The following is a 115,343-nucleotide window of genomic DNA, read 5'->3' as shown; positions in this document are numbered from 1 at the left end:
GCCTGCTCTCCACCTACCTTCGCGGCCTCGCCGATGACTACAACGCGCTGCCAGCAACCGCCACGGATAGTTTTTCTAATGCGCTGCTTGAGATGTTAAGCGGAACATTGCGTGAACTCCCAGAATGCAAGATGGCGAATGATTCGACACTGAAAAATTATCACTTAGAAGAGATAAAAAGAACAATAGCTAACGAGCTTGCCAACCCTAACCTCGGCGCAGAGTTTTTGGCCGAACGTATGGGCCTCTCGATTAGCAGCATTTACAGAGTTTTCGCATCCGAATCAACCTCGCTCATTCAACATATATGGAACTCTCGGCTACAGCAGTGCAACAACGAATTACTTAGCGAAACGTACGCGAAGCTTTCGATAACCGAAATAGCATTCAAATGGGGATTCAATAGCAGTGCACACTTCAGTCGGGCGTTCAAGTCGCTCTATGGAGTAACGCCCAGCGCTCGCCGTAAGCATCATGAGCATTAGACCATTTTTAGACCCGCTTCAGGTCTCACGGACTGACTCAAGAGCGCTTCAAGGCTTCTCTCCCCCTCCTCTACGCAATCATCGCCAACGCCATCTCACTCAGTACGAGGAGAGGTCTGTAGACCGGTAAGCCTTCAGCCACCTCGCGTGGTTCAAGCGACAGCACATGCCTTCGGCTCATATTCCATCACCTAGGAGGTGACTGTGTGATGGCCGTCGCGAATCCTGCAGGCTCCCATCGTGAAGCGGCAATGCACCGTTTCGGCCCAACCTCCTCGTTTTCTCAATCAAAAATAGCAAGAAAACCAAGCAAATCTGGCCTAGACCACGCTCGCACAATAGCGCCTCAACACGTTCGGTTAGCAGCGCTGCGGAGCTAGAATAATGGCAATAAGAAAATTGGTAGCGGGCTCGGTGGGAGCGCTTTGTCTGCTCGGGGGAGCAAGTTCGTCGTTGGCCGCTGGGGCTTTCGACGCTAATTCACCGTACATGTTGGGTGACCTGGGGGGGATGCGGGATGAGCTGGCGGAGCACGGTGTATCGCTTCATCTGTCCTATCTGAACGAGGCTGCTCGCAACCTCCACGGTGGGTATGATGATCATCGTAAATCCGTGTATTCGGATCAAACCACACTGATGCTGGGATACGATCTTAACAAAGACTGGGGAGTTGACGGCAAGTGGAGCTTAGCCATCACGAACCGGAACAACGGTGAGCTACTTTCAACTGAACGCCTTTACGACCCCAGAGGGCCAGTCACCAACCTGTCCCAAGAGGTGTGGGGTGGCGGTTCCTACACCCGTATCACTCACCTCACTTACCAGCAGAACTTCCTCGACAACCAGTTTTCAATTCGGGCTGGCCGGATGTCCCCCACAGAGGAGTTTTTCCCTGCTAGCCCTTACGTCTGTGATTTCCAATCCCTTACCAACTGCGGCACGGTACCAGGCATCAACTCGATCTGGTACGGCTGGCCAGTGGCGTCTTGGGGTGCTGCCGGCACTTGGCGCATTACTCCTCATGTGTATGTCAAGCTTGGCCTCTATCAGCAAAGCCCCAAAAACAATGACCACTCACGGGTAACGTCCTTCAAGACTGAAGGTGGCGAGGGTGAAATCGTGCCAGTGCTGGTCGGCTGGACTCCTCGCTGGGGCGATAAGCAATATAAGGGCAATTACTTTGCGGGCGTGTTTTACAGCAACGTACACACCGACGATGTTTACGAAGGGAAAAACGGCGGTGCCCAGGCCCTTGACCCTTCCGCAGGTTACTTGAAACGAAACAGCCGCAAAGCGGCCTGGTTCTACCTGGGCCAGCAAGTAACCGGCCCGGGAGGAGATAGTGCTGAAGGTCTAAATGTCTACTTCAACGGTGAGATCAATGACAGTGAAACTTCAATAACTCACTACGTGGTCGGAGCAGGCTTGTATTACAAGGCGCCGTTCAGCTCCCGTTCTAACGATGTCGTTGGCTTCGGCTCAGTCTTTTCCAAAACCAATGATCGCTGGGACAAAAATCGCCAGTTGAGTAATGAAATCAACGGTTTCAACGATCTTGACGCCGCATTCGCGCCTTCGGTCAGCCATGAGGTTACCACCGAGCTGTACTACCGGTTCCAGGCAACATCTTGGCTCTATTTGCAGCCAAATATCCAGCATTACAAAAATCCAGGCTCTGTCTCATCCGTTGATGACGCTTGGGTAGCGGGATTCAGAACAGGTATCACATTCTAAGCAACAGCTTGCTTTGATTACTTGGCCCCGTGACTTCCTGCAGTGATCTATGCACCATGGTTTTGGAGTTACCCCATGTTAAACAGTAAATGTCTTCGTGCAGCTATAACACTCGCCACCCTGACCTGTGGTGCCGCAGCCTTGGCGGACTCCTCCCGCCCATGGCTAAACCCGCAACTAGGCGCCGATGAGCGCGCACAATTGCTGGTCAACGCCTCGTCCAAAGACGAGCAGTTAGCTCGCGTGCGAAGCGAAATGGCTATGCCAATCCTCGGTTTCACGGTGCCTGACGGTGCCTTAGGGTCGGCGGCTTTTGTTCCCGCGGATAAAAAATATGGCATTCCGGCGCTGCAAGTTACCGATGCCAGCCTGGGTGTGGCGAATCCCGGAAACGTAAGGCCCGGGGACGGTGGCACGCCGCTTCCGTCAGGCTTGTCGCTGGCTGCCAGCTGGAGCCCAAAGGTCGCCTACGACACAGGCGCCATGATCGGAAATGAAGCCTGGCGCAAGGGCTTCAACATCCTTCTCGCCGGCGGTATTAACCTTGCTCGCGACCCGAGAAATGGCCGAAATTTCGAGTACTTCGGTGAAGATCCTCTGCTCGCAGGGGTCACCGCGGGTGAAAGTATTCGCGGCATTCAAAGCCAGCATGTGCTCTCCACCATCAAGCATTTCGCCATGAACAACCAGGAAACCTCTCGATATGGGCTGAGCGCCAATATCAGTGAAAGGGCCATGCGTGAAAGCGACCTCCTCGCTTTTCAGATCGCTATCGAGAGGGGCCAGCCTGGTGCAGTAATGTGCGGTTACAATCGGATCAACGGGGTTTATGCCTGTGAGCACCCAGACCTCCTTCAGCGCATCCTGAAAGACCGCTGGAAGTATCGGGGTTTCGTGATGTCGGACTGGGGGGCAGTTCACAGCGTTGAGGCTGCTCTCAAAGGTCTGGACATCGAGATGGGAACCCAGCTTGATAGGATGCTTTATGGCGACATCCCATTCGATAAGCCTCTGGCAGCCAAAGTCCAGAGCGAGAAGCAGTACCAGGAACGACTGGCAGACATGAACCAGCGCATTCTGCGCTCCATTTTCGCAGCCGGCCTTGTCGATCATCCTCCGATCAAAGGTGACGTTGACTATGGTGTGAGCCGAGAAGTAGCTCGAATTGCGGCACAAGAAGGCAGCGTGCTCCTGCGTAACGAGAAGCAAGCGCTGCCTATCCCTAAATCGACCAAACGTATTCTGGTAGTCGGTGGGAACGCCGACGTCGGCGTCTTGTCAGGAGCAGGGTCGGCACAGGTGGTGGAGCCTGGCGGGCCAGCACTGTCCATTCGCACCGGGGGCGAAGGTATTTTCGCAAGCCTTCGCGATCAGGTCTGGCACCGCTCCTCCCCATTGTTAGAGCTCAAAAAAGCACTGCCAGGCACGACGATAACGTTTAACGATGGTCGCTCCCCGGGCGAAGCCGCAGCACTTGCGAAGAACGCCGATGTGGTTATCGTCTTTGCAACTCAATGGATGATGGAAACGTACGATACCTATGACCTAAATCTGCCCCAGGGCCAAGATGCAGTCATTGATGCGGTCGCTAGCGCAAACCCTAATACTGTAGTCGTCCTGGAAACCGGCGGCCCAGTGGCAATGCCTTGGCTTAAGAAGTCAGCTGCCGTGCTGCAAGCCTGGTACCCTGGCGCCGAGGGCGGTCGTGCCATTGCGGATCTGCTGACAGGCGTCGTCAGCCCTTCCGGTCGCTTGCCGGTCACATTCCCAGAAAGCCTCGCTCAATTGCCACGCCCTGAGGTTCCGGGTTTCGGCGGAAATGACCATGCCAAAATTGATGTTGATTACAATATTGAAGGCGCAGACGTTGGATACCGCTGGTTTGCGCGAAAGGATGCGAAGCCGTTGTTCCCGTTCGGATACGGGCTTACCTACAGCACCTTCAGCTATGGTGACCTGAAGGTTGAATCCACTCAGCCACTCAAGCTCAGCGCAACTGTAACCAATACCGGCAAGATCTCCGCGAAAGATGTCCCTCAGATCTATCTGAGCGCGGTACCTGGACGTGCGGAACAGCGCCTTTTGTCGTGGGATAAGCTCTCTCTTAAGCCTGGCGAATCGCAACGCGTAACGTTCACCGTGGATGATCGCCTGCTGGCAGATTTCGATGCAGGCAAACAGCAGTGGGTGATTGCTGAAGGTACCTACAGCGTTGCGCTTGGACATTCCGCTAGTGATTTGGTAGCTAATGTGAACGTCGACCTAGCCGGCTCGAGCTTCGCAGACAAAGAAGTCAGCACTCGCTGATCTTGATGTACTGGCTGCATCTGAGTCGCATCGCGATCAGTGCAGCCTAGCTCTGAACATCCCACTTAGGCTAGCGTTCGCTTATTTGCTTCGCTAGCCATTTTTTGAATTGCTCCACCAACTCAGCCTCAACCAATGGTGACAAATACTCAACAATTCAATACATGTTCACCCTTTCTCAGCAGCACTCTCAAATTTGGGTCGGGTTGGGCCAGCTACCCGCCAATAAAAAGAGCAACACAAATGAGGACATGAATTGGACAGGTGGTTTCGGGGGGGCATACGCTATCTCTCCTTCCGATGCTTCTCCCGAAGAAGCTCCCGCCTCCGGTGACCTTAAGGCTGCCGAATACTTGGGCCAGCGTGTTGCAAGCTTGAGTTTGCGCCTGGCTAGATAAGGATCATTGAGGGGGAGCCGGCCTCTATTGCGCTCCCCTTTTCACTCTCCGAACGCTATGCCCGTTTCACTTGCTCCTCGGCTTCGCGCCTTAACCACGACAGGTATGCCCTCGCCCGTCTATGCCCCAGTGAATCTCCATCGATTGCCTGCAAACTTGAATCGATCGCGATGGTGTTCCCACGGGCTACCTCGATAAGAATGGGACGGATTATTTCGCCTGCGTGATCTTTCAACAAGGCTTGGCGAACCTCGATGATGGCCAGCCCTCTCATCTGAGCCGCCAGTGTTGTATCGAGAAACTTCCGCTGCATTTCGGGCGAGCTCGCTGCCAGGGCACTTGCGTGCTGCAGCATGTCTCTTGTCCGGCTTTCCAGCCGGTGACGAATGATGGCGAGTCGCGCTGGATGTGTCGTGGTAGGAGAAATTCCCACCGGGCACTGCCCCTTTATTTCTCAGCCCGGCTTGGTAGCTTCTCTTATCAATCGTGAGGCAGTCAGTTGCTAACCCCGAATCTCTGAAGCCCTTTGCACGCTAGATTGCTGAATTAGCACGGATCTTACAGCGCAGCCGGTAGCATGCTTGGCATCGGCTGCTTTGTAAGAGCCCTTAGTATTTGCTTTCGATGAGCTTGACCAGGTTTGTAACCGTTCTCAGAACCGGCGTGTCTACCCCGAACTGACGTCCGCGGTCGGCAGCCGCACCATTGATGAAGTCGATTTCCGTGGGGCGACGCGCTTCAATATCCTGGAGCATTGACGGTTTGTGGGAGGCATGATTCTTGAAGGCGTACTCAACTGATGCTGCTACTCGGTCACGCTGAGCATCAACTCCGCTGGCTTTCGCCACAGCTACAGTTTCCTCGATAATTTCCGACGCAACCGCCCTTCCATGCTCCGAGCCCCCAACCTCTCCCACTGTCAGACCGCTCACAGCGCACAGGGCATTGAGCGCGCCATTAAAGGCGAGCTTCTCCCAGATCGCTACTTTCACGTCGGAATCAGCACGGCACGGCAAACCGGCATCACTCAAGGCAGCTGCAATGCGATGCACTCCTGGCTCATCCTTGCCGCTTGCACTCCAAATAGAAATATGACCGGATCCCTGTGTGCGCACAACGCCGGGCTTGACCAAGTCTGCAGGAAAATTGGTCATACCCACCATAATTTGCTCACGCTTCACAACTGCTGCGATCCGTTCATCGTTGCCCAAACCATTTTGAGCAGACAATACCCATGATTCAGGGCCGATCAGATGTGCTGCCGACTGTATGGCTGCGGCGGTGTGAAATCCCTTTGTGAAAACGATGAGCAAATCATAAAGACCGTCAAAATCTTGAGCGCGGCCAACCGGTAATCTTAACGCATTGGATTCGTGGCCGTAGTGCAAGACTAGTCCTTGCTGTCGGATGGCGTCGATAGTTGCCTGAGATTCATCTATCAGTGTGACATCCTGGCCACTCATCGCTAAGCGTGCACCGAATAGGCCACCCATAGCCCCGGTTCCAATGACTGCAATTCTCATAGCATCCTCGCTCTAAATGTTTTTCGTACGTTTCAAACACATGAAAGCGTCAGCTTGAAGCAAACTCTATTACCCTATCCGTTGCGTGAGCAATTCATCGTGTATAGGTATGCGCCTGAGACGTTCAGTGAACTGCCTACACCTTGTACGCCCACAGCAACGTAATGATGGTGATGAAGAAAATCAACCCTTTACCAAAGCAGAAAATCAGAACTTGTAGGTATAGGTCGTGAGGATTCGATTCTCGTCATAATCGGCGCCTGCCAAGGTCGCCGAGCCATAACGAGTTTTAACATCGATGTGACGCCATTCGAAGCCAAGCCCCGCCAGCGGGCCACTTTGAATCACATAGTTGATAACCAAATTCATTTCGCTCTCGACATTCTTGTCAAGGTCGCCTCCCCGATCAATGCCCGTGCCTCTCATATAACGGGTCATCAGGCGCAACCCTGGCAAACCTGAAGCAGCGAAGTCGTAGTCATAACGCGCTTGCCAAGAGCTTTCATTTGGTTTGAAGAACCCCAGCGTTGACCAGTTAACCAGGAATGGTTGAGGTGCATAGCCATTGAATACAGGAAATCCGTCGTCACCCAACATTCTCTGATAGCCAACCGTGAATGTGTGCCCGCCTTTCTTAAGGGCTGTCATTGCACCATAAGCCTGGTTGTCTATATCTCCATACAGCGCTGCACCATCTTCAGTATTGTGATAGTAGCGAAGATCCGTTTTCAAGGAATAGCCGTCACCTAGTGAGAGAACGTGCGCTAGCCCAAAGTAGTTCTGCTTATAAATGTCTTCCAACTGGCCGTGAAAATAGGTTGCCGACAGCGACGGACTCAGCTCATATGTGCCACCCGCGAAATTAAGACCGTCACTACGGGCCACCCGCCCGCTACCTACCATCAAATAAATCTTCTCTTTATTTGAGGATTCACGCGAAGCTATCTGGGTAATCCTGCCTGCCGTGAGGCTCAGCCCATCTATTTCTTTGGACTCGACAAGCGCACCTTGATAAGTAGTGACCAGCTGTCGAGAGTCGTCGATATAGGCCACGGGGAGCATAGGACGGAGCTCGCCAATTTTTATATCTGTCTTGGAGAAACGCGCCTTAGCCGTCACGCCTGTACGACCGTAGTCCCTTGCTTGAGATCCGCTTGAGGCGTGATAGGGCAACACGGAGTCTGGCCCCCGGTTTCCACCACCGTCTAACCGATACGCCCACTGGGAATCGACGTCAAGACCAAACTTCAGTGGGCCATCCGTGTAGCCAGAAACCACACGTAGATCGAAACCCTGACTCCAGCTTCCTACCCTAGATTTGGGTGCATCGGACTGATGGAAGTCACGGTCAATGTAAGCGTTACGCATTCCAAGACTTACCTGAGTGTCGTCCAAGAAAGCAGCGTAAACATTGGAAAATGGACTTGCAGCGTATATGCCCACGACAAGCGCGCCATACAACCCTTGAGGGAAGTTAGCCATTACAATCACCTTTATTATTTTTGAATGGCGAACACCGTCTAGCCCCCGGCGAGGGGAGCTAGCGGGAGATGCTTAGATTTTTAAAACCAAGTAAATCAGAATGGATACTTTCGAGGAATGCTTTGAACACTTATCCAGTGGTCAGTGGTGAACTCTTCGATCGCCCAATCACCATTGAAACGACCTAGTCCTGAGTTTTTCTCGCCCCCGAACGGCGCGTGAGCTTCATCATTGACTGGAATATCATTGACATGTGTCATGCCAGCTTTGATTCGCCTGGCGAATCGCGCCCCACGTTCAAGGTCACCCGTGAAGACTGCGCTCGACAGGCCAAACTCACTGTCATTAGCGAGCGAAAGAGCATGCTCTTCATCATCGGCCTTTTGAACCCCTACCAAAGGCCCAAAAATCTCGTCCTTGGCGATTTCCATAGTCGCCGTCACGTCGACAAACACATGCGGTGGTAGCACCTGACCGTTTGGCTCGCCGCCAACCACAAGCTTGGCCCCCTCCTCGTGTGCCCGATTGATTTTATCGAGCAGACCCTGAAGCTGTTTTTGATTAATTACAGGGCCAACAACTGTGTCCGGCTGGCTAGGGTCGCCGACCTTGAGTGCTTTGACCCGGGCCACGTATTTCTCAATGAAAGCATCATAGATGGGGCTTTCAACGATGATACGGTTGATCGCCATGCAAATCTGGCCTTGGTGCAGGAATTTACCCATGACAGCCGCAGAAACAGCTTGGTCTAGGTCAGCATCTGCCAGAATGACGAATGGACTGTTGCCGCCCAGTTCAAGTGCTACATGTTTGAGGTGCTTTCCACCACTTGCGATACGGCCAATGTTTGCACCCACCGGTGTCGAGCCAGTGAAAGAGATAAATTTTGGAATCGGATGTTCAACGAACGCATCACCGATCTCGGCACCAGGGCCTACCAGGACACTGATCACCCCCGCCGGGACGCCCGCTTCCTCGAAAATTCGTGCGCTGAGCAGGCCACCGGTTACCGGAGTGTCGCTTGCTGGTTTGATCACGACCGCATTACCGAGTGCAAGTGCAGGAGCAACGGAACGCTGAGTCAGGTGGAACGGGAAGTTCCAAGGGCTGATCACGCCGACAACACCCAGTGGCTCTCGGTAGACACGGTTCTCTTTGCCCGGAACGTTCGATGGCAAGATGCGCCCGTGGACACGCGCAGGGAACGAAGCCGACTCCTGCGTGATACTCCGCGCCGCGCCCCACTCAATTTGCGCTTTGATTCGGGTTGAGCCCGACTCCTTGATAATCCACTCTACGATCTCTTCTTTACGCTCGTCGAAGATTTGCACTGCTCGCAGCATGATTCCTGAGCGTTGAGCAGGGCTCATCTCGCGCCAGGTTTGCTGAGCTTCCTGGGCTGCGATGTAGGCCTCGTTAAGATCATCACGGTTCGCTTGCTCGATCTGAAGCAAGGTTTCACCGTTAAAAGGATTGGTGACTTGCAGAGGCCTGCCGGCGCGCCCTTTGCGCCATTGACCTGCGATTGGCAACAGATCCAGGTTGGTATAACGAGCGTTTTTTTGATCGCCCATAAGTAGTCTCCTTGTCTCTAAATCAAGAATGCGCGTCAATGGCGCTTGCACGGATGTCAGAACGTTCTTTGGCTGCTTTCTTTACCAGGACGATTGCAAAAATTGCGATTACGCCTGGTGCAGCACACAGTAGGAAGTTCAACTGAGTAGGCAGGTTCAGACTGAGCATGACGCCCCCCAGGGTAGGCCCTGCCACCCCGCCAAAGCGTCCGATCGCTGAGCACCAGCTCACACCGGTACCGCGGATGGTGCTTGGATACTGTTGTGCTGCGAATGCATGAATGACTGCCAAAGTGCCGATGGTGGTCGCCCCTGCAATCAGCAACATGATATTCAGAACGATAGGGCCCGGCTTGACGCCCAAGGTGCTCAGGGACACCACAGCCAACGCAAAGAACAGGATGAGCGTAGGCTTGCACCCCCACCGGTCAGCCAGCCAGCCGCCCCCCAACGCACCAACGGTAGCGCCCAGGTTAAGGATGACGAGGAACATCAAGCTCGACCCCAGTGGATAGCCAGCAGCAACCATGATTTTGGGCAGCCAGGTATTCAACCCGTAGACCATCAGCATGCACATGCCGAAGCCCAGCCAGAGGAAAATTGTCCCGACTGCTCTCCCATCGCTAAACAAGCCAGACAAGGGAGTGCCCGAATTAGATTTCGCTGGAGGCTCCATGCGAACACTGCGGACGTCAACTTCTGGGTCGAGGCGTTGGAGCAGGATCGCAGCTCTGCCTTCGTCTTTGCTCAGCAGGAAAGCTAAAGATTCAGGCAGCTGCCGGTACATCCATGGCATCGCAAGCAGCGGCAGACCACTCACAAGGAAAGTCGCCTCCCAGCCGAATCGAGGAATGATCCAGATCGCCACCAAGGCTGATGCCATTGCACCAATGGAGTAGAAACTCAGCATTATCGTTGTCAGCGTGCTACGACGATTGGCAGGCGCTAAGTCGCTCATCAGAGCGACAATATTTGGCACTGCAGCGCCTAACCCCATCCCGGTCACAAACCGCAGGACTGCGAAGCTTGGCACATCCCAGGCTGCTGCCGTGGCAAGTGCGCAAACGCTTGTCAGGGTCATGGAACTCAAGATGATCTTGCGGCGCCCATAACGGTCTGCCAAAGGCCCGATGAGAACCGCGCCGAACATCATGCCGAAGAGTGCAGCACTTCCCATCCAGCCTGCGTGAATGGGCGAAATCGCCCACTCCTCCATCAGCCGTGGCACAACTGAGCCATAGATGACCAAGTCATACCCATCGAACAACATGATGAAGGAACACCAGAAAAGGAGTCCGTAGTGCAAACGCCCGAGCGGGGCGTTCGCGGCAACTGATAGCGCGCTTTGAGTAGACATAATGATTCTTCTATTGTTGTTATTGGATTTGGAACACTTTTTTAATGAGGCTGGATAGTTACTGTTGGCACCTCAATAACTGTTGGCTCATTCGAATCCAGTGCCTCACGCAGAGCTGCTTCAAAAGACGCTCGCGAATCGGCATTTACTGCCTTGACCCCATAACCTTTGGCGATGGCGCAGAAGTCGAGCCCTGGAACGTCCAAACCAGGTGCGTTATCAACCTCCAGCACACCCGCAAACCAACGCAGCGCGCCATAGGTACCGTTTTTCAAAATCACGAAAACGACGGGAACCTTGTACTGCGCAGCAGTCCACAGCGCGGTGATGCCATAGTTCGCCGAGCCATCGCCAATCAACGCCACCACACGGCGATTGGGTTCAGCCAACTGGACACCCACCGCAGCTGGCAGTCCAAAGCCCAAACCGCCCGCCGCAGGGAAGTAGTAACTACCTGGATGCTGCAAATTCATCCGCTGCCAGAAGGCCGTAGTGGTGGAAGTCGACTCCTTAACGTAAATGGCGTCAGACGGCGCCACTGCATCGAGAACATCAAACAAGCTCTCCGGGTGCAGACGGTTGGGTTCATCGGCAGCAACAGGAGCAATTCTCAAGGCTGGTGGGTAGTCGCAATTGCGCTGCTCAACTGCTTCGGCTAGTTCGCTGAGCGTTGCCCGAATGTTGCCTATCAGCGAGTCACCCATTGGTGCGCGAGCGGCTTCATGCGGATCAGAAGTGATTTGAATCAGCCGTGCACCTTCTGGTAGATAATTCCCTGGCGCATATTGGTGATAGCGGAATACGGGCGCACCAACGACCAGGATCAGATCATGGCCATCAAGGATCTTGCTGATTCCAGCGATGGCGGCGGGCAGAACACCTCGGAAACCTGGGTGGCGAGTGGGGAATGGGCAGCGAGAAGCTGATGGGGCAACCCAAACAGGAAGACGCAGCTTGTCAGCGAGCATGACTGCGGCGTGATTGGCACGGGTGGCGTCAACATCCGGGCCCAGCACCAAGACTGGGTTTTTGGCAGAGTTCAAGCGCTGAGTGAGAATAGCGAGCTGCCTGGCATCCGGCAGCCCCGCAACCTGTACGTCACGATCAACCAAATGCTCCACACCAGCTGGGGCAGGTTGTTCCCAATCGTCATAGGGAATCGAGAGGTAAACGGGTGCCTTAGGTGGCGTAGTCGCTGTATGGATAGCCTGACTCAATGCGCGCGGAACATCTTGAGCTGTGGCCGGCTCGTAACTCCACTTCACCAGAGGCTTAGGAAGCTGCGGCGCGTCCACGTTCGCCAACATCGCCTCCACACCGATCATCGATCGAACCTGCTGCCCAGCAGTAATGACCAAGGGGCTATGGGAGTACCACGAATTGGTCAAGGCACCCATGCCATTACCGGTACCAGCTGCCGCATGTAGGTTGACGAACGCTGGCATACCGCTCGCGAGGGCGTAGCCATCCGCCATGCTGACTACCGCGCCCTCATGCAGGCCCAGGATGTATTGGAAATCTTCGGGAAAATCCTTCAGAAATGGTAATTCGTTAGAGCCTGGGTTGCCGAACATGGTTGTCATGCCGTATCGGCGGAGCAGCGCGTAGGAAGCGGAATGGATTGTTTTCACTTGGAGGATTCCCGTTGGTACGTGACGGGAACACTGTAAAAATTGACCGCGCATCGAGCAAATCAATGTTTTATGGTGGCCACATAAGGGTTTTTTATTTACCCCTTCGCTATTGCAGCCCTGACAGGCAATAGAGCATGGCTGGACTCACGCGTCGCCTTCGATCGGTAGGCATGTCATCTCCCCGTACGACGTTTCCAGCAAAAATTTTGAAATGCGGACAGATCGATGGAAGCGCCATGTCAATTTGGTCAGTTCAAGACTCGCCAAATCGATCCTGGTGTCATCGAGCATAAAGCTCCTGCAAAAAACGCAGGAGCCCCGCAATCCAGGCACCCTTTAGCCGATGAGCTGATCTCCTCAGTAGGTTGACGACACTAGTTGCCGAAGCTGGAGTACACCCTCACTCAAGCTGCCTCTACGACACACTACTGCTGGAGATCTTTTCAAGAAAAGTACGTGGTCGGGTCTTCCCGCCTCGCAACAGTGCCGCCTCCTGCCAACGTTCAAGAGGAACATTCTCAGGTGCGAGGAGACTGGTAAAGCCGCATTCCAAAAGCATCGCAAACTGATCCGGCAGCATTGGGCCTGCCGCTCGGATATCGCCATCGAAACCATGACGCTCCCTCAACAGCCTTGCCCAGGTGAAACCCCGACCGTCCCGCGATTTTGGAAAATCGACCACGATCACGCTGACGAAACCTAGCAGAGGAACGACCATGCTTATGTCGCAATCCCCAGCCACTCTCAAACCCATTGCAGGGCGGCAAAACGCCTGTGTTTATTCACTCCATCGCTCAAGAGGGACGACAGTTTGCGGATCACTTGCCAACTCTTGCTCCATGGTCAAATAAACGCACGGATCAAGCCGAGGTAAGCCTTCTCTATCAAGCAGCATCACGCAGCACCTCCTTGAATACGTCGATCCCAACGCGACGATAAGTATCGATGAATCTCTCGCCAGCCTCGCGCTCTCGCAGGTAGATGTTGATGATCCTTTCGACGACGTCAGGGATATCTTCAAAGCTGACTGACCGCCCCAGAATTGATCCCACCGCCGCATACTCTGCAGCACTCCCACCCAGGCTGATCTGGTAGTTCTCTTTGCCTGCTTTATCCAGACCCAAGATGCGTACCGTCACCTCCTCACGGACGCACCTGCACCAATTGCTTGCCATACGCATGGGGAGCATACCTTCTACTTGGCGTCCCTCTCCAAATGCCTGTGGCCGTCCCTTAGAACTTCGTTCGTCACTCCACCTAGAGGCCAGTCATCTGAGAAGCTTCTGTCGACATTGCGCGCCTCAAGCATAGGGTGCTCGACATTAATGCTGGCCCTTGTAGAGCAATGGATTCGCTCGGGTGTCGCCAAGGATTTGATCATTGAAATTCAGAGAGAGGCTCGCGCCAGGCAGCGCCTCGCTCGTTCAATTATCACTCAACCGTTTCATAGCCACCCAACGGGCATACATATCTGGCTGCCATTGCCCAGTCACTGGAACCACGAAGCTTTCACCCACACGCTCGATCAGATGGGCGTCAATATCGCGAGCGCTGAGTCATTCAGCGTCACTCCCACTACTCCCAATGCAGTTCGCATCTCACTCGGTGGAGCCGAGGATCAAAATGCGCTTGCCGTTGCATTGCGAAGGATTCAGGTCTTGATCCAAGAGGATCGGAGACGAAGCTCGATGGCATTCGTTTAGGAGGAGACTGGCTACACAAGCGCAGTGACTTAAAGGGCAGCATCGTACCGAGGGGGCGGCAGGTAATACATAGACCGCATCTCCTCGGCATAGCACCCAGGGTTCTTGACTTAACAATCAACTGGATAATGGCCATTCAGGCCACATCACCGCTCCACTACATAGTGCGGTGACAACTCCCTCACCGACGCACAACCCATATTGGCCAACGTACGGCTCATCTCGTCTTTGAAGATGCTGAGTATTTCGGTCGCGCCCTCTTCACCGGAAGCTGCCAGGCCGTATAGCAGTGGACGGCCAATCAGTACACCACTTGCTCCTAACGCGAGTGCTTTTACCACGTCAGAGCCACGCCTGAAGCCACTATCGATCAGTACTTTTCCCGGATGTGCAGAAGCAATCGCTGGCAGTGTTGCCATGGGGGAACAGCACGAATCTAGCTGTCGCCCGCCATGATTGGAAAGGATCACGCCATCTGCGCCCAGCTCGATGCAGCGTGATGCGTCATCGGGATGAAGGACACCCTTTACAAGAAGGCGATGCGGCCATATTTGACGCAATCGCTTGAGCGCTTCCCAATCAAAACTGGCGTCCATGCTGCGGGAAAGAAGCGCAGCCTGCAGCTCCATGTCATAGGCATCTTTGTTCGCGAAGTTCGCCATCTGTGGCATCCCTCCCATCAACAACTGCATAGACCACCTAGGGTGCAGCATTCCGTCCAGCATCACCTTGGGAGTGTATTTGAAGGGAAGACCGAAGCCGCTGCGCAGATCCCTTTCACGCTTCCCGTTCACCGCAACGTCAGTGGTCAAAACCAGGGTTCGGTAGCCTGCTTCCCGAGCACGTGCAACAAGTTGCTCAGAGAGTGAAGGATGAACGACATAGAGCTGAAACCAGAGCTCACCACCGACCTGATCTGCCACCTCTTCGATCGAGGCATTCGCTGCGGTTGAGAGAATGAAGGGAACACCCGCCTTTTTGGCTGCACGTGCCAATGCAAGATCACCTTTTGGCCAGAAGGCGCCGTTGAGGCCCATCGGAGCAACCATCACGGGTAGAGACTTGCTGTGGCCAAACACATCGGCGTTCAGGCTGCGATCTGAGACATCGACCAAGCGTCGAGGCATGATCTCTAATCGATCAAATGCATCCCGATTTCTGGAGAGCCCCTTCTCGTCATCTGCACCGCCCTCCAGATAGTCGAACACCATCTTTGGAAGACGTCGGCGAGCCAGCTGCCGGTAACCTTCTACGTTGAAAACTGAGTTCATAAGTCCCTCGAGCAGCTTAAGCGGATAAAAATGCACTCTAAAAAAGCGCAGCCCCTTGATCAAATTGATATTTGATCGCATCAATATAAATACTGTCTATGGGCAAGGTAAGAAAGTGGCCCAAGGCAATTGCTTAATCGCCTTGGGCCACACGCTAAGCTAGCGCTGTAAGCACCGCGTCAGCTCCCAGCTGCTTCCGGCGCAGGCGTGAGTGAAACAGAGTAAGTCTTGGTCGGCGCGGTTTCCTTCAGGAGGAACCCAAAAACGGCGGCCAACAGCGATACGATACCGACGATCATCATTGGAACAATCAGGCCGAAGTGGTCAGCCAGGCTGCCGGCAACGATCGGCATCAAGACACCGCCGATAATCTCGCTCACACCTGTCGGTACTCCCACCGCAGCACCCGTCACGTTGGACGGTACAGATTCAGCAGGAATGATTGCGAGGAAGAGTGGCGCAATACCGAACCCGAAGACACCTGCGAAGAACAGGATTGCGAACATCACAAACGAGCTGGCTTGACTCATCGCAAATGCGAGCATCAGTGCGCCGTAAATAGCGGAGCAGATGATCAGGACAGGCTTGCGGCCCAGCCGATCAGACAGCGCGGGCACGGCGATCATTCCGATAAACCCACCGAACCCCCAACCAGAAACGATAAGTCCTGTCTCCGACAACGAGAGCTTCACCACCTGGGTCAGGTACAGCGCAACGAAGGTTGAAAAAACAAAGAGACCGGTCTGGAACAGCGAACCAATGATGGTCGTCACCCAGATGTTCTTGTAGCGCAAGACGGAAGTAGCACCCTTGACCGCGGCTGCAGAGGCATCTGCAACCGGCTCTTGTTTCGGCGGTTCTTTCATCAGCTTAGCGAGCATTAGTGTCAGGATTAGACCTGGCACCCCAAGGATGAAGAAGACCCACTGCCACGACATGTAGTTGGTCAACTGGGTGGCGATGATTGGGCCAAGTCCGATCCCAAGCAACGGGAAAAAGGACTGGTGTATGCCCAAGTTCATGCCTCGGCGTTTGGGGGACGAAATCTGTGCAAGCGTCGCGACACTCGCACTGAATACACCACCCTCACCAACGCCCAGCAACCCACGTACAACCAGCATTCCCGTGAAGCTTTTTACAGCTCCGGTCATCCAGGCCATGACGGAGAAGAAGATACCCGAGTAGATGAGTACCTTTTTACGACCGTACCGATCACTGACGCCACCAAGCACCCAGGTCGAAATAGCCCATGTCAGCGCCAACACCGAAGCAATAGCACCTGCCTGAGTATTATTTAGACCCAATTCAGGAATCAGGATCGGAAACAGATACACGACTACCAGTCGATCCAACCCAACCACGCCAAACAGGATGGCCAACAACCAGACCATCTTCCATTCGTAGGACGATGACTTGCTCATTTTATTATTCTCCGCCGCCTAAGTTGTTACCTGACATCAATCCACCAGGGATTCATCTTCTTTCGCAAGAGCAGGTATTTCGATAGCATCAGGTTGATATTTGTTGTGTACCGCACGCCGGCGCTCGCGATCAATCACCAATCGTGCAATATCATTTCTGGAGTAGTGCCCTACCGGATCGGCGGCAACTTTAGCCAAAACTACATGACTAAGATCAATATCGGCGTAAAGAATGCCTTCTTCTTCGGGAGGAAGAGGTGCTGCTAACTCTGCGCCATCCGGGCCGTAAATTCTGGCAAACCCACCGCCTGCCTTCAGAAGTCCTTTTGACTCATCTGTCACGCACAAAAGGTCGATTACATCGCTCGACACCATGCCGCAGGGCGCCAACACAAAGCATTGCCCCTCCACTGCGTACGTTCTGCTGACCGCATTGTTGACCTCGCCACTGATGGCCTTGGTCACATCATTGTAGAGAGAGAATCCTGGCCAAGCGGCAATGTGAACTTCTTCGTGCTCGCTAAACATCGCGAATTTAGTAAGCGGTTGTATATGCTCCCAGCAACACAACCCACCCAGCTTACCAATGGAAGTGCTGTGCACCTGAATATCACTCCCATCGCCTTCACCGAACACCATTCTTTCAGCGACGGTCGGTTTTATCTTGCGGCGGGTATTAACCGTCTCCCCCTCATCATTGATCATCGCTTGCCCCATGTAAAGACTACCACCGGACTTTTCGGTATAACCAAGCGAAACAAAAATATTATTCTTTTTAGCTGCCTCCTCAAGCCTTGCGTAGTCCTCGCTACCAACAACCAGCGCCTCTTGATGGTATTTATGCATATATTGCATCGCCCAAGCCGGCGTACCTAGCCAGAAGAACCATGGGTATCCCGGCACAAAGTTTTCAGGAAATGCAATCAGCTTGGCTCCATTTCTCGCCGCTTCTTCAATCAGCGAAATACATTTATCGACGGTTGCTGCACGATTCATGAAGACTGGCGCAGCCTGCACGACGGCTACTTTGTAAGCACTTTGGATAGTGTTCATAGTTTTTGTCTGTCTTGAAAATGGCGACAACCAGAATGGTTAGCCAAATCAAGTCAATCCGCTGTGCCGAGCATCCCGCTAATTTTGCCCTGCCTTCCCTACTCACGACAGAGCGAATGCCAGGCTCAGTCACCTGATGAATCAGACCGCTACCGATCGTAACGGCATGTGACAAAACGCCCACTTGACCAACCTCGCCATGGCATCATAACGGTGCACTGACTTGAACAAGCGCTTGATCAGGAGGCGCGCGCTCCTCTCTGCGGGGCCGTTTGGTGACTGCTTTTGACCGTGCCTCCTACCTCTCTTGCTCCAGCTTCCCGCCATGCTGAGCCAGCGGTGTTGCGGCACTGATTTTGCTGGCTAACCAGTGCTTACGAGCGTAAATGGAGTAAGAAAATGGTCTCAAATCTCAATACATCCAGCGTACCGCTTCCTGACCGTGAGTTTTTTTGGAGGCAGGTCATGGAAAACCGGTTCATGGCTTTGAATTTCGAGCTACTGGGAGGCACTCCATTCGCCGCCACGTTAGATTACCTGCGACTGGGTAACCTTGACCTGATGAGACTCGAGGCTTCAGCGCATGCCGTGGCACGGAGCACACAGTCGGCTCAGACTGATGCGTCAGAATTTTTCATGATCAGCTATCAAATAGCCGGTGAGGGAAAGCTGGAGCAGGCCAATCGTTTTTCCACTCAGACGGCTGGTGATTTCGTCCTGTATGACAGCAGACGCCCATTCAACATGTCCTACAGCAGTGATTTCTGCAAACACGTGATCCGGATACCTCGCGCTAAATTGCTGGCTCACATCACCAATCCCGAGAGTCTGTGCGCAATAACCGTACAGAAGGATTCAGAAGCTGGCCTCCTACTCGGCGCAATGTTAAGAACCCTTTTCATGAGCTCCTCCTCCTCTAGTATTTGCGTCCAGGAATCACTGGCAAAGGGCTTGATAGAAGTCGCAATCGGAGGCCTTCAATCGATCCCCGACGCCGCTATTGCTGAGCCTTCCAAGCTCCATTCCTTTCACCTTCAACGTGTGAAGCTGTACATAGCGGAAAATCTGAGCGATCCAAGCCTGAACATTGAAAAAATATCTGTCGACCTGAAGCTTTCTATAAGTTCGCTTTATAGAGTCTTCGAAATGGAAAATATGACGCTTTCTCAATGGATCTGGAACCAGCGCTTGGAACATTGCAAAAGAGATCTGCTTGCTAGGAATTTAGCGCATAAAAATATTGGGGATATTGCTTTTGATTGGGGGTTCAGCAATTTTGCTCATTTCAGCAGAGCATTCAAAAAAGAAACGGGCATGACGCCTCGTGAATTTCGTCTTGCAGCCCAAATTAAAACGCGCTCTTAAACTTGCCAATTGATCTGCTTGCTGGCATCAGCTCGCAGACCAGTCAGCGGAAACCACCAGATGTAGGAAATGGAGACAAATTCCAAGACAATGTAGATCATTTCCACCTCCCGCCTTCGTTGTAATCTGCTCCTGAGCCAGAACTCTGATTCCGGCACTACCAATAATAATAGGAGCAACCATGAAGAGTTCCCACTCCGTCAAGAATCACGCCCTCTGCACGTTAAAGATAGTGCTCGCCACACTGACAGCACTCGCCTTTACATCGCAAAATATGCAAGCCGCTGTATTGTCGACTGACCCTGGAGATATGGTTGCCCTCCCGACTGGTACTGAGCTAGGCGTCTTCTATTATCAGCATGCCGAGAGAAACAAGCTGAAAAAGGATGGGCACACTGTCACTAAAGATTTCGGATTGGACAATGATATTGCGGTAGCGCGCTATGTTCACTGGATGGAAATTGGAGGTTTGACAGTTACACCTCAAATAATCGTTCCTTTCGGCCATCTGCAGCTCTCAGGCGGATCAAACCAAAGCGCTAGCGGGATTGGAGACCCAATCATTGGCGCGATGGTCTGGCCCATCAACGATCCGGAGCGTGAGCGATGGCTCAACATGGGCGGCTATGTTGGCCTCCCTGTTGGTAACTACGATTCCGACCGCGGATCCATTAACATCGGCGAGAATCGATGGAAAGCCATTTTTCAGGTGGGTTACGTTCAGGCCATCATCCCAAAGACTCTTTATGGCGAAGTCACCCTGGAATCTGACAACTATGCCAAAAATGACGACTTTGCCGGATCCACATTGAAACAAGATAGTGTTTTCGAGACCACATTCCATTTGAGGTATGTATTGAATGCCAAGAACCAGCTTGGCCTGACTTACTACCACACAGTGGGAGGGGAAAATGAAGTAGATAAGCTCGATCAAGGCGATAGCCTTAATACGAGACGAGGCATGCTGACCTGGCAGCACTTCTTCACCCCAACCACCCAGTTTCAAACCCAGTTTGCGAAAGACCTTGACGTAAGAAACGGCCCAGAAGAGCGCTATCGCATTCAGTTCAGGCTGGCTCACGCGTTTTAAGCCGCAACGCCTCTCCTGGCGAACTTGACAGGAGAGGCGCTTTTGGCGCCCTGGCTCCGAAACCAGCCCCATTGGTAGGGCACACCCGCCTCTCCTAAATCCTCACCGTCGCAGGCCAACTCGCTCTGTAGGCCGCTTACTATCTTTTCCGTTCGCCTCGATAGGCTCTAGGTGAGAGTCCATAGATTTTCTTGAAGAAACGGGAAAAATACGCCGGGTCAGAGAATCCCAGACTGTCGGATACCTCACTGATCGTCATTTCCGTGTACGTTAGGCATCGCTTGGATTCGAGCAGCAAGCGCTCAGTGATGACCTGCAAGGCTGACTGACCTGCATAATTCCTGCAAATGAGGTTCAGGCGGTTGCTGTTGATGCCAATGTGGCTCGCATAGCGGGAGATTGGCCAATGTTCCCGAAAATGCTTGTCAACGAGCGCCGTGAAGATCTGCAGGTGCTCAATTCCCCTCTCCGCTGGCGCTACCGCGGCTCTTCCTTTCAAGGCTGCTTGGCGGGTTACCCAGACAATCAACAGGGTGAGCAAGGAATGAAGCACAGGCTCCCTCGCCATTTGGTTCTGCTGCTGCTCGGTGCCTATTTCCTGGAAAATCCAATCCAGATAGTCACCGTCGCTTCCTACGGCTTGCTGGCCGGCCCGCAAGAAGTCATCCACCAACCCGACAGGTAGTACCTGGAGGAGCGGGGATGCAAAGGTGAGGATGCAGCCTTCAATATCTGTAGAAAATGAGAATGTGTGAATGCACAAAGACGGGACAACCAGGATGATGGGCTGCGTCACCACGTTAGCCTTATCCTCAAGACGTAGGTGAGCAGTGCCTGTTTTCACGTACAAGATTTGCACAAGGTCTACGTGGCGATGTGGCTTGATTTCCCAATTGTGGAGATTGCTACGCTCAGCGATGGATTCACAATGCACCAGATCTGGTGTCGGCCAGGCGGTCGACTCCCCGTACAGCTTGAATACGGGGATAGCGCTTATAGAAGGCATTGACGCCCTCCCCTAACGTGGCCGTGCAAAAGTGCAAGTAATGGATGGGATAGTGCCTTCATCCATCCAAGGTATTCACTAATCATGGCGGGGACAAAAACAACCCTGCCCACGATCGCCTGGATCGGAGGGCAATGCGAGGAAAATTTCATGAAAACACAAGTCGCTATCATCGGCTCGGGCCCGTCCGGACTGCTACTGGGCCAACTTCTACTGAACGCTGGCATTGACAACATCATCATTGAGCGGAAGAATCCGGATTACATTCTCTCGCGCATCAGGGCCGGTGTTCTTGAGCAAGGCACCGTAGACCTGCTGAGAGAGGCGCGCGTCAATGCCAGGATGGACGTAGAAGGTCTCGTTCATGATGGTTTCAAAGTGGCATTTGACGGTCGGAGTGAGCATATCGATTTGAAGGGGCTTACCGGTGGCAAAACGGTAAAAGTCTACGGCCAAACTGAGGTGACGCGCGACCTGCTTGAAGCGCGCCGGGCTGCAGGCGGCATCACAATGTATGATGCCGATGAGGTCACGCCTCATGCCTTGGAGAGTGAAAAACCCTACGTCACGTTCGTTAAGGACGGTGAGACAGTCAGAATCGACTGCGACTACATCGCGGGTTGCGACGGTTATCATGGCATCTCGCGCCAATCCATACCCGCAGAAAAAATCGAAGTGTTCGAGCGAGTTTACCCCTTTGGATGGCTGGGTATCCTCGCAGACACTCCTCCTGTCGATGATGAACTGATCTACGCTCGCCATGAGAGAGGATTCGCATTGTGCAGCATGCGATCCCCGACTCGTACTCGCTACTATATTCAAGTTGACGCCCAGGAAAAAATTGAAGACTGGTCTGACGATCGTTTTTGGGAAGAGCTCAAAAGTCGCCTGCCTAAAGACGTTGCGGAACGTTTGGTCACCGGCCCATCCATTGAGAAAAGCATTGCTCCGCTGCGCAGCTTTGTAGTTGAACCGATGCAGTATGGGCGACTCTTCCTGTTGGGAGATGCCGCACATATTGTCCCACCTACAGGCGCCAAGGGATTAAACTTGGCGGCCAGTGATGTTAGTACCTTGTATCGAATCATGGTGAAGGTTTACCAGGAGGGGCGTGCCGACCTCGCCCTCAAATATTCGGAAATCTGCCTCAAACGTGTCTGGAAAGCAGAGCGCTTCTCGTGGTGGATGACCTCGATGCTGCACAACTTCGCAGGTACAGATAAATTTTCTCAGAAAATGCAAGACACCGAACTTGAGTACTTCATTTCTTCTGAGACAGGTCGAAAAAGCATGGCAGAAAACTACGTAGGCTTGCCATACGACCCTGTTGAGTAAGAACAATTTTTCTCCCGCTCCTAGTGAAGGGACATCGCCAAGCGCCGATCCTCCTCCAGGCAGGATCGGCCACACTGCCCGGCTTTGTTCGGGCAGTCGTACAATCTTCATCCAGCTGCCGCATGGATGACCTGCCTTGATCCTCCCCGACGCGACCCTGTCTCTGCGGTCAGAGTCCAGAAGAAATCCACTTTAAAAATCAAAATTTGATCGGGCAAATCAATATTTTTGTCGTAGAATATAGACAGCATTTATGATGGGGTAATCTATGTCCCAGTTCGACTTCAACCTCATAACGGTCTTTACGACCTTGTATGAAACCCGCAGCGTCACTGCTTCGGCAGAACGCCTGTTTGTCACCCAACCATCCGTCAGCTACTCGCTAGCCAAGCTTCGAGAGTATTTCGATGATGCTCTGTTTGTACGGAGTAGCAGCGGCATGCAGCCCACGAGACTTGCATCTCAGTTGTATCCTGGGCTTAAGGAAGCCTCCAGATGCATCGATACGGCTGTTGCTGATGCGAGGAAATTCGAGCCGCTTCACTCAACCCGGCGGTTCCGGCTGGCGCTGTCTGACCTAGGTGAAATGGCCTTTCTCCCACAACTCATGAGCCATTTCAATGTCTTAGCACCTAATATTGAATTGGAGATCATACCCCTAGAGATAGAGTCGGCAGGAACGTGGCTTAGCGAAGGCCATGTGGACGCCGCTATATGTAGTCGCGTCTTGTCTGGGGCCGGAATTGTTTCAAAAAAACTGATGACAGAACGATACGTCTGTCTGCTAGATCAAGCTCACCTCAGAGTTTGCTCATCCATGAGCATGGATCAGTTCTGCACCGAACCTCACGCTGTAGTTACAAGAACATCCGGTCATGGCATGGCCGAAGACGTTCTTCAAAAAATGGGAATCAAGCGAAATATAAAACTAAAGCTCCCGCACTTTTCTGTCTTGCCAAAGGTAATTCCCAATACAGATCTTCTTGTCATCTTACCGAGCAGAATCGCGGAAAGTTTCTGCGAAATGCCTCTTCCGTTCAAGCTGAAGACACTAGAATTGCCCTTCGACGTTCCAAGCTTCGACGTGACACTCCATTGGCACTCGCGCAGCGAGCAATCGACCGCACTGAATTGGTTTATCACTCAAGTCCGAGAACACTTGGAGGAAGACTAGTCACTCATTACGCCCCAAGCGCGTACAGAAAGTGATGTGACCTGGCGATCCTGGCGCTCATCTGGAGAAATGGAGGTGTCTACCTTCAATGAGTCCCAAGGTTGCCCCCCCTTCCTAGGGCCTTCTCCAGTAAGACAGGAGTGCGGCTCGCATCATCCAGAGGCACAGCCAAGCAACGTGACAAAGCTGAAGACCCGCTGCTGATTGTGATCGGTAGATTTGGGCATGCGAGGATGAGCATCATCCCTGTCGTTATGGCTGGCATTACTCTCGTCGGTTGCAGGATGGCAACAGCGCTATGTTGGGTGGTCTGACGGCGCCTCACCCTTGTAGCGCTGTATCGATGCGCCCTAAACTTTTCTTCGCACAAATCACTTAATGGCTGATCATCCATGGCCTCGCTGCGGCCTTGCCCTTCAATCCAAGAGGATTGGCCTTGGTTGGCTCAACCTTTTTGCTTGGGCCGCAACAACTGCAGCCACTGGGGTGACGCCGGCTGTCTTGATACTCGCCAACGGTCATAGGCGCATGAGAGCTGCGCTCGTTTATGGCGGTTGCTTTACGTTCGTTAGCGGCCTTGTGGTACTCCTGCTGTACGCTATCGCTCGGCGTAGCGCTTGAAGGTATCCCCCGCTGTATCGATAATCTCAGCCCCTCCGACTCACGCAAGGATATGCTGTGAAGAAGCTCTACCTGGCCCTCCCCCTCTGCGCACTCCTGCTGCAAGGTTGCGGCGTAACCATGGCCCGCTATGAACCCGACTATCAGAACGTTCAGCAACTGAAACAGAATGCCCCCATGAAGCCTATGCGCGAGGCACAGGTGAAGGCTGACGCTGGACAAGACTCTTTGATGGTGCGGTTGAATCCGATTTCCTCGCCGGAAGGTAGTGTCCCTCTGCACATCCAGGCCGCCATCAATGATGAGCTGCGCCATGCCGGGCTGCTTGATCCGCGGGCTGACCGCGAACGCAGATCCAGGTGATCAAAAGCCAACTCAATACCGGCGTGGCCAACGGCCATGGCGAACTGGCCGCGCGCTTCACCGTACGCAAAGGTGACCAGGTGCTCTACGAGACGACGAAGGACGTTGAGCGTGATTGGGACAGCAGTTTCTTCGGCCCCATCGCCATCCCTGCAGCGGCGAACAATTACAACCCCATGCTGCAGCAGCTACTCAAAAACCTGTACAGCGACCCTCAGTTCGTCCAAGCCTTGAAGTAATGATCAAAAAAGAGCCGCGACTGCGGCTCTTTTCTAGTCAATGTCAGATGCGCGGAGCTCGCAAATCGACAGCAGAATATTTCGTCCGGTTAGCGTCCACCCAGTTCTTCAGCAGCGCATTGACTTGGCGGCTACCCCGACGAGGTCAAGGAGAGCATCTGGGCCAGACTGGAGGCGATGGTCATCGCCGCGATGACGACTAGGGTCGATGTCATCGACTGCGTGCTCCTCCGCCAACAGTTGGTAGAGCGGAAGATTCGTTTCGTCGAGCGCCATTCTCCCTACTGTTGGGCCTACAGCCTCCTGCGCACCGGCGCGCGCGCGATCCAGCGTCTGGAGGCCTATGGGGTTCGGGTGAAGGCACAGCACGCGCACAAGGCACTTACCGAGCTACGTGATGACATCGACAGCGAAGTCCATGGGCGCTCCGAAGGCCTTCTTTGGAACATCGAAACCCCACAATCTTCCACTGGAGCCGCGTTGCCATGACCACCGCTCGCACCACCTCATCAAATCTGCTGTTGTTAGGCGCCGCGACCGCGCTGCCTCCGCTGTCGATCGACATGGCGCTACCCGCTATCAGTTCGGTAGGCGTGGCCTTGGAGAGCACTTCAGCACTGGCGGCACAGACAATCGGACTGTTCATTTTGGGCTTCGTACTGGGCCCGCTGCTGTTTGGCCCCCTTTCTGACCGCATTGGCAGGCGGCCGGTGTTGCTAGGCGGCCTCGCGGTCTTCACTTTGGCCGGGATCGCCTGTGCTGTCGCACAGAACGTTGAAATGCTGCTGATCGCGCGGGTCATCCAGGGCGCTGCCGCAGGCGCGGCGGCGGTAATGCCTGTTGCAATCGTGCGCGATGCTTACACTGGGCGTGAAGGCCGCGCCATGCAGAATGCCCTGGTTGCCATCAACAACATTGCTCCTTTGGTCGCCCCTCTGATCGGGGCAGCCATTCTGCTCATCGGTAACTGGCGTGACATCTACGCTGCGTTGGGGCTCGCCGGTTTAATATTGATCTGGGCGGGACTGCGTCTGAAGGAGTCGCATCCTTTGTCAGAACGCAGCAGCCATCCTCTGCTCCCCGCCTACGCCAAGGTCTTGCGTAATAATCGTTTCGCTGTCGCCGCGCCTATCCTGGCCCTGAATTTCGCTGGCATGTTTGCCTATATCACCGCCTCTCCGCTGGTTTTTATGGAAGGCATGGCGATGAGCAGCCAAGCTTTCGCAGTCCTGTTCGCGGTGACCGCGCTGGGCACGCTGATAGGTACCTGGATCAACACTCGCTTAATCAAGGCAGGTTGGAGTGAGGCCAAAGTAATTGGAGTCAGTCTGGGCATCAGCCTGCTGTGCAGCATCGGGCTGTTAGTTGCAAGTGCCAGCTCGGCAAACGTCCTCGTGTTCGCAGCTTTAGTCGTAGCGAGCAACGTCTGCACCGGCCTGGTCATGCCAAATGCGACCCATGCCGCGCTCGACGAACTGGGCCAGATCGCAGGCAGCGGTGCCGCACTCCTGCGAGCTCTGCAAATGGCGGGCGGCGCTGCAGCCAGTTTCCTGGTGGGCCACTTCTACGATGGCCACTCGGCCAATGCAATGGCGGGTGTCATGGCGGGTAGTGCCCTGCTCGCCCTGATCATTTTCGCACTGGGTTACAGACGCCTTTCTCACCACCAGCTTCAAGACCAGCACGCCTACTGAGCATGCACTCCGCAGATCATGTGCCAAATCCGCAGCTCGACGCCGGGTTGCTGGAACTTACGTGCAGCCGCCTCGATGCGTAATTCGGCACGGGTGACCATGTCGTGGTGTCGAAGACGATCGTTCCAAGACTCATCCAGAAAAAATTCCATCCATTGGCCGGGATGCTCAGCATCCTGCAAAAGCTGCAAAGAGACCGACCCGTTGCTATAACGCATGGCACGCACCGGCTCCATTGCAGCTTTGAACGCGTTCGCGTACTGTTCAGCGATACTGTACTCGATCACCACCATCACCGGTGTATGGAGGTCTGTGCACCGACTTGTAGGCTCGAAACCACAGCAATCCAAGCTGCGCCGCTCAGCGCCATGAATGGCAAAAGTAGCGTGAAGCTGGGGATCCAAGCAAAGCCAACAGCACGCTCAGGTAGGCCAGACTCGCTGCCATGACCAGACGATTGTTTGGGATCAAACGCCGAATCGTCGGCAGCAGAGTTGCCCCCGCGATAGCAACAAAACCTACGCAGCCCAGCATGACGCCGCGACCTGAACCATCGAGACTAGAAACGGTTCGGCAGTGAGTGAGGTCATCAACCAGCCCGCACCAACATCCTGCATCCAGGTACCGAAGCTCGATGCGATGTTGGCCAAGCGTGAACAGAAATTGACGGGCATTGCCATGGCTTGCGGCTTCGCCGACAGCGCTCACTTTTCCAATGCATTCAACCGCGCAACAGGCTTCAAACCTTCCGTCTGGCGGCGGTTGTTCACCCTGGAACATCCGGGGCTACATCCAAGCTAGCCGCTGCCAATTCGCGGCAGCGCATTCGGGCGGCAAGCCCAGATCGTACCGCCCACCTCAACGCGTCATTCCATTGAAAAACGGTCAGATAGTGGCTTGCCATTGATAACACTGAGCTGAGTCAGTGCTAGGAAGAGATGCGAGCGCTCAAACGGATTTCCGGCTTAACTACCGGGGGATTCCGAGCGCTCGCGGGTACTGCTTAAGCGACCAGCTTCGCTACGAACTTCGCGACGTATTCGCCCTGATGCTCAGCGATGCCCAGCTCACGGTCATCTGGCTGGCGGGAGCCATCACCACCTGCGATGGTAGAGGCACCGTACGGGGTACCGCCACCGACCTGCGAGACATCGAACAGCGCCGGGGTGCTGTAACCGATCGGCACAATGATCATGCCGTGGTGCGCCAGTGTCGTCCAAGTGGAAGTAATGGTCATCTCCTGGCCACCGCCAGTGCCGGTGGAGGTGAATACGCTGGCAACCTTGCCAACCAGCGCACCCTTCGCCCATAGACCACCCGTTTGATCCAGGAAATTGCGCATCTGGCCAGACATGTTGCCGAAACGAGTCGGGGTACCGAAGATGATCGCGTCGTAATCGCCCAGCTCCGCAGGACTTGCGATCGGCGCTTGCTGATCGACCTTGCCATATGCAGCTTTGAAGGCTTCAGGATCCATGGTTTCCGGTACACGCTTGACCGTCACTTCGACGCCTGGAACCTTGCGAGCGCCCTCGGCAACTTTATGCGCCATGGTCTCGATATGGCCGTACATTGAATGGTACAGCACCAGTACTTTTGCCATTTTTACTTCCTCTTCGCGTGGAGTGTTGTTTGCATCGTCATTGAAAAATCGGGCGATGCTGCTGAGCCAACCCATGTTGGTACCTCTTCGTTTCAATCGGACGGCAGCCTCATTGGCGAGGCTGCCTGAACTTCAAGCTACGTCGACCAGTACGACTTCAGCCTGCTCAATGCCTTTGACGTTGAGCAGTTTCTCGCTATGGATGGCCGCGCCATCACCCGTCTTCACCGTAACACCGTTGACTTCGATCGCCCCCTTGGCAACCACCAGGTAGGCCTTACGACCAGGCGCAATTTCATACTTGGCTTCATGACCCTCATCCAGCGTAGCCGCTACCAGACGTGCCTTTGCACGGATCGGCAGTGCTTCTTCATCACCCTTCAGCCCGCTGGCCAGCGTGACGAATTCGCCTGCGCTTTCACCACGAGGGAATGGACGGGTTCCCCATGAAGGCGGCAAACCGGTCTCCTCAGGATGGATCCAGATCTGGAAAATCTTGGTGACCTCATCCTCGTGGTTGTACTCACTATGGCGAATACCGGTGCCAGCGCTCATGACCTGTACATCACCTGCAATGGTGCGGCCTTTATTGCCCAGGCTGTCTTGATGCGAAATCGCGCCTTGGCGGACATAGGTAATGATCTCCATGTCCTGGTGTGGGTGAGTGGCAAAGCCGGTGTGAGGCTGGATGGTGTCGTCGTTCCAAACACGCATCTGCCCCCAGTTCATCCGTTTGCTGTCGTAGTAGGAGGCAAACGAGAAGTGGTGTTTAGCATTGAGCCATCCGTGGTTCGCGCCGCCGAGTTGGGCAAAAGGGCGTACTTCAATCATGGTCATCTCCACGTGTAGCTGGTTGATGAACCATATGGTCAGCCGGGATAACCGATCAAAAAAGCGCAAAAAATCACGCATCAACAACCGATCTGTCGATAGTTGCTAGAGTTCAAATGGACTGTTCGATAGCCCCGCAACAATCACTGAAACGGTCGCACGTCCCTTCACCAGGATGAGCGCAGCAGCTAAGGGTTTGCGCCCAGCAGCTCAAAACTAAGGCGCTGTCGCCAGGACGATCTGAGCTTCTCTGTTTGCTTTACAGCAACAGTGTTTTCATAATCCCAGCTTTGCGCGCAGTCCCACTAGCGTTCATCCGCCCCCAACTCACGCGATCGGGGTCGAAGTATTCCGCGAACGAGAAATGGTGACGGGCAGTCAGCCAGCCGTGATTGGCTACGCCAAGCTCCTGAAAAGGCCGGAGCTCGATCATGTCTGTTCTCCAAGTAAATCCGGTGAAGGATCATCCTTGAACAGAACGTAGCGGCTCATCCAATCAAAATCAGTGTGGGCATGGTCAATGCCACAGGGCAGCTGATCCTAGCCGCCCATATGGATGGCGCAATGATGCAATGCGCTGAGATCGCAAGCGGGAGAGCGCTCACCGCTGTGGGCTATGAGGTGTTGACCATCGCGTGGGAGCATCGACTCGAAAACCGCTCAAATGCCGTACGCCTCTGGCTCCCTTTCCAAGCAGGGCTGGAACTGCTTGGCGGAGGAGAACCTTTCAAAGATAGGGCTGACACCATAGGGGCGATCGGGGTGTCACTTCAAAAAAATTACCTACGCATCAATCAAAGCACTTTGAAGTGCACTATTTATCATTACCTCCCCCACTTTGAAGATACTTTCGTCGGGATGCATTTCTTTCATCCAAAGATGTAAATTATTCATCACCATGGCTGCAGCTCGCACCGCGAGGTCAGCTGCCTCACCTTCACGCAGCCCACCCGCTAAGAAGATAGTTTTAAGCTTGCTCTCGTAAGAAGACTGAAGGCTATGAATATAGCTCTTCTGGGATTCGCTCAAAAACCCCAAGTCCCGACGAACAACCTTGAAATGAAGTGGCTTACTTCGATAAAAATCCACATGAAGCTTGATAAGCTTACGAACGTTAAGCGAACCATTTTTCTCAAATGAAAAATTAGCCAACTCCACGATTAGCTCATCGTAAAACTCCTCCACCAAATCAAATAGCAAATGCTGCTTACCCTGGAAATAATTATAAAATGACCCAGGAGACAGCTCTAAATGCTTAGCCAACTCACGCATGCCTACTTGCCAGAAACCCTTAACCGCGAAGAGCTCCAGCGCTTTCAAGCGAACAAATTCGTACTTGAAATGTGAATCCGAATCCAGCATGGCGCCCCCTTTGCAATAACCCGCAGACCTGCTCAATTTAAACAGTCAAACCCCAGCAGCACAGATCACTTCAATTAACCCAACCCTAAACTTACACAATCAAGTGCACAAAGAGAACCGCGAAACACTTTCATGATTCGCGGTTGCGTTTTGAGTCGAAAACCTCTCTGCAGCCTGGGACATTACACCATGCAAATCAGGCAGACAGCTTTGAGAAATGCAACCATCAAGGAGCGCTTTTAAGACTTCAGTTTCGAGATGGCATCAAGAATATACGAGGTTTCAGAGCCAGCGTTTGGCAGTTCAAACTCTTCTCCTTTATCAGCAATCTCTGCCCAGCGCTCTAGAATCGCTTCGGGGGCTGGAGGTACGGTAGGATCAAGCTGCAGACCAGCAGTTCGCACGATCCGGGCCAAGGAGAAGTGCCCTGCTGCTGCAGACAGGATCACACCAGATTCGCTGAACGCTTCACTCGCGAGTACAGCAACTGCAGCTGACACGTGCTCAGGATTGAAGTACGGCGCGATATCGGATGGCAGCACGCCTTCCGTCATGTGAGTCATGGCCACGGGAGCAACCGTGTTGACCTTGATATTGTACTTCGCCCCTTCCGTCTTCAGGGTGTTCATAAGACCCACAAGACCGAGCTTACCGGCAGCATAGTTCGACTGACCGAACGAGCCGTACAGGCCAGAATTCGAGGTAGTGAAGATGACCCGCCCATAGCCATTCTTCTGCATGATCGGCCAAGCGGCTCGGGTGCAGTACGCCGATCCCGACAGATGCACCTTCAGTACCAGATCCCAGTCATCGATCTCCATCTTGCCGAAGCTCTTGTCACGCAGTACACCCGCGTTGTTGACCAAGATATCGACCGATCCAAATGCCGAGACTGCCTGGTCGATAAGACGCTGGGCACCTTCAAACTCAGCGATCGAATCGTAGTTAGCGACTGCTTGCCCACCCTGGGCAATGATCTCAGTAACCACATCATCAGCAGCCATGCCGCCTTCATTGGTAGCCAGGCGCGACCGACCCGGATCATTGACGACGACCTTGGCACCGCGAGAAGCCAGCATCAACGCATGGCTTCGCCCCAGACCTGCTCCGCCACCCGTGACGATTGCAACGCGATTTTGAAAATCAATACTCATGTTCAATTCCTTAACTGGGATGTCTTCAGACGGCAAGCGATTCACGCATGACCTTCTTGGCAAGCTTTCCGGTCGAAGTGCGAGGCAAAATTTCTGCACTGATCGTCCAGGTCTCAGGGACTTTGTAGTCACTGAGATTGAGCGCACAGTGTTCGCGCAACTCAGCTTCACTGATCTCGCCAGAGATGGTTACGAAGGCATGTACACGCTCACCCAGCACCGGATCTGGACGGCCTACAACAGCAGTCTCGATTACTTTCGGGTGGCGACCAATCACAGCTTCCACTTCAGCGCTGTACACCTTGTAGCCCGCACGATTGATCAGGTCTTTCAAGCGATCGTGTATGAAGACATTGCCCTCAGCGTCAACGCTGCCGATATCGCCGGAACGCCAGTAGCCTCCCACCAGACCAGCTGCAGTTGCATCAGGATCGTTCAGGTACTCAGAAATGATCATCGGGCCACGGATCCAGAGCTCACCCGACTCGCCCGTCGGTACCTCCTGGCACGTGATGGGATCGACAATTAGCAGATCAACACAAGCCAGCGGTTTGCCCACAGATCGGTAGTCAACTGGCCCCATACCGACTGGTGTCATGATGGCAGGCGAACAGCACTCGGTGGCGCCATAGCCGTTCACCAACTGCAGATTCGGCAGCCACTCTGCCAGTGCGGAAATGGTAGCCTCTGGCATGATTGCGCCACCGAAGTGCCCAAGGCGCCACGAAGACAGATCGTAGCTTTTGTAGTTCTCCACTCGCAGGCAGAGGTTGTACATTGCCGGCACCATAATCGCGTATGTCATCTTGCAGGCAGCAGCTGCGGGGAGGAAGTCCCGAGCCTTGAAGGTCTGCAGAATGATCAATGTCGCACCGACCCAAAGCGGTGCCAGGGCGCCGCACAACAGACCGGTGATATGGCTCAGAGGTACGGAAACCAGTGCCCGATCCGTGTGATTCAGGCCGAGGTTACCGCCGTGATGCAACACGGAATGAGCAACGTTCAGATGTGTGATGGCTGCTGCTTTTGGCTTACCACTGGTACCGGAGGTGAAGAGGATGATCGCCAGATCTTCTTCGCCAGGACGGTGTGCTTCAGGTGCTGGAGCACCTACTGAAATTTCAGAGAAGACCGCAGCGCCCGACTCAGGAATGACCAGGGTATCGATATCGAGCTCTTGCTGAGCAGCCTGCACGCGATCCAGCATATCCTCGTCGTGTACAAGGTATGTGGCTCCAGAACTGCGAAGGACATGCGCGATCTCGGGGCCTTGAAGACGCACATCCATTGGCACCGCTACGAGTCCCAAGCGCTGAGCCGCATAGAAGAACAAAACGAACTCTGGACGATTACGTACCAGCAAGGCCAGTCGATCACCAGGACACAGTCCGAGCTTTGCAAGGCCAGTGCTCAGGCGCACAACCTCCGCATCCATCTGCGCATAAGTCCAAACTTGATCGTCAAACTTGAGTGCTTGATTGCCGGGAAAACGAGTGGCCGCTTCTTGGAATCCGCTGTAGACATCGGCTGCACGCTCAACGAAACACTTCACCACCCTGTTGCCGAAATGAACTTCTCGACGTTGTGGCCGGGCGTTGAGCAACTCAGTGGACATGAGCTCCTCCTTCAGCATCAGGGCTGAAAACAGGGATCTTGAGTGTGGTGTCGCTTTGGACGAAGGTCACCGAAACGCGCTGGCCAATGCGAAGCGAATCCAGGTCTGCGTTGACCAAGTTGGTCATCACGGTGATGCCCTCATCCAATTTGACGTAGGCAATGGCGAACGGCACCGGCACACGACGCATGACGCTGAACGAGTAGATCTCGCCCTTGCCAGCACTTTCCTTCCAGACAGTGTCAGCGCTCAGGCAATGTGGGCACAAGGCTCGGGGGTAGTAATGAGCCTCTCCGCATGCGTTGCAATGCTTGATCAGGAAAATGCCGTCGGCGGCAGCGTCCCAGAAATGCTGGTTTTCGATGTTGGTTTCTGGGGCGATTAAAGTACGTTGTTGTTCAGACATTGCTCAGTTACTCCGCTCCAAAATAAGAACACCGCTGCCATGACGACTGCCCATCCACCCACCCATGCCACTCGCCAGCGCCAAATCACAGTTCGGCACTTGGACAGCTGGATGTGCTTCTCCACGCAACTGGCGAACCGCTTCAATAACCTTGGTAATGCCGCCCCGGTTGCCGGGGTGGTTGTTACACAGGCCACCACCGTCGGTGTTGAATGGGAGCTTGCCGTGGCCCGAGATCAAACCGCCGTCCGCGACAAAGCGGCCACCCTCACCTTTCTTGCAGAATCCAAGGTCTTCAATCTGCATCAAGGCTGTGATGGTGAAGCTGTCATAGATCGAGGCGTATTTGATGTCGCTGGCTTTCACGCCAGCCTGAGTGAACGCTTGCTCGCCTGCCCATGCTGCGGCGGAATAGCTCAGGTCAATCTTGCCGCCTGACTGGTGCTTCGCAGCCTCGCCAGTACCGATGACACCGACGGAGGTGCGCTTGAGGCGCTTGGCAATTTCTGGACTGACGACTACCAGTGCCCCACCACCATCGCTCACTACACAGCAGTCAAGCCGATGCAGTGGATCGGAGATCATCGGTGAAGCAAGCACTTCCTCGACCGTGACAGGTTTACGCAACATGGCATTCGGATTGTGCTGGGCATGCTGGGAAGCAGCGACCTTGATCCAGGCGAGTTGCTCGCTAGTGGTACCGTACTGATACATGTGGCGCATGGCACACATGCCGTAGGTGTTCACCACCGTTGGGGAGTACGGCTGCTCGAACGGCATGTCGGGGATGTTGAAGTCGACAACAGGTTCTGCGTTCAAACCAGCCGCTCGTGGGCGTCCAGCTAGCGTGATCAGCGCGACGTTGCATTTACCCTCGGCAATAGCCTGCACAGCATGGGCAACATGAAGCAGATAGGCGGAGCCACCGGTATCCGTGTTATCCATGTAGCGTACATTGAGGCCCAGGTAATCGACCATGGACAGGGGCCCCAAGCCGGGAGCTTCCGTGTCGCAGAAATACCCATCCACATCATCTTTGGTAAGACCTGCATCTTCCAGAGCGCCCTTGGCCACTTCTGCGTGCAATTGAGCAAGGGACTTGTCGTCCGCTTTGCGCGTGGGGTGCTCGAATGCACCCACGATGTATGCCTTTGCTGTGGCTGCCACAGTGAATCTCCTGTTCAGATGAAGCCTTTTATTCAAGAGCGGATTTGCGCCTTGCCGAAGTTCAGCGCCACAGCTCCAGTTTCTTGTACGAGGGTTCGGAACGAGATTTCGTCGCCGTCTTGCCAAATCTCTGTCACCAGGGTGTCGCCCGGGATGACCGGTGAGGTAAATCGCGCTTCGATATGCACCAGTCGACTCGAATCACCATCACACGGCGCTTTAACCAGGGCGGCCCCTGCAATTCCGTAAGTGCAAAGGCCCTGCAGAATCGGCTTGTCGAAACCGGCGGCTCGTGCGACGTCAGGATCAAGATGGAGCGGGTTCATATCGCCGCTCAGGCGGTAAACAAGTGCCTGCTCTGGACGCGTCACGGACGTGACCGAGAAATCTGGAGAGCGATCAGGGATTGGATGAGGCTTTGGAGTTGGTATCGCTGGCCCGCCGAATCCGCCATCAGCTCGTGCAAAGACCGTAGAAAGCAACGTCGCAACAGGCTCGCCGTTGTCAGCATCCCTCAGCTGAGTCTGAGCAAGAATCAGCGCACCCCGCCCCTCCCCCTTGTCTATCACCTCGACAATGCGCAGCTTTGCCTTGATCCGCGCGGCGGGCTGTAGGGTGCGATGCAACGTGACGGACTGACCTCCATGAACGATCTCGGAGATCGTCATTCCTGTCTCGTTTTGCCACCGGTCATCCCAAGCCATCACAGTGGCTTGAGTAGGCAGCACCTGGAGCGCCTTCTCATAAACGAATGGAAGATCCTGCGGCAAGGATTGCCCGAGACCCACACCAAGCGCATACAGCTGGGTATCGCATTCGTTGTAAGCAAACTCTTGCTCAGGAAAATCCATCGACAGCAGTTGTTGATAATTCAAAGTCATTGCGAAAGCCTCAAAGCCAATCGTTCAGCAGATCTACCAACTGGGAATCTGCCGATGACAGGATCGGTAGCCATTGGGAGAGGCGTGGCATTTCGTAGGTGTAGAAATATCGGCACGCGGCTAGCTTGCCGGCATAAAAGGCCTTGTCCTGCCCGACCTCGCCACGCTCCAGCGCCGCCGAAGCAATACGCGCCTGTCGCAACCACATCCAACCGATGACAACATGCCCGAGCATGTCCAGATAGAGCGTGGCGTTGGCGGTATAGACTCGATCGTTCGGCGCCAGCCCCATGGCTGAAGTTGCGGTGCGAACACCCTGCAATGCGTTTTCAAGGACTGAAACAAACCCCGTCAGCTGACTGCCGCCCTTCGCGGCGTCGATATCCTCAGCCACGGTGTCCAGCAACAGTTTCAACAGGGCTCCGTCGTTCATACGAATCTTGCGGTTAACCAGATCCAAGGCCTGAATACCGTGAGTCCCCTCGTGTATGAGATTCAGTCGGTTGTCGCGGTAATACTGCTCAACTGGATAGTCTCGGGTGTACCCGTACCCCCCAAGCACCTGCATCGCCAGTTTGTTGGCCTCAAGGCAGTTCTCGCTAGGCCAGCTCTTGACGATCGGCGTGAGGATTTCAAGCAGCGACTCCGCCTTTCTCCGTGCTTCCTCATCACTGGCGGTGCGTGCGTCATCGACCAGAACTGCCGCATAGAGGCAGAGAGCGAATGCCCCCTCCGTGCTGCTCTTCTGAGCCAGTAGCATCCGACGGATGTCTGCATGTTCAATCAGTGGAACCTGACTGCTGCTGGGATCTCTGGGGCCAGGGAGGAATCCTTGAACGCGGGTACGCGCATACTCAAGGCTGTACAGGTAACCTGCCGTACCGAGCATGGCCGCGCCGACACCAACGGAAATCCGCGCTTCATTCATCATGTGAAACATGTACGAAAGGCCCTGGTTTGGTTCACCTACCAGGTGGCCAATGCATTCGGAGTCCTCACCGAAGCTCAGCAGCGTGTTGACCGTGCCGCGATAGCCCATTTTATGGTTGAGCCCGATCAGGGAGACGCCGTTGGACTCCCCAATGTTCCCTTCTTGGTCAACGCGCAAGCGTGGAACGATGAACAGCGAGATACCCTTGGTTCCCTCAGGCGCACCTTCAATACGAGCGAGAACCAGGTGAACGATGTTCTCGGACAGCTCGTGTTCGCCGGCAGAGATCCACATCTTGCTGCCTTTGATCTTGTAGCTGCCGTCTGCCTGTGGCGTCGCCTTCGTGCGGATGCCCGACAGCGCGGAGCCCGACTGAGGCTCGCTCAAACACATAGTGCCCAAGTAGCGTGATTCCAGCATAGGCTGCATGAACAGACGCTTCTGATCTTCCGATCCAAACTCACGGATGACGCCTGCACCAGAGATGGTCAAGAAGTTGTAGCTGGAGGTGCCGATATTGGCGGCCTGGAAGCACGCCAAGCACGCTTGAAAAACCGAGAAAGGAAGCTGTTGACCACCTTCCTCGAACGGCCTGTCAGCGTTCATGAAGCCCGCTTCAGCAAATGCGTTTAATGCCGTTTTGATCTGCGGCAGAACCCGAACTTTGCCTTCGACAACAACAGGTTCCTGCAAATCCGATTCACGATAGTGAGTTTGAAACTCACGAGCAGCGAGATCCTGGGCCAGATCCAATGTCGCGGTAAAGCTGGTGCGATCGTGCTCGTTGTAGTAACTGCGCTCCACGAGGCGCTCGACATTGAGCACCTCGAAGAGTTGGAAATCTAGATCGCGGCGATTGACCGTAGAAATTGTGCTGGACGTACTCATGAGGCAGTGTTCCTTTATCAGCAAATCAGTTGGTGAGATAACCACCATCGACGACCAGCGTGGCGCCGGTGACATACGCGGACATGTCGGATGCCAGGAAGACCACTGGCCCGACGATGTCTTCTGGTTGGCCGATACGTTTCAAAGGAACGCGCAGCATCAAACGAGCCAAGCTGTCAGGATTGCTCGACGAGGGGGACATCGGCGTATTGATGGCTCCCGGCGCGATGCTGTTCACCCTCACGCCATCTGGCCCAAGCTCCTTCGCCAGCGCAGCGGTAAGCATGTTCACCCCTGCTTTTGAGGCAGAGTATCCCGGTGTGTTGTTGGTGTAGATGAACCCGGCAATCGACGAAATATTGATGATCGAGCCTTTTGTCTCACGCAGCGCATCGCGGAACGCCAACGCCATGTTGAACGGGCCAGACAAGTTGACCGAGAGAGAGCGCTCCCAGGCGTTGAGCACCTCAGGACTGTCGATATTGGCGTAATGGATGTTGCCTGCGTTATTAACCAAAATGGAAACAGCACCGATTTCTTGCCCAATACGGCTGGCGACATCTTTGCACGCTGTTGGATCTGAAATATCCAGCAGGTAGTAGGATGCTTTCCCCCCCGCAGCCTCGATGGCTGCGACCGTTTCGGCCAATGGGTCGGCGTGGCGCCCGGTTACAACTACGTGCGCCCCATGCTTGGCGATACCTTGGGCGATACCAGCGCCAATACCAGTCCCACCACCGGTGACTACAGCGATGCGATCCTGAAGAATGTTCCCAATTGAGCCGGCCATGTCACGACCTCCGTTGCACGTTCATCAGCGACGTGTGGAGGAAACCGCCGTCCACAGTAATTTCCTGGCCATTGAGGTAGCCGGAAGCATCGCTCGCCAAAAATGCGACGACTGAAGCAACGTCCGCAGGGGAGCCGATGCGACGAGAAGCAACCAAGGCTTCACGGGCGGCCAGATTGTCGGGATTGGAATAGAATTCCTCCGACATTGGGGTGCGAACCAGGCCCGGACTTACAGTATTGGCACGAACACCACGCGGGCCCCACTCCACAGCAATCTGTCGGGTAAGTGCAACGATACCCGCCTTGCTTGGCCCATAGGCGGCCACCGCGTTCGGAGATACCGCAGCAATGGACGCCAAGTTCACAATACTGCCCGCCCCCGAATCGAGCATGTGTGCACCGAAGTACTTGGCGCACAAGAACGATCCGGTCAGGTTCACCTGGATGACGCTATTCCAAGCTTCTTGAGACATATCCTCAAGCCCAATCGCAGCCGGGAGAATCGCAGCATTGTTGATGAGGATGTCGCACTTGCCCAGATCTCGGGCAACCTTGAGCGCGGCCTCTCGAACAGACTCTTCATTGGCAATGTTGCATTCGACCGCTAGGTGCTTACCTTCGACTGCGATTTTGACAGGTCGCAGATCAACCAGAGCCACCTGAGCGCCCATTGCAGCCAGTTGGGCCACAATAGCACCACCCAGCCCACCACCAGCGCCGGTGACTACAGCAGTGCGCCCAGCAAGGGCATCGGTACGAAAGACTGACATAAAACCACTCCAATTCTTCTATTTATCTATTCAAGAGGTTCAACAACCTCAGCCATGCGAGCGATCTGGAACAACACCTGGCAGCACAACGGACTCGTCAATGGCGTGCTTTTTTTCGCGGTGCACTGCTAGCGCACAGAGGCACAACGACGCGATAAGGGATGGCACTGCCAGCATGCTGATCACGCCTGCAAATCCCCAACCCATGCTTGTCAACACTGCACCACCAAACGAGCCGGTAACCGCACCAAAGCGACCGATGGAAAGCATCCAGGATATGCCGGTCGCTCGGCAGGCCGTTGGGTAATAGGTAGCAGCCAAGGTTGCCATGGCGACACTTGCGGCGGACGCTACTGCACCCATAACAAATATGAGAAGGGGCAGAACTGACTGATAGCCCAAGCTTCTCGCTACGACGAGCGCAAGCACTGCAACCATGAAGAAGGTGAAGGCAACCACTCGTGTCGCGTTCATTCTGTCCATGATGTAGCCGATTGCGATGCCTCCGAGCAGGCCACCAACAGGGAACAATGAAGTCACGAGTGATGACCGCTCTTGCGAAAAGCCAGCATCGCTAAAGAGCGTAGGGAGCCACATGGTGAACATATAGAACGTCACCAGATTCATGAAGTAGGTTACCCAGAGCAGCACGGTTCCCGGCAAAAAGCGGCGGATGAACAACATTTTGATCGCCGACGATTTCCTCGTAGTGTTCACTTCTTCACAGGATTTGAATGTGCAATCTACGAACTCATAGTCCGGCGCAATCCGCTTGAGGATCTTGGCCACGCGATCATGCGCACCTTTACGGGTAACCAGATAAGGAGTCGACTCTGGCAAGAAGATGAGCAGGAAGACTGCCAGCACCATCGGAGCGATACCACCTGCGATTAACACGCTTGTCCACCCAAGATGCGGGATGAGCCAAGCTGATGAAAGACCTCCAAGCGCCAGTCCGGCAGAGAACCCACAAAGCTGCGTGTTTACGACGATAGACCGCATGCGAGCCGGTGCGAACTCGGAAGTGAGCGTGACAGTGTTCGGCATAGCCGCGCCCAGCCCAATACCCGTTATGAGTCGGAGCACAGACAACTCTTCGACGCTCACGGCATAGGCAGACCAGTAGCTGAATGCGCCGAACAACAGGGTCGACGCCACAATCACTCCTTTGCGGCCAAAGCGATCTGCAAGCGGCCCCGCCAACAAAGCACCAATACCGTAGCCGACCAGAGCCGCACTCATTACTGGCCCTAGCGCTGATCGGGCTACGCCCCAGTCATGCGACAAAGCGCTCCCGATGTATGCGACTGACCCCGTGTCGTAGCCATCAGCAGCGACCACCAGGAAGCACAAGATCGCAACCAGCCACTGATAGGGAGAGAATTTTTGGTTGTCGATGAATTCCGTGACATCGACTGACTGACGCTCTAAGCGCTTCATTGAGCATCTCCCCGACAGGCGACAAGGGAGGACACGCGGGCGTTGATACCTTGGTAGGTCATGGAACCTCCGTCTTATTATTTTTGGAGTGAGGTCGCGCCGGGGCTCACCTGTTAGCAAGCTCGATGCGGTTACCGGATCGTTGCCGGCAAGAAAAAATTACCTCTATGTGAGACTTGTGTCAAGTATCCAAAAGGAATACAAATTCCAGTTATGGCGAATAGCTGCCGGGCGGTCATAGGCCTGAAGAATCCCGAGCAGCGCGCCTATTTCAGGTCATCCAGCTGGATGTCCCCTCTAAGAACAAGGAGATCTCTACAATGGGACGATTGAATGGAAAAGTGGCCGTCATCACCGGCGCAGGCGACGGCATTGGCAGGGCAATCAGCCTGCTTTTTGCTCGGGAAGGAGCAGCCGTTGCAGTGACGGACATCAGCGCATCCTCCGGTGAGGAGACTGTCCAACTCATACGCGAGCAAGGCGGAACAGCACATTTCTGGCGAATGAATGTGGGCGTCGAGACGGAGGTTAAGCAGACGTTCGCGGAAATACATGCACTGCTTGGCCCATTGAACGCACTGGTCAACAACGCAGGAATCATCGGCAGTGACCTACCGACTGACCTCATCAGTGAGGACGAGTGGGATAAGGTATTTTCTATCGACGTTAAGGGCGTGTTCTTCTGCACCAAGCACGCCATCCCACAGATGCGCGCCGCTGGAAATGGCAGCATCGTGAACCTTTCCTCGATATACGGGCTGGTTGGTTCGACCAAATATGCGGCATACCACGCTGCCAAAGGCGCAGTCACTCAGATGACCAAGCGTGATGCTGTCACCTATGGAAAGGAAGGGATCAGGGTTAACTCCATACACCCAGGAACCATCGTCACCCCGCTTGTACAGGCACTGATGGACAAGCACCCACAAGGAGCCAAAGGCTATGCCGGGCAGATGCTGGAGAAGCATCCCATCGGTCATCTTGGCGAGCCTAACGACATCGCTTACGGCGCACTGTACCTGGCATCTGACGAGTCCAAGTTCGTAACCGGCGCACAGCTGGTAATCGACGGCGGCTACACCGCGCAGTAGTCACAAGGCGGCGGTGATACACCGCCGCCCTTATTACATCAGGCCTTGAGCATCAGCTCAGCTGCTTCCTTCGCAGGCATACCCACACTCACGCCCAACGCTTCTGCAGTCTGATTGACTGCCGAAATCAGGCCGTCGTGATAGGTGCTGCTCGCATCACCGATACAGGCAGACTCGGTCGACACCGAAGCCGCAGCAATCTTGTGGTCATCCAACATGGCCAGCCCCTCAACGCCGGAGCGATCCAAACCGAAGCCTGCATCATTGCAGATGAGGCCTTTGGGCATGATGCTCAGCGCATACAGCGCCATAAGCTTTGCTCCATGGGAGCCAACACAAAAGACGTCGTTGTGATGCTCGCCCTTGACTCGCGAGAACGACCAGCATGCGTAGACCTTGCCCTTCTCTCCCTGAGCGACCTCTACGGTTTGCTCATCGAGGAAAGGGCTGACGTCGTGCGATTTACCTTTAGGCGCTTTCAGTAAGACGTGCGCAGCCTCTTCACCGGTCATGCCGACCGAGACGCCGAGCGCTGCAGCCGCCTGGTTAACTCGACTCACTTTTCCGGTCAGCAATGACGGGCCATTCGAAAGACCAGCAGTCGACGTCTGGATCGCAGCAGCTGGAACCCCGAATTTGTCCGACAGTGGCAAACCACCAATCCCCGCCTCATCCTTGCCTGGGCCTCCTTCATGAGCGATCCACCCCTTTGCACCCTGGCGCAGCGGAATGGCTCCAGTAGGTACACCAGCGAAGGAAGCACCGAGCAGGACATCATTGTCCCAGGCCCCTACGTCATACGACGTAAGCGAGTTACCGAGCATGATGCGACCTTGCTCTCCTCCATCGAAGTAAACCGAAGGGCGGAGGTCATCATGGCTGACATGTTGCGACATATGCAGGCTCCATTTTTTGAATAGGCATAGGAAAACCATCTAGTAGCACATTAAGATAACCATTATTTTTACCTCATTGCGAGATTTTTTTGTATTTATGACTAGCGCTAAATCGCAGGCAAAAAAAATCCCCCTAGGCATCCTAGGGGGATTGGGGTACCCACCTGATGCTCAGGTGGTACTCGTAGAGGTTCGTTTTCGTGAGGCCTTTGTCTTAGCGGCGGGCTTCTTGGTAGCAGCTGGAACGATCTCTGGTTGCTGCAGCTCTTCAGATATCTGAGAAGCCATCCGGCGGACAAGGTCTGCCAAACGCTCGACGTCAGCCTCGCTAGTTTCCTTGCGCAGTCGCACCAGGCAAAGACTCGCTGCAACGCTGTCGGGGGCGTTAAAGATTGGGGCGGAGATACCGATCAAAAAGGGCTCGATGTCACTTGCGACAAGAAAACCTGCCTTGCGCACAGCTTTCATATTGTCGCGGAACTCAAGCCATGTATTCCCCATCCCAGCAGCGGCAATTTCGTCAGGGCTGTACAGGTAGTGCCTCTGCAGCTGATAACTCGGCAAATGCGCAAGAATCACCCGCGAAGGAGCGCCTCGATACATGGAAAAGGGCCTACCCCGCTCCATGCTCATCTGAATGCGGTCATCTGTGCGTTCTTGATGAATGCACAATACCTGGCTCCGATAGAACCGGCAGAGGAGCTGCGCACCTCCAACCTCCTGCCCATGAGCCTCCATGACGCGAGGAGCTATCTGAAGCAGTGGATCCGAAAGCCTGATCTGCCTGTCAATCTCGACAAAGCGCGGGCCTAGCCCATATCCAGCACCTCCCGCCGAGGCAAGAAAGCCCGTGTCTGCAAGGGCTCGGACATATCGATAGACGGTGGCGCGGCCCAAGCCGAGATGATCGACAAGCATGTCGACTGTCCATTGTGGGCGCTCAATCGTGAACAGATCCAACAAACCCAACACTCGATCAGTGCTGCTGTCAGGACGCTGCCGCGATCCGCTCTCTTGGTTAGTCGTTTCAGACATATTTAGATAGAGTCTTCTTCAGGATCGGGAGAAAAACCAAAATGATCATATCACGATAATTTATTATTTTATAGCTAGCAGAGAAAACCGTAGACCGCAACAGATTTTGTGCGTGGATAGAGGGACGCCTGGATTGCCCTCGGAGAGGCAAAACCGATTGTAGACCACCGAGCTGAGTGGATGGCGGCCACCATTCGATGCCCGCCGTGATGGATCATTTCAGCTCCTGGCCTGCCAGTTTTCCGGAAAGAAACTTGTTAGGTTTGAGGAAGAACGAGATGACCAGGGCGCCATTGGGTGAGCGCGCCTGATGCTGATTGCCCTTCGGTCGCCAAACATAACCACCTGCCAGCGCCTCTCCTTCATCATCGACAATGGAGCCTTCCAGCACATAGGTCTGCTCTACCTCAACATGCTCATGCAAGGCCAATACTGCCCCTGGCTGCCAACGGAAAAGCGCGGTGAGAAGTCCAGTCTCAGGCTCTTCCATCAGAATCTTCATGTCGATGCCCTTGGAAGGCGTTGGCTTCCAAGGCAACGCGTCGCAGTCGACGTAGCGCGATTCGAGGGGGCCCAAGTAGGCTTCAGAAGCCAGATTAGGTGTTCTCGCCATTACATATCTCCTGGTCAGTTGTTTTGCTTTGTTCTTGGTTGTTGACACTAAATATGCGTGACCGCAGCTCTCACGGAGCTATTAGCCTCCGCAGCCTCAAACTCTTCAGTCGCTGATTGGACGGCCATATGCTTGGCGGCGATGTAGCCGAAGGTCATACCAGGGCCCAGCGTGATCCCGCCGCCTGGATAATTACCGCCCATGATGCTTTCCGCGTCATTACCAACGGCATACAGGCCTGGGATCACATCGCCCTCAGAGGTCAGGACGCGGGCATGTTCGTCCGTGTCCAATCCTGCGAACGTTCCGAGATCCCCCATCTTCAGCTTGATGGCATAGAAAGGGGCCGAGTCGAGCGCAGCAACACACGGATTCGGCTTATGCTCCGGATCTCCCAAATAACGGTTGTAGGCTGTAGTGCCACGCCCAAATTGCGGATCGTTTCCGTTTACAGCGTCCTCATTGAACACAGAGACAGTCCGCTCAAGAACCGATGGGGCGATATTCAACTGCACTGCCAGGTCAGCAACAGTCTCGCCTCGGATCAGATAGCCCGACTTGACTGCACCACCGAGCGGGAATGGGAAAGGCTTTACGAATCCCAGGCCATATTTACGTATGGAGCGATGATCACAAATGAGCCAAGTGCTCACCTCTGCCCCCTCCAGCCGCCCCTTGAGCATGGCCTTCCCGTAATCGTGGTAAGAGTTGGACTCGTTGGTAAAACGATGACCACGCAAATCCACCGCGATAACGCCAGGTTTGTAGCGATCGATCAAATGGGGGAAGACGCGGTAGCGCCCAGCCTTATCGGGGACGCGCGACATCGGAATCCATGCCGCCGCATTAGGTAAGCGGGAGGGGACATGCGCCCCTACCGCCTCTGCCAAACGCAGGCCATCACCAGTATTGCCAGGCGCTGCGGGACTTAAGTGCTCATCACCCGACGCCACGTGCGGGAACAGCTGAGCAGTTCGGGCCTTATCCAAAGGGAACCCGCCGCACGCAAGAACTACGCCTTTCTTGGCCATATAGTCTCGTAGCAGACCTGTCTGACTTACTCGAACCCCCACGACTGCCTCACCCTCGCGCAGCAACTCCTTTACATCACTGGATGTGTGTATTTCTACACCCAGATCGAATGCCGAACGCGCCAGCCTTGCAACCAAAGCGTTCCCATTGGTGAGACGCATCGGTCGCTGATAGAGGGTCATCTCTTTGACGTATTGCGTGATCAGCTTGGCAACATGAACCGCCGAATGTAGCGACTTGGTCGCATTGAACAGATGCTTAATGTCCTGGCTGGCATTCAGCATCATGCCAAGCAGCGTAATCTCTCTGAGCGGCGGCCTTAGACGATTAACGTCCTCACCCAAGCGTCGAGCATCATAGGGTTCGGCAGCAATGGATCGCCCGGTGACACAGCCACCCGGCTCATCTGGGTGATAGTCAGAGAATCCATGGGCTGGGATAAAGCGCACAGCGCTGGTACGCGACTCCATGAAACTGACCATTTCCGGCCCAGCATTCAGAAATGCCGAGACCTTGGCCTCATTGAAATTCTCACCTGCCTGGCTGCGCATGTAATCCAGTGGATCGGCCTCTAAGGGGAGCTGCCCCTCCGGAAACTTGCCATTGCCTGGTACCCACAAGACCCCACCCGACCGGGCAGTAGTCCCCCCGAAGAGATCCTCCTTTTCGAGCACAACGACTCTCAAGCCGTGCAGCGCAGCCGTGACAGCAGCTGCGAGACCGGAAGCTCCGGAACCAATGACGACGACGTCATAAGCCGACTCGGCTGACGAAAAGCTGGCTGAAGCGCTCAATTTTTATTCCTCTTCTTCGCATCTGGGGGTGTATGCCGCAGCTTTGCGTCATGCCTCTGCCTGATCGAAGGCCATGGAGGACGAGACCGCTGAGACAGTTCTAGTCTGGCCCGATCTCTCAGGCGTGACGCACAATTCCATACGCAATAGAATTATCACCATGAGAGATTTTTAACAATAGCCTTGAGACTTCCACTCCAGCAAAACAATCTATATTACTGATTTTATTGGTTATTTTTAGATTTGCCCAAACCCCCATAAGACGCAAATCTTCCGAGCTGACGAACGGGAGTGAAAAAACACAAGACAATAATCTCCCATATTGACATTTTTTATCAGTCGTCTAATTTAGGATTCACTTGCCGACAGCACACATTCCCCCTAGCAGCGCAGCGCGCCGGCTAAGGCGAGGATTGGGTATGGGCCGGCAAGGACGAGGAAGGGAATGAACATCAGCTGGACAAAGCCGTGGAGGAATCGAGCGGCTCAGCTACACATTGCGCCGCCCATGACTTCGTAGGTCGAACGGTGCACGTCAAAAATAAAAACAATAGGCAACGAAAATGAGCGCACGAATCTGCTCGATATCCTTGATATCGATGGTTCTAGGTGGCTGCCTGACAGCGGCCAACGCCGAGGCAGAATCACAGGAAATCCTGCCGGAATTCCTGACTTCTGGTCACATGAATCTCCTACTCCGCAATTTCTATTTCCACCGCGACTTTCGTCATGGTGGCTTCAACTCAGCCGGACGCAATGCATTCAAAGCGCCTGCTGACCGCAATGGCTACAGCGATGAGTGGGTGCAGACCGCTATATTGAATTATGAGTCCGGGTTCACACCTGGACTGATTGGGATCGGCGTAGATGGCTTTGTGGCAGGCGGGGTGAAATTGAATAGCGGAGGTGGTCGCACAGGCACTCTGTTGCTGCCCATCGACAGTGAAGGTCGATCCGAGGACAACTACAGCAAAGGCGGTGTCGTTGGAAAGCTCAAGGTTTCAAATACCGTTGCAAAATACGGCCCTCAGTTTCCGAATGTCCCGGTATTCTCTGTCAGTACCATTCGTGCACTGCCTGCATCAGCCACTGGCCTCACCGTCAAATCTGACGAGTTCAAGGATCTGAGCCTGGACTACGGGCGATTCACCTCCGCCAGCGCCATGAACTCTTCCAACCAGGACGAGGAACTGACCACAGACTACTCCACCGCGATTCATGGCAGGTCGGTGGAATATGTCGGTGCAACCTACAAGCTCAAGGGGACAGATAACATTCGCGCTTACGCGTCCACCTTCAAGGACGTGTGGCACCAGTATTACCTGGGGTCGAATCTCAGCTGGGCGTTGTCTCCGCAGGATACCCTCACCCTGCAGCTCAACGCGTACAGAAACAAAGGCTATGGTGCAGAGCTTGGCGGCCCTATCGATACCAGCGCCTGGTCTGCAATGGCTGGCTACCAACACAATGCGCACACGTTCTCGATTGGCTATCAAAAAGTGCTCGGGGACGAACCTCTGGACTGGATCGGATTTGGTTCAATCGGCGGAAATGTATCGCTTACAAACGGAATTCAGTATGCGACCTTCCTTGAGGCCCATGAAAGATCATGGCAGTTGCGATACGACCTCAACATGGCCGCATACGGCATCCCTGGCTTGACCTTCATGGCTCGCTACGTGCGCGGTGATGGGATGGATAACAGCGGAAGCGACAATCGTTTCTATACCGCACGCCATGTCTATGACCCCGAGAAGGACAATAAACACTGGGAGCGAAATTTGGAGGCGAAGTACGTCGTCCAAAGTGGCAAGGCCAAGGATCTTTCTTTCCGGCTACGCCAGGCTAGTCACCGAGGAACTACTGGGAACCGTTTCGTCGACATGGATGAGGTTCGCCTGATCATCGACTACCCCATTTCCTTCTTCTAACCTCACGCGATTCGCGCAGAGCAACTCTGCGCGAATGCACGTCACTTAAATAATTTTGACGTTGATCTCGCCCACACCTTCGACCCCGCCGGTAATCACATCACCTCGCACGACTGCGCCGACATTTTCAGGCGTGCCCGTATAAATGAGGTCACCTGGACGAAGCTCAATCGAAGTGGAAACCGTCGAGATGATCTCTGGCACAGACCAGATCAGGTCGCTGAGATTCGAATCCTGCTTGACCTCACCATTCACCGCCAGCCAGATACGGCCCGACGACGGATGCCCAGAGTTGGCCACAGGAACGATAGCGCTGCATGGCGCAGACTGATCGAACCCTTTGCCCCAATCCCACGGCCTGCCCATCTCACGTGCATTCAGCTGCAGATCCCTGCGCGTCAGGTCAACGCCAACACCGTAGCCCAGCACATGATCCAGAGCGTCCGCTGAGGAGATATTCCGTCCCGCTTTACCGATCGCAACCACTAGCTCGATCTCGTAGTGCAGATTGTCGGTCAGCGGCGGATAAGGGATTTCAGCGCCGTTATCCTGAATGGCATCAGTCGGTTTGTAGAAAAAGAATGGTGGCTCTTTATCAGGGTCTTTACCCATTTCGCGTGCGTGCGCGGCGTAGTTTCGCCCCACGCAGATAATGCGGCGCACAGGCAGCCGCTTGCTTGAACCCTCCACCGCGAGAGTCGGTTGAACAGGTGGGTCAATCAAAAATTCCGTCATCATTGTTCTCTTATTCAAGGAATTCACAGGGAAAATCCCGAGTCTCAGCACATGCCCTATGTCAGAGCTGAGGCGAGAATTCGGTAGGGATGAGCAAGCGGCTCGACATTGACCGGATCATCGGTCGCACCTTGCTCAGGAAGCTTTGCCACTCGGGGTTGGCTGCCAGCAACGCTCGACGCTCAAGACGAGCGTTGAAATCCGGATAGCGCCACAAGCTGACGATCGTGTTGAGATCACCTACCTCAGTCACGAAGTAGCCGGAGAACCCCTGCAGCGTCTGGCTCTGCAGAGCAAACCCCTCCTTCAAGTAGATCTCGAAATAGTCCTTCGGGCTGTATTGCGTATGCAGCGTGTAGCTGCGCTCTTCGACCACTGCCATCGCTCACCTCTGGGAAGTTGACGTTGAGGTAAGCCCTGGATTCGTCGCCCCGTGGGGGTCTATCAAAAGGGACAGCCAGAGACGAACCTCAACGTGCCTCAATAGAGGCAAGAGAAAAGTATCACTATGAGAGATATACAACAAGAAGCACGATTAGAGATCAAGACGAGACTTGTTCGGCGGTCTCCTACCACGTCAGGCCAATTCCCATGAGCGCATCCACCACCACTTTTACCCTCAGTGGTACGTGCCGCGCCGCCGGCCAGATAGCAACGATTGGTACAGGTTCACCCTGTACATGTTCGAGCAGAGGTTGAAGCGCGCCATTAGTGAGGTGTTCACCGGCCAGCCACGTCGGCAGCTGCGCAATACCCACCCCCGCCAACGCCGCCGACAGCATCGCCTCACCATCGCCGAACTCATAGTGACCTTTTATTGGATATCGGAAGTCGACGTCGCCTTCCCGGAACAGCCATGATGAGCGCGCCTGATTCCGCCTTCCTACGATGCAATGGTGGTTAGCGAGATCCTCTTTACACTTTGGCGCAGGATGATGGGTGAGATAGGACGGAGCAGCGCATATCACGAGACGCTGCATGCCAATCTGGCGGGCAATAAGCTCCGTTGTATCCGGCGGCGGGCCAACCCGCACAGTGACATCGACGCCCTCCTCAATGACGTCGATGCGCTGATCAGTGAAACTTGCCGAGATAGCCAGATCGGGGTATTTAGCCATCAGGCCGAGCAGTGTTGGCATCACGTGTAACCTTCCGAAAGCACTCGGAAGGTCAATTCTCAACTGCCCTGTCGGCACATGATTGTGGGCCCCAAAATGACCCTCAATATCATCCAGGTCTGACATCAGCCCTTGGCAGACATTCAGAAATGACTGGCCATCACTGGTCAGGCTGAGTCTTCTCGTCGATCGATGAAACAACCGGACACCGAGCCGAGCCTCCAGTCGCGCGATCCCCTTACCCACAGCTGATTTCGTTAGCCCTAATGAGGCAGCGGCGGCTGTAAAGCTGCCGTGGCGGGTGGTTTCGACAAACTCGACGATCCCATCAAAGCGATTAGTCTTGGGCATGAGCGACTCGATAGTAGAATTTAGATCGCCAATGAGGATACAAAAGAAGATCTAGTTTCAACAAGGTGCTAGGCGTAACGTAGGTGGTGTCTTAATCACAACCGGTGCAGATCCCATGCCATCACTTTTCGAACCATTCGCTCTTGGCCAATTGCAGCTGCGTAATCGCATCGTGATGGCGCCGATGACCCGCTCCCGCACCATCAACCTCACGCCTACTCCCAGCACCGTTGCTTACTATCGCCAACGCTCCAGTGCAGGCTTGATCATCACTGAAGGCACCCATGTCTCCGAGGAAGGCCGGGGCCAGGCTTACACTCCCGGCATTTACACGCGTGAGCAAATCCAGGACTGGCGCTCGGTCACTGACGCGATCCATGAAGAAGGTAGCGCGGTCTTCGTGCAGCTCTGGCATGTTGGCCGCAACTCGCACGTATCCCACCAGCCTAACGGCCAGGCGCCCGTCAGTTCCACCAATGTTGCATCACGAACTGAGACATGGGGCTTTGTGGATGGGAAGCTTGATCGCATCCCGACCAGCACTCCTCGCGCTCTGCAAACAGAGGAAGTCGCCCGGGTCACCCAAGACTTTGTTGATGCCGCTCGCAATGCGATTGCTGCTGGTTTTGACGGCGTTGAGCTCCATGGCGCCAACGGTTATCTCTTTGAGCAGTTCATCAATGGTGCTCTGAACAACCGTGACGACCGATATGGCGGGAGCATTGAAAACCGCATTCGGTTCACGCTGGAGACGGTTGATGCAGTGATTGGGGCGATTGGCGCAGGTCGGACTGGTATTCGCATTTCGCCGTTTGGCCGCTTCGGCGACCTGCAGGGCTATAGCGACGAAGAAGAAACCTGGTTGACTCTCGCGCGCGAGCTCTCGAAACGTAATCTGGCTTACCTGCACGTATCAGATCAACGCTCCCTGGGCACTCAGCCTATTCCCGAAGACTTCATGACCAAGCTGCGTGACACCTATCAGGGCACGCTTATGGTCGCGGGTGACTTCAACGCCGAAAATGGTCAAGCCGCACTGGACGAAAATCGCTTGGATCTCGTCGCGATTGGGCGGCCTTTCATCGCCAATCCTGACCTCGTTGAGCGTTACAAGAATGGTTGGCCTGTTGCTGAAATCAACCGCGACACACTCTACACCCGTGGGGATGAAGGCTACATCGATTACCCCCACTACTCGGCAAAGTGATACCGCACCACGTTAAGCCTGACGTAGAGAATGGAAGGTCGGAGCTGTTACTGCACAGCTTCCGTCCTCCTCAGATGCTGGTGCTCCACGCTCGACTGCAACACGAAAGGGAGCACCCTCCTCACTCAAAAAGGATGGATGTGTATGCCTACCCTGACCGAACGATTGATTGCCGCCTATGAAACCAGAGCCACCTCTGCCGAGTTCGATTTGCTGGCTGAACTCGAAGAGGTGCTCAATGGCGTGGGATTATCAACAGCAGACTCGGGCGGTGAAATTTCGTATGTAGGTGCAGACCCTGTGGTGCAGAGTCCTCTGCGCATTGGTGGGGCGGCGACCATTGCACTTCTCACCAAGTCGATTGCAGCTGCAGCGCTCCATCAGTGGCGTGGCGGCCCCGGGCAAGACATCAGCATTGACCTTCGCTCCACGCCTCATCGACTCTGCCCCTTCTACGACAACAAGTGGGAACGACTGGGTCGCTACCCCACCCGAACGTCTTTGGAAGTCGGGAACATCATGGGGTACACCTTCTTCAAGACAGCGGACAACCGCTGGGTTCTCCCCCAGGCCATGTACACCAATTTGCGACTGAGGGCTCAGAAGCTTCTGAACGTACCTCTCACGAAGGAACCGGTTACCGAGGCCATTGCGAAATGGAAAGGCTTGGAACTCGAACAGGCCGCAGAAGCTGCAGGTGTTGTAATGCCTATGGTTCGCACGCTGCCAGAGATACTCGAAGAGGCCCAATACAAGAATGTCCTGGCAGACATGCCTCTGATTGAGATCACCAAAATTGGTGAATCTGATCCAGAACCTTTGCCTCCTGAAGGAGGGCAACCATTCTCTGGCTATCGCGCCCTGGGCATGGGGCATGTGATTGCGGGCGCAGGGATGGGTCGATCACTGGCATTGCATGGCGCCGATGTTCTCAACCTATGGCGCCCAGGTGAGGGAGAACAAGATCCCGCCTACGCATCCGCCAATGTTGGTACTCGCTCGGCCTGGCTTGACCCGAGAGCTGATAAGCCAATTCTTGAGGAATTGCTAAGCGACGCTGACATCTTTTTCCATAACCGTCGGCCAGCATTCCTTCGTGAGATCGGCATCACTCCAGAAGATGCTGCCAAGGTTCGGCCCGGCATCATCTACGTCTCGATTTCTTTGCATGGCCTCACTGGCCCTTGGTCGGAACGTCCTGGATTTGATCAATCAGCGGGCTCTGTTACCGGAATGATGGCGCTGCAAGGAAGTATCGATCAACCAGAGTTGCCACCCATCATGGTGGTAAACGACTACCTCACACCTTGGCTTGCACAAGCAGGGATTGTCGCAGCCCTTCGTCGCCGCGCCAGCGAGGGCGGCTCCTACCACGTGCACATCTCGCTGACCCGGGTTGCACTCTGGATTCTTTCCCTTGGCCTGTTCAATAAAGACTGGGCGAAAAAGACTGCGGACTCGTCCGAATTGCATCGCTACCTTGATCCGGAAACCTTCCAGGCAGAGACACCCATGGGGGATTACCAAGGGGTAACCGATCAGGTTGTCATGTCGAAGACGCCTGGCAAGTACAGTCCTGTGCTAATCCCTAGGGGTTCTTCACGCCTCGAATGGCTCCCCCGCTGATTATTTCAGCAGAGCCGATAGATCTTCTCAAACCTTCGAGGATAAGCCGATGTCAGTGGATGATACCCACACCTCAAAGACGTTCGTGTTCGATGAGGAATGGTTAGCCGGACACAGTGAGCCGGTGCTGGACGCCGACCTTCCCATCATCGACCCGCATCATCACTTGTGGGGTAGCGAGCGAGGGTCTCGTTATCTGTTCGACGAGATCAATAGTGACTTGAACTGCGGCCACAATATTCGTGCAACCGTGTTCGCGCAGTGCTACGCAATGTCCCGTGCCGATGTAGACGCCATGTGGGCTCCGCTTGGAGAAACCGAGTTCGTTAATGGAATCGCTGCGATGAGCGCAAGCGGTTTGTACGGCTCGACTCGTATCTGCGCAGGAATCGTCGGATACGCCGACCTTAGGCTAGGTGACCGGGTTCAGGCCGTACTGGAAGCGCATCTTTCGCGAGCCCCAGATCGTTTCAAAGGTATCCGTTTCATCACGGAATGGGATGACGACCCAACGATCGTCACCGCCCCTGAACGCTTCTCCAAAGGTCTGATGAGTGACAAGACATTCCGGGAAGGATTTGCTCAGCTGGAGCCCTTGGGACTCAGTTACGACGCATGGTTATTCCACCATCAAATCCCAGAGTTGACTGACCTGGCCCGCGCATATCCAGGTACCACGATCATACTGGATCACATCGGTGCTCCGCTCAATGTCGGGAGCTATGCCGGAAAACAGGAAGAGGTGCTCGAAGTATGGCGGCGAAATCTCGCACAGTTGGCGTCCTGTCCGAATGTGCGAGTAAAAGTGGGCGGTATGAACATGCATTTGTTTGGCTTTGCAAATGAACACCGCGCGAGACCGCCCTCCTCCATTGAACTGGCCGAGCAGTGGCGTCCCTACGTTGAAACGTGCATCGAGCTCTTCGGCCCGTCGAGAAGCATGTTCCAAAGCAATTTCCCGGTGGACAAAGCTGGCTGCAGCTACGCAGTGCTATGGAACACCTTCAAACGCTTGACGCGGCATTACTCATCCTCTGAGAAGTCGGCGGTCTTTCACGACACCGCCGCAGCGACTTACCGAATCTAAATCGTGTGAGTGGCTTGGTTATCAAGCCACCAGACCTTAACGGGGAATCCCATGCCTTTGCTCAGAATTGATGTTGTCCGGGGCCGTAGCGAGGAGCAAATGACGCAGCTTCTCGACACAATCCACGAGGCCATGCTTGAAGCGTTCAACGTACCAGAGCGCGACCGTTACCAACTGGTAACGGAACATGAACCGTCTCGCCTGGTTGTCCAGGACACCGGGTTGGACATACCACGCACGTCTAATGTCGTTGTGATTCAGGTTTTCACTCGACCTCGCAGCCGAGACGAAAAGCAAAAATTCTATCGCCTGGTTGCTGAAAAGCTGAATCAGACCTGCGGGATCTCCCCGGCTGATCTGATGATTTCCTGCATGGTCAATGACGACGAGGACTGGAGCTTTGGCTATGGAGCAGCCCAATTTCTAACTGGCGAGCTCTAGATCACCTACACATGCATGATCGGCTGCTCCACGCGCGCTCCAGCGCATTGAGGAACAGCGGCACCACAAAAAGACAAAACTCGGTGACCGGATACCTCTGATGATACGTGTACTTACTCTGTCCATAGGGATGTTTGCGCTAGGCCTTGATGGTTACGTACTGTCGGGCCTACTGCCGAGCATAGCCGAAGATTTCAGCGCTCCGATTGTGATAAGCGCACAGATCGTGACGGCCTTCGCTGCCGCCTATGCATTGCTTGCACCGCTCCTATCATTCATGACAGTTGCATTGGATCGACGTGTCGTTCTGATAGGCGGGCTTGTGGTATTTGCACTGGCCAATATAGGGAGTGTACTCGCGCCCACTCTTGGAACATTGATGATGATGAGGGTAGTGGCCGGTGCAGCGGCGGGCATCTATGCACCAGCAGCTGCGGCCACTGCTGCCGGACTCGTTTCTACAAGATCACGCGGACGAGCCTTAGCACTGGTAGTCGGAGGGTTGACCACATCAACCGCTTTTGGGGTTCCGCTAGCCCTCCTACTCGCAGACCATTTTGGCTGGCGTGCGGTGCTGATGACCGTCGCTGCAATATCAATGATGGCAGCTACGGGGATCGCAATCTGGGTACCTGCACCTAAAGCTCCAACACGCAGTGTTCCAGCGCTTCGCTGCGTCCTGTCCAACCGTGCAGTTCTTGGCCGGATTGGGGTCATGCTGTTTGCGGCGATGGCAAACCTCGGTCTCTTCACCTACCTGACGTCGGTACTGACGGAACTGAGTGGGGTACTTACGAAAGACCTGCATAAGTACTTCTTCCTCTGGGGGATTGCCGGGCTGTTTGGAAATGCCATTGCTGGTCGGTTACTGGACAGAGGTATTTCAGCATCCAGAATGCTCGCCTGCAGCTTGCTGGCCCTTGCTATCGCGCTGGCCATCTTCCCGCTATTCAGTACCACTCCAGAAGGAGCAGGCTTCATCTTAATTGTTTGGGGAATGGCCGTATGGTCTCTACAAGCACCCATTCAGCATCAACTCGCCGGAATTCTTCCTGAACATGCCAGCACGACCATGGCGCTGCTCGCCTCCAGCATTTGCTTAGGCAGCGCCATCGGTTCCGGGCTGGGCGGCATTGTGCTGAGCCATTCGGTAGCACTTCTGGGCCCGGCTGCAGCGGCATGCGTACTGGTGAGCCTTACCATCCACCTGCGAAGTAGACCCAGCCCGATTCCGAATAAAGAGTTTTCAAGCGTACCTGCCACCACCCCCTGAATGCCGGGCATCAGCCTCATCTGCTGCTTTACCATAACAACAACATTGAGAAATATGCGATGCCACACAACACGTTTGATGCGCCTCCAGATGCCCTTCTAGAAAAACAGATTCTCAAAAAGGTCAGCTATCGGCTGATGCCGGTGCTGATACTTGGCCTCTTCATTTCGTACGTAGATCGAGCCAATCTGGGAGTCCTTTTCAAACCCATGTCAGAAACTCTGGGCTTGAATGCTACGGCCTTCGGGTTAGCAGCTGGGTTGTTCTACCTGGGTTACCTCTTTTTTGAAATCCCCTCCAACATGGCCATGACTCACTTCGGTGCCAGGCGATGGATCGCTCGCATCATGGTCAGTTGGGGCATCATCACGATCATCATGGCAACCGTGCATGGACAGACTTCACTGTTCACGCTGAGAGTCCTGCTTGGGGTTGCCGAAGCCGGGTTTTTCCCTGGCGTCCTTTTCTACCTCACCCTCTGGTATCCACCCCGAGCATTGGGACGATCCTACTCAATTCTTGAAATAGGTATCCCAGTCTCTCTCGCCCTAGCGTCAGTTTTCACTTCAAGCCTGCTTCTACTCGATGGGTGGGCTGGCCTAGAGGGCTGGCGATGGGCGTTTGTGCTGCAAGGGCTGCCGGCGGTGGCGCTCGGCATCTACGTTTTTTTTGTGATGGTGGACGGCCCCTCTAAGGCCAAATGGCTTACCCAAGAAGAACGCGCATATTTGCAGGGGAAAGTGACGCAACCTGAAGGGCACGCGGTCAGTGAGCTCAAACACCTTCCTATGGTGTTTGGTAGCAAAGTGGCATGGGCACTGGCGGCAGTTTACTTTTGCATGTTGATTGGCTTCTGGTCAGTGACTTACTTCCTTCCCCAAATCATTCAGGAGCGTTTTCAGGTCACGCCTGTGAAGGCCGGATTTATTGCCGCTATTCCATGGCTCTTAGCGGGTGTTGCGATCTATCTGATCGGTAAAAGCTCCGAGCGTACGGGAGACCGCAAATGGCACATGCTCATCTGCTTAGTTGCCGCAGGATGCGGGCTACTGATCGGAGCGGCTACCCAGTCGCCAGTCATGGCCTTGATTGGCTTGAGCCTGGCAGCCGCCGGTATGCAGGCATCAGTCCCCTTATTCTGGACAATGCCCTCGACCACCTTTTCGGCTGCCACAGCTGCGATTGCCATTGCCATGATCAACTCAGTGGGCAATCTCAGCGGGCTCATAGGCCCATTTACGCTGGGGTTCTTTCAAGACGTGACCGGCAACAGCCGGGTCGGCCTTTTATTCATGGCCATTTTTTTCTTCATCGCCGCAATACTCGCATTCTTCGCGAGTCGTCACGTGAGTAGGATCCGCCTAGATGAAAAAAAACCGACGCACCTGTCCGCATCTACAACACGTCAGCCGGCATGACCTACGCGATGAAACGAACAATGTTCAGACTCTATCAATCAATTTGGCGTACCGATGTCCATCAACCTTGATCTCAATGACCTACAAGCCTTTCGAGCCGTGGCAGAAAATGGCAGCTTTCGCAAAGCTGCCGACTCTATCCGGATAACCCAGCCTGCACTCAGTCGGCGGATCGAAAAGCTTGAGTCCGCTCTCAATGTAAAGCTCTTCGAGCGCACTACCCGAAAAGTCAGCTTGACCACAGTGGGGCGCGCTTTTCTCCCGCAAGCAGAGAGAGTGCTGGATGACGTTGATATAGCGCTAATGACTGTTGGCGATGCGGGATCATCACGCATGGGAAGCGTGACCATAGCGTGTGTCCCCTCGACTGCTTATTACTTCATGCCCAATGTCATCAGTACGTTCAGACGCGACTATCCCAAGATCAGGGTGCGTGTTTTGGATGCAAGCGCTAACGACGTAAACATAGCCGTGGCTTTCGGCGAAGCTGATTTCGGAATGAGCTTTAGTGGAAACCTTGCCCCTGAGATCGATTTCCAGCCTCTACTCCAGGAGCGCTACGTCATGGCGTGCCGGCGTGATCACGCCCTCGCCAGTCGGGAAAATGTAAGCTGGGAGGAGATGTTCGAGTATGACTACATCACGTTGGACAAGACATCCGGCAATCGCCTGGTTCTAGACCAAGCATTGATCCGGATTCATCCTAAACAGCCTAGCGTTTGCGAGACTCGTCATGTCACTACCATGATCGGAATGGTCGAAACTGGGCTAGGAGTTGCTGCGGTTCCCTCAATCGCCATGCCGGGCAAGTCACACTCCATACTCACTGGGATTCCCCTGGTAGAGCCAGAAGTGGTGCGCAACGTCGGGCTGCTTAAACGCCGGGGTCGTAAGCTGACCCCGGCGGCCATCGAGTTAGAGAAGCTGGTCAGGGAAATGCCCCTGCTATTTCAGAACTGAATCCAGGCCCGTCGAGTTGACCGTTTCTTGAGCTACAGGAGATGCCAAGTAATTCAGTAATGCCTTGGCCTTCTCCGGGTGATCAGCATTCACAGGAATCCCTGCGGCGTAGCGAGTAACCGACTGTAAGTCCTCAGGAATTTTGGAAACAAATTGCGCACCTGGTATGGGCAGCAGCTCGGCTACCTGTTGAAAACCGATTTCGTATTCTCCCTTGGCGATTACAGAGGCAACAGGGATGCGCTCGATCATTTTGCTCTTGGCAGCGAGCTGCTTCTGGATGCCCAGCTTTTTGAACAACTCCTTCTCGATGTACACACCACTCGCGCTGTCGGAATAGGCAACAGACTTGGCATTCAGCAGTACGTTTTTCAGCTCGGCATCAGTGGCAATTGACGGCTTCGCCGCACCTTCCTTGACAGACATGCCTATTCGGGAGTCGGCCAGCTCTACGCGGGAGGCTGGGTCGACCTTCCCTTGTTTGATCAAATCGTCCAGGGCGTAACCTACCATGATGACCACATCGGCGTGCTGACCGCGAACCAACCGATTTGGAATAGCCTCGGGAGCCTTACCCATGGATGGGCCCAGAATGGTTTTCAGAGTATCCCCCGAGGAAGCGGCATACTGAGGCCCTAGCAATTTGTATGCTGCGGTGAAACCGCCTGACGTCATGACTTTCAGTTCGTCAGCTTGTACGAAGGTGCTCACCGTCAGGTAACTCAAGACCAGGGCGGCTAGAGGGGAATAATTCAACCGTTTCATTCACTCTTTTCCTTAATTACACGGCAAGTCGAGTACGGACTGACAGGTGTCGGTATAGCCCGAGGGTGGCAATCAACGCGCAGCCAGCAGCGAATGTCATCCAGTAAGCGGGAGCGGCTTTGTCGCCCGTCAGGTGAATCAGCCAGGTTGACATCGCGGGGGTAAAGCCTCCGAACACTGCAGTTGCGAGGCTATAGGCCAGAGAAAAACCAGCCACCCGAACCTCCACGGGCATGATCTCGGTGAGTGCCGGAATCATTGCACCGTTGTAGAGGGCATATAGAAATGAGAACCACAACAAGACTTCGAGCATGCGAGCAAAACTCGGAGCTTGTGCGAGGAAAGACAAGGCAGGATAAGCCGTCACAATCGTCAGGAGTGTCATTGCCACCAAAAGTGGTTTTCGCCCAAATTTGTCGCTGAGCGCTCCACCGATGGGAAGCCAGAAGAAATTGGATACCCCAACCAGTAAGGTCACCAGCAAAGCATCAGTGGTGCTGAGGTTCAGGACGGTCTTACCAAAGGTCGGCGCGTAGACAGTGATCAGGTAGAACGCGGTCGTCGTCATCGCCACCATCATCATGCCTGCCAGCACGATTCCCCAGTTTTGCAGCAGCGTAGTGAAAACCTGTTTCATCGTGGGTCGATGCTTGCGGGTAGCAAACTCTTCAGTCTCTTGAAGGCTCCGACGCAGCAAAAAAATAAACGGGACAATCAAGCAACCGACCGCAAAAGGAAGACGCCAGCCCCACTCACTGATCTCGGCCGGCTGTAGCCATTGATTTAACCCGTATCCTAGGGCGGCTGCGACAACAATTGCTACCTGCTGGCTACCCGATTGCCAACTGGTGAAAAAGCCTTTACGTCCTGGCGTCGCCATTTCGGCAAGATAAACAGAAACACCTCCCAGCTCCGCGCCCGCTGAAAAGCCTTGCAGCAATCGGCCCAGCAAGACCAATGCTGGTGCCCACAAGCCGATAATCGAATATCCCGGCACCAGTACTATTAATAGCGTACCGCTTGCCATGATTGACAGCGTGACAATGAGGCCTTTGCGGCGCCCCACATCATCAATGTACGCACCTAGAATCACAGCACCGAGCGGCCTCATAAGGAAGCCTGCTCCGAATACTGCAAACGTCATCATTAGCGATGCGAACTCGCTGGTGGAAGGGAAGAAAGCCGTAGCGATCTGAGTGGCATAGAATCCGAAAAGAAAAAAGTCAAATTGCTCAAGGAAGTTTCCAGAGGTGACCCGGAATACCGCCCCAGCCCGGGATTTGGCGTAAGCCGCCTGGGGATGGGATGTGCCTTGCATGAGTGTTCTCCAGCGATCTTATTTATGTGCTTGTAGGCTTTTGAGACCGTAGAGTTTGTTCGACACATCTTGAAACGTTAAGTGATATGTTTTCATCCATTGATGCATATCGTTTATCAATCCGCATTTATCGCGCCGTCGGTAGCGGGTAGGTTCTGAGAAAAGAGCGCTCACAATGACGACTTAGAAGAGGAGCGCTGCACCAGTGGCCTAATGGGATTTTCTAATCTGACTGCACGTGCCTGGGTGTCAGATCGGGAGGTGTCGGAGCTGCTACCTGAGCGCCTCGTGATCGGTGACTTCCCAGGCTTCAAGTCGGTCAATCTGACCAAGGCCAACCTGGACATCGTGGTTCACCAAGAGCTCACGATGGGGCCTGACAAGTGTCCACCTTTCAAGTGGATCAGGCGCCTTTTGCCAGACAGGAAGACGCAGAATTTTCTAAGGCATTAGCCAGCTCATAGAGCGCTTCTCTCAACCGTCTCTCCTCCTGAGCATCGTCAGACGACGGCTGAAACTGGCGAGCATGTTTTAGTAGAGTCTCCAGATGTTTAACGTGAAGCTCTAGCTTAACTAGAACAGGTGGTTGACGCGCTAATTCAGCAACTCGTTCAAAATAAATAGGGATCACACGAACCCCACCTAACCCAGCAGCTCTCGGAAACCCCAGCAAATATCCGTGACACACATCACCTTGAGTTACAACCACCATTAAAAGCTGATTTGACTCTCTATGCTCTTGCATGACCCACGCCTCAAAATATCGTGGAGAATCAGTCAAATTAGCAACGAAAGCATTCAGCTCTTCAATCGTCGCAGGCCATACATTACGTGTCCACGCCACGTCTTCGGAAATAGGAACTAACAAGCAGCGCCCCTCTCTCAAGCCCTCAAGAGCCCGACTGTAACGAGAAGCGACAGGGAACGGATCGCTCTCGTCCAACGGTGCGAAGAACAGCGAGCAACTCATTTGCTTACCGTGCGAAAATCTGGCGGCAACTCGAATTTCCGTGGGCTTGCCGATTTTGGGAAGCTCAACGGGCGCACAGTCAAACACCGCGCCATCTTCTATTTGTCGATGACGCAGACAAAACCGGGCCCACTCATTATACTTGGCTTTCATGCCGCCCCCTTCAATAGGATGAGCACGCTAGTTTCAATGGCAAATCGCGCAACACACTGCCCGGCGGCCTCCATTTTATTGCTACATGCGAACACCATTTAGAGGGTAGGCTCCCCTGTAGCTAGAGACCGTAGGTCAACCAGGCCAACGCCTATGCTTCGATCAGCAGGCGTAGCCGTGGTCAATTCGCTCAAGCACATCTTTCACCATTTGATATCCAGCCTCATCGCGGGCAAGCTCCAACGCAGCAACACCACCGAACTCTAACAAGGGCCGAATCAACCAGGAATCGGCCTTGGCTTTGCTGCCAAACACCTGCTCGGCCTGACGTCGAATCAGCTCCTCAAAATTCATTCCCGTCTTCATGACTCCTTCACCTTATGATCATCATCTCTTGGGCGTATGGCGAATTGGTTGCGTTTAGGCATTTTCCAAGGCTAGGAGTGCAGGAAGGCTCACATGTTTTCTTATCCCTGGCCCGGCTAAGATGTAACTCGTATTCATGCTTTCAAAAGTGCAATCATCTAGTACACGCTGGAAGCTAGAGCGAATTGCACCTGCTCGGGAGCCTCGAACTTTACTGTCGTACACCACAGTATTGGCAAAAACCACCGTTGGCTGTAGTCCCATAGCATTGAGATCATCTTCAACATCGCTAGGCACCATGATGTCGAGTAGGAGCCAATCCCGGACAACATAAAATGGTCGGCTCTGATTATTTGTCCATGCCGTATCCACAATCACGTCATCTGGTTGGCCATCCCCTTCCAGGGGAAAGCTGTATCCGGATAAAAAGTCTGCTACCAACGCTGCTTCCACTGTACCTACCTGTTTCGTCTTAGCGCGCTACATCTTGCATCGCTTCGTTGCGGGATATGCCGGCCTTAGTGAAGGGCGCCCTCGAACTGAGGGCTTCCACCTTCCAGCGCCCAGTCGCAAACGACATAGACGCTTCCATTTCTCGTCTCAAACAGATGGTACGCACCATGCTCTAGGCGCCGTCCCAATGGAGACGTTCGGATTGTCGAACCATCTCGGAACCGGCCGCGGCTCTCGCGATACACAATGCCCACTATGCAATTGATTGACGGATCGAAGACAGCACTACAGAGAAAGCCTGTTATTGGGATACCAAAATTTGTGGCCATCGCCCGCTCCACGGTGGCAGGCACTGGCCCGGGTGCCGTTTCCATCGGTGACTGCTGGCTGGCCAAAAGCTCAAAATCGCTGGACATTTCAAGGCCCCTATGGAACAGCTGAAATTCGATATGTAGGTCGCTGTACAGACGGAGTTTCACGTTCACCTCGTTCACATCAATGCGGCGCGTCGGCCTGGCCGTTGCCGCTGACTTGCTGGGCCGTTGACCCTGTTCTGCTACGCCGTTAAACGCTGCTCTGCCAGACGATCGATTTAGGGGTAAATTGAAGTCGTCACCTATCCAACAATCTACTCGGCAAAAGAAGGATGTCCTCTGCAGCTCAATGCCTGGCCGAAACGAGTCTGCCAACCTGCTCAATTACGGTAACTATATACGGTGTAACTGAACGCAGCAACATGGCCAGATCCTTCTCTTTTCGGGAGGCGATCCGATGTCGCTGAAGCCGGCATTTGCTGCAATGCTTCGATCCGTCCGCGAGGCACAGTCTCGCACGCAGGAAAACGTGGCCACCGCCACATCCCGCACCTACCTGGGTCACCTGGAAAATGGCAGCTCCAACGTAAGCTTGGACAAGCTGAATGAACTCGCGCTCAGCCTTGGCCTGTCGCCGCTGACGCTGATTGCCCTCACCCTATCCGCTCACGACGAGTGCTCCGCTGACGAAGCCCTGCAGCGGGCCCACGATGAAATCCATGAACTGGGTGAAGCCGTGAAGCTTGAGGTGATTCGGGCGCATCTAGTTGAAGGAAAGCTTGTGAAGCGTAAACCTCACCGGCCAGCAGATGCGGAGAAGCTAGCGCGGGTGCAGGCGTGCAAGGCCAAAGGCATGTCCCAATCTGCAACGGCCCGGGAGCTTCGGTTGAGCAAGGGTACGGTTCACTTGCTCTGGCACTGAGTGCCCCTTTTTGCTCTCTGATCTATGGTCAATTTCATAGGGTCGACAATTGATCGAAGATAAAGGCAATTATTAATGCAATTCTGCTGAAACGCACCATGAACTACCTAGAGCTCAGCGGTGTGGCTCTGGTCGACAAGGTCAGCGTGCTGCGGGAAGACGGTAAGCGCACTGTCCCAGAACCATCAGTGGACTGTTGAACGACACCACGCCAGTCGACCCGTTTCCGATGGGATGGATCGCTGAGCTCGTGCGCTCAAAGCTGATCCGCGAAGAACGATCATGGATAAGGTTGCCGAACGGCAGGTTCATCATCGGCATTGTCAATATCAAGGGCGGCGTCGGCAAAGCATCAATCGCAAGGAATCTAGCGGCGATCGCAAAGCTTCTACGCCTGAAAAGATGTCTGCAACAGCATCGCCCAGGACTTCTTTTTTGAATCACAAGGGCAGGAGCCGTTGAAGCCGGATCCGAATGGCTTGCTCACTCGGTTTTTCCCAGATGTATACGTGGTGCCCGACGAGTTCGCCAGCAGCTTTGACAACTGGGGGACTCAGCAACTGAACGAGAGCAACGTGCTCCAAGCCCCAGTGCAGGTGCTGCATCGACCTAGCCTGATGTGCATGGACTTCGCCAAGACTGCGAGCCGTGACGGGTTCGATGTGACCAGCGAGATGTTCTGCCCGTTCTTCATCCCGCAGTCGGTTTTAACGAGCTCTCCCCTACCCCGCGACGTCACGAGTGACTGGCAGCACCTCGACCAGAAGAATTACCGGTTCTTTTAGCACCTGGTTTCGTTGGTAGATGGGGAGATGTTTGAAAGTTATGAAATGGAGCAGAAAGTGAAGAAATCCGGGTTAGAGGAACTGTTGGATTGGGCGGAGGCCGCCTAGATGCAGACTGTTGAGTCGAAACGAGTGATTCCAAAAAGCAGCCAAATAGCACCATGCTGTCTAGGAGGTCTGCGCGCGTACAAAAAACGGCGGAGGCGTGAACGGATTCAAAAACGTGCTGGGTCAAGAGTATCCTGTTTAGGCGCCGAATAATGCTTGAAGCGGCGACATTTGCGATGGCAAAGTTAGCTTGAATTGCCTAAAGACCAATATCACGTGCAAGTCGAATTTCGAGTAGCTCATCAGATAAAGCCTCTAACGGACAGAGCTCGAAAGCTTTCCAAGTAAGTTCGTGCCAAATGTCAGCCTGAATGATAAGCATGTTGTATACCTCGCTCATTCGACTCCCCTCGTCGTCTACTGAAATAATGACGCCTTTTGGGAGAAGCTCGGTTAGTAACTTTATCACAGGTTTCGGATAACAACATCTCCCCGCAAGCTCAGCAATTGGCTGATAAATAAAACAACCCCAATCGTGGCGAAACGTGATAACAGGCAGTAGTGCATCTCGAAGCTGCCCATACTCGAATCTTGAGGCAACTATCCACCAGATTCTCTGGACATCCAGGAAAGACAGCTCTTCGGGAGGAGTGTCACGGTTATCCACATAGTTGTCACAAGGAATCGGGCTGCCAGGCTGCCAGTCGACCATAGGAGAAGATGGATTGGAGGTGATCTGCACAGGAGGAGGATGTAGAGTCGCTATCATAGCTTCTTGGTCAATTATGATAAAGATGAAATATACAAGAGCCCCCGCTGGCTTTTGCCAGCTGGCCATGGTTGCTCAGCCTTTATACCCCGCGCCCCGTTCGCTTAGATCCAAAGTGACTCGAGTGACAAGCACGCAGGCTCCAGGTCGTAGTAGCGTCTGCGACGGGGCGGCTGAGAAGGTCTAACAGGGTTGAACAACGAAGACGATTCTTGCCCCGAAGAAAGCTATTTGCCGGATCAACCTTTAGAGCCGATCAGTGCGAAAATAAAAACCCACCACCAGCCACTGCCACCTCGACCTAATCACTGAAAAACAGTAAGTCATAAGAAATCATAAAGCGGCACGCCAATTTGACAAGTATGATCATTCATACTTGCCTTAACCAACCCTTCACTCAGAATTTCGTTCAAACCATTCAATGACCTCCTGACGAATCGAGCTCAGCTCATGCAAAGCTGAAAGCTCTACAATAATACCGCTCGGCCCATACAAACCTGCCTTGGGGTAATAGTCAGTTTCATCGCCTTCAAGCACCGTCTTGAATGCTTTGTTAACTTGCTCTTGAACTCCATCCAAAATTGCCAGAAGCAATTCTAGCTTCTGATAAAAGACCCTCGAATCTACAGATGCACTAGAACCCAAACGCGCAAAACTAGCTTCAGAGGTCATACCCAAATCAATTGCCCGTATCTTCTCCTTAAGAAGCTGATTTTGAGTCTCTAAACTCATTATTCTGATTTTACACGCCTCTAGCTCGGATATACTAATTTCCGTTTTTTGGGAAACCTTTGGGGATATTGCTAATGCCTTTTCTAAAAGTGGGCGATAGTCATCACTACGCAACAACGTAACATGACTCATCGGTTTGAAAACCTCGCCTCTCTCGCCCTCATCGAGCGAGAGATGACGTTGGAGCTCAAACTCAGAAACTAGTTTTGATACATCTTTCGCGAGACGCGATAGATTCGCGTACTTGCCATTGGAGAGAATCTTCAGAGCTTGAGCTATTAACTCAACTCTCTGTTTCTTCTGAGCTTGACGATAAGCGACGAAGGTGTCCTTTCTCTGAACCAATACCTCTTTCCTCCCGAGCCTTAAATCCAATACTATCCTGAATAAAAGTATTGGGTCTTCCGGGACTGGCTGGAGTGTCAGCCATCTGCCCGACCCTATAGACGTCCATGACGTCCAAAGCTCCGGAATTTATCATACTGCTGATTTGGGAAGCCAGTTGGATACCAGGCAAGCCCTCGCTGATCTGCATGAGGCTGCATAGATCTCCTTCGTGCATCTGTAATATCGCTCGCAAATAGGCGAATTTAGTGTCTAGTTCCGGACTAGAGGTCTCAGGAAAATTCTGTACATCAACGATGCGCTTCACCAGATGCTCAGCGTTCGAAAGCTCCACTCGTCGCAAATGGCCGACCACGGTAGCCCCATCCTTGGCGAAGTAGCTAGCGTTTTGTCCCTCGGAGGCCATCTTGTAGAGCTGCTGTTCAATTGCCTCCAGAGCGAAAGCTTCACGTGCGTAATGATCATGCTCCTGCTCAAGGCGATCAATAGTTCCGCGGCTCACCGGACTCTTCTTAAGTCGTTTGTAATGGCTGATTTTCTTGACCACCGCTACCATGTGTTCTTTACATCTGTCTTTCTCCGCACTAACAGCCGGCAGATGTACTACACCGCGCATAGCGTAAGGGCAAATAGAGCAAGGCTTATTAAGCCCATATTGCACTACAATCTCCTTGGGACAACGATTCCCGAATGCACAGATATGCCCAGCATTGAAGGCAAGCTCCGTTTCTTTCTTCGCTCTCAGAAGCTCTACACCAGTCTTGTCCTCCTGTACGCCCACGATACTAATCAATCGATGTGTATCGATCGCCTTCACAGGATCTTTCTCAATATCGGTGCGTAACCTCTCGTTGATCAGGTGGATAGCCTCTGCCAACTCTGGCGCCTCGCCGGCCTCCAGTCGCTGAGTGTTTTTCGTCAAATAGCTTGCCAGCAGCGCTTGGTGATCCGGAATCGAGTCCCGGTCAAACACCCTGTAATACCATACCAATTGCGCGGTTTGCCCAGTGAGATGAGTACCAATCAAATCTGGTGGCAAGAATCGCAATGCTTCTGTGATGAACCCAGCACGCAAACTGTGAGGCGTATGAACACTCCCAATACGGTGAAGCCCAATATTTTTGATTAGGTCTTCCGTATAATGAAGTCGCTCACGATCATCTCCTTTTAGCTTCCCCTTGACATAAACAAGATCAGGAAGAGAGTCATTGTCGAATTGGTTTACGATCGCATATTGCAACATTGCCAAATAACGGGGAAAGAAACGATAATTCGCCCAAGTAGTGGGGGCCTCATTTGGAGCCCTGAATAAAGGTTTGTAGCTGCCGAAGCGAGACCCTTCGCTCATCCCGTAAGGAAGGGGTTCTTGATACTCCTTGGAAATACACTGATCGTACCAATCCCTCTGTCGTTCGAGCAACGCAAAGATATGTTTATTGATGATCGCAGTCCACTCTCCGTGAGCCTTATCACTGCTCACAAAGAGTGGCGCCAATAGACTACCGCAGGTGGGGTCATACGCTTGATCAAAGCGATCCTTATCCAGCCAGATAAGGTGATGCTGCCTAAGCCCGGTCTCGGACATGAGAATAGTAACTCTTACATGATTGGGAACGACCCTCTCTACAATTCCCTTTCCTTTCAGTTCATATCGCGACAATTGGTAAAAGCGAGGAATAAACTCAAACCGATAAACCTTTCCGTCCTGGTAAAAAATTGGACAATAGTTCAACACACTGAGATCTATCAGGCCAAAGGCTTTCCCTGACTTCCCCCAGATCGATTCCCACGCTGCAACCTCTTGAAGCTCGAACAGAGTGGGACAATGCAGGCGGCCTTCTAACACACCAGGCATCACTCCCGAAGCCATCTCGTTCAGATGCATCATTAGATATTCCAACGAATACAGCATATCCAAGAAAACTTTGAAATAAGCTCGCGGAATCGGCCTTTTGGCCGTGCTAACACGCCCCTGAATTTTTGGATAGCATGCGGTGCTAAAGGTATTTACAAATTTCTCAGCATTCTCATGAGACAATTGAGTCCGCACAACAAAATCACAGAAGTCATCGTAGGTTTTCACCCTTTGATAATGTGTCTCCGGACTGTAGTTATGAATGCGAGAATAAATGGAAAGAAATTTCAGGAACGACATAGGCGGCGCAGCTTCATAATTGCCATAGCCATCAATAAAAGTGTATTCCCGTGTAAAGTAGATTACGCATGAAAACTCGTTAAAATTTTTTGGATACCCTTTCAAACTAGCGTCACGCCGAATAAAGAAATTCGGTAAATAGGCCGTTAGATAACTCAAGAGCAAATTTAAAGCGAACACTTCGTTCTTATCATTCTGCAACCGCTTCGACATTGTAAACGAACGAAAAACCGCATTTATCTGCTCACAAAATTTGGTCACAACCTCTGGAAGCATCGCATATAAAGGCGATTGCTCTCCAGGCTCCATGCTGTAGACAAGTTTGATGGTACCTGGCATGACTACAGTGTTGATCATTTCTTCGGGAGATACATCCGTCCCTTCACCGTAGGCCAAAATTTGATCGATTACGCGGCCAGAGGCCGTCACGGAACTGAGAGGCTTCTTAGGGTTTTTACGGAGCTTTTCGACTGCTGTCTTCGCCCGCTCAACTAAGGCTATCTTTTCAGGATCGCTATTACACAGCAGAAGAAGAAATTCCACGACGGCAAATCTGGCCAATGGTGCATCTCTGCGCCCTCCGCTAAGACACATTTTGAAGCAGAACTCATATGTCAAATCTTCCGCGCTGTGGATATGCGTACTCAGCAACAACCGTAGCCAGTTGTTAGATTTGTACTCATGATTGCGGACTTGCTTTTCGCTCAAGAATAAAGAGCCTCGCCCCCTTAAGGAGCGAATGGACATGAGCGACTGAACGCAACATTCGTTAGAAAGAGCATCTAACAGATCCTCGACATGGTAAGCATTGCGCACCGTCAATGGCAGTATTAATTTTTTCTCCATCCACAGCACAGCAAACACCAACTTGAAAAAATTAGTGACAGACTGATCTCGTTTTGCAGTAGAGAATGGGAACGAAGGGTGCGCTTTTGAAATTGGTACTGCGCACCCGACCGAGCAACACTCGACAAGTTTGTTCGCCTCCTCCTCTTTAAATAATAGAAAGTTGGTATTTGCGTCGTTGAAAAATGTCCTAACCTGATAAAATGAGTCAGGCGTGGTATAAGGAGGCGCAAACCGTTCGTACAGCTTTCTCACCCGACTAATAGCGTCATGCAGAGCGATGCCAACTTTCGCACCGTGTACTAGCCATAGTGGCGCACCATCATTAAAAACCATCATGCTGCTTCTCCCAACAAGCGCCTTAGCAACTCGGTCTGGCGCTCAAGATATTGGATCTGAACACTTAGAATGCTGTGATTAGTCGAACGAATGCGCGAAAGATTCATCGCAGAAAGCGTTGCCTCTAACATAAAGCCATCTTTACGAGCATATTTTTCGGTCGTCTTTGTGCTGGCATGCCCCATGACATCCCTTACAAATGCTAGATCCAAGCCGAACGTTCCTGGCACGAAGGGATTAGGACAGTGATTCACTAAGTAATAGGCATACATATGCCTAAGCGAGTGAAATCCATACCCCCTACCAGTTACCGCTTGAGCCGCCTTATGAAATCGCTCCCACATCGCTTGATAGGAACTTGGAATCGGTTCTCCATTCAGCAGGTTCCTGAAAAGAAATCGGTGTGTTACGGGCCTATGTCTTGAAGACTCTAATACACGCTGCTCCTGACTATATTCATCCAAGTATGTCCAAAACATGGACGCAAAAGGCTCAATCAGATACGTTTCAGCTACTCTCCTTCCTTTATGACTCAATACAGATAGAGCCGCATCGCCCATAAACCCCGATAGTTCTTTTAGTCTAGTAGCAGGATCAACAATCAGTACACGACTTTTACTCGGCTTATCGAGATTGATCTTTACGTCATCTCTAAAGATTGTTAACGCCTCTGAAATTCGGCAGCCTGACGCCGCGATCAAGCTCCACAGCACCTTATCACGCAAGCACATGGCGCTCTCGATCAATGCCTGGCATTTATCGATTGGGAAGACTAGGTCATCCCCGCCAAACCTATCGGTGTACGTCACATTGGAGCGTTTGGACACAGGCACCAATGTGGCTTTTGGCACACGCCTCACGCCCCCCTGAAGACAACCTGCCAGCCAACTGCTTTCCTTAATCGCCCGCTTTACCCCGACAGAAGCTCCAGCGTGCCGGCTGGTTGTGAGAGGAAGCGTTGCCACGAGCGTATCACTTACATATCCAGTCTCTACCAGTTGCTGCAGGGATATCCGAAAGTTTTCACTCGCTGCGATGAAGTTGTTAATCCCTGCGATATGTACCCTGATAGAACTGCCACCCATAGACCTGTTGCCGATCATTTGGGCTGCAGCACTGATATAAGGATCTGAACTCTCGCTTCCATACACCAAATAGCTTTCGTAGCTGTCAATCGCGTCAGTAAGGATTAGGTTAGTCAAACCTCCTCTTATGTGAGCCATTGCATAGACGTACGCTAGGAACAGCTTGACGGCTTCGCTATAGGTTTTGACGGTGTTAGGGCTGCACCGGGCTGCTAGGCCATACGTCCAATGATCGAAGAACTCAGCTACCGCCGGGTCACCGCACAAAAGCCTGTAGAACGCCCTCCCGTTGCGTGAAGATTTGACCGTTTCAAAGTACATCCTCTTTAGCGTCATCTGTGAATACCACCATCTGCTCAAAAATCCTCATAAGGCGCAGCTGCTTTCGTCGACGGTGCGCATGGTGCACAAAGGCGAAATAAGCTGCAACCGCACAAGTTGCATTCGATAATTTGAGCGCTCTTTTTTGTGCCTGCATGGACGGGCGGTAGCTTGAGAGGGCAGGAATTCGAGACGAAAAAAAAGGGCCTAGATTTCTCTAGGCCCTTGATTTTGCTGTGTTTGGCGGGAAACCAGGGATTCGAACCCTGGGAACGCTCTCACGTTCGCCGGTTTTCAAGACCGGTGCATTCAACCACTCTGCCAATTTCCCGGGAGGTCTTGCTGAGGAGCGATGACCTGGATGGTGGTCGCCGTGTTATAAGATGCAACAGGTAAGTACCTTAGATAAGAACTCTAGGATAGTTGCCCATCGACGGTTTTCAAGACCGTTGCCTTAAACCACTCGGCCACGCTTCCAGCTCGTTTTGCGGTCGCCATAATACCGTAATGAAACACGCTGTCAAACTCTCTGTGTCGCGGGTTGCAGGAGCTCTGATAGACTCCTAGCATCTGAACGTTCGAAACCACAGGTTTTACCAAGGAGTGTCGCCATGCGCGAACAGGATTACGCCGTACACCACGGCCAGCAGGTCGAGCAGCAGGAGATCAGCAAGGTCCTGCGCAACACGTACAGCCTGCTGGCGCTTACCCTCGCCTTCAGCGGTGTCATGGCCTTCGTGGCCCAGCAGATGCGCGTCGGCTACCCGAATGTGTTCGTGGTGCTGATCGGCTTCTACGGGCTGTTCTTCCTTACCAACAAGCTGCGTGATTCGGCATGGGGCCTGGTGTCCACCTTTGCCCTCACCGGCTTCATGGGCTTCATCCTCGGCCCGATCCTCAACCGTTACCTTGGCATGGCCGGTGGCGCTGAAGTGGTCAGCTCGGCGTTTGCCATGACTGCGCTGGTGTTCGGTGGCCTGTCGGCCTACGTGCTGATCAGCCGCAAGGACATGAGCTTCCTCAGTGGCTTCATCACTGCAGGCTTCTTTGTTCTGCTGGGTGCGGTAGTAGCCAGCTTCTTCTTCCAGATCAGCGGCCTGCAACTGGCGATCAGCGCTGGCTTCGTGCTGTTCTCGTCGGTCTGCATCCTGTTCCAGACCAGCGCGATCATTCATGGTGGCGAGCGTAACTACATCATGGCGACCATCAGCCTGTATGTGTCGATCTACAACCTGTTTGTCAGCCTGCTACAGCTGTTTGGCATCATGGGTCGTGATGACTGATTGACGTTGTTTGAGAAAGCCCGCTTCGGCGGGCTTTTTTGTGGGTTTCAGAAAGAGGATTGGGTGAGGGACCTAGCTGGTTGGCGAACACCGGCGGGGCCGGTGGTATGAACTGCGTGTGGATTCTTCGCGGGTGAACCCGCCCCCACTGAGGTCGGCGGCGCAGGCTCTGACTCTATTCCCCCTGACAAACCAGCATCAAATAACTGACTAAAAAGTCAAATAATCAGGTAAATAGTCACCGATCATGCCGCTATCGTGCTTTTCTCTACCGCAATCCCTCATCACCCCGTAGAATGCGCTCCTTTTTTCATCCGGGGCAGCTTTCAGCAATGAGCTCACATGAACACAGCCCAGGCGCAGCGGCGCCTGCCAACGAACTGGTGCTTGGTCTGGAGGACAAGCCACGGCTGTTGATCGGCCTGCTTGCTGCCCTTCAGCACCTGCTGGCGATCATCGTGCCTATCGTCACGCCTGGCTTGCTGATCTGCCAGGCGCTGGGCGTTTCGGCGCGGGATACCAACCTGATCGTCTCCATGTCGCTGGTGATCTCGGGTATTGCCACCTTTGTTCAGTGCAAGCGCTTCGGGCCCTTCGGCGCCGGTTTGCTCATCGTGCAGGGCACCAGCTTCAACTTCGTCGGCCCGCTGATTGCTGGCGGTGCGCTGATGGTCAAGCAAGGCACGCCGGTAGAAGGCGTGATGGCGGCCATCTTTGGCGTGGTGATTGCCGGTTCGTTTGTGGAAATGGGCGTGTCGCGCATCCTGCCTTTCGTCAAACGTCTGATTACCCCGCTGGTGACCGGTATCGTGGTGTTGATGATCGGCCTGACCTTGATCAAGGTCGGCCTGATCAGCATGGGCGGTGGCTTCGGCGCCATGGCCAATGGCACCTTCGCCAATGGCGAGAACCTGCTGCTGTCGGGTGTGGTGCTTGCAATTATCGTCATCCTCAACCGTATCCCGGTGGTGTGGATGCGCAGCTGCGCCATCGTCATCGCCCTCGCCGTCGGTTACGCCCTGGCCGGCTACATGGGCCGCCTGGACTTCACAGGCATGCACCAGGCCGCGCTGTTCCAGGTGCCCACCCCGCTGCACTTCGGCCTGGGCTTTTCGTGGGCGCTGTTCATTCCGATGCTGGTGATCTACCTGGTGACTTCGCTGGAAGCCATTGGTGACGTGACCGCCACCAGCAAGGTGTCGCGCCAGCCAGTCGAAGGGCCGGTATGGATGCAACGCATCAAGGGTGGGGTGCTGGTCAACGGCGCCAACTCGCTGCTGGCGGGGTTGTTCAACACCTTCCCGAGCTCGGTCTTTGCGCAGAACAACGGCGTGATTCAACTGACCGGCATCGCCAGCCGCCATATCGGTATTTGGATTGCCGTGATGCTGGTGGTACTGGGGCTTTTCCCTAGCGTTGCCGGGGTGATCCAGGCAGTGCCAGAGCCGGTGCTGGGGGGTGCGGCAATGGTGATGTTCGGTGCAGTTGCGGCTTCGGGCATCAATATTCTGGCCAGCACCCGGCTGGATCGCCGTGCGCTGCTGATCATTGCGGTGTCGCTGGCGCTGGGCCTGGGTGTCGCGCAGGTGCCGGAGTTCCTGGCGCATATGCCATCGGCGATTCGCAATGTGCTTGAATCGGGTGTGGCTACCGGGGGTATCTGTGCCCTGGTGCTGAACTGGTTCCTGCCGGAGAGCAAGGAACAGGCTTGAGCCTGGTGCTTGTCGGTTAGGCCATGGGGCTGCTGTGCAGCCCTTTCGCGACCCGAGGCCGCTCCTGCAGGTGGCGTGCAGGACATACGGACAGGTTGAAAGCCCGCGCCGCTTGCACAAGCGGGCGCGGGCTTTTTTGCTTTATCATGGCAGCATTCCTTTGCATGAGTTATCCATGAAATTCGCTATCGCGGTGTTCTCCCCGGCCCATGCGCCCTCCTCGCGGCGCGCTTTGCGCTATGCCGAGGCGGTGCTGGCCGGCGGGCATGAGATTGCCCGGCTGTTCTTCTATCAGGACGGGGTACACAGTGCCTCGGCCAACGTGGTCGCGCCCCAGGACGAAGTGGACGTGGCAGCCCAGTGGCGTGGCTTTATCGAGACCCATCAGCTGGACGCCGTGGTGTGCATCGCCGCCGCCCTGCGCCGTGGCGTGCTCGACGAGGCCGAGGCCAACCGCTACCAGCGCCCGGCCGTGAACCTGCCCAAGCCTTGGGAACTGTCCGGGCTTGGCCAGTTGCATGAGGCCGCTCAGCTTGCCGATCGGCTTGTCTGCTTTGGAGGTGACTGATATGGCCAAATCCTTGCTGATCATCAGCCGCCAGGCGCCGTGGAATGGCCCATCGGCGCGCGAGGCACTGGACATCGCCCTGGCCGGCGGCGCGTTCGACCTGCCGCTGGGCATGCTGTTCCTCGACGATGGCGTGTTCCAGCTTGCGACGGACCAGCGCCCCACCGCCGTACAACAGAAGAACCTGGCCGCCAACCTGCAGGCGCTGCCGATGTTCGGGGTCGAGGACCTGTACGCCTGCAGCCACAGCCTCGCCCGCCGTGGCCTGGCAACCGACACCCTGGCACTGCCGGTGCAGGTACTCGATGACGCAGCGCTGGCCGCGCTGATTGCCCGCTTCGACCAGGTGGTAACGCTCTGATGACAACCCTGCATGTAATTGCCCACTCCCCGTTCGGCGACGAGCGCCTGGCCAGCTGCCTGCGGCTGCTCGGTGGCGATGACGCCGTGCTGCTGTGCGGCGACGCCGTTTATGCCCTGCGCAACGGCAGCGAACCGTACCGCCAGCTGCAAGCTGCCGGCCTGGCCCAACGCCTGTTCGCCCTGGATGAGGATATCCAGGCCCGTGCGGTCGGCAATGACCTGGCCAAGGCCGTGGACTACGCCGGGTTCGTCGAACTGTCGCTGCACTACGACAAGGTCAACAGCTGGTTATGAGCACACTCGACGTAGGCGATCAGGCGATCGCCCTGGACAAGGACGGCTTTCTGGTCGACCTGGAAGACTGGTCCCCCGCCGCCGCCGAAGCGCTGGCCGCGCGGGAGCACATTGCACTGACTGCGGACCACTGGGAAATCCTCGAGCTGCTGCGTCAGTTCTACCAGGAATACCAGCTGTCCCCGGCCACTCGCCCGCTGATCAAGTACACGGCCCTGAAGCTGGGCCCGGAAAAGGGCAACAGCCCGCACCTGAACCGCCTGTTCAACGGCACTCCCGCCAAACTCGCCGCCAAACTGGCGGGCCTGCCCAAGCCGACCAACTGCATATGAACGAACCACGCCCGCTTACCCTCGAAACTCCGGCCGAACACCCGTTTGCCGAATTTGTGCGCATTCTTGGCAAAGGCAAGCGCGGCGCGCGCGGCCTGACCCGCGAGGAGGCCCGCAGCGCCATGACCTTGCTGCTGGAAGGCAAAGTCGAGGATGCCCAGCTCGGTGCCTTCCTGATGCTGCTGCGGCACAAAGAGGAGAGCGCCGAGGAACTGGCCGGTTTCACCGAAGCGCTGCGTACACACCTGCAGGCCCCGGCCATCGCCGCGGACCTGGACTGGCCAACCTACGCCGGCAAGAAGCGCCACCTGCCCTGGTACCTGCTGGCGGCCAAATGCCTGGCCAGCAACGGCGTGCGCATCCTGATGCACGGCGGCGGTGCCCACACCGCCGGGCGCATGTACACCGAGCAGTTGCTTGGCCTGCTGCAAATCCCGCTGTGTCGCGACTGGGCTGCCGTCGACAACGCCCTCGACCAGCACCAGCTGGCGTTCTTCCCGCTGCAAGACTGGGCGCCACAGTTGCAGCGCATGATCGACCTGCGCAACACCCTCGGCCTGCGCTCGCCCATCCACTCGCTGGCCCGGGTGCTCAACCCGCTGGGCGCACGCTGCGGCCTGCAGAGCATCTTCCACCCGGGTTACCAGGCAGTGCACCGTGAGGCCAGCCGCCTACTGGGCGACCATGCCGTGGTGATCAAGGGTGATGGCGGCGAGATCGAGGTGAACCCGGATGTCATCAGCCACCTTTACGGCACCACCGCGGGCGAAGCATGGGACGAAGAGTGGCCGGCGTTGAGCGAGCGCCGCCACGTGAAACCGCCGAGTCTGCAACCCGAGCATCTGCTCGCGTTCTGGCGCGGTGAGGTCGAAGACAGCTACGCCGACAAGGCCGTGATCGCTACCATGGCCCTTGCCTTGCGCGGGCTGGGGCAGGATCGGGAACAGGCATTCGAGACCGCACGCAGCTACTGGAGCGGCCGAAACCGATCGATTTAACCGATCATAACCCCCGAGTCTTTGCGCTATTTGTTCGAACGATTTGGCCTAGACTGGGCTCCAACGACAAACAACTTTGTTCCAGGAGCTCAGCATGGGCCTTTTGATCGACGGTCGCTGGCATGACCAGTGGTATGAAAACGGCAAGGACGGCACGTTCAAACGGGAAAACGCCCAGCGCCGCAATTCGCTCCCCGCTCCCGAGGCGGGCCGTTATCACCTGTATGTGTCGCTGGCCTGCCCATGGGCTCACCGCACCCTGATCTTCCGCGCACTCAAGGGCCTGGAGCCGTTGATCGACGTATCCGTGGTCAGCTGGCTGATGCAGGACCATGGCTGGACCTTCGACCAGCAGCAAGGCTCGACGGGCGACCACCTTGACGCCCTGCAGTACATGCACCAGCGCTACACCCAGGATGACCCGCACTACACTGGCCGTGTGACCGTGCCCGTGCTGTGGGACAAGAAAGAGAAGCGAATCGTCAACAACGAGTCGGCCGAGATCATCCGCATCTTCAACAGCGCCTTCAACGAGCTGACCGGCAACACCCTGGACCTGTACCCCGAGCCGCTGCGCCCGACCATCGAGGCGCTGAACGAGCGAATCTACCCTGCGGTGAACAACGGCGTGTACCGCGCAGGCTTCGCCACCACGCAGGAGGCCTACGAGGCAGCGTTTGACCAGGTATTCAACGAACTGGATTACCTGGAAGACTTGCTGGGCCGCAATCGATACCTGGCGGGCGAGTACCTGACCGAGGCCGATGTGCGACTGTTTACCACGCTGGTGCGCTTCGATGCCGTGTACCACGGGCATTTCAAGTGCAACCTGCGACGCCTGAGCGATTACCACAACCTTTCAAACTGGCTGCGCGAGCTTTACCAGTGGCCGGGCGTGGCGGGCACGGTGAACATGGAGCATATCCAGAAGCACTATTACATGAGCCACAAGACCATCAACCCGAACGGGATCGTGCCCAAGGGGCCGCTGCAAGACTTCAACGCACCGCATGATCGGGCGCGGTTGGTGGGCAAGGGAATCTCGCAGGGTTGAGATCGTCGGGGGCTGCTTTGCAGCCCCAACAATATCAGCTGTTCTGCGAACCTTCGAACCAGGCCAGCTTTTCACGCAGTTGCACCACCTCCCCCACAATCACCAGGGTCGGCGCATGCACTTCATGCCGGGCCACCAACTCCGGCAAATCCGCCAAGGTACCAGTGAACACCCGCTGATTACGTGTAGTCCCCTGCTGCACCAACGCCGCCGGAGTACTGGCCGCACGCCCATGCCGAATCAACTCGGCACAAATCGTCGGCAAACCCACCAGCCCCATGTAGAACACCAAGGTCTGTGCCGGCGCCACCAGGTCATCCCAAGGCAAATTACTGGTGCCATCTTTCAGGTGCCCAGTGACGAAACGTACCGACTGGGCATAGTCGCGATGGGTCAGCGGAATGCCGCCATAGGCGGAACAGCCGCTAGCCGCAGTAATCCCCGGCACCACCTGGAACGGGATACCCTGCTCGGCCAGCTCTTCGATCTCCTCCCCACCGCGGCCAAAGATGAACGGATCGCCACCCTTCAGGCGCAGCACACGCTTGCCCTGCTGGGCCAGGTCGACCAGCAGGCGGTTGATCTGGTCCTGCGGCACGGCGTGGTCGGCGCGGCGTTTGCCTACGTAGATCCGCTCGGCATCGCGACGGCACATCTCGATGATCGCGGGCGCAACCAAACGGTCGTACAGCACCACATCGGCCTGCTGCATGAGGCGCAAGGCACGGAAGGTCAACAAGTCCGGATCGCCCGGCCCCGCGCCCACCAGATACACCTCGCCACCCTGCTGCACCGGCGCGCCGTCGACCATTGCCTGCAACAGGCGTTCGGCCTCGGCGCCCTGCCCGGCCAGCTGGCGCTCGGCAATCGGCCCCTGGAACACGGTTTCCCAGAAGCCACGGCGCTGGTTGACGTCCGGGTACAAGGTTTTGACCTTGTGCCGGAAGCGCGCTGCCAACCCGGCCAGCTCACCGTAGGCAGAAGGAACCCACGCCTCCAGTTTGGCGCGAATCAAGCGCGCCAGCACCGGGGCGTCGCCGCCACTGGAAACCGCAATCACCAACGGTGAACGGTCGACGATGGCGGGGAAAATAACCGTGCACAGGGCCGGTGCATCCACCACGTTGACCGGCAGGCTGAGAGCCTGGGCATCGGCCGACACCTGGGCGTTCAGCCCAGGGTCGTCGGTCGCCGCGATAACCAGCCGGCAACCGACCAGGTCGGCGGCCTGATAGCCACGCACCAGCACCTCACCGCCACCTTCCCTGGCCAATGCGGCCAACTGGCCGTCGACGTCCGGCGCCACCACGCGCAGCACGCTGCCGGCATCAGCCAGCAGCCGCGCCTTGCGCAAGGCGATTTCACCGCCGCCGACGACCAGCACACGGCCGCCCTGCAGCTTGTGGAACAGCGGCAGGTAATTCATTTAGCGGATGACCTCGACGCCGCCCATGTATGGCTTCAGCACTTCCGGTACCAGAATCGAACCGTCGGCCTGCTGGTAGTTTTCCAGCACGGCGACCAGGGTACGGCCTACGGCCAGGCCGGAGCCGTTGAGGGTGTGCACCAGCTCTGGCTTGCCGGTTTCCGGGTTGCGCCAACGCGCCTGCATGCGGCGCGCCTGGAAGTCGCCGCAGTTGGAGCACGAGCTGATTTCGCGGTATTTGTCCTGGCTCGGTACCCACACTTCCAGGTCGTAGGTTTTCACCGCGCCAAAGCCCATGTCGCCGGTGCACAGGGCCAGCACCCGGTACGGCAGCTCCAGCAGCTGCAGCACGCGCTCGGCATTGGCGGTCAGGCCTTCCAGCGCTTCCATCGACTTGGACGGCTCTACCACCTGCACCATCTCCACCTTGTCGAACTGGTGCTGGCGGATCATGCCGCGGGTGTCACGGCCCGACGCACCGGCTTCGCTGCGGAAGCACGGGGTGTGCGCGACGAGCTTCAGCGGCAGCTGCTTGGCGTCGAGGATTTCACCGGCCACCAGGTTGGTCAGCGACACTTCGGCGGTCGGGATCAGGTAGAAGTCAGCCTCACCTTCGCGGGTGATCTTGAACAGGTCTTCCTCGAACTTCGGCAGCTGACCGGTACCCTGCAGGGCCGGGGCCTGGACCAGGTACGGGGTGTAATGCTCCTCGTAGCCGTGCTCGCCGGTGTGCAGGTTGATCATGAACTGCGCCAGGGCGCGGTGCAGGCGGGCGATCGGGCCACGCAGCACGGCAAAGCGCGCGCCGGACAGCTTGGCGGCGGCTTCGAAGTCCAGGCCACCGCTGATTTCGCCGAGGGCGACGTGGTCCTTGATTTCGAAATCGAAGGCCTTCGGCGTGCCCCACTTGCGCACTTCGACGTTGTCATCTTCGCTGGCACCAACCGGTACGCTGGCGTCCGGCAGGTTGGGGATGGTCAGCAGGATGCCGTCCAGCTCCGCCTGAATCTCGTCCAGCTCGGTCTTGCCGGCGGCCAGCTCGTTGGCCATGCGCTCGACATCAGCCATCAGCGGCGCGATGTCCTCGCCCTTGGCCTTGGCCTGGCCGATGGATTTGGAGCGGGCGTTACGCTCGGCCTGCAGTTGCTCGGTGCGGGTCTGCACCGCCTTGCGGCGTTCTTCCAGTGATTCGATGCGCGCGACATCCAGGCTGAAGCCACGGGAGGCCAGGCGGTCCGCCACTTCCTGAAGTTGGCCGCGTAACAGTTTGGAATCGAGCATATCGTTCTCTCGTTATAGGTAGGTGTTGGTTCAGAATCGGGTCAGGGACAGGCCGGCCCATGTCGCGAGCAGGCCGCCCATCACGCTGATACCGGTATAGCCCAAAGCCAGGGGCACTTGCCCACTTTCGAGCAGGCGCACGGTATCGAGCGAGAAGGAGGAAAAGGTTGTAAGGCCACCCAGAAAGCCCACGATCAGCCCGGCACGCAGCTCGACCGGCACCATAGGCTTGTGCAGGAACAGGCCATAGAGCAGGCCGATCAGCAGGCAGCCGACCAGGTTGACCGCCAGCGTACCGAGATAGAAGTGCCGTGGCCAGTGAGTAGCTACCCAGTTGGTAGTGGCGAAACGCAGCAATGTACCGGCAATACCGCCCGCACTCACGGCCGCAACTAGTGCAATCACGGTTTTCTCCGCTGGCGGGGGCTGTTGCGGTCAAGCTCGGCCAGGTGGCGCAACTTCTCGCCAATCTTCAGCTCCAGGCCACGGGGCACCGGCTGATAGTACTGGCGCGGCTCGAGCTGATCGGGGAAGTAGTCTTCACCGGCCGCATAGGCATCAGGCTCGTCATGGGCATAGCGATATTCGTCGCCATAGCCCAGTTGCTTCATCAGCTTGGTGGGTGCGTTGCGCAGGTGCAGCGGCACTTCCAGCGACCCATGCTCCGCAGCTTCACGCAGGGCGGTCTTGAAGCCCACGTACACCGCGTTGCTCTTCGGTGCACAGGCAATGTAGGTGATGGCCTGGGCCACCGCCAGCTCGCCTTCGGGGCTGCCCAGGCGCTCTTGCACGTCCCAGGCTGCCAGGCACAGGCTGAGCGCGCGCGGGTCGGCGTTGCCGATGTCCTCGCTGGCCATGCGCACCACGCGGCGGGCGATGTACAGCGGGTCGCAGCCGCCGTCGAGCATGCGCGCAAACCAATACAAGGCGCCGTCGGGGTTGGAGCCGCGCACCGACTTGTGCAGCGCTGATATCTGGTCGTAGAACGCCTCGCCGCCCTTGTCGAAGCGCCGACGGCTGTCGCCCAGCAGGCTCTGCAGCATCTCGACATCTATCTCGCTGCCGTCTTCGGCCAGGTCCGAGGCGTTCTCGAGGAAGTTGAGCATGCGCCGGCCATCGCCATCGGCAGCGGCCATCAGCATCTTGAAAGCTTCGTCACCCACCCGCAGGTTGTGCTTGCCCAGGCCGCGCTCCTCGGTCAGCGCGCGGTTGACCAGCTTGCGCAGCGCGGCCTCGTCCAGGCTCTTGAGCACGTACACCCGCGCCCGCGACAACAAGGCGTTGTTCAGCTCGAACGAGGGGTTTTCGGTGGTGGCGCCGATGAACAGCAGCGTGCCGTCTTCCACATACGGCAGGAAGGCGTCCTGTTGCGACTTGTTGAAGCGGTGCACTTCATCGACGAACAGAATAGTGCGGCGGCCGTATTGGCCGGCCTGCTGCTTGGCCACCTCGACCGCCTGGCGGATCTCTTTGACCCCGGCCAGCACCGCCGACACGGTTTCAAAATGAGCATCGCAAAACTGCGCCAGCAGCCGCGCAAGGGTGGTCTTGCCCACCCCTGGCGGTCCCCAGAAGATCATCGAGTGCAGCGCACCCTGCTCCAGCGCCTCGCGCAGCGGTTTGCCGCGCGCCAGCAGGTGCTCCTGGCCGACGTACTCGTCCAGGTTGGACGGGCGCAGGCGGGCGGCCAGGGGCTGGGCGACGGGTTCGCTTCGAAACAGGTCCATGGCGAGCTCTGCTTACTCCTTGATCACATCCGCGCCTTTGGGAACGACGAAGGTGAACTGGTTGGCGGGCACCGGCTGGTTGGCCTTCACCCCGTTGAACAGGATATTGGTGCGTTGGCCGACGCTGTCGACCAGTTGCATGTCGTTGATCAACCCTTTGCGGAACGACACCCGCAGCGAGTCGAACAAGGTGTCCTTGGTCTTGGGCTTGAGGGTGAAGTCCATCACTTCGCCCTGCTCCTTGGAGGTGATGTCGAAGCTCTGGCTGATTTTCGACACATCACCGGACAGCAGCAGTGCCGGGGTCTGGTTCAGGCGCTGGTCGAGCTTCTTGATGGTGGCCTGTTCCAGGTCCGGGTCCCACAGGGTGACGTTCTTGCCGTCCGACACCACTACCTGCTCCTGCGGCGCATTGGTGTGCCAGTAGAACAGCCCCGGGCGCTTGACCGTCATCTTGCCCGAGGTTTCCTGCAGGCTGGTGCCATCGGCACCCAGGGTCAATTGAGAGAAGTTGGCCTCGATGGTTTGAGACTTTTCCAGCAACTGGGTCAGGCGTTGTACGTCTTGCTCACCGGCATAAGCAGTAACCGAGCCCAGGGTCAGGGCAGAAACCAACAGCATGCGAATCGCGCGCATGGGAATCCTCATCGAGCATTGAAAAGGCCTGGCGCCACCGTTGGCGCCCGGCAAGGTGTACATCAATCGCGCGGGCCGCCCGGGGCAATCACTTCCCGCGAACCGTTGCTGTTCATGGGGGTAACCACGCCGGCCATTTCCATGGCTTCGATCATGCGGGCGGCGCGGTTGTAGCCGATCTTCAGCTTGCGCTGCACGGCCGAAATGGAGGCGCGGCGGCTTTCCAGCACAAACTGCACGGCCTCATCATACAGGGCGTCGCTTTCCGAATCATCGCTGTCGCCGCCACCGCCGCCTTCAAAGCCGCTGCCGGCCTCTTCGACGCCGTTGAGGATATCGTCGTTGTAGTCCGGGGCGCCGCGCTGCTTCCACGCTTCCACCACGCGGTGCACCTCATCGTCGGACACGAACGCACCGTGCACACGGATCGGCAGGCTGGTGCCCGGCGGCATGTACAGCATGTCACCGTGGCCCAGCAACTGCTCGGCGCCACCCTGGTCGATGATGGTGCGCGAGTCGATCTTGCTCGACACCTGGAACGCCATGCGGGTCGGGATGTTGGCCTTGATCAGGCCGGTGATCACGTCCACCGAGGGGCGCTGGGTCGCCAGGATCAGGTGGATACCCGCCGCCCGCGCCTTCTGCGCGATACGGGCGATCAGCTCTTCGACCTTCTTGCCGACGATCATCATCATGTCGGCGAATTCGTCCACCACCACCACGATGGTCGGCAGGGTCTTCAGCGCCGGCGGCTCGTCGTCCATGCTTTCGCGGCGGTACAGCGGGTCATGGATGATTTCACCGGCCTCCTGGGCATCCTTGACCTTGCGGTTGAAGCCGGCCAGGTTACGCACGCCCATGGCCGCCATCAGCTTGTAGCGCCGCTCCATCTCGGCCACGCTCCAGCGCAGCGCGTTGGCGGCGTCCTTCATGTCGGTGACCACCGGGCAGAGCAGGTGCGGGATGCCTTCGTAGATCGACAGCTCGAGCATCTTCGGGTCGATCATGATCAGCCGCGCGTCTTCCGGGCTGGACTTGAACAGGATCGACAGGATCATCGCGTTGACACCCACCGACTTACCGGAACCGGTGGTACCGGCCACCAGCAGGTGAGGCATCTTGGCCAGGTCGGTGATGACCGGCTTGCCGCCGATATCGTGGCCAAGGGCCAGGGTGACCGGCGATTTCTGCTCGTCGTACTGCGGCGTGGCCAGCACTTCGGAGAAGCGCACCATTTGCCGGTTTTCGTTGGGGATCTCGATACCCACGGTGGTCTTGCCGGGGATGACCTCGACCACGCGCACGCTGGTCACTGCAATTGAGCGCGCCAGGTCCTTGGCCAGGTTGGAGATGCGGCTGACCTTGACGCCCGCGGCCGGCTGGATTTCGTAGCGGGTAATCACCGGGCCGGGGTGGATGGAGTCCACCGCCACTTCCACGCCGAACTCCTTGAGCTTGATTTCCAGCAGTTGCCCGACACTCGCCAGCGATTCCGGCGAATACTCGATCTTCTTCTGCTCGGCCGGATCAAGGATGGAGATCGGCGGCAAGGTGCCCTCCACCGCGCTGTCGACGAACAGCGGCGCCTGCTTCTCCTTCATCACCCGCTTGCTCGGCTCCGGCGCCCTGGCCTGGGCAGGTGCCGGGGGCACGATGGTCGGTGCCGCAGGTTGCTCGCGCTGCACCATCGGCTCGCGGGCAAGGGTGGGCTCGCGCGGCACCACAGGCTCGCGTGCAAGGGTCGGCTCACGTGGTGCAGCAGGCTGGGCGGGGGCCTCTTCACGCTTGAAGATCCGCTCGCGCAATGGCGGTTTGGCCGGCTCGCGCTTCTCGGCGGCCGCTGCCGGCGCCTTGAACACCGGTTCATCCTCGCGCAATTGCGCTTCGAGGCGCTTGCGCTCGTTGCGTGCTTCCCACCAGCGGTTGGCCGCACCCTGTACCAGCTCGAACAGGTCGAGGGTGATCTTGCCGGTCATGTCCATCACCTTGAACCACGACAGGTCGGTGAACACGGTCAGGCCGAACAGGAACAAGGCGATGAACATCAGCGTGCTGCCCTGCACGTTCAGCAGGCTGCGCGCCAGTTCGCCCAGGCTCTCGCCCAACGCGCCACCGGCGGAAAACGGCAGGCTTGCCGGCGGATGGAAATGAATATGCGCCAGGGCAGCGCCCGACAGCACCAGGAACACCAGGCCGATCAGCCGCCAGGAGAACAGCCAGCCGCTCCAGTCCCAGGGCTGGTGGCGCTGGCGGAAAATCTGCCAGGTCTTGATCCCCAGCAGCAACGGGAAGATATAGGCGAAGTAGCCCAGCACCATGAACAGGATGTCGGCGAAGTAGGCGCCGGCACGCCCGGCGGCGTTCTGCACCTGGTCGATGTTGCTGGTGTGGCTGAAGCCCGGGTCGGACGTGTCGTAGGTCAGCAGCGCCATCCACAGGTACAGGCACAGGGCGCCGACAGCGATCAACGCACCTTCCTTGAGGCGATAATGCAGCTGCTGCCGCCACAGGGGCACAGGCAAGGGAGCTGGGGTTGCGGTGGATTTCTTCAAAACGCGTCTATTCCTGCGCGTGCTGCGCGTCCAATAGTGATCGGCCGGCGGTGCGGCCAATGAACCACTACTTTTAACATTACTGCCCGCCAGCCGCCATGGCGGCACGCCGTATGGGAGGTTGGCCGGGTGCGACTTTCATATAGGTGCAATTTGAGCACGCATTTTCTTTTGTGACAAAGGCTTATGCTGTGTTTTTGCACAGGTGTGACAGCAAATGTAGCGGATGGTGCCTGCGATTTCATGAATGCGCAGGAAATTGCCTGATTTCCTGGCCTGTACCGGCCTCTTCGCCGGCTCGCCCGCTCCCACAGGTCCTGCGCCAGCCTGAAGACTGTGAGGTTCCTGTGGGAGCGGGCATGCCCGCGAAGAAGCCAAAGAGATTGACCCTGCTTTTCACCCGCGCCATGCTGCCCTCTCCCCTCCCCCACCGCACGAAAGACCATGCTCACCTGGCTGACTCGCGACTCGTTGACCTTCCCGCCCCTGGAAAAGGCCCTGCACGACCCCAACGGCCTGCTTGCCGCCGGCGGCGACCTGAGCCCCGAGCGCCTGGTACAGGCCTATCGCCACGGCTGCTTCCCCTGGTACCAGGACGGCCAGCCGATCCTCTGGTGGTCGCCCGACCCGCGCACCGTGCTGCTGCCGGACCAGCTGCACGTGTCGCGCTCGCTGGCCAAGCTGATCCGCCAGGGCCGCTACCAGGTCAGTTTCGACACCGACTTCCCGGCAGTGATCGCCGCCTGCGCCGCGCCACGCGACTATGCCGACGGCACCTGGATCACCGACACCATGCGCAACGCCTACTGCGAATTGCACCGCCGCGGTATCGCCCATTCTGTGGAAGTGCGCCAGGATGGCGAGCTGGTAGGTGGCCTGTACGGCCTTGCCATGGGCCAGCTGTTCTTCGGTGAGTCGATGTTCAGCCGCGCCGACAACGCCTCCAAGGTCGGCTTCGCAACCCTGGTCGAGCACCTGCGCCAGGCCGGGTTTGCCCTGATCGACTGCCAGATGCCGACCAACCACCTGCAAAGCCTGGGTGCGCAGGCCATCAGCCGCGCCGAATTCGCCGGCTACCTGGCCCGCTACCTCGACCAGCCCAACAGCGCCACCTGGGTTGTCTAGATGGGTTGCCTAGGCGAGTTCGCAGAGCTGGCTTACACTTAAAACAAAGTCACACCGAGGGGTTGATCATGACAGAGTTGGCGCGGTTGAAGTTTTATGCCACTCAACCCCACTCCTGCAGCTACCTGCCTGATGAGCAGGCGACCACGCTGTTCCTCGACCCCAGCCAGCCGATGGACGTGAACGTGTACGCCGACCTGTCGGAAATGGGCTTCCGCCGCAGCGGCGACCACCTGTACCGCCCGCATTGCCAGAACTGCAACGCGTGCGTGCCGGCGCGCATCCCGGCGGCGCGCTTCATACCCAACCGCCAGCAACGGCGCATCCTCAAGCGCAACGCCGACCTGACCGTGACTGCGGCGCGCCCGGCGTTCAAGGAAGAGTACTTCGAGCTGTACCGGCGCTATATCGAAACCCGTCACGCCGACGGCGACATGTACCCGCCAAGCCGCGATCAGTTCTCCACCTTCCTGGTGCGCGACTTGCCGTTCTGCTGGTTCTACGAGTTCCGCCTGGCGGGCCGCTTGCTGGCGGTGGCGGTGTGCGACCTGCTGCCCAACGGCCTGTCCGCGGTGTACACCTTCTACGAGCCCGACGAAGAACGCCGCAGCCTGGGGCGCTTTGCCATCCTCTGGCAGATCACCGAAGCGGTGCGCCAGGATCTGGAGGCCGTGTATCTGGGTTACTGGATCAAGAACTGCAAGAAAATGAACTACAAGACCCAGTACCGCCCGATCGAACTGCTGATCAACCAGCGCTGGGTCACCCTCAACTGAAAGCATTGGCTTGAAACACTATTTTCCGGCATAATCCACGCCACTTTTTTGCCCGGTGCGGTTATGCGTCGGGCCAACACTGGACACCGAGGGCTCAACTGCATGTCGAAAGAAGACAGCTTCGAAATGGAAGGTACTGTCGTCGACACCCTGCCCAACACCATGTTCCGCGTGGAGTTGGAAAACGGGCACGTCGTAACCGCGCACATCTCCGGAAAGATGCGCAAAAACTACATCCGTATTCTCACTGGCGACAAGGTTCGCGTCGAGCTGACGCCGTACGACCTGAGCAAGGGCCGCATCACCTACCGTGCGCGCTAAGCTCCAGCCATGAAAAAGCCCGGCCATGTGCCGGGCTTTTTTGTGCTTCCGAGATTGCAAGGGGCTACTTTGCAGCCATTCGCAGCACAAGGCTGCTCCTACACGATGGCGCATCGCCGTTGCAGGAGCAGCCTTGTGCTGCGAATGGGCCGCAAAGCGGCCCCGACGCATCAGGCCACCTCGGCCGTGGTCTCGAAGTCGAACACCAGCTCGCCATCGCGCAGGTCGATGTGCACCACGCCGCCATGCTCGGCCAGCTCCCCAAACAGGATCTCTTCGGCCAGCGGCCGCTTGATCTTGTCCTGGATCAGCCGCGCCATCGGCCGCGCGCCCATCTGCACGTCGTAGCCCGACGCCGCCAGCCAGCCACGCGCGTCATTGCTGACTTCCAGCAGCACACGCTTGTCTTCCAGCTGCGCCTGCAGTTCGATGAGGAACTTGTCGACGATACTTTTGATGGTCTCGTGACTGAGGCGGCCGAACTGGATGATGGTATCCAGACGGTTGCGGAATTCCGGCGTGAAGCTTTTGCGGATGACTTCCATGGCATCGGACGCGTGGTCCTGATGGGTGAAGCCGATCGAGGCCCGTGCCGCGGTTTCCGCGCCAGCGTTGGTGGTCATGATCAGGATCACGTTACGGAAGTCGGCCTTGCGCCCGTTGTTGTCGGTCAGGGTCCCGTGGTCCATCACCTGCAACAGCAGGTTGAAGACTTCGGGGTGGGCCTTCTCGATTTCATCGAGCAACAACACGCAGTGCGGCTGCTTGGTGATGGCTTCGGTCAGCAAACCGCCCTGGTCGAACCCGACATAGCCTGGCGGCGCACCGATCAGGCGCGACACAGTGTGGCGCTCCATGTATTCGGACATGTCGAAGCGTACCAACTCGACACCCAGCGCCTTGGCCAGCTGACGCGCCGCCTCGGTCTTGCCGACGCCGGTAGGGCCGGCGAAGAGGAACGAGCCCACCGGCTTGTCGGGCGCCTTGAGGCCGGCACGGGACAGCTTGATGGCGGTCGACAGCGAGTCGATGGCCGGGTCCTGGCCGAACACGGTCAGCTTCAGATCGCGCTCCAGGTTGCGCAGCAGCTCCTTGTCGGAACTGCTGACGTGTTTTGGCGGAATGCGCGCGATCTTGGCGACAATGTCTTCGACCTGCGGCACCTCGATACGCTTGACGCGGTTGGCCTCCGGCTGCAGACGCTGGTAGGCACCGGCCTCGTCGATCACGTCAATGGCCTTGTCCGGCATGTGGCGATCGTTGATATAGCGCGAAGCCAGCTCGGCGGCAGCACGCAGTGCTTCGTCGCTGTACTCGATGTTGTGGTGGCTTTCGAAACGCCCCTTCAGGCCACGCAGAATGCCCACGGTGTCTTCCACCGACGGCTCGCTGACGTCCACCTTCTGGAAGCGCCGCGCCAAGGCGCGGTCTTTTTCGAAGATACCGCGAAATTCCTGGAAGGTGGTCGAGCCGATGCAACGGATTTCACCGGACGACAACAGTGGCTTGAGCAGGTTGGACGCATCCATCACCCCGCCCGACGCCGCACCGGCACCGATGATGGTGTGGATTTCGTCGATGAACAGGATGGCCTGCGGGCGCTTGCGCAGTTCACCGAGCAGCGCCTTGAAGCGCTTCTCGAAGTCGCCGCGGTACTTGGTACCGGCCAGCAGCGCGCCCAAGTCAAGGGAGTACACCACGCTCTGCGCCAGCAGGTCAGGCACCTGGCCATCGACGATGCGCTTGGCCAGGCCTTCGGCGATGGCTGTCTTGCCCACGCCAGCCTCACCCACCAGCAGCGGGTTGTTCTTGCGCCGACGGGCAAGGATCTGCGCCACGCGCTCCACTTCCTGCTCACGACCCACCAGCGGGTCGATACGACCGGCTCGCGCAAGCTCGTTCAGGTTACTGGCGTAGGCGTCCAGCGGGTTGCTCGAAGAGGAGGTCTCACCGCCCTCCTCGTCCTGCATTTCAGGGTCGCTATCAGCATTGGAACCATGGCCTGGCACCTTGGAGATGCCATGCGCGATGTAGTTGACCACATCGATGCGGGCCACGCTCTGCTGCTTGAGCAGGAACACGGCCTGGCTTTCCTGTTCGCTGAATATCGCCACCAGCACGTTGGCCCCGGTGACTTCGCGCTTGCCGGAGCTTTGCACGTGGAACACGGCACGCTGCAGCACACGCTGGAAGCCCAGCGTCGGCTGGGTTTCCCGGTCCTCGTCGTTGACCGGAATCAACGGCGTGGTGGAATCGATGAACTCTTGCAGGTCATGCTTGAGTTTGTCGAGATTGGCGCCACAGGCGCGCAGAACGGTCGCGGCAGCCTCATTGTCAAGGAGTGCCAGCAGCAGATGTTCGACGGTCATGAATTCATGACGTTTCGAACGGGCCTCCTTGAAGGCAAGATTGAGGGTGACTTCGAGCTCGCGGTTTAACATAGCTTCACCTCATACCCAAGTGGTCGGCGATTAACCGTCCTTCTCGATTTCACAGAGTAGCGGATGCTGGCTTTCCCTGGCGTATTGGTTGACCTGCATGGCCTTTGTTTCGGCGATGTCACGGGTAAACAATCCGCACACTGCCCGCCCCTCGGTATGGACGGTCAGCATGATCTTGGTCGCCAGCTCGCGGTTCAGACTGAAGAACGTCTCGAGCACTTCGACGACGAAATCCATTGGCGTGTAGTCATCGTTGAACAAAACCACCTTGTACATCGGTGGCGCCTGCAGGATCGGCTTGGCTTCCTGAACCGCCAGACCAGAGCCATCGTCCTCGTTGGATTGAGGGCGATCCTGATTGAATGTTAGTCGAATCTGGCTGTGTGCATGCATGGAAAGAATTTCATCACATCGACAGGTTAAGGTTGTGGGTTGACCCTGCAAACGGCTAATCGTGCGGCCGCCGCATGACCTTGACTATCGGCAAAACGGTGTTACAACCAATAAGAACCCACCGTGGTCGATAAAGATCCGCGCAGTCAACCCGATTTTCGCAGGTTCGTATGCGGATGAAGTGGATGATACTCCAGTGATGGAGTCCTTTGCAGAGGGACATAGGGATGGCAAGCGGTAAAGTCAAGTGGTTCAACAATGCCAAGGGCTACGGATTCATCAATGAAGAGGGCAAACCCGACGACCTGTTCGCCCATTACTCGGCGATCCGGATGGACGGTTACAAAACCCTCAAGGCCGGCCAATCTGTGGTGTTCGACATCATTCAAGGCCCCAAGGGCCTGCATGCCACGGACATCAGGGACGCGTCAGTAGCCGCCGCAGAGGCCGCAGCCAAAACTGCCGGCCACTCCGAGAGCGAAACTGTGCGCGCCTGACCAGCCCGCTTCTGCCGGTATACGAAAAAACCGGCCGCTTCTTTATCGAAGCGGCCGGTTTTGTGTTGCCTTACATATGCTTGATCATTTCATCGCCAAAGCCCGAACTGCCCACCAGCGTGGCGCCGTCCATCAGCCGCTCGAAGTCGTAGGTCACGGTCTTGGCCGCAATCGCGCCATTGGTGCCCTTGATGATCAGGTCGGCGGCTTCGGTCCAGCCCATGTGCCGTAGCATCATCTCTGCCGACAGGATCACCGAACCCGGGTTGACCTTGTCCTGCCCGGCGTACTTGGGCGCGGTGCCGTGGGTGGCTTCGAACATGGCCACGGTGTCGGACAGGTTGGCGCCCGGCGCAATGCCAATGCCGCCCACTTCCGCCGCCAGGGCATCGGACAGGTAGTCACCGTTGAGGTTGAGGGTAGCGATCACGTCGTACTCGGCCGGGCGCAGCAAAATCTGCTGCAGCATGGCGTCGGCAATGGCGTCCTTGACGATGACCTCGCGGCCGGTTTTGGGGTTCTTGAACTTCATCCAGGGGCCGCCGTCGAGCAGTTCGGCACCAAACTCGTCACGTGCCACCTCGTACCCCCAGTCCTTGAAGGCACCTTCGGTGAACTTCATGATATTGCCCTTGTGCACCAGGGTGAGCGACTCGCGGTCGTTGTCCACCACGTATTGCAGGGCCTTGCGCACCAGGCGCTTGGTGCCCTCGAGGGACACCGGTTTGACGCCAATGCCGCAGTCCTGGTCGAAGCGGATCTTGGTGACGCCCATTTCCTCCTTGAGGAACTTGATCACCTTGTTCGCCTCCGGCGAGCCCGCCTTCCACTCGATGCCGGCGTAGATGTCCTCGGAGTTCTCACGGAAGATCACCATGTCGACATCGCCTGGCTTTTTCACCGGGCTGGGCACGCCCTCGAACCACAGCACCGGGCGCAGGCACACGTAAAGGTCGAGCTGCTGACGCAGCGCCACGTTCAGCGAGCGGATGCCGCCGCCGACCGGCGTGGTCAGCGGGCCCTTGATCGACACCACGTAATCGCGCACGGCATCGAGGGTTTCCTGTGGCAGCCAGGTGTCCTGGTCGTACACCTGGGTGGCTTTTTCGCCGGCGTACACTTCCATCCAGGCGATCTTGCGCTTGCCGCCGTAGGCCTTTTGCACAGCGGCGTCGACCACCTTGATCATCACCGGTGAAACATCCACGCCAATCCCGTCGCCTTCGATATAAGGAATGATCGGGTTGTCAGGCACATTGAGCGAATGGTCTGCATTGACGGTGATCTTGGTGCCGTCGGTCGGAACCTTGATTTTCTGGTATCCCATGCTTGCACTACTCCGCTTTCGGGTGTGATTGGACATCCTGCAATCCAATCAGCCTAAACCACATCTGCCGACCTGCAAGGCATGCGACAACCCGCCACATTGCGGCTACGTCTTTGGTCTTATAAATGGGCCGATATCACTTGGCCTTGCTGATTAGCCCGAATGGTTTGGTATACTCCGCCGCGACCGTAGGGTCATCGGGGCGAATCCCAGGAAAATGCGGACCGCCCTCGGCCAGGAAAGGAGACCGAGCCTGGCCACTCAGCCTGGGCTGTTACCGCAGCTCGGCACTTGACGCTCGACTGATGCATCCACCATCACCGCTCGCAGCCTCTCGACTTTCCGCTCATGGCGTTGCCAGGGCGATGCGCCTACCCTGCGCAGCACGAGACTCGAGCAAGCTCAGCACACAGAGAGTTAACCCGCATGCCCACCCGTTCCAAGATCATCTATACCTTCACCGACGAAGCCCCCGCCCTCGCCACCTACTCGCTGCTGCCGATCGTCGAAGCCTTCACCGCCTCGGCTGACATCGCCGTCGAAACTCGCGACATCTCCCTGGCTGGCCGCATCCTCGCCGCCTTCCCGGAGCAACTGGGCGCAGAGAAGCAAGTAGGCGATCACCTGGCGGAACTGGGTCAGCTGGCTACCACCCCTGAAGCCAACATCATCAAGCTGCCCAACATCAGCGCCTCGGTACCGCAGCTCAAGGCCGCGATCAAGGAGCTGCAGGGCAAGGGCTTCAACATCCCCGACTACGCCGACGAGCCGGCCACTGCGGACGAAAAAGAGTCCCGTGCCCGCTACGACCGCATCAAGGGTTCGGCCGTGAACCCGGTGCTGCGCGAAGGCAACTCCGACCGCCGCGCACCGCTGTCGGTGAAGAACTACGCCCGCAAGCACCCGCACAAGATGGGCGCCTGGGCCGCCGACTCCAAGTCGCACGTTGCCCACATGACCCAGGGCGACTTCTACGGCAGCGAGAAAGCCGCGCTGATCGACGCTGACGACAGCCTGCGCATCGAGCTGGTCGGCAAAGACGGCAGCACCACCGTGCTGAAAGAAAAAACCGCGGTCAAGGCTGCCGAAATCATTGACTGCGCCACCATGAGCCGCAAGGCCCTGAAAGCCTTCATCGCCGAGCAGATCGCCGATGCCAAGGCCGCTGGCGTACTGCTGTCGGTGCACCTGAAAGCCACCATGATGAAGGTCTCCGACCCGATCATGTTCGGCGTCATCGTCGAAGAATTCTATAACGATGTGCTGGCCAAGCACGCCGCCGCGCTGGCCCAGGTAGGCTTCAACGCCAACAACGGCATCGGCGACCTGTACGCCCGCATCAAGGACCTGCCAGCCGCCCAGCAGGCCGAGATCGAAGCCGATATCCAGGCCCTGTATGCCGAGCGCCCGGCGCTGGCCATGGTCAACTCCGACAAGGGCATCACCAACCTGCACGTGCCAAGCGACGTTATCGTCGACGCCTCGATGCCGGCCATGATCCGTGACTCGGGCAAGATGTGGAACACCGCCGGCGAACTGCAAGACGCCAAGGCCGTGATCCCGGACCGCTGCTACGCCGGCATCTACCAGGCCACCATCGAAGACTGCAAGGCCAACGGCGCATTCGACCCGACCACCATGGGCAGCGTGCCGAACGTTGGCCTGATGGCGCAAAAGGCCGAAGAGTACGGTTCCCACGACAAGACCTTCCAGATCAAGGCCGACGGCGTCGTGCGCGTGGTCGATGGCAAGGGCAAGGTGGTGCTGGAGCAGCACGTCGAAGCCGGTGACATCTTCCGCATGTGCCAGACCAAGGACGCGCCGATCCAGGACTGGGTCAAGCTGGCCGTCAACCGCGCCCGCCTGAGCAGCACCCCTGCGGTGTTCTGGCTGGACCCGGCCCGCGCCCACGACGGCGTGATGATCGAGAAGGTACAAAAGTACCTGAAGGATCACGACACCGCTGGCCTGGACATCCGCGTACTGCCTCCGGTTGAAGCCATCAAGTTCTCCCTGGCCCGCATCCGCGAAGGCAAGGACACCATCTCGGTGACCGGCAACGTGCTGCGCGACTACCTGACCGACCTGTTCCCGATCATGGAACTGGGCACCAGCGCCAAGATGCTGTCGATCGTGCCGCTGATGAACGGCGGTGGCCTGTTCGAAACCGGCGCCGGCGGTTCGGCACCGAAGCACGTACAGCAGCTGGTGGAAGAGAACTTCCTGCGCTGGGACTCGCTGGGTGAATTCCTGGCCCTGGCCGCTTCCCTGGAGCACCTGGGCAACACCTACGACAACCCGCGCGCCAAAGTGCTGGCCGACACCCTGGACCAGGCAACCGGCAAGTTCCTGGACACCAACAAGTCGCCTTCGCGCAAAGTCGGTGGTATCGACAACCGCGGCAGCCACTTCTACCTGACCCTGTACTGGGCCCAGGCCCTGGCTGCACAGAGCGACGACGCTGCCCTGCAGGCACGCTTCGCGCCACTGGCCAAGACCCTGAGCGAGAACGAGGAGACCATCGTCGCCGAGCTCAACGCTGTCCAGGGCAAGCCGGTCGACATCGGTGGCTACTACGCCCCGGATGCCGAGCTGACCGCCAAGGTGATGCGCCCAAGCCAGACCCTGAACAGCGCCATTGCTGCCCTGTAAGGTTCGCTTGAAGTAAACCCGCAAACCCCGGCCACGCACCGGGGTTTGTGCTTTCTGGATAAATGATATCTAGCGGCCAACCTGAAACCCGCTCCCACAGGGTCCGATCAGGCCGTTACGGAGCTATCAATGACCTGGCAACCCCACATCACCGTCGCCACCATCGTCGAACACGAAGGCAGGTTCCTCTTCGTCGAAGAATTCAAAGCGGGCCAACACGTCTTCAACCAACCCGCCGGCCACCTGGAGCCCTTTGAGACCCTGCCCCAGGCCGCCCTGCGCGAAACCCTCGAAGAAACCGCCTGGGAAGTCGAGCTCATCGGCCTGGTCGGCATCTACCTCTACACCGCCCCCAGCAATGGCGTCACCTACCAGCGCATCTGCTTCGCCGCCCGCCCCGTGCGCCACCACCAGGACCTGGCCCTGGACAGCGACATCGTCCGCGCCGTGTGGCTGACCCGTGACGAACTGCTGGCCGACCCCGCCCGCTGGCGCAGCGAGCTGGTACCACGCTGCCTCGACGACTACCTCAACGGCCCATTGCACAGCCTGGACCTGCTACGCGACTGACGCCGCGCTGCGGGTTTGATAGAATCGGCGTTTTTCCCCTTTGATACACACCGGTACCCATGACCAGCCCAGCACTCAAAGACCCCGCCAAGACCCGCGTCATCGTCGGCATGTCCGGCGGCGTGGACTCTTCCGTCTCCGCCCTTCTGCTCATGGAACAGGGCTACCAGGTGGAAGGGCTGTTCATGAAGAACTGGGAAGAAGACGACGGCACCGAATACTGCACCGCCCGTGAAGACCTGGCCGACGCCCAGGCCGTGTGCGACCGCATCGGCATCAAGCTGCACACCGCCAACTTCGCCGCCGAGTACTGGGACCACGTGTTCGAGCACTTCCTTGAAGAGTACAAGGCCGGCCGCACGCCCAACCCGGACATCCTCTGCAACCGCGAAATCAAGTTCAAGGCGTTTCTCGACTACGCCCTGTCGCTGGGTGCCGACCTGATCGCCACCGGCCACTACGTACGCCGCCGCGACACCGGTGACCTCACCGAACTGCTCAAGGGCCTGGACCCGAACAAGGACCAGAGCTATTTCCTGCATGCCGTCGGTGGCACGGAAATCGCCCGCACGCTGTTCCCGGTCGGCGAGCTGGAAAAGCCCGAAGTGCGCGCCATTGCCGAAAAACACGGCCTGGCCACTGCCAAGAAGAAGGATTCCACCGGCATCTGCTTCATTGGCGAACGCCGCTTCAGCGACTTCCTCAAGCAGTACCTGCCGGCGCAGCCGGGTGAAATCCAGACCACCGACGGTGAAGTGATCGGTCGCCACCATGGCTTGATGTACCACACCATCGGCCAGCGTCAGGGCCTGGGCATCGGTGGCCTGAAGGACGCTGGCGACGAGCCGTGGTACGTGCTGCACAAGGACCTGGAGCGCAACGTGCTGGTGGTCGGCCAGGGCAACGAACACCCTTGGCTGTTCTCCCGCGCCCTGCTCGCTTCGGACATTTTCTGGGTCAACCCGATCGACCTAGGCAGCCCGCGCCAGCTCACGGCCAAGGTGCGCTATCGCCAGAGCGACCAGCAGTGCACGCTGGAGCGCACCGCCAGCGGCTACCGCGCCGTGTTCGTCGAGCCGCAGCGCGCCGTTACCCCAGGCCAGTCGGTGGTGTTCTACGATGGCGAGGTGTGCCTGGGCGGCGGCGTCATCGAAACTGCCGAACCATGGAGCCCGCACGCATGAGCAACCTGCAGGAGCAGCTGATTGCGTTGGGTGGCGTATTCCAGGCCGCCGTGCTGGTCGACCGCATCGCCCGCACCGGCCAGGCGAGCGAGGCCAACATCGGCTGCATGCTGGGCAGCCTGCTGGTGCGTGACCCCAAGGACACCCTGGAGGTGTTCGGCGGTGACGACCTGAACCTGCGCGACGGCTACCGCGCCCTGGTCGGCGCCCTGGAGCGCGACCCCAACAGCCTGCAACGCGAACCACTGCGCTATGCGCTGTCGATGCTGGGCCTGGAGCGCCAGCTGAACAAGCGTGGCGACCTGCTCGACACCATCGGCAACCGCCTGCCGCAAATCCAGTCCCAGGCCGAGCATTTTGGCCTGGTTCACGAAAACGTCATCGCTTCCAGCGGAGCCTTGTACCAGGACACCCTCAGCACCTTGCGCCAGCGCATCCAGGTGCATGGCGACATGCGTTTCCTGCAACAGCCCAACAACGCCTCGAAAATCCGCGCCCTGCTGCTGGCCGGTATCCGCGCCGCGCGCCTGTGGCGCCAGCTGGGCGGCCATCGCTGGCAACTGGTGTTCAGCCGGCGCAAGCTGCTCAACGAACTGTACGACATGATGCGCAGCCCCTCCTGACTGGGGGTTGACAGTTCCGGCCTCATCGCCGGCAAGCCAGCTCCCACAGGGTTTGCACTGTGCTCAAGGCCTGCGCAGTAACCTGTGGGAGCTGGCTTGCCGGCGATGAGGCCAGAACAGGCAATGCACAAAGCCGCACCTGATCCATGGCCAGACCTTTGGTCAGCCACCCGACTCGGGCGCAAATTTCATGTATGATATGCGCCCTTCCAAAAGCCTGACTGTCCGAGAACACCCCATGCAGCTTTCTTCGCTCACTGCGGTTTCCCCTGTAGACGGCCGTTATGCCGGCAAAACCCAGGCCTTGCGCCCCATTTTCAGCGAATTCGGCCTGATCCGTTTCCGCGCCCTGGTCGAAGTGCGCTGGCTGCAGCGCCTGGCCGCCCACCCGCAGATCGGCGAAGTGCCGGCGTTTTCCGCCGAAGCCAACGCCCTGCTGGACAGCCTGGCTAGCGATTTCAAGCTGGAACACGCCGAGCGTGTCAAGGAAATCGAGCGCACCACCAACCACGACGTCAAGGCAATCGAATACCTGCTCAAGGAGCAGGCTGCCAAGCTGCCAGAGCTGGCCAACGTCAGCGAGTTCATCCATTTTGCCTGCACCAGCGAGGACATCAACAACCTGTCCCACGCCCTGATGCTGCGCGCCGGCCGCGACGACGTGCTGCTGCCGCTGATGCGCCAGATCGCCGACGCCATCCGCGCCCTGGCCCACGCCCACGCCGATGTGCCAATGCTGTCGCGCACCCACGGCCAGCCGGCTTCGCCGACCACCCTGGGTAAAGAGCTGGCCAACGTCGTGTACCGCCTGGAGCGCCAGATCGCCCAGGCCGCCGCCGTGCCGCTGCTGGGCAAGATCAATGGCGCCGTGGGCAACTACAACGCCCACCTGTCCGCCTACTCGCAGATCGACTGGGAAGAAAACGCCCGCGCCTTCATCGAAGACGAACTGGGCCTGCAGTTCAACCCGTACACCACCCAGATCGAGCCGCACGACTACATCGCCGAGCTGTTCGACGCCATCGCCCGCTTCAACACCATCCTGATCGATTTCGACCGTGACGTGTGGGGCTACATCTCGCTGGGCTACTTCAAGCAGAAGACCGTCGCGGGCGAAATCGGCTCGTCGACCATGCCGCACAAGGTCAACCCGATCGACTTCGAAAACTCCGAAGGCAACCTGGGTATCGCCAACGCGCTGTTCCAGCACCTGGCCAGCAAGCTGCCAATCTCGCGCTGGCAGCGCGACCTCACCGACTCCACCGTGCTGCGCAACCTGGGCGTGGGCTTTGCCCACAGCATCATCGCCTATGAAGCCAGCCTGAAAGGCATCGGCAAGCTGGAAGTCAACCACGCCCGCATCGCTGCTGACCTGGACGCCTGCTGGGAAGTGCTGGCCGAGCCGATCCAGACCGTAATGCGCCGCTTCAACATCGAGAACCCCTACGAGAAGCTCAAGGAGCTGACCCGTGGCAAGGGCATCACCCCTGAAGCGCTGCTGACCTTCATCGATGGCCTGGACATGCCAGCCGAAGCCAAGGCCGAGCTCAAGCAGCTGACCCCCGCTACCTACATCGGTAACGCGGCAGCCCAGGCCAAGCGCATCTAAGCCGACCGTCGCGTGCAACGCCCGGCCTGGCCGGGCGTTTTTATTCCCGGACGAAAATTACTTTTTTTCAATAGGTTGAACATGAATCCTGATACTCCACTGCAGCTGCTCGGCGGCATCTCGGCCCGCGAATTCATGCGCGACTACTGGCAGAAGAAGCCGCTGCTGGTGCGCCAGGCCTTCCCGGACTTCATCAGCCCGATCGACCCCGACGAACTGGCCGGCCTGGCCCTGGAAGAAGAAGTCGAGTCGCGCATCGTGCTCGAACATGGCGCACACCCGTGGGAGCTGCGCCGCGGCCCGTTCAGCGAAGAAACCTTCGCCGAGCTGCCGGAAAAGGACTGGACCCTGCTGGTGCAGGCCGTCGACCAGTTCGTCCCGGAAGTCGCCGAGCTGCTGGAAAACTTCCGCTTCCTGCCCAGCTGGCGCATCGACGATGTAATGATCAGCTTCGCCACCCCTGGCGGCAGCGTCGGCCCGCACTTCGACAACTACGACGTGTTCCTGCTGCAGGGCCACGGCCAGCGCAACTGGAAGATCGGCCAGATGTGCAGCAGCGACAGCCCGCTGCTGGAACACGCCGACCTGCGTATCCTCGCCGACTTCGAACAGAGCGACGAGTGGACCCTGGAGCCCGGTGACATGCTGTACCTGCCACCGCGCCTGGCCCACTACGGCGTGGCCGTGGACGACTGCCTGACCTACTCGGTCGGCTTCCGTGCCCCAAGCGCCGCCGAAGTGCTGACCCACTTCACCGACTTCCTCGGCCAGTTCCTGCCTGACGAAGAGCGCTACAGCGACGCCGACGCCCAGCCGGTCGCCGACCCGCACCAGATCCAGCACGACGCCCTCGACCGTCTGAAGGCGCTGCTCGACAAGCACATGGGCGACAAGGACCTGCTGCTGACCTGGTTCGGCCAGTTCATGACCGAGCCGCGTTACCCGGAGCAGGTTGCAGGCGAAGAGCTGAGCGAAGAAGAGCTGGTCAAAGCCCTCGAGGATGGCGCCATCCTGATCCGCAACCCAAGCGCGCGCATGGCCTGGTCCGAGCTCAACGACGATCTGATGCTGTTCGCCAGCGGCCGCAGCTGCCCGCTGCCAGGTAAACTGCGCGAGCTGCTGAAGCTGGTGTGCGCGGCCGATGCGCTGCACATCGAAAACCTGGCAGAGTGGCTGGAAGACGAAGATGGCCTTATGCTGGTACAGCAACTGGTCAAACAAGGAAGCCTGGGATTCGCCGATGAATAAGATTCATGTGCGCCTTGCCGATTGGCACAAGGACAATGCCGATATCCGTCGCATTCGTGAAGCGGTGTTCGTCGCCGAACAGCACATCCCGCCAGAGCTGGAGTTCGACTCGGAAGACAACGACGCACTGCACTTCCTGGCCCTGGAAGGCGACTACCCGATCGGTACTGCCCGCCTGCTGGCGGACGGCACCATCGGCCGCATTTCAGTGCTGAAGGACTGGCGCGGGCTGAAGGTGGGTGATGCACTGATGAACGCGGTAATCGCCGAAGCGCAGAACCGCGACCTGAAGCAGCAGACGCTTAGTGCACAGGTGCACGCCACGCCGTTCTACGAGCGCCTGGGCTTTCGCGTGGTCAGCGAGGAATTCCTCGAAGCCGGCATCCCGCATGTGGACATGGTGCGCGACTCACGCGCCTGATCCATAACCTGTACTGGCCTCTTCGCGGGTAAACCCGCTCCCACAGGTACCCCACAGCCCCCAAATGCTGTGCGGTCCCTGTGGGAGCGGGTTCACCCGCGAAAGGGCCGGCACACGCGACAGACATTCCTGCTGACAAAACCTGTACATCCATCCAGATAAAACTTGCCTCCGCGCCCCCGCTTGCGCATCCTAGTGCCCATCACCCCCGATGAAGCGTTCCCGGCCATGCGCCTGTTCCTCTGCGAAAAACCCTCCCAGGCAAAAGACATCGCCAAAGTGCTCGGCGCCACCCGCAAGGGCGACGGCTGTTGGCAAGGTACCGACGTCTGCGTCACCTGGTGCATCGGCCACCTGCTGGAAACCGCCCCGCCCGACAGCTACGACGAACGCTACAAGCGCTGGAACCTGGCCGACCTGCCCATCATCCCGGACACGTGGAAGATGCTGGTCAAGCCCAAGACCGCCAGCCAGTTCAAGGCGGTCAAGCGCCTGCTCGGCGAAGCACGGGAGCTGGTGATTGCCACCGACGCCGACCGCGAAGGCGAGATGATCGCCCGCGAGCTGGTCGAGCATTGCCGCTACCGTGGCCCGGTGCAACGCCTGTGGCTGTCGGCACTGGACGACGCGTCCATCCGCAAGGCCCTGGCCCGCCTGCTGCCAGGTCACGAAACCTTCAACCTGTACCATTCGGCGCTGGGCCGCTCGCGGGCCGACTGGCTGATCGGCATGAACATGAGCCGCCTGTTCACCTTGCTGGGCCGGCAATCCGGCTACCAGGGCGTACTGCCGGTGGGCCGGGTGCAAACACCCACCTTGCGCCTGGTGGTCGACCGCGACCGCAGCATCGCCGATTTCGTGCCGGTGCCGTTCTGGGCCATCGATGTTCAACTCGAACACGCTGGCCAGCGGTTCAACGCCCAATGGCGTGCTCCTGAGGATGCTTGCGACGATCAGGGCCGCTGCCTGAAGCAGGGTCTGGCACAACAGGCCGCTGCAGACATCGGCAATGCCGGCACGGCCCGGGCGGTAAAAGTGGCCACCGAGCGCGTGCGCGAAGCCGCACCGCTGCCCTTCGACCTGGGCACCCTGCAGGAGCTGTGCTCGAAAAAGTTCGGCCTTGGCGCCCAGGAAACCCTCGACATCGCCCAGGCCCTGTACGAAACCCACAAACTGATCACCTACCCGCGCAGCGACTGCGGCTACCTGCCCCAGAGCCAGCACGCCGAAGCACCGGCCATTCTTGCCGCGCTGCAACGGGCCGATGCCAGCCTGGCACCACTACAGCCCCACCTGGAGCCGCAGCGCCGTTCGCGGGCGTGGAACGACGCCAAGGTCAGCGCCCACCACGGCATCATCCCCACCGCCGCCGCCAGCGACCCGTCGCGCCTGCCGGCCAAGCACAAGGCGGTGTACACCCTGATACGCGCCCGCTACCTGGCGCAGTTCCTGCCCAACCATGAGTACGACCGCACCCAGGCCGACTTCGACTGCGCCGGCCATGCCCTGCGCGCGGTGGGCAAGCAGATCGTCGAACCGGGCTGGCGCCGTGCGCTGCCTGAAGCGCTGACCCCGGCCAAGGGCCGCGAAGCACCGCCTGCGCAGGTGCTGCCAACGCTGCGCGAAGGCCAGGACTGCAGCGTGCAGGGCCTGCAACTGAAGGACCTGTGGACCCAGCCACCCAAGCCGTTTACCGAAGGTGACCTGATCAAGGCCATGAAGAACGTGGCCAAGTTGGTGGACGATCCACGGCTGAAGCAGAAGCTCAAGGAAACTACCGGCATCGGCACCGAGGCCACCCGTGCCAGCATCATCCAGGGCCTGCTCGACCGCGGTTACCTGGTCAAGAACGGCAAGGCACTGGCGGCCACACCCGCAGCCTTCAGCCTGATCGATGCCGTACCCCGCGCCATTGCCGACCCGGGCACCACCGCAGTTTGGGAGCAGGCGCTGGACATGGTGCAGAGCGGCGAGATGAGCCTGGAAGAGTTCGTAGCCCGGCAGTCGGCGTGGATGGGCAAACTGGTGGAGCGCTGCAGCGGCATGCGCATGATCATCAGCGGGCCGGCGGCGGGGGCTGCGCCGCCGTGGAAAAAAAAGCGCCGTAGCGGCGGGAAAGGTAAGACGACAGGCGCGAAGACTGCGAGCAAGCCGCGTCAACCTCGGAAAAAGGCGGCAACCTGAGGCGGTTGCACTGTCGCCCCCTCTCGCCGGCAAGCCAGCTCCCACAGGCCCTGCACATAATTCGAGAACTGTGGCGATCTTGTGGGAGCTGGCTTCCCGGCGATAGGGCCAGATCAGGCATTACATAACATCCAGGCAAACCACAAACCTTGCCCACCCCATTGGCATCATGAAATTTACCTGCTAAGTTTTCATGAAAATAACCACAATAATTTTCATGAGGCCATTGCATGTTCAAGCAGTCTGCCCAGCATATAGCCAGCTACTACGCCCAGACCTACCCCGCCAGCATCCCCCTGCGCCCCACCCTGCAAGGCACCCACGACACCGACGTGCTGATCATCGGCGCTGGCTTCAGCGGGCTGCACATGGCCTTGCGCCTGACCCAGGCCGGCAAGCGCGTGACACTGCTCGAGGCCAGCCGCGTGGCCTGGGCCGCGTCCGGCCGCAACGGTGGCCAGGCCCTGCTGGGTTGGTCGTGCGACATGCCCCCGCTGGAGAAGGCCCTGGGCCTCGAACGAACCCAGCGCCTGTGGGCGAGCATGTGCTGGGCCGCCGAGGAGCTGCGCGAGCTGCCCGGGAGGCATGGTTTCGATATCGATTACCGGCTGGGCAGCCTGTGGACCGCCGTGCTGCCGCGGCGGGTGAAACTGCTTGAAGAAGCCCTGCACGATGCTGAACGCAAATGGGGTTACGACGCCCTGCGCCTGATCGGCCGCGACGAGCTGCCGCAATGGATCGACAGCCCGCGCTATCAGGCGGCGCTATACGACGCGAAAGGCGCGCACCTTAATCCGCTGAAACTGGCCCAAGGGCTGGCCGGCACCCTTGAAGCCGCTGGCGGGCGCATCTACGAACAGAGCCAGGTGCTCAGCTACCAGCAGGCCGGCGACGGCTATGTTGCCCGCACCGATCACGGCGACGTACGCAGCCAGGTATTGGTGCTGGCCTGCAACGCCTACATCGACCGCCTGGACCGCAGCTTGTCTCGCCGGCTGTTGCCGGTCGGTTCATACCAGGTGGCCACCGCACCACTGAACCCCGACTTCGCCCGCTCGCTTCTGCCGCGCAACAGCTGCGTGATCGACAACCAGTTCGTGCCCGATTACTTCCGCCTCACCCCGGACAATCGCTTGCTGTTTGGGGGTGGCTGCACCTACCTGGGCGGCATTCCGAAGGATGTCGCCAACGCCACCCGCCCTTACCTTGAGCGGGTGTTCCCGCAACTGGCCGGGGTGGCCATCGACTATGCCTGGGGCGGCCATATCGATTGCAGCATCCAGCGCACGCCAGATGTCGGCTGCGCGGGCCAGCGCTACTGGTTGCAGGGCTTCTCCGGCCACGGCGTACTGCCTACCCTGGCCGCGGCGCGCGCGGTCAGCGATGCCATTCTGGGTGACGACGACCTGCTGAGGCTGTACCAAGGCATCGACAATGGCCGCTTCCCCGGCGGCGACCTGCTGGCGGCTCCGCTGGAAGCCGCCGCCAAAGCCTGGTACCGGATGCGCGACCGCGTCTGATCGACAACTCCCCGATACCCAGCAAAATCCCTCCTATTCTCAATAGCTCCCTTCGCTCCCTGCATCCAGGAGATACGACCATGAGCTATGTAACCACGAAGGACGCCGTACAGATCTTCTACAAGGACTGGGGCCCGCGCGACGCGCCGGTCATCCACTTCCACCACGGCTGGCCGCTGAGCGCCGACGACTGGGACGCGCAGATGCTGTTCTTCCTCGCCAAGGGTTACCGCGTAGTCGCACACGACCGCCGTGGCCATGGCCGCTCTAGCCAGGTATGGGACGGGCACGACATGGACCACTACGCCGACGACGTGGCGGCCGTGGTCGAGGAGTTGGGCATCCAGGGCGCCGTGCATGTCGGCCACTCGACCGGTGGCGGCGAAGTGGTGCGCTACATGGCCCGCCATCCTGGCGACAAGGTGGCTAAGGCGGTACTGATTGCCGCCGTCCCCCCGCTGATGGTGCAAACACCCGGCAACCCCGGCGGCCTGCCCAAGTCGGTGTTCGACGGATTCCAGGAGCAGGTAGCAAGCAACCGTGCGCAGTTTTACCGGGATGTGCCGGCCGGGCCGTTCTACGGCTATAACCGCCCCGGTGTCGAAGCCAGCGACGGCATCATCGGCAACTGGTGGCGCCAGGGCATGATCGGCAGCGCCAAGGCCCATTACGATGGCATCGTGGCGTTTTCCCAGACCGACTTCACCGAGGACCTGAAGGGCATCCAGCAGCCCGTACTGGTCATGCATGGCGACGATGACCAGATCGTGCCCTATGAAAATTCCGGACCGCTGTCGGCAAAACTGTTGCCCAATGGCACGTTGAAAACCTACAAGGGCTACCCGCACGGCATGCCGACTACTCATGCTGATGTGATCAATGCGGATTTGCTGGCGTTTATCAGAAACTGAGCATTATTTGAGCCGGTTGCTTGGAGCCTTGGTTTGCCAGCGACCGGCCGCGCTGCTCCTGGCAGTTCTGCCAGTTGTGGGTTAGCGGAGTCTGCTTGAGGATACGCCCACTGCTCGAGACTACAGGCTGATCATGTCGCGGACCACAAACAGATTCGCTTACACGTCCTACGGATACCACAATTCGGCACTCACTTCGGCCTGCACGCTTGGCTTTGCAGGCCAGCGCCTGGACGCTCTAATAAACGGCTATCCCCTTGGCAATGGATACCGAATATTCAGCCCGGCGCTGGCACGCTTCTTGTCCCCTGACAGCTTTCAGCCCATTTGGCGAAAACATACGTAATGCATACGCCTATTGCATAGGCGACCCGATAAACTCTTACGACCCCTCAGGGCATGTCCCGATATTTAGAACCAAGGCCTACTATCGCACCAAGGCCACAAGGGCCCTCAATGAAGACCCTAACTTGAAGAAGCAATACGGGGATATCCTGGAGGCCGACAGCGCTCGCAAAAAACATTACAAAGCAATCTACAGAATTTATAAACTTGAAAAGTCCAGTAGAGCATATGAAGCAACGCACATTGAGGAACTCCAGCGCGGGGATTACGGCATCGACGTCCAGACAGCGCTCTACGAGAGAGCAAGCAGACGGCCTACATCGGACAGTGGCGACTTCCCCTTGGCAGCTTCCATGGATTCAGAAGATGCATTGAAGTACCACGACAAACAGAGAAGAATTGAAAAATATTAGCTAGACTTGAAGAATTTGAAAGAGATTTGCATTCCGCCCAATTAGCAGCCATTGAGATTAGAAATCAGTCTTAATATTTCAACTGGTTCTACAACGAGTATGGCGGTGTGAGGCTGGTCTTGGATCGACTGCAGACATCGACGACTTACAAGCTCAGGCACTCCGTATTATCATTGCACCACTCCTCGCGGTCATTTGCCGCAGCCTGCCCTTCAGCTTGAAAGCCTCCCATGCCCTTCGAACTCACCGTAGAACCCCTAACCCTCCTGATCCTGGCCCTGGTCGCCTTCGTCGCCGGTTTCATCGATGCCATCGCCGGTGGCGGCGGCCTGCTCACCACCCCGGCGCTGCTCACCGCCGGCATGCCGCCGCACCTGGTACTGGGCACCAACAAGCTAAGTTCCACCTTCGGCTCGGCCACTGCCGGTTTCACCTACTACAAACGCAAACTCTTCCACCCGGCGCAATGGCGCCCGGCGCTGTTCGCCACCCTGGTCGGCGCACTGATCGGCGCTGTAGTAGCCCACTACATGCCAGCCGAATGGCTGAACAAGATGCTACCGGTGATCGTCTTCGCCTGTGGCATCTACCTGCTGTTTGGCGGCACGCCCAAGGCACCGCTGGATGCCGATGCACCCATCAAGAAAAAGTGGCAAATGCCGCAGGGCTTCACCCTGGGCTTCTACGACGGCGTGGCCGGTCCGGGTACCGGGGCGTTCTGGACGGTCAGCACCTTGCTGCTGTACCCCATCGATCTGGTGCGGGCCAGCGGTGTGGCACGCAGCATGAACTTCGTCAGCAACATCGCGGCGCTGACGGTGTTCATCATTTCCGGGCAAGTCGATTACGTGGTTGGCCTGTGCATGGGCCTGTCGGTGATGGTCGGCGCCTTCTTCGGCGCACGCACGGCGATCAGCGGCGGCAGCAAGTTCATCCGCCCGGTGTTCATCACCGTGGTGCTGGGGCTGACCGTGCGCCTAGCGTGGCAGCACTGGTTCGGGCAGGCCTAAGCGGCGAGCGACATAGAGGTCAATGAGGTATCGGGCAATCGAGCGCCCGGCCGGCAACGGCGGCAGGTCGTGGACGCTGAACCACTGGGCGTCCTCGATTTCGTCCGGCTGCATGACAATGTCGCCGCCCGCGTACTCGGCATGGAAACCCAGCATCATCGAGTGCGGGAACGGCCAGCATTGGCTGCCGACGTACTGGATGTTCTGCACCTCCACCGCCACTTCTTCCCGCACTTCACGCACCAGGCAGTCCTCGGCCGACTCGCCCGGTTCGGCAAAGCCGGCCAGGGTGCTGTATACCCCGGTGACGAAACGCGGCGAACGCGCCAGCAGAATCTGGTCGCCACGGGTGACCAGTACGATCATGCTCGGCGAGATGCGCGGGTAGCTGCGCAGGTCACAGGGCTTGCAGGACATCGCCCGCTCCCAACGGATTTGCGTCATCGCCTGGCCACAGCTGCCGCAGAAGCGGTGCTCGCGGGCCCAGGTGCCGATCTGTGCGGCATAGCCCAGCACTTTGTAGATGTCGAAGTCGCCTTCCAGCATGAACGCGCGCAGGCCGCGCCAGCTGCAGCCCGGTACCTGGGTGGCACTGCGCAGTTCCAGCAGGAACAGCGGCTGGCCGTCGAAGTGGCCGATACCGTGCTCGCACAGCACGTCAAGGTCCTGGCGCTTGAGCCATTCACGGGGGAACAGCGCGCCGTTGTCGTCCAGCAAAAACCCTTCCGGGCTGCGGGCCACGGCCAGCCCCCCGGTAATCTGCGGGTCGAGTACTGCGGTAGTCCAGCGTGCTGACATGTCGGGGGGTTCCTTGACTGCGCGTCCCCCGGCCCGATCAGTCGGCGAACGTCGGTTTCTGTTTGCTCATGTGTGCCGCCACGGCCACGCGCAGGTCTTCGGACTGCAGCATCGCGGCGTTCCAGGTAGCGACGTAGTCCAGGCCATCGTCGATGCGGTGGTCGCGCATGTAGCTGAGCATTTCCTTGGTGCCGGCCACGGCGATCGGTGATTTTGCGGCAATCTCGCGGGCGATGGCAAAGACCCCGTCGAGCAATGCGGCCTGATCATCATAGACCCGGTTGACCAGGCCTATGCGCAGCGCCTCGTCGGCCTCGACGCTGCGCCCGGTGAAAGCCAGCTCACGCATCATGCCGTCACCGATGATACGTGGCAAACGTTGCAGTGTGCCGACATCTGCAGCCATGCCCATGTCGATTTCCTTGATCGAGAACTGCGCATCAGGGCTGCAGTAGCGCATGTCGCAGGCCGAGACCAGGTCGATGGCGCCGCCGATGCAGTAGCCCTGCACCGCCGCCAGTACCGGCTTGCGGCATTTGTCCACGGCCGTGAACGACGCCTGCAGGCGCTGGATGGTCTTGCGCAGGAAGCGTGCATTGCGCCCTACGTCCTTGCCCATCTGCCCGGCCAGCGAGGCCAGCATCATCAGGTCGATACCGGCGGAAAAATGCTTGCCAGCACCACTGATCACCACCACGCGCACGGCGTCGGTGTCGTCCACCCACTGGAAAATTTCGATGATCTCTTCCCAGAAGGCCGCGTTCATCGCGTTGACCTTCTCCGGGCGGTTGATCTGGACGTGGGCGATGTTGTCGGTCAGTTCGACCTTGAATGCGCTGTATTCGGTCACGGGCGGCACTCCTGGGGCTGAAGGATTCATAGCGCCGGACTATAACCCACTACAGTGACGCTTCTTGCGCCAAAAGCAGGACCACAGCGCCCCCACCTGACATTTGTGCCAGTAGCTGTCCTAAACGATGCGGCAGATACTGGCAATACCCCCACCGCACAGGACCACTACAGTGACAAAATCAATTTATAACGCCTTTGAATGGCTAGCATTTACTCCCTATGGATATAGCGCCTTACTTCTTTCCGAACTCGGCTTCAGCGGCGAATACCGCAACACCCTCGGACTGTATGTTTTGGGCAAGGGTTATCGACACTACTTGCCGTCACTGGCGCGCTTTATGGGTCCAGATACGCTCAGCCCTTTCTACGAGGGCGGGTTAAACGCTTATGCATACTGCCAGGGTGACCCCATAAATCATACGGACCCTTCAGGCCACTATATCAAGAGGATATACAACCACCTTTCTGGAAAGTATAACGCAGGCACATTGAAACGTAAGCTGGAAAAGCTCGACAGGCCCAATGCGACCGACCTTACATCACCATTATCGAAGGATAACACCTTCAGCAAACGTGAATTCAAACACTTGGAAAACCACCTGATTGATACAAGCACCTTTTCAAGCAAGCTAGAAAAAAACATGACAGTTAATATCCAGAGAGACGAACTAAAATCAGCAAGCCCTCTAAACAAAAAAGACAGGCAGGCCGCCATACTGAAGAACGCGGTAAACGCAAACAAACTTGAGACACGCAAGTCGCGCGCGGACACACATCTTAGTACTCTCCGACAGTTTCAGTCTGTCATTGTAGAAGGCAAGAACCGGTTTGCGTCGCCGAAACTCATACGAGACCCAGCTAGCCTGAGCAACTGACCAACATGGCAAGCGAATATGTTTCACAGAGATGTCTTGCCTTGTATCCACCGATCCGGCACCGTGCGCCATTGTCGAATCATAAGGAAACATATTCATGACCCGCTCCCTGCCCAGGGCCCTTGCCCATGGTTTTCTGGGCCAGTCGCCGCTTTGGTACAAGGCGGTTATCTGCCTGTTCCTGCTGCTCAACCCACTGCTGCTGGTCAGCGTTGGCCCGGTTGCCGCTGGCTGGGCATTGGTGCTCGAGTTCATTTTTACTTTGGGCATGGCCCTGAAGTGCTACCCGCTAATGCCGGGCGGCCTGTTGCTGGTCGAAGCCTTGCTGCTGGAAATGACCACGCCGCAGGCGCTGTATGACGAACTGGTGCACAACTTTCCGGTCCTCCTGCTGCTGATGTTCATGGTGGCGGGCATCCACTTCATGAAAGAGCTGCTGCTGTTCCTGTTCTCGCGCATCCTGCTGGGGGTGCGCTCCAAACCGGTATTGGCATTGCTGTTCTGCGTGTTGTCGGCGTTCCTCTCGGCGTTTCTCGATGCACTCACGGTGACCGCCGTCATCATCAGTGCCGCTGTCGGCTTCTACGCGGTTTATCACCGCGTTGCTTCCGGGGCCAACCCACGCGAAGAGACTGCGCTGGACAGCGACCAGCAGGTAGCGCAGCTGCACCGTGATGACCTCGACCAGTTCCGCGCCTTCCTGCGCAGCCTGCTGATGCACGGCGCCGTCGGTACTGCCCTGGGCGGCGTCTGCACGCTGGTGGGCGAGCCGCAGAACCTGCTGATCGGCCATGAGATGGGTTGGCACTTCGCCGACTTCTTCCTCAAGGTAGCGCCGGTGTCGGTGCCGGTGCTCGCCGCCGGCCTGGTGACCTGCGTGCTGTTGGAGAAGCTGCGCCTGTTCGGTTACGGCACGCTGATGCCCGAACCGGTGCGTCAGGTGCTGGCGACCTATGCGGCGCAAGACGATGCCGCGCGCACCCAGGCCCAACGCATTGCACTGTGGGTACAAGGCCTGGCCGCGCTGATCCTGATCGTGTGCCTGGGGTTGCACGTGGCGGAAGTTGGCCTGATCGGCCTGATGGTGATCGTGCTGATTACCGCGTTTACCGGAATCACCGATGAACACCGCCTGGGCCGGGCGTTCCAGGACGCGATGCCGTTCACCTCATTGCTGGTGGTGTTCTTCGCCGTGGTGGCGGTGATTCATCAGCAGCAGTTGTTCAGCCCATTGATCAGCTGGGTACTGACGCTGCCGGCCGAGCAGCAACCGGGCATGCTGTACCTGGCCAACGGTTTGCTGTCGGCGATCAGTGACAATGTGTTCGTCGCCACCATCTATATCACCGAGGTGAAACAGGCGTTCCTCAATGGCGGGATGAGCCGCGCGCACTTCGAAACCCTGGCGGTGGCGATCAACACCGGCACCAACCTGCCCAGCGTGGCCACGCCAAATGGGCAGGCGGCGTTCCTGTTCCTGCTGACCTCGGCGATTGCGCCGCTGATCCGGCTGTCGTATGGGCGGATGGTGTGGATGGCATTGCCCTATACCGTGGTCATGGGTGGGCTGGGGTGGTGGGCGGTGACCTACTGGTTGTGATGTAGACCTGTACCGGCCCTTTCGCGAACAAACCCGCTCCGACAGGATCGCCACAGGTTTCGAAAACTGTGCAGTACCTGTGGGAGCGGGCTTCACCCGCGAAAGGGCCGGCACAGGTTTCCGCTGTCGATTCTGCCCTGCGCCATTCGACTACCCAATGCCCACAGCCACCCCGGCTGGCATCAGGAGAGTCCCCATGCGCAAACTCATCGTAGCCGCCTTCATCAGCCTCGACGGCGTCATGCAGGCCCCCGGCGGCCCACAGGAAGATACCAGCGGCGGGTTCAGTTACGGCGGCTGGATCGTGCCCTACGCCGATGAGGTATTCGGCCAGGCCATGCAGAACCTGTTCAGCCAGCCCTTCGAACTGCTGCTGGGCCGGCGCACGTACGATATCTTCGCGGGCTACTGGCCAAAGATAAAAGACAACTCGGAAGATTTTTCCATCGCCAATCTGTTCAACAGCGTGGCCAAGCATGTGGCCACTCACCACCCCGCTACCCTCGACTGGCACAATAGCCAAGCCCTGGGCACGGACATCACCACTGCGGTGAGTGTGCTGAAACAACAGGAGGGCCCCGCCCTGCTGACCCAAGGCAGCGCCGAGCTGGTGCAGCAATTACTGGCAGCAAGCCTGGTCGATGAACTGCAGTTGCTGATCCACCCGCTGCTGCTCGGCCACGGCAAGCGCCTGTTCGGTCATGACGCGGCGGCCGCAGCCTTCACCCTGGAGCATTCCGTGGTTTCGCCCAAGGGCGTGGTCATCGCCCGTTACGTGCGCGCAGGCCAGGTGCAGACCGGATCATTCGACAAAACGTAACTGCGTACAACTTTTGCCCCGCGCCAGCATCGAAACACAGGTAAGCCCCTATCCGCTCCAAGGAGGTCAACCATGGCGCTGCGCACTACGCTGTTGCTTTCCTGCATGACCCTGGCCCTGCTCGGCTGCGCCGGCAACGATCACCCGGCACCACCGACCACCGAGCAGGTCGACCTGCAACGCTACCAGGGCACCTGGTATGAACTGGCCCGACTGCCGATGTTCTTCCAGCGCAACTGCGTGCAGTCCGAGGCACGTTATGGCCTGCGCGAGGACGGGCGCATCGACGTGACCAACCGCTGCAAGGAAAAAGACGGCCAGTGGAACGAAGCCAAGGGCATCGCCGAAGCCCAGCAACCCGGCAAGACCGACAAGCTCTGGGTACGCTTCGACAACTGGTTCAGCCGCCTGGCGCCGGACCTGACCAAGGGTGAATACTGGGTGCTGTACCACGACAAGGACTACCGCGTGGCGCTGGTCGGCCACCCCAACCGCGAATACCTGTGGCTGCTTTCGCGTACCCCCGCCATTACCGATCAGGTACGCGAACAACTGCTGACAATTGCCCAGAAACAGGGCTATGACACCAGCAAGCTGATCTGGCGCAAGGAAGGCTAGCTTGGCGTCGACGACGTTGAGCAATCAGGCTAAGGTGTGCGCCCCGTATCGCCTCGAAGGAACGAGCCCGTTGATCACCTGCCACGTCAAATACCTCGTCGACCCTTACCAGTTGCCCGCCTTCGAGGCCTATTCACGGCTGTGGATGGGCCTTGTCACGCGCATGGGCGGCAAGCATCACGGCTACTTCCTGCCCGCCGAAGGCGCCAACAACGTCGCCTATTGCCTGTTCAGCTTCCCCAGCCTCGCCGCCTACGAGCAGTACCGCAAACAGGCCGAAACCGACCCGCAGTGCATCGCCGCAGTAGCCATGGCAACCGAGCAGCGTTTCATCCTCAGCTACGAGCGCAGCTTCCTCAAGCCGCTGTTGGAACCACGCATCCGCTCGCTGGCACTGTGTGTCTTTCATCACCAGGGCAAGATCCTGGTCAACGTCTTCGATGACCCGGCCAGTGGCCAGACGCTGTGCCGCCCGCTGGGTGGCGGTATCGAATTCGGTGAACCGGGTCGTGACGCCATCGCTCGCGAAATCCGCGAAGAACTGGACCAGCCAATCAGTGATGTGCGCCTGCTAGGCACCCTGGAGAGCCTGTTCACCTATGCCGGCACGCCGGGGCATGAGATCGTGCAGGTGTACGATGCGCGCTTCGACGACGCCAGCCTGTACCAGCAAGCCTGGCTGAATGGCCACGAGTCCAACGGCAGCCCGTTCCGCGCCCGCTGGTGTGACAGCGCCGATTTCGACCGCATCGGCCCGCTGGTACCAGAGGGGCTGCAGGCGTTGCTGCGCGACTTGTCGCTGCTGGCCTGAAACAAGGAGCCAGACCATGGATCTGCTGTTCCTGGGCACCTCCGCCGGGGTCCCCACCAAGGCAAGGAATGTCAGCGCCACGGCGCTGATCGAAACCAGCGGCAGCCACTGGTACCTGGTCGACTGCGGCGAAGGCACGCAGCATCGGCTGCTGCACACGCCGCTGTCGATCCGCGACTTGCGGGCGATCTTCATCACCCATGTGCACGGCGACCACTGCTTCGGCCTACCCGGTTTGCTGGCGAGCGCCGGCATGAGCGGCCGTACCCAGCCGCTGGAGCTGATCTTGCCCGCCGCGCTGCACGACTGGGTGCGCCAGGGCCTGGTGGCCAGCGACACTTTTCTACCGTTCGAACTGCGGCTGCTGGCAGTGGAAGAGCTGGTCCAGTGGCGCAGCGAAGCCGTGCAGGTGACCAGCGTGCAGTTGTCGCACCGGGTGCCGAGCGTCGGCTTCGTGTTCACCGAACTCAACCCCGAGCCGCGGCTGGACGTCCAGCTGCTGGCGGCCGAGGGCATACCGCGCGGCCCGCTATGGGGCGATCTGGCCAAGGGGCTGGCGGTGCAGCATGACGGGCAGTTGCTGCACGGCAGCGACTACTTGCGCGCGTCCCGCCCGGCGCGGCGGGTGATCGTGTGCGGAGACAACGACAACCCGGAACTGCTGGCGGACGCCGCCAACGGTGCGGATGTGCTGGTGCATGAAGCGACGTTCACCCAGGCGGTGGTGGAGCGCACCGGCGTCACCTTCGGCCACAGCACTGCTGCTGCAGTGGCACGCTTTGCCGAGAATGTCGGCGTGCGCAACCTGGTGCTGACGCACTTCAGCGCCCGCTACCAGGGCGACCCACGGCGCACGCCGAACATCGACAACGTGCGCGATGAAGCGCTTGCGCAGTACAGCGGGAAATTGATATTGGCGCAGGACCTGCAGCGCTTCCGCATTGGGCGCGATGGGAGCCTGGAACCGGTTGGGTGCCATGGGGAACGGGTTTAGGCTGACAGGTGCTTGCCACAAAATATTCAGCGCCTGTCAGCCCTGATGCGATCCCTATGAGAGCGCCCAGGCGACATCCCTGCCTACGCCGCCAATCTCCCCCTGGCAATCGCCTCCGAAGCCGCCAGCATCGCCCGCAGCAACACCGCACAACCCGCCGCCAGGTCGTCAGGCGTGGCGTTCTCGATCTCGTTGTGGCTGATGCCATTCTCGCACGGCACAAAAATCATCCCCGCCGGCCCCAGCTCGGCCAGGAAGATCGCGTCATGCCCCGCCCCACTGACAATGTCCATGTGTGGCAAGCCCAGCGCCTGCGCCGAATCGCGCACGGCATCGACGCAGCCTTTGTCGAAGTACAGCGCCGGGAAGTCGGCTGTGGGTACCAGCTCGTAGCCAAGGCCATGTTTGGCACAAGTCGCCTCGATTACCCCGCGCACCTCGGCAATCATCGCATTCAGCTGCTCGCCCTCAAGATGCCGGAAGTCCAGGGTCATGCGCACTTCACCGGGGATCACGTTACGCGAGCCCGGGTAGGCCTGCAGGCAGCCCACCGTGCCACAGGCATGCGGCTGATGGGCGTGTGCGGTACGGTTGACGGCTTCGACGACGGCGGCTGCACCGACCAGGGCATCCTTGCGCAGATGCATGGGCGTAGGGCCGGCATGGGCTTCGACGCCGCGCAGGGTCAGGTCGAACCACTTCTGGCCCAGGGCGCCGAGGACCACGCCGATGGTCTTGGCCTGGTCTTCGAGGATCGGCCCCTGCTCGATATGCGCTTCAAAATAGGCCCCCACCGGATGGCCCAGCACGGCACGCGAACCGGCGTAGCCGATGGCGTTCAACGCTTCGCCGACGCTGACGCCCTGAGCATCGCGCTTGGCCAGGGTTTCCTCTAGGGTGAACTTGCCGGCGAATACCCCTGAACCCATCATGCAGGGGGCGAAGCGCGAACCTTCTTCGTTGGTCCATACCACCACTTCCAGCGGTGCCTCGGTTTCCAGGCCCAGGTCGTTGAGGGTGCGAATCACCTCCAACCCGGCCATCACGCCGAAGCAGCCGTCGAACTTGCCGCCGGTAGGCTGGGTGTCGATATGGCTGCCGGTCATCACCGGGGGCAGCTTGGGGTTGCGACCCGAGCGGCGGGCGAAGATGTTGCCGACGGCGTCGACGCTGACCGTGCATCCAGCCGCTTTGCACCATTGTACAAACAGGTCGC

Annotated in this window: 109 protein-coding genes, 1 tRNA gene and 4 pseudogenes (2 of these 114 only partly in view); 57 read left to right on the top strand and 57 right to left on the bottom strand. The window is 57.1% G+C overall.

The annotated features are described in order from the left end of the window. The 3 genes from AC5O5I_RS09410 to AC5O5I_RS09400 form a co-directional block, all read left to right on the top strand. Positions 1-485, top strand: the final stretch of a protein-coding gene (locus tag AC5O5I_RS09410) for an AraC-like ligand-binding domain-containing protein (RefSeq protein WP_494512438.1). The gene continues 490 nt to the left of window position 1, outside the view; 485 of the gene's 975 nt are visible here — the last part of the coding sequence; its start codon lies off the left edge, out of view; it ends in the stop codon at positions 483-485. Between the two features lie 384 nt (positions 486-869). Continuing rightward, on the top strand, positions 870-2,219 hold the full coding sequence (locus AC5O5I_RS09405) for a carbohydrate porin (protein WP_494512437.1): 1,350 nt from the start codon (positions 870-872) through the stop codon (positions 2,217-2,219). A 75-nt stretch (positions 2,220-2,294) separates the two neighbouring features. After that, the gene (locus AC5O5I_RS09400) at positions 2,295-4,526 is read left to right on the top strand and encodes a beta-glucosidase family protein (protein ID WP_494512436.1); all 2,232 of its coding nucleotides are present in this window, start codon (positions 2,295-2,297) and stop codon (positions 4,524-4,526) included. Between the two features lie 453 nt (positions 4,527-4,979). Here AC5O5I_RS09400 and AC5O5I_RS09395 read toward each other — a convergent pair whose 3' ends face one another. From AC5O5I_RS09395 to AC5O5I_RS09360, 8 genes are all read right to left on the bottom strand, one after another. Then, positions 4,980-5,279, bottom strand: coding sequence for a hypothetical protein (locus tag AC5O5I_RS09395; protein ID WP_494512435.1), 300 nt, complete (start codon positions 5,277-5,279; stop codon positions 4,980-4,982). 253 nt (positions 5,280-5,532) lie between these two features. Further along, positions 5,533-6,447: a ketopantoate reductase family protein gene (locus AC5O5I_RS09390; RefSeq protein WP_494512434.1), complete on the bottom strand. Its 915-nt coding sequence runs from the start codon at positions 6,445-6,447 to the stop codon at positions 5,533-5,535. Between the two features lie 207 nt (positions 6,448-6,654). Continuing rightward, the gene (locus AC5O5I_RS09385) at positions 6,655-7,929 is read right to left on the bottom strand and encodes an OprD family porin (protein ID WP_494512433.1); all 1,275 of its coding nucleotides are present in this window, start codon (positions 7,927-7,929) and stop codon (positions 6,655-6,657) included. Between the two features lie 95 nt (positions 7,930-8,024). Beyond that, on the bottom strand, positions 8,025-9,503 hold the full coding sequence (locus AC5O5I_RS09380) for an aldehyde dehydrogenase family protein (RefSeq protein ID WP_494512432.1): 1,479 nt from the start codon (positions 9,501-9,503) through the stop codon (positions 8,025-8,027). Positions 9,504-9,525: 22 nt separating this feature from the next. Beyond that, the gene (locus AC5O5I_RS09375; protein WP_494512431.1) at positions 9,526-10,860 is read right to left on the bottom strand and encodes an MFS transporter; all 1,335 of its coding nucleotides are present in this window, start codon (positions 10,858-10,860) and stop codon (positions 9,526-9,528) included. A gap of 41 nt (positions 10,861-10,901) precedes the next feature. Then, a complete protein-coding gene (gene mdlC / locus AC5O5I_RS09370; RefSeq protein ID WP_494512430.1) occupies positions 10,902-12,491 on the bottom strand; it encodes a benzoylformate decarboxylase in 1,590 nt (529 codons plus the stop codon). 418 nt (positions 12,492-12,909) lie between these two features. Next, positions 12,910-13,248, bottom strand: coding sequence for a DUF934 domain-containing protein (locus tag AC5O5I_RS09365; RefSeq protein WP_494512429.1), 339 nt, complete (start codon positions 13,246-13,248; stop codon positions 12,910-12,912). Positions 13,249-13,378: 130 nt separating this feature from the next. Continuing rightward, a complete protein-coding gene (locus tag AC5O5I_RS09360; protein WP_494512428.1) occupies positions 13,379-13,675 on the bottom strand; it encodes a hypothetical protein in 297 nt (98 codons plus the stop codon). A 144-nt stretch (positions 13,676-13,819) separates the two neighbouring features. Between AC5O5I_RS09360 and AC5O5I_RS09355 the strand changes: the two genes are divergently transcribed. After that, positions 13,820-14,197 (top strand): hypothetical protein, encoded by a 378-nt coding sequence (locus AC5O5I_RS09355; RefSeq protein ID WP_494512427.1) that lies wholly within the window; start codon positions 13,820-13,822, stop codon positions 14,195-14,197. Between the two features lie 146 nt (positions 14,198-14,343). Here the strand turns inward: AC5O5I_RS09355 and AC5O5I_RS09350 are convergent, their stop codons facing one another. From AC5O5I_RS09350 to AC5O5I_RS09340, 3 genes are all read right to left on the bottom strand, one after another. Further along, a complete protein-coding gene (locus AC5O5I_RS09350; protein WP_494512426.1) occupies positions 14,344-15,549 on the bottom strand; it encodes an alpha-hydroxy-acid oxidizing protein in 1,206 nt (401 codons plus the stop codon). Positions 15,550-15,647: 98 nt separating this feature from the next. Next, positions 15,648-16,889 (bottom strand): MFS transporter, encoded by a 1,242-nt coding sequence (locus AC5O5I_RS09345; protein WP_494512425.1) that lies wholly within the window; start codon positions 16,887-16,889, stop codon positions 15,648-15,650. Between the two features lie 36 nt (positions 16,890-16,925). Next, entirely contained in the window at positions 16,926-17,942 is a 1,017-nt protein-coding gene (locus AC5O5I_RS09340; RefSeq protein ID WP_494512424.1) for a carbon-nitrogen hydrolase family protein, read from the bottom strand. A 465-nt stretch (positions 17,943-18,407) separates the two neighbouring features. Here AC5O5I_RS09340 and AC5O5I_RS09335 point away from each other — a divergent pair, with 465 nt between their 5' ends. Both AC5O5I_RS09335 and AC5O5I_RS09330 read left to right on the top strand, forming a co-directional pair. Continuing rightward, entirely contained in the window at positions 18,408-19,307 is a 900-nt protein-coding gene (locus AC5O5I_RS09335; RefSeq protein WP_494512423.1) for a helix-turn-helix domain-containing protein, read from the top strand. 181 nt (positions 19,308-19,488) lie between these two features. Next, positions 19,489-20,397, top strand: a complete 909-nt coding sequence (locus AC5O5I_RS09330) for a transporter (protein WP_494512422.1) — start codon at positions 19,489-19,491, stop codon at positions 20,395-20,397. Positions 20,398-20,536: 139 nt separating this feature from the next. Here AC5O5I_RS09330 and AC5O5I_RS09325 read toward each other — a convergent pair whose 3' ends face one another. Then, positions 20,537-21,403, bottom strand: coding sequence for a helix-turn-helix domain-containing protein (locus AC5O5I_RS09325; RefSeq protein ID WP_494512421.1), 867 nt, complete (start codon positions 21,401-21,403; stop codon positions 20,537-20,539). 150 nt (positions 21,404-21,553) lie between these two features. Here AC5O5I_RS09325 and pobA point away from each other — a divergent pair, with 150 nt between their 5' ends. Together pobA and AC5O5I_RS09315 are read left to right on the top strand one after the other, a co-directional pair. Then, the gene (pobA, locus tag AC5O5I_RS09320) at positions 21,554-22,738 is read left to right on the top strand and encodes a 4-hydroxybenzoate 3-monooxygenase (RefSeq protein WP_494512420.1); all 1,185 of its coding nucleotides are present in this window, start codon (positions 21,554-21,556) and stop codon (positions 22,736-22,738) included. A gap of 268 nt (positions 22,739-23,006) precedes the next feature. Continuing rightward, positions 23,007-23,912: a LysR family transcriptional regulator gene (locus AC5O5I_RS09315; RefSeq protein WP_494512419.1), complete on the top strand. Its 906-nt coding sequence runs from the start codon at positions 23,007-23,009 to the stop codon at positions 23,910-23,912. A 375-nt stretch (positions 23,913-24,287) separates the two neighbouring features. Here AC5O5I_RS09315 and AC5O5I_RS09310 read toward each other — a convergent pair. Further along, positions 24,288-24,488 (bottom strand): annotated as a pseudogene (locus AC5O5I_RS09310) (zinc ribbon domain-containing protein); the annotation flags it as partial. A gap of 102 nt (positions 24,489-24,590) precedes the next feature. Between AC5O5I_RS09310 and AC5O5I_RS09305 the strand changes: the two are divergent. From AC5O5I_RS09305 to AC5O5I_RS09295, 3 genes and pseudogenes are all read left to right on the top strand, one after another. Beyond that, positions 24,591-25,135 (top strand): annotated as a pseudogene (locus tag AC5O5I_RS09305) (hypothetical protein). Between the two features lie 177 nt (positions 25,136-25,312). After that, positions 25,313-25,624: a hypothetical protein gene (locus tag AC5O5I_RS09300; protein ID WP_494512418.1), complete on the top strand. Its 312-nt coding sequence runs from the start codon at positions 25,313-25,315 to the stop codon at positions 25,622-25,624. Beyond that, a complete protein-coding gene (locus AC5O5I_RS09295; protein WP_494512417.1) occupies positions 25,621-26,829 on the top strand; it encodes a multidrug effflux MFS transporter in 1,209 nt (402 codons plus the stop codon). Before AC5O5I_RS09300 ends, AC5O5I_RS09295 begins: the two co-directional genes overlap by 4 nt. Here AC5O5I_RS09295 and AC5O5I_RS09290 read toward each other — a convergent pair. Together AC5O5I_RS09290 and AC5O5I_RS09285 are read right to left on the bottom strand one after the other, a co-directional pair. Continuing rightward, entirely contained in the window at positions 26,823-27,116 is a 294-nt protein-coding gene (locus AC5O5I_RS09290) for an MFS transporter (RefSeq protein ID WP_494512416.1), read from the bottom strand. The genes AC5O5I_RS09295 and AC5O5I_RS09290 overlap by 7 nt on opposite strands. A 231-nt stretch (positions 27,117-27,347) precedes the next feature. Further along, positions 27,348-27,446 (bottom strand): MFS transporter, encoded by a 99-nt coding sequence (locus AC5O5I_RS09285; RefSeq protein ID WP_494512415.1) that lies wholly within the window; start codon positions 27,444-27,446, stop codon positions 27,348-27,350. On the opposite strand from AC5O5I_RS09285, the gene AC5O5I_RS09280 reads away from it, so the two are divergent. Then, complete coding sequence (locus tag AC5O5I_RS09280) at positions 27,406-27,630, top strand: helix-turn-helix domain-containing protein (RefSeq protein ID WP_494512414.1); 225 nt, start codon at positions 27,406-27,408, stop codon at positions 27,628-27,630. The two genes, AC5O5I_RS09285 and AC5O5I_RS09280, sit on opposite strands and share 41 nt — an antisense overlap. 202 nt (positions 27,631-27,832) lie before the next feature. On the opposite strand, the gene wrbA is transcribed toward AC5O5I_RS09280, so the two are convergent. From wrbA to AC5O5I_RS09265, 3 genes and pseudogenes are all read right to left on the bottom strand, one after another. Continuing rightward, complete coding sequence (gene wrbA, locus AC5O5I_RS09275) at positions 27,833-28,432, bottom strand: NAD(P)H:quinone oxidoreductase (protein ID WP_494512749.1); 600 nt, start codon at positions 28,430-28,432, stop codon at positions 27,833-27,835. A gap of 132 nt (positions 28,433-28,564) precedes the next feature. Continuing rightward, on the bottom strand, positions 28,565-29,263 hold the full coding sequence (locus tag AC5O5I_RS09270; protein WP_494512413.1) for a pirin family protein: 699 nt from the start codon (positions 29,261-29,263) through the stop codon (positions 28,565-28,567). Positions 29,264-29,576: 313 nt separating this feature from the next. Further along, positions 29,577-29,696, bottom strand: a pseudogene (locus AC5O5I_RS09265) (pirin family protein); the annotation flags it as partial. 29 nt (positions 29,697-29,725) lie between these two features. On the opposite strand from AC5O5I_RS09265, the gene AC5O5I_RS09260 reads away from it, so the two are divergent. Then, positions 29,726-30,148, top strand: a complete 423-nt coding sequence (locus tag AC5O5I_RS09260; protein ID WP_494512748.1) for a GlcG/HbpS family heme-binding protein — start codon at positions 29,726-29,728, stop codon at positions 30,146-30,148. On the opposite strand, the gene AC5O5I_RS09255 is transcribed toward AC5O5I_RS09260, so the two are convergent. The 10 genes from AC5O5I_RS09255 to AC5O5I_RS09210 all read right to left on the bottom strand — a co-directional run bounded on the left by AC5O5I_RS09255 (position 30,047) and on the right by AC5O5I_RS09210 (position 40,669). Further along, positions 30,047-30,625, bottom strand: a complete 579-nt coding sequence (locus tag AC5O5I_RS09255) for a TetR/AcrR family transcriptional regulator (protein WP_494512412.1) — start codon at positions 30,623-30,625, stop codon at positions 30,047-30,049. The genes AC5O5I_RS09260 and AC5O5I_RS09255 overlap by 102 nt on opposite strands. A gap of 239 nt (positions 30,626-30,864) precedes the next feature. After that, positions 30,865-31,779: an SDR family NAD(P)-dependent oxidoreductase gene (locus AC5O5I_RS09250; protein WP_494512411.1), complete on the bottom strand. Its 915-nt coding sequence runs from the start codon at positions 31,777-31,779 to the stop codon at positions 30,865-30,867. A gap of 25 nt (positions 31,780-31,804) precedes the next feature. Next, positions 31,805-33,394 (bottom strand): class I adenylate-forming enzyme family protein, encoded by a 1,590-nt coding sequence (locus AC5O5I_RS09245; protein WP_494512410.1) that lies wholly within the window; start codon positions 33,392-33,394, stop codon positions 31,805-31,807. Next, on the bottom strand, positions 33,384-33,800 hold the full coding sequence (locus AC5O5I_RS09240; protein WP_494512409.1) for a Zn-ribbon domain-containing OB-fold protein: 417 nt from the start codon (positions 33,798-33,800) through the stop codon (positions 33,384-33,386). The genes AC5O5I_RS09245 and AC5O5I_RS09240 overlap by 11 nt, the downstream gene beginning before the upstream one ends. Before the next feature lie 3 nt (positions 33,801-33,803). Next, positions 33,804-34,967 (bottom strand): thiolase family protein, encoded by a 1,164-nt coding sequence (locus AC5O5I_RS09235; protein ID WP_494512408.1) that lies wholly within the window; start codon positions 34,965-34,967, stop codon positions 33,804-33,806. A 32-nt stretch (positions 34,968-34,999) separates the two neighbouring features. Continuing rightward, complete coding sequence (locus AC5O5I_RS09230; protein ID WP_494512407.1) at positions 35,000-35,848, bottom strand: MaoC/PaaZ C-terminal domain-containing protein; 849 nt, start codon at positions 35,846-35,848, stop codon at positions 35,000-35,002. A gap of 10 nt (positions 35,849-35,858) precedes the next feature. After that, a complete protein-coding gene (locus AC5O5I_RS09225; protein WP_494512406.1) occupies positions 35,859-37,667 on the bottom strand; it encodes an acyl-CoA dehydrogenase in 1,809 nt (602 codons plus the stop codon). A gap of 25 nt (positions 37,668-37,692) precedes the next feature. Further along, positions 37,693-38,457 carry an SDR family NAD(P)-dependent oxidoreductase gene (locus tag AC5O5I_RS09220; RefSeq protein ID WP_494512405.1) on the bottom strand — a complete coding sequence of 255 codons (765 nt, stop codon included), beginning with the start codon at positions 38,455-38,457 and terminating at the stop codon, positions 37,693-37,695. Position 38,458: 1 nt separating this feature from the next. After that, complete coding sequence (locus AC5O5I_RS09215) at positions 38,459-39,229, bottom strand: SDR family NAD(P)-dependent oxidoreductase (protein ID WP_494512404.1); 771 nt, start codon at positions 39,227-39,229, stop codon at positions 38,459-38,461. 48 nt (positions 39,230-39,277) lie between these two features. Beyond that, positions 39,278-40,669, bottom strand: a complete 1,392-nt coding sequence (locus AC5O5I_RS09210; RefSeq protein WP_494512403.1) for an MFS transporter — start codon at positions 40,667-40,669, stop codon at positions 39,278-39,280. A gap of 320 nt (positions 40,670-40,989) precedes the next feature. Here AC5O5I_RS09210 and AC5O5I_RS09205 point away from each other — a divergent pair, with 320 nt between their 5' ends. Beyond that, the gene (locus AC5O5I_RS09205) at positions 40,990-41,760 is read left to right on the top strand and encodes an SDR family NAD(P)-dependent oxidoreductase (protein WP_494512402.1); all 771 of its coding nucleotides are present in this window, start codon (positions 40,990-40,992) and stop codon (positions 41,758-41,760) included. Between the two features lie 38 nt (positions 41,761-41,798). Here AC5O5I_RS09205 and AC5O5I_RS09200 read toward each other — a convergent pair whose 3' ends face one another. The 4 genes from AC5O5I_RS09200 to AC5O5I_RS09185 all read right to left on the bottom strand — a co-directional run bounded on the left by AC5O5I_RS09200 (position 41,799) and on the right by AC5O5I_RS09185 (position 46,130). Further along, positions 41,799-42,656 carry a DUF1805 domain-containing protein gene (locus AC5O5I_RS09200; protein ID WP_494512401.1) on the bottom strand — a complete coding sequence of 286 codons (858 nt, stop codon included), beginning with the start codon at positions 42,654-42,656 and terminating at the stop codon, positions 41,799-41,801. 171 nt (positions 42,657-42,827) lie between these two features. Further along, positions 42,828-43,691 carry an IclR family transcriptional regulator gene (locus AC5O5I_RS09195; protein ID WP_494512400.1) on the bottom strand — a complete coding sequence of 288 codons (864 nt, stop codon included), beginning with the start codon at positions 43,689-43,691 and terminating at the stop codon, positions 42,828-42,830. 214 nt (positions 43,692-43,905) lie between these two features. Continuing rightward, positions 43,906-44,304 carry a cupin domain-containing protein gene (locus tag AC5O5I_RS09190; RefSeq protein ID WP_494512399.1) on the bottom strand — a complete coding sequence of 133 codons (399 nt, stop codon included), beginning with the start codon at positions 44,302-44,304 and terminating at the stop codon, positions 43,906-43,908. Positions 44,305-44,351: 47 nt separating this feature from the next. After that, positions 44,352-46,130 carry an FAD-dependent oxidoreductase gene (locus AC5O5I_RS09185; RefSeq protein ID WP_494512398.1) on the bottom strand — a complete coding sequence of 593 codons (1,779 nt, stop codon included), beginning with the start codon at positions 46,128-46,130 and terminating at the stop codon, positions 44,352-44,354. Positions 46,131-46,693: 563 nt separating this feature from the next. Here AC5O5I_RS09185 and AC5O5I_RS09180 point away from each other — a divergent pair. Further along, complete coding sequence (locus AC5O5I_RS09180) at positions 46,694-48,061, top strand: OprD family porin (protein ID WP_494512397.1); 1,368 nt, start codon at positions 46,694-46,696, stop codon at positions 48,059-48,061. A gap of 45 nt (positions 48,062-48,106) precedes the next feature. Here AC5O5I_RS09180 and AC5O5I_RS09175 read toward each other — a convergent pair whose 3' ends face one another. From AC5O5I_RS09175 to AC5O5I_RS09165, 3 genes are all read right to left on the bottom strand, one after another. After that, positions 48,107-48,796: a fumarylacetoacetate hydrolase family protein gene (locus AC5O5I_RS09175; protein ID WP_494512747.1), complete on the bottom strand. Its 690-nt coding sequence runs from the start codon at positions 48,794-48,796 to the stop codon at positions 48,107-48,109. 61 nt (positions 48,797-48,857) lie between these two features. Then, a complete protein-coding gene (locus AC5O5I_RS09170) occupies positions 48,858-49,178 on the bottom strand; it encodes an NIPSNAP family protein (protein WP_494512396.1) in 321 nt (106 codons plus the stop codon). 187 nt (positions 49,179-49,365) lie between these two features. Then, positions 49,366-50,265 (bottom strand): LysR family transcriptional regulator, encoded by a 900-nt coding sequence (locus AC5O5I_RS09165; RefSeq protein WP_494512395.1) that lies wholly within the window; start codon positions 50,263-50,265, stop codon positions 49,366-49,368. A gap of 115 nt (positions 50,266-50,380) precedes the next feature. Between AC5O5I_RS09165 and AC5O5I_RS09160 the strand changes: the two genes are divergently transcribed. From AC5O5I_RS09160 to AC5O5I_RS09130, 7 genes are all read left to right on the top strand, one after another. Continuing rightward, positions 50,381-51,472, top strand: coding sequence for an alkene reductase (locus AC5O5I_RS09160; protein WP_494512394.1), 1,092 nt, complete (start codon positions 50,381-50,383; stop codon positions 51,470-51,472). 144 nt (positions 51,473-51,616) lie between these two features. Then, on the top strand, positions 51,617-53,098 hold the full coding sequence (locus AC5O5I_RS09155; RefSeq protein WP_494512393.1) for a CoA transferase: 1,482 nt from the start codon (positions 51,617-51,619) through the stop codon (positions 53,096-53,098). Between the two features lie 49 nt (positions 53,099-53,147). Then, positions 53,148-54,185, top strand: coding sequence for an amidohydrolase family protein (locus AC5O5I_RS09150; protein ID WP_494512392.1), 1,038 nt, complete (start codon positions 53,148-53,150; stop codon positions 54,183-54,185). A gap of 51 nt (positions 54,186-54,236) precedes the next feature. Continuing rightward, entirely contained in the window at positions 54,237-54,626 is a 390-nt protein-coding gene (locus AC5O5I_RS09145) for a tautomerase family protein (protein ID WP_494512391.1), read from the top strand. Between the two features lie 100 nt (positions 54,627-54,726). Beyond that, positions 54,727-55,899: an MFS transporter gene (locus AC5O5I_RS09140; protein ID WP_494512390.1), complete on the top strand. Its 1,173-nt coding sequence runs from the start codon at positions 54,727-54,729 to the stop codon at positions 55,897-55,899. Positions 55,900-55,958: 59 nt separating this feature from the next. Then, the gene (locus tag AC5O5I_RS09135) at positions 55,959-57,317 is read left to right on the top strand and encodes an MFS transporter (RefSeq protein ID WP_494512389.1); all 1,359 of its coding nucleotides are present in this window, start codon (positions 55,959-55,961) and stop codon (positions 57,315-57,317) included. 54 nt (positions 57,318-57,371) lie between these two features. Then, positions 57,372-58,277 carry a LysR family transcriptional regulator gene (locus tag AC5O5I_RS09130; RefSeq protein ID WP_494512388.1) on the top strand — a complete coding sequence of 302 codons (906 nt, stop codon included), beginning with the start codon at positions 57,372-57,374 and terminating at the stop codon, positions 58,275-58,277. Here the strand turns inward: AC5O5I_RS09130 and AC5O5I_RS09125 are convergent. The 5 genes from AC5O5I_RS09125 to AC5O5I_RS09105 form a co-directional block, all read right to left on the bottom strand. Beyond that, positions 58,263-59,042 carry a substrate-binding domain-containing protein gene (locus AC5O5I_RS09125; RefSeq protein WP_494512387.1) on the bottom strand — a complete coding sequence of 260 codons (780 nt, stop codon included), beginning with the start codon at positions 59,040-59,042 and terminating at the stop codon, positions 58,263-58,265. The two genes, AC5O5I_RS09130 and AC5O5I_RS09125, sit on opposite strands and share 15 nt — an antisense overlap. Before the next feature lie 16 nt (positions 59,043-59,058). Next, on the bottom strand, positions 59,059-60,360 hold the full coding sequence (locus AC5O5I_RS09120) for an MFS transporter (RefSeq protein WP_494512386.1): 1,302 nt from the start codon (positions 60,358-60,360) through the stop codon (positions 59,059-59,061). Between the two features lie 403 nt (positions 60,361-60,763). Then, positions 60,764-61,483 (bottom strand): hypothetical protein, encoded by a 720-nt coding sequence (locus AC5O5I_RS09115; protein WP_494512385.1) that lies wholly within the window; start codon positions 61,481-61,483, stop codon positions 60,764-60,766. 162 nt (positions 61,484-61,645) lie between these two features. Next, positions 61,646-61,849 (bottom strand): antitoxin Xre/MbcA/ParS toxin-binding domain-containing protein, encoded by a 204-nt coding sequence (locus AC5O5I_RS09110; protein WP_494512384.1) that lies wholly within the window; start codon positions 61,847-61,849, stop codon positions 61,646-61,648. 54 nt (positions 61,850-61,903) lie between these two features. Continuing rightward, positions 61,904-62,302, bottom strand: a complete 399-nt coding sequence (locus AC5O5I_RS09105; RefSeq protein ID WP_494512383.1) for a DUF6957 family protein — start codon at positions 62,300-62,302, stop codon at positions 61,904-61,906. A gap of 771 nt (positions 62,303-63,073) precedes the next feature. Between AC5O5I_RS09105 and AC5O5I_RS09100 the strand changes: the two genes are divergently transcribed. The 3 genes from AC5O5I_RS09100 (at position 63,074) to AC5O5I_RS09090 (ending at position 64,323) form a co-directional block, all read left to right on the top strand. Next, positions 63,074-63,538 (top strand): helix-turn-helix domain-containing protein, encoded by a 465-nt coding sequence (locus AC5O5I_RS09100; protein ID WP_494512382.1) that lies wholly within the window; start codon positions 63,074-63,076, stop codon positions 63,536-63,538. Between the two features lie 196 nt (positions 63,539-63,734). Next, on the top strand, positions 63,735-63,977 hold the full coding sequence (locus tag AC5O5I_RS09095) for a hypothetical protein (RefSeq protein WP_494512381.1): 243 nt from the start codon (positions 63,735-63,737) through the stop codon (positions 63,975-63,977). Positions 63,978-63,996: 19 nt separating this feature from the next. Next, the gene (locus AC5O5I_RS09090; RefSeq protein WP_494512380.1) at positions 63,997-64,323 is read left to right on the top strand and encodes a hypothetical protein; all 327 of its coding nucleotides are present in this window, start codon (positions 63,997-63,999) and stop codon (positions 64,321-64,323) included. A 307-nt stretch (positions 64,324-64,630) separates the two neighbouring features. Here the strand turns inward: AC5O5I_RS09090 and AC5O5I_RS09085 are convergent, their stop codons facing one another. From AC5O5I_RS09085 to AC5O5I_RS09065, 5 genes are all read right to left on the bottom strand, one after another. Then, entirely contained in the window at positions 64,631-65,209 is a 579-nt protein-coding gene (locus AC5O5I_RS09085) for a hypothetical protein (protein ID WP_494512379.1), read from the bottom strand. 324 nt (positions 65,210-65,533) lie between these two features. Beyond that, positions 65,534-66,217, bottom strand: coding sequence for a hypothetical protein (locus AC5O5I_RS09080; RefSeq protein WP_494512378.1), 684 nt, complete (start codon positions 66,215-66,217; stop codon positions 65,534-65,536). After that, positions 66,156-69,557: a hypothetical protein gene (locus tag AC5O5I_RS09075; protein WP_494512377.1), complete on the bottom strand. Its 3,402-nt coding sequence runs from the start codon at positions 69,555-69,557 to the stop codon at positions 66,156-66,158. The genes AC5O5I_RS09080 and AC5O5I_RS09075 overlap by 62 nt, the downstream gene beginning before the upstream one ends. Next, entirely contained in the window at positions 69,554-70,759 is a 1,206-nt protein-coding gene (locus AC5O5I_RS09070) for a tyrosine-type recombinase/integrase (protein WP_494512376.1), read from the bottom strand. Before AC5O5I_RS09070 ends, AC5O5I_RS09075 begins: the two co-directional genes overlap by 4 nt. Positions 70,760-71,204: 445 nt before the next feature. Next, a tRNA-Ser gene (locus AC5O5I_RS09065) sits at positions 71,205-71,294 on the bottom strand. Positions 71,295-71,574: 280 nt separating this feature from the next. Between AC5O5I_RS09065 and AC5O5I_RS09060 the strand changes: the two genes are divergently transcribed. From AC5O5I_RS09060 to AC5O5I_RS09025, 8 genes are all read left to right on the top strand, one after another. Then, positions 71,575-72,246: a Bax inhibitor-1/YccA family protein gene (locus AC5O5I_RS09060; RefSeq protein ID WP_172218690.1), complete on the top strand. Its 672-nt coding sequence runs from the start codon at positions 71,575-71,577 to the stop codon at positions 72,244-72,246. A 332-nt stretch (positions 72,247-72,578) separates the two neighbouring features. Further along, positions 72,579-73,958 (top strand): nucleobase:cation symporter-2 family protein, encoded by a 1,380-nt coding sequence (locus AC5O5I_RS09055; protein WP_172218692.1) that lies wholly within the window; start codon positions 72,579-72,581, stop codon positions 73,956-73,958. A 175-nt stretch (positions 73,959-74,133) separates the two neighbouring features. Next, positions 74,134-74,526 carry a sulfurtransferase complex subunit TusD gene (tusD, locus tag AC5O5I_RS09050; protein WP_172218694.1) on the top strand — a complete coding sequence of 131 codons (393 nt, stop codon included), beginning with the start codon at positions 74,134-74,136 and terminating at the stop codon, positions 74,524-74,526. 1 nt (position 74,527) lies between these two features. Next, the gene (gene tusC, locus AC5O5I_RS09045) at positions 74,528-74,887 is read left to right on the top strand and encodes a sulfurtransferase complex subunit TusC (protein WP_172218696.1); all 360 of its coding nucleotides are present in this window, start codon (positions 74,528-74,530) and stop codon (positions 74,885-74,887) included. Further along, complete coding sequence (gene tusB / locus AC5O5I_RS09040; protein ID WP_172218698.1) at positions 74,887-75,183, top strand: sulfurtransferase complex subunit TusB; 297 nt, start codon at positions 74,887-74,889, stop codon at positions 75,181-75,183. Before tusC ends, tusB begins: the two co-directional genes overlap by 1 nt. Further along, positions 75,180-75,515 carry a TusE/DsrC/DsvC family sulfur relay protein gene (locus AC5O5I_RS09035; RefSeq protein WP_172218700.1) on the top strand — a complete coding sequence of 112 codons (336 nt, stop codon included), beginning with the start codon at positions 75,180-75,182 and terminating at the stop codon, positions 75,513-75,515. The genes tusB and AC5O5I_RS09035 overlap by 4 nt, the downstream gene beginning before the upstream one ends. Beyond that, entirely contained in the window at positions 75,512-76,513 is a 1,002-nt protein-coding gene (locus AC5O5I_RS09030) for a glycosyl transferase family protein (RefSeq protein ID WP_494512375.1), read from the top strand. The genes AC5O5I_RS09035 and AC5O5I_RS09030 overlap by 4 nt, the downstream gene beginning before the upstream one ends. Positions 76,514-76,607: 94 nt before the next feature. Next, the gene (locus AC5O5I_RS09025) at positions 76,608-77,567 is read left to right on the top strand and encodes a glutathione S-transferase family protein (RefSeq protein WP_494512374.1); all 960 of its coding nucleotides are present in this window, start codon (positions 76,608-76,610) and stop codon (positions 77,565-77,567) included. 34 nt (positions 77,568-77,601) lie between these two features. Here AC5O5I_RS09025 and cysG read toward each other — a convergent pair whose 3' ends face one another. From cysG to AC5O5I_RS08995, 6 genes are all read right to left on the bottom strand, one after another. Next, a complete protein-coding gene (gene cysG / locus AC5O5I_RS09020) occupies positions 77,602-78,993 on the bottom strand; it encodes a siroheme synthase CysG (RefSeq protein WP_494512373.1) in 1,392 nt (463 codons plus the stop codon). Further along, the gene (serS, locus tag AC5O5I_RS09015) at positions 78,994-80,274 is read right to left on the bottom strand and encodes a serine--tRNA ligase (RefSeq protein WP_172218716.1); all 1,281 of its coding nucleotides are present in this window, start codon (positions 80,272-80,274) and stop codon (positions 78,994-78,996) included. A 30-nt stretch (positions 80,275-80,304) separates the two neighbouring features. Further along, positions 80,305-80,679, bottom strand: a complete 375-nt coding sequence (gene crcB, locus AC5O5I_RS09010; protein ID WP_172287109.1) for a fluoride efflux transporter CrcB — start codon at positions 80,677-80,679, stop codon at positions 80,305-80,307. After that, the gene (locus AC5O5I_RS09005; protein WP_172218720.1) at positions 80,676-82,001 is read right to left on the bottom strand and encodes a replication-associated recombination protein A; all 1,326 of its coding nucleotides are present in this window, start codon (positions 81,999-82,001) and stop codon (positions 80,676-80,678) included. Before AC5O5I_RS09005 ends, crcB begins: the two co-directional genes overlap by 4 nt. A 12-nt stretch (positions 82,002-82,013) precedes the next feature. Then, positions 82,014-82,637, bottom strand: coding sequence for an outer membrane lipoprotein periplasmic chaperone LolA (gene lolA / locus AC5O5I_RS09000; RefSeq protein WP_172218722.1), 624 nt, complete (start codon positions 82,635-82,637; stop codon positions 82,014-82,016). A gap of 62 nt (positions 82,638-82,699) precedes the next feature. Next, positions 82,700-85,249 carry a DNA translocase FtsK gene (locus tag AC5O5I_RS08995; protein ID WP_372242404.1) on the bottom strand — a complete coding sequence of 850 codons (2,550 nt, stop codon included), beginning with the start codon at positions 85,247-85,249 and terminating at the stop codon, positions 82,700-82,702. 384 nt (positions 85,250-85,633) lie between these two features. Between AC5O5I_RS08995 and aat the strand changes: the two genes are divergently transcribed. The 3 genes from aat to infA all read left to right on the top strand — a co-directional run bounded on the left by aat (position 85,634) and on the right by infA (position 87,411). Continuing rightward, positions 85,634-86,314, top strand: a complete 681-nt coding sequence (gene aat / locus AC5O5I_RS08990; protein WP_172233637.1) for a leucyl/phenylalanyl-tRNA--protein transferase — start codon at positions 85,634-85,636, stop codon at positions 86,312-86,314. Between the two features lie 68 nt (positions 86,315-86,382). Beyond that, entirely contained in the window at positions 86,383-87,090 is a 708-nt protein-coding gene (locus AC5O5I_RS08985; RefSeq protein ID WP_172287106.1) for an arginyltransferase, read from the top strand. 102 nt (positions 87,091-87,192) lie between these two features. Beyond that, positions 87,193-87,411, top strand: coding sequence for a translation initiation factor IF-1 (gene infA / locus AC5O5I_RS08980; protein WP_002553999.1), 219 nt, complete (start codon positions 87,193-87,195; stop codon positions 87,409-87,411). Positions 87,412-87,581: 170 nt separating this feature from the next. Here infA and clpA read toward each other — a convergent pair whose 3' ends face one another. Then, positions 87,582-89,852, bottom strand: coding sequence for an ATP-dependent Clp protease ATP-binding subunit ClpA (gene clpA / locus AC5O5I_RS08975; RefSeq protein ID WP_172223309.1), 2,271 nt, complete (start codon positions 89,850-89,852; stop codon positions 87,582-87,584). A 30-nt stretch (positions 89,853-89,882) separates the two neighbouring features. Beyond that, positions 89,883-90,245: an ATP-dependent Clp protease adapter ClpS gene (clpS, locus tag AC5O5I_RS08970; RefSeq protein ID WP_009683116.1), complete on the bottom strand. Its 363-nt coding sequence runs from the start codon at positions 90,243-90,245 to the stop codon at positions 89,883-89,885. Positions 90,246-90,472: 227 nt separating this feature from the next. Between clpS and cspD the strand changes: the two genes are divergently transcribed. After that, positions 90,473-90,742 (top strand): cold shock domain-containing protein CspD, encoded by a 270-nt coding sequence (gene cspD / locus AC5O5I_RS08965; RefSeq protein ID WP_172223312.1) that lies wholly within the window; start codon positions 90,473-90,475, stop codon positions 90,740-90,742. Positions 90,743-90,812: 70 nt separating this feature from the next. Here cspD and icd read toward each other — a convergent pair whose 3' ends face one another. Further along, entirely contained in the window at positions 90,813-92,069 is a 1,257-nt protein-coding gene (icd, locus tag AC5O5I_RS08960) for an NADP-dependent isocitrate dehydrogenase (protein WP_172223315.1), read from the bottom strand. Positions 92,070-92,495: 426 nt separating this feature from the next. Here icd and AC5O5I_RS08955 point away from each other — a divergent pair, with 426 nt between their 5' ends. The 13 genes from AC5O5I_RS08955 to AC5O5I_RS08895 all read left to right on the top strand — a co-directional run bounded on the left by AC5O5I_RS08955 (position 92,496) and on the right by AC5O5I_RS08895 (position 106,759). Further along, positions 92,496-94,721, top strand: a complete 2,226-nt coding sequence (locus AC5O5I_RS08955) for an NADP-dependent isocitrate dehydrogenase (protein WP_172223320.1) — start codon at positions 92,496-92,498, stop codon at positions 94,719-94,721. 129 nt (positions 94,722-94,850) lie between these two features. Continuing rightward, the gene (locus AC5O5I_RS08950; protein WP_172223323.1) at positions 94,851-95,291 is read left to right on the top strand and encodes an NUDIX hydrolase; all 441 of its coding nucleotides are present in this window, start codon (positions 94,851-94,853) and stop codon (positions 95,289-95,291) included. A gap of 59 nt (positions 95,292-95,350) precedes the next feature. Further along, on the top strand, positions 95,351-96,475 hold the full coding sequence (mnmA, locus tag AC5O5I_RS08945; RefSeq protein ID WP_172223327.1) for a tRNA 2-thiouridine(34) synthase MnmA: 1,125 nt from the start codon (positions 95,351-95,353) through the stop codon (positions 96,473-96,475). Then, positions 96,472-97,098, top strand: a complete 627-nt coding sequence (hflD, locus tag AC5O5I_RS08940) for a high frequency lysogenization protein HflD (RefSeq protein WP_172223330.1) — start codon at positions 96,472-96,474, stop codon at positions 97,096-97,098. Before mnmA ends, hflD begins: the two co-directional genes overlap by 4 nt. A 238-nt stretch (positions 97,099-97,336) precedes the next feature. Then, on the top strand, positions 97,337-98,707 hold the full coding sequence (gene purB, locus AC5O5I_RS08935) for an adenylosuccinate lyase (protein WP_172223333.1): 1,371 nt from the start codon (positions 97,337-97,339) through the stop codon (positions 98,705-98,707). 81 nt (positions 98,708-98,788) lie between these two features. Then, on the top strand, positions 98,789-99,955 hold the full coding sequence (locus AC5O5I_RS08930) for a ribosomal protein uL16 3-hydroxylase (protein WP_494512372.1): 1,167 nt from the start codon (positions 98,789-98,791) through the stop codon (positions 99,953-99,955). Then, positions 99,948-100,376, top strand: coding sequence for a GNAT family N-acetyltransferase (locus tag AC5O5I_RS08925; RefSeq protein ID WP_494512371.1), 429 nt, complete (start codon positions 99,948-99,950; stop codon positions 100,374-100,376). The genes AC5O5I_RS08930 and AC5O5I_RS08925 overlap by 8 nt, the downstream gene beginning before the upstream one ends. A 228-nt stretch (positions 100,377-100,604) precedes the next feature. After that, a complete protein-coding gene (locus AC5O5I_RS08920) occupies positions 100,605-102,560 on the top strand; it encodes a DNA topoisomerase III (RefSeq protein WP_172286351.1) in 1,956 nt (651 codons plus the stop codon). 230 nt (positions 102,561-102,790) lie between these two features. Further along, the gene (locus AC5O5I_RS08915) at positions 102,791-104,080 is read left to right on the top strand and encodes an NAD(P)/FAD-dependent oxidoreductase (protein WP_494512370.1); all 1,290 of its coding nucleotides are present in this window, start codon (positions 102,791-102,793) and stop codon (positions 104,078-104,080) included. An 80-nt stretch (positions 104,081-104,160) separates the two neighbouring features. Beyond that, the gene (locus tag AC5O5I_RS08910; RefSeq protein WP_172286345.1) at positions 104,161-104,991 is read left to right on the top strand and encodes an alpha/beta fold hydrolase; all 831 of its coding nucleotides are present in this window, start codon (positions 104,161-104,163) and stop codon (positions 104,989-104,991) included. Positions 104,992-105,124: 133 nt separating this feature from the next. Then, a complete protein-coding gene (locus tag AC5O5I_RS08905; RefSeq protein WP_256676319.1) occupies positions 105,125-105,337 on the top strand; it encodes an RHS repeat-associated core domain-containing protein in 213 nt (70 codons plus the stop codon). Continuing rightward, positions 105,249-105,749 (top strand): RHS repeat-associated core domain-containing protein, encoded by a 501-nt coding sequence (locus AC5O5I_RS08900; protein ID WP_256676320.1) that lies wholly within the window; start codon positions 105,249-105,251, stop codon positions 105,747-105,749. The genes AC5O5I_RS08905 and AC5O5I_RS08900 overlap by 89 nt, the downstream gene beginning before the upstream one ends. Positions 105,750-105,979: 230 nt before the next feature. Continuing rightward, positions 105,980-106,759, top strand: coding sequence for a TSUP family transporter (locus AC5O5I_RS08895; protein ID WP_172286346.1), 780 nt, complete (start codon positions 105,980-105,982; stop codon positions 106,757-106,759). Here the strand turns inward: AC5O5I_RS08895 and nudC are convergent. Together nudC and AC5O5I_RS08885 are read right to left on the bottom strand one after the other, a co-directional pair. Next, entirely contained in the window at positions 106,727-107,557 is an 831-nt protein-coding gene (nudC, locus tag AC5O5I_RS08890) for an NAD(+) diphosphatase (protein WP_494512369.1), read from the bottom strand. The genes AC5O5I_RS08895 and nudC overlap by 33 nt on opposite strands. Before the next feature lie 37 nt (positions 107,558-107,594). Further along, a complete protein-coding gene (locus tag AC5O5I_RS08885; protein ID WP_494512368.1) occupies positions 107,595-108,407 on the bottom strand; it encodes a crotonase/enoyl-CoA hydratase family protein in 813 nt (270 codons plus the stop codon). 172 nt (positions 108,408-108,579) lie between these two features. Here AC5O5I_RS08885 and AC5O5I_RS08880 point away from each other — a divergent pair, with 172 nt between their 5' ends. The 7 genes and pseudogenes from AC5O5I_RS08880 to AC5O5I_RS08850 all read left to right on the top strand — a co-directional run bounded on the left by AC5O5I_RS08880 (position 108,580) and on the right by AC5O5I_RS08850 (position 114,127). Continuing rightward, a complete protein-coding gene (locus tag AC5O5I_RS08880) occupies positions 108,580-109,284 on the top strand; it encodes an RHS repeat-associated core domain-containing protein (protein WP_372242888.1) in 705 nt (234 codons plus the stop codon). Between the two features lie 97 nt (positions 109,285-109,381). Then, positions 109,382-110,884 (top strand): sodium/proton antiporter NhaB, encoded by a 1,503-nt coding sequence (gene nhaB / locus AC5O5I_RS08875; RefSeq protein WP_494512367.1) that lies wholly within the window; start codon positions 109,382-109,384, stop codon positions 110,882-110,884. Positions 110,885-111,080: 196 nt separating this feature from the next. Further along, positions 111,081-111,704: a dihydrofolate reductase family protein gene (locus AC5O5I_RS08870; protein ID WP_494512366.1), complete on the top strand. Its 624-nt coding sequence runs from the start codon at positions 111,081-111,083 to the stop codon at positions 111,702-111,704. Between the two features lie 72 nt (positions 111,705-111,776). Next, the gene (locus AC5O5I_RS08865) at positions 111,777-112,322 is read left to right on the top strand and encodes a lipocalin family protein (RefSeq protein ID WP_172224742.1); all 546 of its coding nucleotides are present in this window, start codon (positions 111,777-111,779) and stop codon (positions 112,320-112,322) included. Between the two features lie 70 nt (positions 112,323-112,392). Next, positions 112,393-112,692, top strand: a pseudogene (locus AC5O5I_RS08860) (NIPSNAP family protein); the annotation flags it as partial. Continuing rightward, the gene (locus AC5O5I_RS08855; protein ID WP_494512746.1) at positions 112,687-113,133 is read left to right on the top strand and encodes an NUDIX hydrolase; all 447 of its coding nucleotides are present in this window, start codon (positions 112,687-112,689) and stop codon (positions 113,131-113,133) included. The pseudogene AC5O5I_RS08860 and the gene AC5O5I_RS08855, both read left to right, overlap by 6 nt. Positions 113,134-113,149: 16 nt before the next feature. Then, positions 113,150-114,127 carry a ribonuclease Z gene (locus AC5O5I_RS08850; protein ID WP_494512365.1) on the top strand — a complete coding sequence of 326 codons (978 nt, stop codon included), beginning with the start codon at positions 113,150-113,152 and terminating at the stop codon, positions 114,125-114,127. An 83-nt stretch (positions 114,128-114,210) separates the two neighbouring features. On the opposite strand, the gene AC5O5I_RS08845 is transcribed toward AC5O5I_RS08850, so the two are convergent. Beyond that, positions 114,211-115,343, bottom strand: the 3' portion of a protein-coding gene (locus AC5O5I_RS08845) for a Zn-dependent hydrolase (RefSeq protein ID WP_172287627.1). It continues 151 nt past the right edge of the window; only the last 1,133 of its 1,284 coding nucleotides appear in the window; the start codon falls outside the window, past its right edge — the gene reads right to left on this strand; the stop codon is at positions 114,211-114,213.

This window comes from Pseudomonas sp. 9_2_1 (genome assembly GCF_059295275.1).
This window is presented reverse-complemented; position numbering and strand designations above follow the sequence as displayed.

Bases quoted from the DNA above. Each gene is read 5' to 3' on its own strand.
- AC5O5I_RS09380 (WP_494512432.1), bottom strand. From the start codon at position 9,503: ATGGGCGATCAAAAAAACGCTCGTTATACCAACCTGGATCTGTTGCCA.
- AC5O5I_RS09225 (WP_494512406.1), bottom strand. From the start codon at position 37,667: ATGAGTACGTCCAGCACAATTTCTACGGTCAATCGCCGCGATCTAGAT.
- AC5O5I_RS09215 (WP_494512404.1), bottom strand. From the start codon at position 39,229: ATGTCAGTCTTTCGTACCGATGCCCTTGCTGGGCGCACTGCTGTAGTC.
- AC5O5I_RS09120 (WP_494512386.1), bottom strand. From the start codon at position 60,360: ATGCAAGGCACATCCCATCCCCAGGCGGCTTACGCCAAATCCCGGGCT.
- AC5O5I_RS09140 (WP_494512390.1), top strand. From the start codon at position 54,727: ATGATACGTGTACTTACTCTGTCCATAGGGATGTTTGCGCTAGGCCTT.
- clpA (WP_172223309.1), bottom strand. From the start codon at position 89,852: ATGTTAAACCGCGAGCTCGAAGTCACCCTCAATCTTGCCTTCAAGGAG.
- AC5O5I_RS08915 (WP_494512370.1), top strand. From the start codon at position 102,791: ATGTTCAAGCAGTCTGCCCAGCATATAGCCAGCTACTACGCCCAGACC.
- AC5O5I_RS09110 (WP_494512384.1), bottom strand. From the start codon at position 61,849: ATGAAGACGGGAATGAATTTTGAGGAGCTGATTCGACGTCAGGCCGAG.
- AC5O5I_RS09355 (WP_494512427.1), top strand. From the start codon at position 13,820: ATGCTGGCCCTTGTAGAGCAATGGATTCGCTCGGGTGTCGCCAAGGAT.
- aat (WP_172233637.1), top strand. From the start codon at position 85,634: ATGCTCACCTGGCTGACTCGCGACTCGTTGACCTTCCCGCCCCTGGAA.
- cspD (WP_172223312.1), top strand. From the start codon at position 90,473: ATGGCAAGCGGTAAAGTCAAGTGGTTCAACAATGCCAAGGGCTACGGA.
- lolA (WP_172218722.1), bottom strand. From the start codon at position 82,637: ATGCGCGCGATTCGCATGCTGTTGGTTTCTGCCCTGACCCTGGGCTCG.
- AC5O5I_RS09345 (WP_494512425.1), bottom strand. From the start codon at position 16,889: ATGAGCAAGTCATCGTCCTACGAATGGAAGATGGTCTGGTTGTTGGCC.
- AC5O5I_RS09385 (WP_494512433.1), bottom strand. From the start codon at position 7,929: ATGGCTAACTTCCCTCAAGGGTTGTATGGCGCGCTTGTCGTGGGCATA.
- AC5O5I_RS09390 (WP_494512434.1), bottom strand. From the start codon at position 6,447: ATGAGAATTGCAGTCATTGGAACCGGGGCTATGGGTGGCCTATTCGGT.
- hflD (WP_172223330.1), top strand. From the start codon at position 96,472: ATGAGCAACCTGCAGGAGCAGCTGATTGCGTTGGGTGGCGTATTCCAG.
- AC5O5I_RS09325 (WP_494512421.1), bottom strand. From the start codon at position 21,403: ATGCCTTCTATAAGCGCTATCCCCGTATTCAAGCTGTACGGGGAGTCG.
- AC5O5I_RS08870 (WP_494512366.1), top strand. From the start codon at position 111,081: ATGCGCAAACTCATCGTAGCCGCCTTCATCAGCCTCGACGGCGTCATG.
- AC5O5I_RS09135 (WP_494512389.1), top strand. From the start codon at position 55,959: ATGCCACACAACACGTTTGATGCGCCTCCAGATGCCCTTCTAGAAAAA.
- AC5O5I_RS09060 (WP_172218690.1), top strand. From the start codon at position 71,575: ATGCGCGAACAGGATTACGCCGTACACCACGGCCAGCAGGTCGAGCAG.
- AC5O5I_RS08930 (WP_494512372.1), top strand. From the start codon at position 98,789: ATGAATCCTGATACTCCACTGCAGCTGCTCGGCGGCATCTCGGCCCGC.
- AC5O5I_RS09115 (WP_494512385.1), bottom strand. From the start codon at position 61,483: ATGAAAGCCAAGTATAATGAGTGGGCCCGGTTTTGTCTGCGTCATCGA.
- AC5O5I_RS09240 (WP_494512409.1), bottom strand. From the start codon at position 33,800: ATGTCTGAACAACAACGTACTTTAATCGCCCCAGAAACCAACATCGAA.
- AC5O5I_RS08955 (WP_172223320.1), top strand. From the start codon at position 92,496: ATGCCCACCCGTTCCAAGATCATCTATACCTTCACCGACGAAGCCCCC.
- tusB (WP_172218698.1), top strand. From the start codon at position 74,887: ATGACAACCCTGCATGTAATTGCCCACTCCCCGTTCGGCGACGAGCGC.
- AC5O5I_RS09250 (WP_494512411.1), bottom strand. From the start codon at position 31,779: ATGAGTATTGATTTTCAAAATCGCGTTGCAATCGTCACGGGTGGCGGA.
- AC5O5I_RS09330 (WP_494512422.1), top strand. From the start codon at position 19,489: ATGAAGAGTTCCCACTCCGTCAAGAATCACGCCCTCTGCACGTTAAAG.
- AC5O5I_RS08905 (WP_256676319.1), top strand. From the start codon at position 105,125: ATGTCGCGGACCACAAACAGATTCGCTTACACGTCCTACGGATACCAC.
- AC5O5I_RS09035 (WP_172218700.1), top strand. From the start codon at position 75,180: ATGAGCACACTCGACGTAGGCGATCAGGCGATCGCCCTGGACAAGGAC.
- AC5O5I_RS09075 (WP_494512377.1), bottom strand. From the start codon at position 69,557: ATGATGGTTTTTAATGATGGTGCGCCACTATGGCTAGTACACGGTGCG.
- AC5O5I_RS09360 (WP_494512428.1), bottom strand. From the start codon at position 13,675: ATGCGTATGGCAAGCAATTGGTGCAGGTGCGTCCGTGAGGAGGTGACG.
- AC5O5I_RS08910 (WP_172286345.1), top strand. From the start codon at position 104,161: ATGAGCTATGTAACCACGAAGGACGCCGTACAGATCTTCTACAAGGAC.
- AC5O5I_RS09405 (WP_494512437.1), top strand. From the start codon at position 870: ATGGCAATAAGAAAATTGGTAGCGGGCTCGGTGGGAGCGCTTTGTCTG.
- purB (WP_172223333.1), top strand. From the start codon at position 97,337: ATGCAGCTTTCTTCGCTCACTGCGGTTTCCCCTGTAGACGGCCGTTAT.
- AC5O5I_RS08865 (WP_172224742.1), top strand. From the start codon at position 111,777: ATGGCGCTGCGCACTACGCTGTTGCTTTCCTGCATGACCCTGGCCCTG.
- AC5O5I_RS08985 (WP_172287106.1), top strand. From the start codon at position 86,383: ATGACAGAGTTGGCGCGGTTGAAGTTTTATGCCACTCAACCCCACTCC.
- AC5O5I_RS09205 (WP_494512402.1), top strand. From the start codon at position 40,990: ATGGGACGATTGAATGGAAAAGTGGCCGTCATCACCGGCGCAGGCGAC.
- AC5O5I_RS09315 (WP_494512419.1), top strand. From the start codon at position 23,007: ATGTCCCAGTTCGACTTCAACCTCATAACGGTCTTTACGACCTTGTAT.
- AC5O5I_RS08895 (WP_172286346.1), top strand. From the start codon at position 105,980: ATGCCCTTCGAACTCACCGTAGAACCCCTAACCCTCCTGATCCTGGCC.
- serS (WP_172218716.1), bottom strand. From the start codon at position 80,274: ATGCTCGATTCCAAACTGTTACGCGGCCAACTTCAGGAAGTGGCGGAC.
- pobA (WP_494512420.1), top strand. From the start codon at position 21,554: ATGAAAACACAAGTCGCTATCATCGGCTCGGGCCCGTCCGGACTGCTA.
- wrbA (WP_494512749.1), bottom strand. From the start codon at position 28,432: ATGGCAAAAGTACTGGTGCTGTACCATTCAATGTACGGCCATATCGAG.
- AC5O5I_RS09210 (WP_494512403.1), bottom strand. From the start codon at position 40,669: ATGAAGCGCTTAGAGCGTCAGTCAGTCGATGTCACGGAATTCATCGAC.
- infA (WP_002553999.1), top strand. From the start codon at position 87,193: ATGTCGAAAGAAGACAGCTTCGAAATGGAAGGTACTGTCGTCGACACC.
- icd (WP_172223315.1), bottom strand. From the start codon at position 92,069: ATGGGATACCAGAAAATCAAGGTTCCGACCGACGGCACCAAGATCACC.
- AC5O5I_RS09030 (WP_494512375.1), top strand. From the start codon at position 75,512: ATGAACGAACCACGCCCGCTTACCCTCGAAACTCCGGCCGAACACCCG.
- AC5O5I_RS09145 (WP_494512391.1), top strand. From the start codon at position 54,237: ATGCCTTTGCTCAGAATTGATGTTGTCCGGGGCCGTAGCGAGGAGCAA.
- AC5O5I_RS09200 (WP_494512401.1), bottom strand. From the start codon at position 42,656: ATGTCGCAACATGTCAGCCATGATGACCTCCGCCCTTCGGTTTACTTC.
- AC5O5I_RS09190 (WP_494512399.1), bottom strand. From the start codon at position 44,304: ATGGCGAGAACACCTAATCTGGCTTCTGAAGCCTACTTGGGCCCCCTC.
- AC5O5I_RS09220 (WP_494512405.1), bottom strand. From the start codon at position 38,457: ATGGCCGGCTCAATTGGGAACATTCTTCAGGATCGCATCGCTGTAGTC.
- nhaB (WP_494512367.1), top strand. From the start codon at position 109,382: ATGACCCGCTCCCTGCCCAGGGCCCTTGCCCATGGTTTTCTGGGCCAG.
- nudC (WP_494512369.1), bottom strand. From the start codon at position 107,557: ATGTCAGCACGCTGGACTACCGCAGTACTCGACCCGCAGATTACCGGG.
- AC5O5I_RS09180 (WP_494512397.1), top strand. From the start codon at position 46,694: ATGAGCGCACGAATCTGCTCGATATCCTTGATATCGATGGTTCTAGGT.
- AC5O5I_RS09300 (WP_494512418.1), top strand. From the start codon at position 25,313: ATGGTCATCGCCGCGATGACGACTAGGGTCGATGTCATCGACTGCGTG.
- AC5O5I_RS09295 (WP_494512417.1), top strand. From the start codon at position 25,621: ATGACCACCGCTCGCACCACCTCATCAAATCTGCTGTTGTTAGGCGCC.
- AC5O5I_RS09365 (WP_494512429.1), bottom strand. From the start codon at position 13,248: ATGGGTTTGAGAGTGGCTGGGGATTGCGACATAAGCATGGTCGTTCCT.
- AC5O5I_RS09055 (WP_172218692.1), top strand. From the start codon at position 72,579: ATGAGCTCACATGAACACAGCCCAGGCGCAGCGGCGCCTGCCAACGAA.
- tusD (WP_172218694.1), top strand. From the start codon at position 74,134: ATGAAATTCGCTATCGCGGTGTTCTCCCCGGCCCATGCGCCCTCCTCG.
- AC5O5I_RS08950 (WP_172223323.1), top strand. From the start codon at position 94,851: ATGACCTGGCAACCCCACATCACCGTCGCCACCATCGTCGAACACGAA.
- AC5O5I_RS09335 (WP_494512423.1), top strand. From the start codon at position 18,408: ATGGAAAACCGGTTCATGGCTTTGAATTTCGAGCTACTGGGAGGCACT.
- AC5O5I_RS09085 (WP_494512379.1), bottom strand. From the start codon at position 65,209: ATGGCCAGCTGGCAAAAGCCAGCGGGGGCTCTTGTATATTTCATCTTT.
- AC5O5I_RS09285 (WP_494512415.1), bottom strand. From the start codon at position 27,446: ATGCAGGATGTTGGTGCGGGCTGGTTGATGACCTCACTCACTGCCGAA.
- AC5O5I_RS09400 (WP_494512436.1), top strand. From the start codon at position 2,295: ATGTTAAACAGTAAATGTCTTCGTGCAGCTATAACACTCGCCACCCTG.
- AC5O5I_RS09165 (WP_494512395.1), bottom strand. From the start codon at position 50,265: ATGCCCAAGACTAATCGCTTTGATGGGATCGTCGAGTTTGTCGAAACC.
- AC5O5I_RS08920 (WP_172286351.1), top strand. From the start codon at position 100,605: ATGCGCCTGTTCCTCTGCGAAAAACCCTCCCAGGCAAAAGACATCGCC.
- AC5O5I_RS09175 (WP_494512747.1), bottom strand. From the start codon at position 48,796: ATGACGGAATTTTTGATTGACCCACCTGTTCAACCGACTCTCGCGGTG.
- AC5O5I_RS09160 (WP_494512394.1), top strand. From the start codon at position 50,381: ATGCCATCACTTTTCGAACCATTCGCTCTTGGCCAATTGCAGCTGCGT.
- AC5O5I_RS09130 (WP_494512388.1), top strand. From the start codon at position 57,372: ATGTCCATCAACCTTGATCTCAATGACCTACAAGCCTTTCGAGCCGTG.
- AC5O5I_RS09270 (WP_494512413.1), bottom strand. From the start codon at position 29,263: ATGATTGAAGTACGCCCTTTTGCCCAACTCGGCGGCGCGAACCACGGA.
- AC5O5I_RS08850 (WP_494512365.1), top strand. From the start codon at position 113,150: ATGGATCTGCTGTTCCTGGGCACCTCCGCCGGGGTCCCCACCAAGGCA.
- AC5O5I_RS09375 (WP_494512431.1), bottom strand. From the start codon at position 10,860: ATGTCTACTCAAAGCGCGCTATCAGTTGCCGCGAACGCCCCGCTCGGG.
- AC5O5I_RS09155 (WP_494512393.1), top strand. From the start codon at position 51,617: ATGCCTACCCTGACCGAACGATTGATTGCCGCCTATGAAACCAGAGCC.
- AC5O5I_RS09195 (WP_494512400.1), bottom strand. From the start codon at position 43,691: ATGTCTGAAACGACTAACCAAGAGAGCGGATCGCGGCAGCGTCCTGAC.
- AC5O5I_RS09100 (WP_494512382.1), top strand. From the start codon at position 63,074: ATGTCGCTGAAGCCGGCATTTGCTGCAATGCTTCGATCCGTCCGCGAG.
- cysG (WP_494512373.1), bottom strand. From the start codon at position 78,993: ATGAATTACCTGCCGCTGTTCCACAAGCTGCAGGGCGGCCGTGTGCTG.
- clpS (WP_009683116.1), bottom strand. From the start codon at position 90,245: ATGCATGCACACAGCCAGATTCGACTAACATTCAATCAGGATCGCCCT.
- AC5O5I_RS08925 (WP_494512371.1), top strand. From the start codon at position 99,948: ATGAATAAGATTCATGTGCGCCTTGCCGATTGGCACAAGGACAATGCC.
- AC5O5I_RS09125 (WP_494512387.1), bottom strand. From the start codon at position 59,042: ATGAAACGGTTGAATTATTCCCCTCTAGCCGCCCTGGTCTTGAGTTAC.
- AC5O5I_RS09350 (WP_494512426.1), bottom strand. From the start codon at position 15,549: ATGCGATCAAATATCAATTTGATCAAGGGGCTGCGCTTTTTTAGAGTG.
- tusC (WP_172218696.1), top strand. From the start codon at position 74,528: ATGGCCAAATCCTTGCTGATCATCAGCCGCCAGGCGCCGTGGAATGGC.
- AC5O5I_RS09395 (WP_494512435.1), bottom strand. From the start codon at position 5,279: ATGCTGCAGCACGCAAGTGCCCTGGCAGCGAGCTCGCCCGAAATGCAG.
- AC5O5I_RS09005 (WP_172218720.1), bottom strand. From the start codon at position 82,001: ATGGACCTGTTTCGAAGCGAACCCGTCGCCCAGCCCCTGGCCGCCCGC.
- AC5O5I_RS09245 (WP_494512410.1), bottom strand. From the start codon at position 33,394: ATGTCCACTGAGTTGCTCAACGCCCGGCCACAACGTCGAGAAGTTCAT.
- AC5O5I_RS09170 (WP_494512396.1), bottom strand. From the start codon at position 49,178: ATGGCAGTGGTCGAAGAGCGCAGCTACACGCTGCATACGCAATACAGC.
- mnmA (WP_172223327.1), top strand. From the start codon at position 95,351: ATGACCAGCCCAGCACTCAAAGACCCCGCCAAGACCCGCGTCATCGTC.
- AC5O5I_RS09025 (WP_494512374.1), top strand. From the start codon at position 76,608: ATGGGCCTTTTGATCGACGGTCGCTGGCATGACCAGTGGTATGAAAAC.
- AC5O5I_RS09150 (WP_494512392.1), top strand. From the start codon at position 53,148: ATGTCAGTGGATGATACCCACACCTCAAAGACGTTCGTGTTCGATGAG.
- AC5O5I_RS09340 (WP_494512424.1), bottom strand. From the start codon at position 17,942: ATGAACACTATCCAAAGTGCTTACAAAGTAGCCGTCGTGCAGGCTGCG.
- AC5O5I_RS09255 (WP_494512412.1), bottom strand. From the start codon at position 30,625: ATGCTGGATTCGGATTCACATTTCAAGTACGAATTTGTTCGCTTGAAA.
- AC5O5I_RS09230 (WP_494512407.1), bottom strand. From the start codon at position 35,848: ATGACTTTGAATTATCAACAACTGCTGTCGATGGATTTTCCTGAGCAA.